The organism is Mesorhizobium sp. M0626 (genome assembly GCF_040320665.1).
GTDB lineage: Bacteria > Pseudomonadota > Alphaproteobacteria > Rhizobiales > Rhizobiaceae > Mesorhizobium.
The window spans coordinates 112,261-207,680 of the sequence record NZ_JAMYQD010000015.1; the positions used below are offsets into that span (position 1 = coordinate 112,261).

Sequence of the window (95,420 nt, forward strand, 5' to 3'; positions counted from 1 at the left end):
GCAGCCCGACGTCTCGATGAACAGGATGGCTATGTCGCAATCCTCGCGCGTCGGCGGATAGAGGATCGAGCCCGACATGACATCGTGGCCGCGCGGCTCGAACATCAGCCCGGTGCGGATCCAGTCATACTCCGCCAGGAAATGCGCCCGCCGCTCCATCATCGTCGACCCCTGAAGCAAAGGGCCGCCGCCGGCGACCAGCCGCACCGGATTACCGCAGGTATGGCCGTCGATGCAAAAGAAGGATTTTTTGGCCATGATTTCCTCGAACTCAAAACCGTTGCGGGCTGAAGGGAGCAAGATCGATCCGCGAAGTCTGCCCGAGAACAAGATCGCGGATCAAGCGGCCGGTGGCCGCCGCCTGGGTCAGGCCGAGATGGCCATGGCCGAAGGCGTAGACAACGTTGGGCGCGGTTCGCGCCGTGCCGATCACCGGCAGCGAATCCGGCAGCGACGGGCGATAGCCCATCCATTCGCGGCCACCTGACGCGTCCAGCCCCGGAAGGAACTGTCTGGCTTTTTCCAGCATGGCCTTCGAGCGCGCAAAATTCGGCGGACGGTCGAGACCGCCCAACTCGACGGCGCCGCCGACGCGCAAGCCCGTGTCGAGTGGCGTGATGACGAAGCCATGGCCGGAAAAGATCAGCATCCGCTGCACGTCGAAAGCGGTCTTCGGCAGTGTGGTGTTGTAGCCGCGCTCGGTTTCGAGCGGGATGGTGTCGCCGAGCGCCTTCGCCAGCCGATGCGACCATGCCCCGGCGGCCACGACAAGATGTCTTGCCTGCCTGGTCGTGCCGTCGGCCAGCGTCAGCGTCGCGCCATCAGGATTGGCGGCGACGCGCTCTATGCGCGCCTTTTCGAAACGCGCGCCCAGCCTTTCGGCATAGGTCCACACCCCCTTGCCGAGCAGTTTCGGATCGGCGACGGTCTTCCAGCCCGGCACGAAGGTGCCCTTGATGAAGCGCGGCGACAGTCCCGGCTGCAGCCGCGCCAGTTCGTCGCCTTCGACATGGCGAAAGCCGATGCCGAAGCGCTCGCGCGCCGCCCAGCCCGGCAGCCCGGCCTGAAATTCGGCCTCGCTTTCATAAAGCTCCAGCGAGCCGTCCTCGCGCAGCATCAGCCGCGTGCCGGAACGGTCGAGCAGGCCCATCCATTCAGCCTCGGCGAGCTTCATCATGCCTGCCTGAGCAGCAAGGCTCGCCTCATATTTTTCTGGTGCGCCAGCGCGCCAGAAGCGCAACAGCCAAGGCAACAGCTTCGGCAAGTAGGCCGGCGGGATGCTGAGTGGCCCGAGCGGATCGGCAAGCCATTTCGGCAAGTGCCGCATCATGCCCTTATGCGCCAGCGGCAGCACGTCGGAGAAGGCGAAGGCGGCGGCATTGCCGGAGCTCGTCTCCTCGCAGATGCCGGTGCGGTCGAAGACCGTGACGCTGCGCCCGGCCTCGGCCAGCATGGCCGCCGCGCAGATGCCGACAATGCCGCCACCGACAATGGCGATATCTACCCCTTCTCCCCGTTCACGGGGGTGAGGAGTGGTCCGCGAAGCGGTGGAAAAGCCGACTGCTTGGCTTTCCGAACGACGAACGCCCGGAGCGCCAGCGAAGGGCTGCGGGGCCCGAAGGGCGGATGAGGGGCGGCGGCCCTCCTCTGTGTCCCTGGAATTTCCTTGCACGTCGGCGCTGCCCCTCATCTGACTGCCGCCATCTTCTCCCCGTGCACGTGCACGGGGAGAAGAAAGCCTTCAGAACTGCGGCAGCTTCGGCCGTACCGCCAGCGCGTCCTTGACGATCTTCTCGACCGCTTTGCGGCGCTCGCCCGACAGCGGCTGGCGCGGCATGCGCACGCGGTCATTTGTGTCGATCGCGAGCACTTCGGCAAGCTTGATGTTTTGGACCAGATAGGTCGAGACATCGAGATCGAGCAGCGGCCGGAACCAGCGGTAGATCGAAAGCGCCTCCTCGCGGCGGCCCTGCTTCATCAGCTGGTAGATGGCGACGGTCTCGCGCGGGAAGGCGACGACCAGACCCGCCACCCAGCCGATGGCGCCCACCGACAGCGCCTCGAAGGCGAGATTGTCGACGCCGGTGAACAGATCGTAGCGGTCGCCGAAGCGGTTGATGATCTCTGTCGAGCGGCGGATGTCGTCGGAGGACTCCTTGATGGCGACGAAGCGCTTGTCGGCGGCCAGTTCCTCCATCTGGTCGACGGTGACGTCGACGCGGTAGGCGAGGCGGTTGGAGTAGATCATCACCGGCAGGTCGCCGGCCTGAGCGACGGCGCGCAAGGCGGCGACCGTCTCTTCCGGGTTGGTGTGATAGATCGGGCTCGGCACCACCATCAGCCCGTTGGCGCCTTCCCGGCTCGCGCGCTTTGCGATGCTCGCCGCCTCGCGGGTGCCTGCCTCGTTGACCGTCAGCAGAACCGGCTTGCTGCCGGCAACTTTCTGGGCAGTCTTCAGCACCTCGATTTTTTCGTCATGCGACAGCATCGGGCCTTCGCCGAGCGAACCGCAGACGATGATGCCGTCGCAACCGGCCTCCATCTGCAAAGCAAAGCAGCGCTCCATCTCGGCACGGTCGAGGCGGTCGTCATCAGTAAACTTGGTCGTGACGGCGGGGAAAACTCCGGTCCACATGATCGTCTCTCCATCTGATATATCAGCCGTATATCTGTTGGAAGACCGGCTGTCAACGCGGACTCCGTTGTGATATATGGAAGATATATCAGGAGCCCACCTTTGATATCCAGTGAGACAGCATACCCCGAGCCGGCTGCCGCCAAGGCCTACCATGTACTCGAGCATATGATCGTGACGTTGGAACTGGCGCCGGCGAGCTTTGTCACCGAAGGCGCGCTGATCGAAAAGCTGGCGCTAGGACGCACGCCGGTGCGCGAAGCGATCCAGCGCCTCGCCTGGGAAGGACTGCTGGATGTCAGGCCACGCGCCGGCATCGCCATTGCCCCGCTTCATCCCGGCGACTGGCTGCGCGTGCTGGATGCCAGGCGCGGCGTCGAGGTGGTGCTGGCGCGCTCGGCCGCCCGCTTCGTCACCCGTGAGGCCGCCGACCTGTTTCATGAGGCAGCCCTTGCCATGCAGAAGGCCGTCATCTCGGGCAATGTGCTGGCCTTCATCCAGGCCGACAAGGCGCTCGACGAGGCCTTGGCGATGGCCGCCGACAACCCTTTTGCGGCCCGCCTGGCCGCGCCCCTGCAGACCCACAGCCGCCGCTTCTGGTTCCGCTACAAGGCCGACACAGGGTTGGCCGAATCGGCCGAGCACCACGTCGCGCTAATCCGCTCGATCCTGGCTGGTGACGAAGAGGCTGCCGCCAAGGACGCCAAACGCCTGATGGCGCTGCTGCGCGGCCATGCCGAAATAGCGACCACACGCTGAACTCCGTCTGCTCCAGACTTCCGGCCGGTTCTTTTATCAGGTGCCCGGCAAGACTGCTGCCATAGCCGCCCCGTCCCAGCCTTCGCCAGCCGTGATGATGCAGCTTTGGCCGCGTGTGTCGGTGGCCAGGATGGTCCAGGTGCCCTGGTCGGAGACGAAGATCTCAAGCACCACATTCGGGTTCACCAGGCCACGTGCGGCTTGGTTTTCGTGGAACTTCTCGCCGAGCGCCTTGACCAGGTCGGTCCGCGCCGCGCATTGATCGGCTTTGGCCTCGGCGATGCCGGACATCGCGAACACCGCAAAAATCATCGCCGCCACAAGACGTCGTGTCATCTGACACCTCCTTGCGCCAGACGAGAACCCCGGCTGCTACCGGCGCTATTTTGATGGCCTGCACCACGGCAGGAATGCAAATTAAGGCAGATGACAGGCTCTTGGTTCCATCGCTTAAACGTGATCGCCAATGTCGGTTTCGTACAAAGAAAGGCCCGGGACGTTGAACCCCGGGCCTTCTTGTCGATCTTCGAAATCGTCCGGTCAGTTCATCGTCGGGATGACGAACTCGGCACCGTCCTTGACGCCGGAGGGCCAGCGCGAGGTCACCGTCTTGGTCTTGGTGTAGAAGCGGAACGCGTCCGGGCCGTGCTGGTTGAGGTCGCCGAAGGACGACGCCTTCCAGCCGCCGAACGTGTAGTAAGCGATCGGAACCGGGATCGGCACGTTGATGCCGACCATGCCGACCTGGACGCGCGAAGCAAAATCACGAGCAGCATCCCCGTCACGGGTGAAGATGGCCACGCCATTGCCCATCTCATGATCGTTGGCGAGCTTGATGGCGCTCTCATAGGTCGGCGCACGCACCACCGACAGCACCGGGCCAAAAATCTCTTCCTTGTAGATGCGCATGTCAGCGGTCACATTGTCGAACAGGCAGCCGCCCATATAGTAGCCATCCTCGTAGCCCTGCATGGAGAAGCCGCGGCCATCGACGACCAGCTTGGCGCCTTCCTTGACGCCGGTGTCGACATAACCCTTGACGCGTTCCAATGCCTGCGCCGTGACCAGCGGGCCGAAATCGGCGGACGAATCCGTCGACGGGCCGACTTTGAGGCTTTCGACACGCGGGATCAGCTTTTCCATCAGCCGGTTGGCGGTGTCGTTGCCGACGGGAACGGCAACCGAGATCGCCATGCAGCGCTCGCCGGCCGAGCCGTAGCCCGCGCCGATCAGCGCATCGACGGTCTGGTCCATGTCGGCATCGGGCATGATGATCATGTGGTTCTTGGCGCCGCCGAAGCACTGCACGCGTTTTCCCGCGGCCGTGCCGCGCGAGTAGATGTAATGCGCGATCGGCGTCGAGCCGACAAAGCCGATAGCCTTGATATCAGGATCGTCGAGGATGGCGTCGACGACATCCTTGTCGCCATTGACGACGTTGAGAACGCCAGCCGGCAGGCCAGCCTCGAGGAACAGTTCGGCGATGCGCATCGGCACGCCAGGGTCACGCTCGGAAGGCTTCAGGATAAAGGCGTTGCCGCAGGCCAGCGCCGGGGCAATCTTCCACAGCGGGATCATCGCCGGGAAATTGAACGGGGTGATGCCGGCAACGACGCCAAGCGGCTGGCGCATCGAATAGACATCGATGCCGGGGCCGGCGCCGTCGGTGAACTCGCCCTTCATCATGTGCGGCGCACCGATGCAGACTTCGACCACTTCGAGGCCGCGCTGGATGTCGCCCTTGGCATCGGCAATGGTCTTGCCGTGCTCGCGCGCCAGGAGATCGGCCAGTTCGTCATAGTCGCGAGCAACCAGTTCAAGAAACTTCATCAGCACGCGCACGCGCCGCTGCGGGTTGGTCGCAGCCCATTTGATCTGTGCTTCCTTGGCGTTCAGGACAGCCGCACGCAGTTCCGCCGGCGAAGCCAGCGCCACCGTGCCGCGCACCGAGCCGTCCATCGGCTGCATGACGTCCTGCTTGCGCCCGCTGGTCCCGGCGACATGCTTGCCGCCGATGAAATGACCGTATTCGATCATGGTTTCTCTCCCTGAGTTTGTGATGAAGCATTCAACGCCTTTGCAGGCGCGAAGGCAACGCGAGGGGAAACGCAACCGTTGTGCGGGAAATAGACAACGAAGGACGAGTGTGCATTAATTGCCGCAAATTACAGATTGCTGAAAGGCCCGAAGGTTGCGCTCCGTCACACCCCCCTCTGTCCTGCCGGACATCTCCCCCGCAAGGGGGGATATCAGATGTGGTTGTTGCCTTCGCAAATCTTCAACGCTGCAAAAAAGGTGCCGTCGGCGGAGCTGCCAATCTCCCTCCTTGCGGGGGAGATGGCCGGCAGGCCAGAGGGGGGTGGGCGGGAACGCCGCGTTCGCCGCTAGCCCGGACCACCCCCATGAACTGGGATGATGTCCGCATCTTCCTCGCCGTGGCCCGCGCCGGGCAGATCCTTGGCGCCGCCAAGCGGCTGGAACTCAATCACGCCACCGTCTCGCGCCGCATCGCAGCGCTTGAGGATGCGTTACGGACAAAACTGTTTCGCCGGCTTACCACCGGCAGCGAGCTGACGCCGGCCGGCCAGCGCTTTCTCGACATTGCCGAGCGTATGGAAGCCGACATGATCGCCGCGCGCTCCGCCGTGTCGGGCGAAGGCGACGATATCTCAGGCACCGTGCGCATCGGCGCGCCCGACGGGTTTGGCGTTGCATTCCTCGCCACGCGTCTTGGCGCGCTGACCGCGCTGCACCGCGAACTCACCATCCAGCTGGTGCCGGTGCCGCGCTCCTTCTCGCTGTCGCGGCGCGAGGCCGACATCGCCATCACCGTCGAGCGGCCGAGCGAAGGCAGGCTGGTGGCGGGAAAGCTGGTCGACTACACACTCGGCCTGTTTGCCTCGCGCGCCTATGCGCAGGCGCACGGCTTACCCGAGACCGCTGCCGAACTCGGCCAGCATACGCTGATCGGCTATGTCCCAGACCTGATCGTCAGCCCGTCGCTCGACTATGCGGCAGAGTTCAGCCCGGACTGGCGCACCAGCTTCGCCATCTCCTCAGCGCTGGGCCAGGCCGAAGCGGTGCGGTCGGGCGCTGGCATCGGCATCTTGCACACGTTTGTCGCCCGCTCGATGCCGGAGCTGATCCCCGTCGACATCGTGACGCCGATCCGCCGCGCCTACTGGCTGGTCTATCATGAATCGGTCCGGCCGCTGCGCCGCGTGCAGATCGTCGCCAACTTCATCACCAAGGCGGTCGAGAGAGAGCGCGGGCTGTTTGTCTGATGGCCGCGCCGCCTTGCCCTCGCCACAAAATCGGCCAGTGTGGCAACAAGCGCGATGTCGCCTATCATTAGGGATTGGCTGCGCCGGGTGGGACACTTTTTTGCAAAGCTGGTGCGGATCAAAATGCGAGCGGTGCTCGCCATCTTGCCGCTTGTCGCGCTTTCCGCCTGCGCCAATCCATGGACCGCAGTTCCGGAAGCCGAACTGCCCAAGCCGGTCCGCATCGCAATGGCCCGCCCGTCGCCTTTCGTCTTCGGCAATTACTGCGGTCCCGGCACCCGCACCGGCGACCTCTCGGCTCGCCCTGTCAATCGCCTCGACAGCGCCTGCCAAATCCATGACGCCTGCTACATCGCGCGCCATAATCATTGCGACTGCGACGGCGCGCTCGTCGCCTCGGCAAAGGCGATCCGTGATGACAAGACAGCGCCGAAAAAGGTGCGCGGCGAGGCCGAGCTTTTGATCGCCACTTTCGCACTTCCCGTCTGCAAGGTCTTTCCGCAAGGCTTTATGCCGCCGCGCGACCCGGCTGAGCTGAAGACGATGAACGGGGCCACGGGATGAACCGCGCCATCTGCCTGGCTCTGGCCGGGCTGGGGCTGGCGGCCCTTGTCGGTTGCGCCGCCCCGATCCGGCACAGCTGCGATTTCTTCCCCGATGCGAAGGATTGCGGCCGGCCGTCGGTATCGGCCGGCACGCCCGGACCGCAGACTGCAGCAGCAGCGTTTTTCGGCGATGCCGGTGCCAGCGACTATGAAAGGCAGTTCCTGGCGCTGCTCGCCCACAACCAGATCGGCGCCATCGACAGGGCGAACGGCACCGGTCCGTTCGGCCATGACCGCCACGCCATCGCCAACCGCGATTTCCAGGCCACCTACCGGACGCTGGAACAGCTGGCGAAGCCGGTTAGCGCCGAACAGATGCCGGCAGGTAGGGGCACCGGCGAAGGCCATTTCAACGGCCGTTGGCGCGTGTCGCGGCAGACGCTCTATGTCAACGCCGCCGCGCGGCCCTCCGCGCCAAAGACGTTCAGCTTTTCCGGCCTGCAGGCGCGCTCGATCGAGATCGTGATGCGCCAGGCGGGAAAGCAGCCGGTTGAGATATCTGGCGCCTGCGACGGGGCGCTGGCGATTCGCGCCGGCGGTGGCTCGCGCAGCGTGGCGAGCGGTGCCGCCTTCCGCCTCCGCCTGTCGGCCGGGCAAACCGCCAGCCTGTTCCCCAGCGATGGTTTGAACCGTTGCAGCCTCAAGCTCAGCTCCAGTCTGGCGCCGGCAGGCGCCCCGCTCACCATCCTGCGCGAAGAGGTTGCCTATCCGGCGATAGCCGCGCTCGACAGCCGCTACGAGCGTTGTCCAGTGCCCGATCCATCCCGCCTGGATAAGCTTGCCAGCGTCTTTTACGCCGGCCGCTGGCTGTCGCAGAGCTGTTCGCTGCCGCTTGGGTCACCGCGCCTGTTACGCAAGTCGCGCGACGGCTTTAACGCCAAGGTCGAAGCGCTGCTCGGCGCGCCTTTACCCGACAGCGCCTTCGACAAGGCCGACCCCGAACTGCCGCTCGATTTCTCGCGCGCGCCGAAACTCAAGCTGGTCTATCTGTCGTCGCTGGAGTTCAAGGCCGATTTTTCCGGCCGCGTCATCGAGCGGCTGATCCGCCATCACGCAGGCCTCGGCACCAAAGTGCGCATCATGGTCACAGACGTGCTGGAGCGCGACAAGGACGACGCGCTGCTGCACCGGCTGGCGGCCGATTATCCCAATGTCGAGTTGCAGGAATATCGCTGGCGGGCCGACCACGGCGCGCCGGTCGACGAGCAACTGTCACAGCTGCACAAGACCCATCACGTCAAGATGCTGGCGACACTTGCCGAGGATCCCGCCCGCTCGCGCGTCATCATCGGCGGCCGCAACATTCATGACGGCTTCCTGTTCCACAAGCCGATCGACCTGTCGCGCTATCCGAACCTCGAGCAATACGGCAAGACCGACGGCCTCTCGCTCAACTACTATTCGAACTGGAGCGATTTCGACATCGAGTTTGCCGACCCGGCCACGGTCGAGACGCTGGCCGCGCATCTCTCGACATTGTGGCTGCGCGACGCCGACACCAACATCGCAAGACCCTTCTCCATTCCGGTGCGCTCCGACAGCCGGCGCCCGCCGGGCACGGTGCGCCATTTCATTTCCGTGCCCTACGAGGACAACCATGCGCTCGAGACCTATTTCGTCGAGCTGATCGACACTGCCCGGCACCATATCGAGATCGTCAATCCCTACCTTAATCTGACGCCGAAGCTCAGCCTGGCCATCGAGCGGGCGCTGGCGCGCGGCGTCAGGATCGACATTGTCGGCCGCATCGACCTCAAGGGCGATATTGGCGGCAAGCTGCTGACCGCGCTCAACAAGCTGTTCGTCGAGAAATATGGCGACCGCATCAACATCCGCGAATTCAAGGCCCCCGATGTCGTGCTGCACTCCAAGATCATGATGATCGACGAAAGGCTGGTGACGATCTCGTCGGTCAATCTCAACAACCGCAGTTTCTTCCACGATCTGGAGAACGGCATGACGGTGCTCGACCCTGCCTTCTACGCCAGGATGCAGCCGGTCTATGACGACTATGTCGCCCATTCGAACCCGGTATCGACCAAGGTGACGATACCGTGGGCCTACCGATGGCTGTTCTCGAAGGGTTGGGTGAAGGAGGCGTTTTGAGGGGCTGGCGAGGCTGAAGGAATGCCGTTCTGTAGCGATCCTTTACACCCCCTCTGTCCGGTAGGACAGAGGGGGTGCTGGCCCGCGAGCTTTAAAAAGCACCCCTACCTCAAATAACGCTCCGGCCCCAGCTCCCGCACATCGATATCAGGCACCTTGCTGGAGATGATGTCGGACAGCACCTTGGCCGAGCCGCAGGCCATGGTCCAGCCAAGCGTGCCGTGCCCGGTGTTGAGATAGAGGTTGGAGAACTCGGTGCGGCCGACCAGCGGCGGCCCGTCCGGCGTCATCGGCCGCAGCCCGCACCAGAAGGACGCCGCCTTGAGGTCGCCGCCATCCGGGAACAGATCGCCGACCGAATGTTCGAGGGTGCGCCGGCGCGATTCATGCAGCCTGAGATCGAAGCCGGAAATCTCCGCCGTGCCGCCGACGCGGATGCGGTCGCCGAGCCTGGTGATCGCCACCTTGTAGGTTTCGTCCATTACCGTCGACACCGGGGCGGCGACCGCGTCCTTGATCGGAACGGTGATCGAATAGCCCTTGACCGGATAGACCGGGATCGGGCGCCTGAGCAGGCGCATGAAGCGCGCCGAATAGCTGCCCAGCGCCAGCACATAAGCGTCGGCCGCGCGCGAGCGCTGGTCGGTGCCGACGCTGACGATGCGATTGCGGTTCTTGGAGAAGCGCCGGATCTGCGTACCGTACTCGAACGTGACGCCGCGCGCCCCGCAGAGCTCGGCCAGCCGATCGGTGAACATCTTGCAGTCGCCAGTTTCGTCGCCGGGCAATCTCAGCCCGCCGACAAACTTTTCCCGCACGCCGGCCAGCGCAGGTTCGGCGCCAATGCAGCCTTCGGGATCGAGCAACTCGTAGGGAACGCCATATTTCTTCAGCACCTCTACATCGCCGCCGGTGCCGTCGAGCTGCTTTTGCGTGCGAAACAGCTGCAGCGTGCCCTTGGTCCGCTCATCATAAGCGATGCCGGTCGCCTCGCGCAGCGCCTTCAGCGTGTCGCGGCTGTATTCGGCGAGCGGCACCATGCGCGCCTTGTTGATGGCATAGCGATCCGCGGTGCAATTGCGCAGCATCTTGATGAGCCATGTCCACATATACGGATCGAAGGCCGGCCGCACCACCAGCGGGCCGTGCTTCATCAACAGCCACTTGATTGCCTTCAGCGGAATGCCGGGGCCGGCCCAGGGCGAAGCATAGCCCGGCGAGATCTCGCCGGCATTGGCGAAGCTGGTTTCCAGCGCCGGCCCTTTCTGGCGGTCGAACACCGTCACCTCGTGGCCGGCCTCAGCGAGATAATAGGCAGTGGTGACCCCGATAACGCCGCCGCCCAACACGAAGATCTTCATCGCATCACTCTCCACGACGACTTCCGTCAGAGGGCCGCCGCCTCCTGTCTGCCGGATTCTGCGGCGTCCGCCAAGGGGCGGCGTGTCGCGGCTCTATTCGTTGATATAGCGGCGGTGGAAGCGGGGGCCGAGACTGGTCAGGATTTCATAACCGATCGTGCCGGCATGACCGGCGGCGTCATCGACGCTCTGCGAGGGGCCTAGGAGTTCGACAAGGTCGCCCTCGCGCAGCCGGCCGGCCGGCAGGGCCGAGATGTCGAGTATGATCGAATCCATCGACACCCGCCCGACAAAGGGCAGTCGCACGCCGTCGAGCCAGGCAGCCGAAGCCGCGCGCCGGTGCCAGCCATCGGCATAGCCGAGCGAGATCGTGGCCGCGCGCAAGGGACCGCTGGCCAGAAACGCATGTCCGTAGCCGACGCCCGCGCCCTTATCGATGCCGCGTGTCTGGATGATCTTTGCCTCGAGCCGCACCACCGGCAGCATCGGGTTCGCCTCATCAGGCGTCGGATTGATGCCGTAGAGCGCAGCGCCCGGACGCGCGAGGTCGTACTGATAGCGCGGCCCAAGAAAGATGCCGGAAGAATTGTCCAGCGACGCCGGCGCCTTGGGCAGCATTTTGCGCAGCCGTTCGAACTCCCTGAGTTGCGCGTCATTGGCCGCATTGGTCGGTTCGTCCGCACGGGCCAGATGGCTCATGACGAGAACGACATCGACGCCGGCGAAAGCATCGGCCGTAAGCGCCTCGACCTCTGCCGGCGCCATGCCCAGCCGCGACATGCCGCTGTCGACCTGGATGGCGGCCTTGAGCTTGCGGCCGGCCTTCTGGCCGGCTTTGCTCCACGCCTTCAGTTGCCCGGTGCTGTTGATGACGGGAACAAGGTCGGCAGCCACCGCTTCGGGTTCCGAGCCCGGCGGCAGCCCGTTCAGCACATGGATTTCCAGCTTCGGTCCGAGTGCGTCGCGCAGCGCGACACCCTCGGTGAGATGCGCGACAAAGAAGCTGTCGCAGCCTTCGGCAACCAGTGCCGCCGCCACTTGCCGCGCGCCGAGCCCGTAACCGTCGGCCTTGACGACGCCGGCGCAGCGCACGCCGCCGAGCTTTGCCTTGAGCCGCCGGTAATTCTCTCGGATAGCGCCGAGATCGATGGTGAGAATGGCGCCGGCCGCCGCTTCGCTGATGGTATCTTTGGCTTTATGCATCGCAGACCCGCTGAAGTCGGCGCTGCCCCTCATTGTCCTGCCGGATATCTCTCCCTATCCTTATACGGGGAGTTGAGGAGCGGTCGGCGTAAAGCGGACGAAAAGCCAACTGCTTGGCTTTTCGAGTGACGAAAGCCGGCAGGCGGGTGAGGGGCAGCCCATACGCTGCGCTAAGAGGCCATTGCCCGGCGTCGTTCATATGGGTCTCGTGGCTGCGGGTGTCCCGATCAATAAAGCACGAATCAGGTGCCGTGCGAACCGTCACATCCAGCTAGGCAAGATGACGGAACGCCGCCACCACATCCTCATAGACCTTGCGTTTGAACGGCACTATCAGATCGGGCAGGTCCTGCATCGGCCGCCATGCCCATTCATCGAATTCGGCGGTGTGGCCGCCTGGCGGCGGATTGATCTGGATCTCTCTGGTCTCGCCGTGAAAGCGGTAGGCGAACCATTTCTGCGTCTGGCCGCGATAGCGGCCCTTGAGGGCGATGCCGACCAGATCGGGCGGCAGGTCGTAGTTGATCCAATGCGGCGCCTCGGCCAGCAGCGTGACCGAGCGCATGCCGGTCTCTTCATAGAGCTCGCGCCCGGCCGCCTGCAGCGGCTCCTCGCCCTCGTCGATGCCGCCTTGCGGCATCTGCCAGAGCTGCGTGGTCCCGGCAAATTCGCTGTCCGGTTCGGCGATGCGGTGCCCGACCCAGACCAGCCCGTCGCCATTGAGGATCATCAGCCCGACACAGGGGCGGTATGGCAGCGTCTCGGGATCGATCTTTTTAGCCATCGGAGTTTAAAGCCGTTCTGAGATTCGCTCCGGCGAGGCAGTGGCGAATGATTTCGAGAACCGGAGCGGAGCGTACTCAAAGTAGGCTTGCCCCGGAAGCGGAAAACGTGGGTTCGTTCCAGTCACTGCCACCCAGCCCCGTTGCCGCCGTTGCGGTCGAATGGCAGAGTAATTCCATGAATTCAAATCATCGACGGCGCCTTGAACGCAACCTTCAGCGTGTTCGAGGCAACAGAGGAGGAGTACGCCGCCATCTTCCCGGATGGAAGAGACATGGAACTGGCCGAAGATTTATTTGAGCGGCTTGGTGAAGACGAGGCAGGTCGCGTGCTGGCGCCGCTTTGGGGTCGTCCCATCCTGAAACGCGATGTGCTCGGAATCCACGGCACCCTGTTCTACAACAACGAATATCGGCGGAGACACATCCCGCAATCAAAGCGCGAGGTCGACTGGGATGATGGTTCAATCAATCAGGCCCAGAGAGAGCTCTTTTCTCGGCATCGTTGAAAATCGCCACAAGCGCCGGTCAGCCCTTTTCCGGGTCGATGGCCACCGCCGAGATCGGCACGATCTCGATGCCGCGCTTTTTCGCTTCGACCGCCCAGAACGCCACGGTGTCGACGGTGAGGTCGAAAGCCGAGCCGATGCCGACGGCGGAGCCTTTCGCACGCGCGGTCGCTTCCAGCGCGTCGAGCTTTTTCAGGATGGCGCCGCGGTCCTGCACAGCGTCGATTGCCGTATCGCCGGCGACGAATGGCACACCGTCCTTCAAGGCGAGATCGGACGCCAGGCTCCGTGCGGACGAGCCGTCATCGATATAGGCAAGGCCGCGCTTGCCGAGTTCGGCCATGAACGGCCCCATCGCTGTCGCGTCGGCCGAAAAGCGCGCCCCCATATAGTTCATGACGCCGGTATAGTTGGTGGTCCGCGACAGCGCCCAGCGCAGATTCTTCAGATTGTCGTCCGGGCTTGCCGCCACTGTCAGCGTGTTGCGGCCGGGATTGACGTTGGGATAGTCGAACGGTTCGAGCGGCACCTGCATGACCACCTCATGCCCGCTCTGCCGTGCCGCCTGCATCCAGCGGCCGATGCTGTTGCCTTGCGGCGCAAAAGCCAGCGTCACTTCGGCCGGCAGCTTGGCGATCGCCGCCTGCGTGCCGGTCTGCGACACGGCAAGCCCGCCGATGACGATTGCCACTCGAGCGCCACGCGAACCCGACCACGGCCGCGCATAGACATCGAACGGCCGCCGGCCGTCAGCGGCGCGAACCGGCAACGGGCCGGTGTCGCTGGCCTCGATCAGCGCCCTGTCGGGGATATGCGCGATCTTCAGGTTCTGGCCGATCGTCGACGGGTCGTGGATGACGATGGCTGCATTGGGCGGGCCGTCACCCTCCTGGGACTGCACATGGATGATCTGCGGACCGCTGGCCTTGGGCGTTTCCGCCTTCGGCGCTGCCGCCGTCGCTTGAGCAGTGGGCGCTGCGGCCGCGGGCTCGGCCGCCGCCGTCACCTTCGGCGTCGAGACCGCGATTGCTTCCGGTTTGCGGAACGGCTTCTCGCGCAGCGCGATCGCGCCGGAGATGCCGACCGCGGCCAGCACGACCAGCGTCGCCGCGACGGCGCCAGCGCTGATCCCGCGCGACGCGGCACGCGGTCGGACGGTCTGTCCGAGCGGGCGTTCGATGTCCTTGCCGATGTCAGCCAAGCCGCATCCCCCGGCGCGTGATCAGCGAAATCTTCGCCATGCGCAGATCCAAAACTGACGGCGCGTCCCCTGCGCCTTTGAGGCACAGCGCCCAGCTGCCCCCGAATCAAACTGCCGGAACCTCACGGTCCCGGCAGCATTGCATCGCTTCGATTGGGCAGCCAGAGCTACCGGTCGATTTTACTGGTTGAGCACTGCCTTCTCCGGATTCGGCGGGAATGCCGGATCGGTCTTCTGGCCGCGCAGCAGCTGTTCGGCATAGATCAGCTGCAGATCGTCCTTCGGATCCGGCGGCACATAGGCAGCCGAGCCCGAGCCGGTATCGCTCTCGTCGGCGCCCTTGATATGGCCCTTGAGGTCCGATTCGCCGCGCGTCAGGTCCCTGCCCTGCAGTTCGGGCGGCAGCGGCTGGTCGACCTTGATATCGGGTGTGATACCCTTGCCCTGGATCGACTTGCCGGACGGCGTGTAATAGAGCGCCGTCGTCAGGCGCAGCGCGCCGTTCTCGCCAAGCGGGATGATGGTCTGCACCGAGCCCTTGCCGAACGACTGCGTGCCGACCACTGTGGCGCGGCGCAGGTCCTGAAGCGCGCCGGCGACGATCTCGGAGGCGCTGGCCGAACCGCCATTGACGAGCACGATCAGCGGCTTGGCGCCGATGTCGTCGCCTGCCTTGGCGTCGAAGCGTGTGACGTCCTTCGGGTCGCGGCCGCGGGTCGAGACGATCTCGCCACGGTCGAGGAAGGCGTCGGACACGCTCACCGCCTGGTCGAGCAGGCCGCCCGGGTTGAGCCTGAGATCGAGCACATAGCCCTTGAGCTTGTCGTTCGGCACCTGCTTCTTGATGGTGTCGATGGCATTCTCGAGGTCGTCATAGGTCTTTTCGGTGAAGGAGGTGATCTTCATGTAGCCGATGTCGTTCTCGACCCGGAACTTGACCGCCTTGACCTTGATGATATCGCGCACCACCGTCAGCTCGATCGGCTTGTCGGCGCCCTGGCGCAGGATGGTCAGCTTGATCGGCGTGTTGACCAGGCCGCGCATCTTTTCGACTGCATCGTTGAGCGTCAGGCCGCGAACCTCTTGGCCGTCGATCTTGGCGATATAGTCGCCGGCCAGCACGCCTGCCTTGGCAGCCGGGGTGTCGTCGATCGGCGTGATCACCTTGACCAAGTCGTTCTCCATGGTGACCTCGATGCCGAGGCCGCCGAACTCACCCTTGGTCTGCACGCGCATGTCCTGCGCCTGCTCGGCATTCATGTAGGAGGAGTGCGGGTCGAGCGAGGTGAGCATGCCGTTGATGGCGTTTTCGACCAGCGACTTGTCGTCCGGCGGCGTCACATACTGCGCCCGCACGCGCTCGAAGATGTCGCCGAAGATCGCCAGTTGCTTGTAGGTCTCGGAGCCTGCAGCGTTCGCCGTCGAGCCGGGCGCGCCATAGACCAGGCTCATCGCTGACGCGCCCATCAGCGCACCGGCAATAAGAAGCGACAGTTTCCGCATCATTTCACGTCCTTCCAGAGAAGCGGTCCGCCCACCATGGGGTCGGATCGACGGGTTTTCCATCCTTGCGGAACTCGACATAGAGTTCCGGCGTGGCATTTCCATTCTTCGAGGCCGAGGTGCTTGCCACCCGGGCCTCTCCCATCGCGCCGACCGGCTCTCCTGCGAGCACCGACTGGCCAGACGCGACGCTGATTCTGCTCATCCCCGCCAGGACGACATGATAGCCGTCTCCCGCATTGAGGATCAAGAGTTGACCATAGGAGCGAAAAGGCCCCGCATAAAGCACATTTCCGTCCGCCGGTGCCGTGACGATGGCTCCCGATTGTGTCGCAACCATGTCGCCAAGCATCACCGCGCCGTTACCGTCATCGGCCCCGAAACGCAGCTTGATCTTGCCGGTGACCGGCAGCGAGACTTGTCCCTGAAGTGCCGAAAACGGCGCGGCGGCGGTGAGGCGGTTGCCTTCCGGCACGGGCAGCGAAGCCAGCTCCGTCGACGCGGTTGTGCCTGCATCGGCGTTATCGGCGTCCGGCTTATCGCTGTCGGCCGCTTTCTGTTCGCCTGCCTTGACGGCATCCGCCGCCTTGCGGCTCTCGTCGGCTTCAAGCGAAGCGATCAGCTCTTTCAGGCTGCCGGCCTTGGCCGCAAGCGCCTGGGACCGCTGCTTTTCAGCGGCCATCGCCGTCCAGGTGTCCGCCTCGAGCTTCTGCTTGGCTTCGAGCAGCATGGAGAGGCGTTTCTTTTCCGCCGTCTGCTCGCCGACCGCCGCCGTCAGCCGCGTCCGCTCGGCCTCGATCGAGCCCGTCACCCGGGTCTGTTCCCTGAGGTCGGCCAGCAATTTGTCGGTCTGCTGGCGCAGTTCCGGCACCACTGCGCCGAGCAGGATGGCGCTGCGCACCGACGACAGCGCGTCTTCCGGCTTGACCAGGATCGCCGGCGGCGGATTGAGCCCCATGCGCTGCAGCGCCCCCAGCACCTCGGCCAGCACGTCGCGCCGCGCCGCCAGCGAGACACGGATCTTCTGTTCCTCGCCCTTCAGTCCTTCGAGCCTGGCGCCGATATCCTCGATGTCCTGGCCGAGCTTCTGCTCGGTCATAGCCGACTGGATAAGCGCCGCGGTGATCGAGGCATGGTCCTTCTTGACCGAAGCAATGTCGGCGGCGAGCTTGGCCAGCCGTTCGGACGACAGCGTGATCTCGGCCGACACCTTCTCATATTCGGCACGGCTCAGATCGGGGTCGGGCGCCACGTCCAGCGTATTTTCGGCCCGTGCAAGCCCGAGCGACAGCAAAACCACCGCCGCAGCGATGCCGCAGCGCGCGTGCCGGAAGCCCGTTCGTGATTTCCCGTTGTCAGCCATTGAAGCCCGACTCTATGCGTGGCTTCGTTAACGAACCATCAACCATGATCGAACCGAAGCCTAGCACAAAACAGCCGCGCATTGGGGCGGAAATCCGGACGATTGACCCTCGACCCACTGATTTACGAACGGTGGTAGGGATGTCCCGAAAGAATCGTTGCCGCCCGATAGAGCTGCTCGCCCAGCATGACACGCACCAGTTGGTGCGGCCAGGTCGCCGCGCCGAACGAGACCATCAGCTCAGCCTGATCGCGAACCGACTGGTCGTGCCCGTCGGCGCCGCCAATGGCGATGACCAACGCCTTGCGTCCGCCATCGCGCAGCTGGCCGATACGGCTGGCGAAATCGTCTGAGGACAGGTTTTTGCCGCGTTCGTCGAGCAGGAACAGCGCCGTGCCCGGCTGCAGCTGTGCCTGCAGCTTCTGGCCTTCCTCGCGGCGGCGCTCATTAGCGTTCTGGGCTCGTCCCTCGGCGATCTCGGCGACACCAGAGAATTCGAACCCGATCGCCGGGCCGCTCTTGGCGAAACGCTCGAAATAGCGGTCGGCGAGCTCTCTCTCGGGGCCGGCCTTCATCCGGCCCACGGCATGAACTGCTATCTTCATCCCTGCCTCGGCGAGCTTTCAATCCATGTCGCACCCAGGATGGTTACGACATGAGACGAAGCTCAGTGCAAGGTCTCTTCCTCGAGGTCCGGCGCCTGCCACATCTTTTCAAGATTGTAGAATTCGCGGACTTCTGGGCGGAAGACATGGACGATGATGTCGCCTGAATCGATCAGGACCCAGTCGGCGCCGGACAGCCCCTCGACGCGCGCCGTGCCGAGACCGGCATCCTTGAGCGCCTTGAGCAGGTGGTCGGCGACAGCCGAGACATGACGGTGCGACCGGCCCGACGCGATGACCATATAGTCGCCGAGGCTCGATTTCCGCTGAATGTCGATTGAGACAATATTTTCGGCCTTGGAGTCTTCCAGACTGGCAAGGACTGTCTTGATGGCACGGGACACGGCGTCATCTACGCTGATCCTGGCCGGCGAAGGCATGATGTCAGCCTTCTTCCGCAATGCTGTTCTCAGTGTATTTCCTTTCGCAGCAAGAACAACCAAATCACCCACGAAATCAGGTGACACCCTATAGATAGGCAGAGTTCCCTTGCAGTTTCAAGACGGGAGGCCCTGCCACCGCGAACGCAGTGCACGACTTCCGGTTCCGGAGCCTTGAGAAAAATCGGAACCCATGGCCGCGGCAGGGGTTATCGGCACACCCCCCAAACGGATTTTCCTGATGCCAATCGACCCCCAGAACACGCTGCTCACCGTGCAGGCTGGCCTTGCGCAACTCAGCACACTGATCGTTTCCTATTCCTTCTCCGCCATCGGCGCCATCATCCTGCTGGTCGTCGGCTATCTCGTCGCCGGGCTCGCAGAACGATCGATCTCAGCCGGCCTCGGCCATATCCATGGTTTCGACGCGACGCTGCGCCATTTCTTCTCGAAGATCGTGCGCTACGCCATCCTGATCCTGGTGGTCATCATGGTGCTCGGCCAGTTCGGCGTTCAGACGGCCTCGATCATCGCCGCCATCGGCGCCATCGGGCTGGCAATCGGCCTGGCGCTGCAAGGCACGCTGCAGAACATCGCCGCAGGCATCATGCTTCTGGCGCTCAGGCCATTCCGCATCGGCGAATATGTCGAGGTCGGCGCCATTTCCGGCACCGTCGAGGAAATCGGCCTGTTCGCCACCAAGCTCCGCACGACAGACGGCGTCTATGTGCTGGCGCCCAATTCGACGCTGTGGAACCAGCCGGTGCGCAATTTTACCCGCAACGGTGTGCGCCGCGGAGACATCACGCTGAGCATCGGCTCCTGGAACGACATCGACCTGGCGCAGAAAACCATGCTGGGCGTTGCCGGCGGCGAGCGCCGCGTCAAGCGAGAGCCGGCGCCGATCGCCTTCGTCGCCACGGTGGGCGATGCCAGCGTCGCCATCACCTTGCGCTACTGGACCACGGCGGCGGATTTCTTCGCCACCCAGATCGATCTCACCAAACGCGTCAAGCAGGCGTTCGACGCCGAGGCCATCTCGGTACCGGCGCCGCCGCCCGGGGTGCGGCAGGAGCCTTCCGCGACCAGGCAATAGCGAAGCAACGTCAGCGCTGCTCTTCCGGCGCGAAGGCGAGCTCTACCGGCAATGGCGCCTGCGCCGACATCGGCGCGAAACTGCCGGTTTCCGTGGCGGGGACGGCCCGTGTCGTCGCCACCCGCCACAGCACGAACAGGCAGAACACGGTGGCGATGATGATCGCCACATAGATGAAGGCCTGCGTGCCATAGACAGCCGAAAGGGCCGTCACGATGCCCGGCACGATGAAGCCCGACAGCGACCACGCAAACAGCAGCGAACTCGAAAGCGCCACCATGTCGTCCTTGCCGGCGCGGTCGGCGGCGTGTGCGCTGGCCAGCGAATAGATCGATTCCGAAGCGCCGTCCCAGATCACATAGATCACCACCAGCACCGCCAGAGCGCCACCGTCAAAGCCGATAGCCAGAATACCGGCGACGATGGCCAGTGCCGCAGCGCCGGCCAGCACGTAACGGCGATCGGTACGGTCGGAAATCCAGCCGAGCGGTATCTGCAGGATCAGCGTGCCGACGGGCATCGCCGACAAAAGCAGCGCCACATCGGCCTGGCTATAGCCTTTGGCCGTGGCATGGATCGGTGCGAACCCGGCGATCGCCATCGACAGACCGCCGACGGCCAGCATGCCGGCCACGCCGACCGGCGAGATCCGCCAGGCGCGGCCAAGCGCCACGGAGGCTGCGCGAGGTGGCGGCGGTTGAGCCAACCGCGTCATGCCGACCGGCAGGATCGACACTGCGGTGAAGGCAATGCCGATCAGCGGCGCCTGCGCCGTCGCGATGTCGACCGCCGCCAGCAGGGCATAGCCGACGCCAAGTCCGGCGACATAGGCGACGTAAAACACCGCCATCACCCGGCCGCGAATGGCGTTTGCGACGGCATCGTTGAGCCAGCTCTGGGCGACGATGAACAGGCCGCATATTGCAAAACCGTAAAGCGCGCGCGCCGCGATCCACAGCAGCGGGTAGGTGCCGGCGCCAATGGCGGCATTCGACAGCGCTATCAGCGCCGACAGCACCATGAAGGCGCGGGCGTGCCCGACGCGGCGCACCAGCGGCCCGGTCAGGATACAGCCGGCAAGTCCGCCGGCAGACAGGCCGGTGATGATCAGCCCGGCCCAGGTCGGATCGAAGCGCTCGACGCCAAGCCGGACCGGGATATAGGCGAACATCAACCCGTTGCCGACCGCGATCAGCGCCATCGACACGATTACGCTGGCAATGGCGATCACGGGCGCCGGCGGGGCGCCATGATTGGGGCCGATGTCGGTCTGGTTCACTGAAGTGGCCATATCCAGCGCAGCATCGCCCAGCCAATCGCGAAAGGCCGCCGTAAAAGCGACATCGGCGATCTGGTCTTACGGAGTTACCCCTTGGCTTGCTTGCGAATAGCACTCGATGACAGCGACGAACGCGGGCCGTGAATAAAAGTCCAGGCCGGCGCCTTCATGCGGGCGAGCCGGGGCGCGTCACCCTCGTCGACGCGGGCATAGTCGAAGGTTTTGGCCACGACCGAGGACAGGAAGGACAGCGTCGCGCCCGGGCGGTCGATGACGGCGATCGGGAAGGTCATGACGATCTGGCGCCAGCGCTGCCAGCGGTGGAAATCGCGAAGCGAGTCGGCGCCCATGATCCAGACGAAATCGACGCCGGGATTGCGTGCCTTGACCAACGCCAGCGTGTCGGCGGTGAAGCGAATATGATGCGCCGCCTCGAAGGCGGTGACCTTGATCTTCGGGTTCTTGGCGATCTGCTCCGACTGCAGCAGCCGATCGCTCAGCGGCGCCAATTCCCTCGTGCTCTTCAGCGGATTGCCTGGAGTGACCATCCACCAGAGCTGGTCGAGCGCGAGGCGCCGCAAGGCAATTTCCGCCACCAGCGCATGGCCGGCATGCGGCGGGTTGAACGATCCGCCGAACAGGCCGACGGCGAGGCCTTTCTCGGCATGCGGCATGCGGAGGTAGTGCGAGGGGATGGCGGGCTGAAGGGACGACAGCATGGTGCTAGGCACCCCCCTCTGCCCTACCGGGCATCTCCCCCGCAAGGGGGGAGATCAGCAGCTCCGGCAAAGGCACTTTTCTTGCAACGTTAGTGATTGGCGAAAGCGGAAGAAAAAGCTGATCTCCCCCCTTGCGGGGGAGATGTCCGGCAGGACAGAGGGGGGTGTCTGGGCTCAATGCCTCAAGCCCTGACGCGAATGATTCAAGGCCTCACCTGTCCCGACCCGCGCACGCGGTATTTGAACGAGGTCAGCTGCTCGACACCAACCGGTCCGCGCGCGTGCATCTTGCCGGTGGCGATGCCGATCTCGGCGCCCATGCCGAACTCGCCGCCATCGGCGAACTGGGTGGAGGCATTGTGCAGGAGAATCGCCGAGTCGATCTCGCTGAAGAAGCGCTGCACAGCCTTTGCATCCTCGGCGATGATCGCCTCTGTGTGGTGTGAGGAGAACGTCTCGATATGGTCGATGGCGCCGGCAATCCCGTCGACCAGTTTTACCGCGATGATGGCGTCGAGATATTCGGTCACCCAGTCGGCATCGGTCGCCGGCTTGGCGTCGAAGAACAGCTTCATCACTTCCTGATCGGCATGGATCTCGCAGCCGGCGGCGCGTAGCGCGTCGAGGATCGGCACCAGATGTGTGGAGGCCACCGCGCGGTCGACCAGCAAAGTCTCTGCAGCGCCACAGACACCGGTGCGCCGCATCTTGGCGTTGACGGCGATCCTGACCGCCATGTCGAGATCGGCCGAGCGGTCGATGTAGAGATGGCAGATGCCTTCAAGATGGGCAAAGACCGGCACCCGCGCCTCGCTCTGGACGCGCCCGACCAGGCTCTTGCCGCCCCGCGGAATGATGACGTCGAGATTGCCGCCAAGCCCTTTCAGCATCTCGCCGACGGCGGCGCGGTCGGTGGTCGGCACCAGCTGAATGGCGTCTTCCGGCAGGCCGGCGGCCTTCAGCCCCTCGACCAGGCAGGCATGAATGGCGGCGGACGAATTGAGCGAGTCCGAGCCGCCGCGCAGGATCACCGGATTGCCGGCCTTGAGGCAGAGCGCGCCGGCATCCGCCGTCACATTCGGCCGGCTTTCATAAATGACGCCGACAACGCCGAGCGGCGTGCGCACGCGCTCGATCTGCAGGCCGTTGGGGCGATCCCAGGCCGCGATCACATCGCCGACCGGGTCCCTGAGCTCGGCGATTTCACGGATGCCATCCGCCATGGCACGGGTGCGCGCCGGATCGAGCTTCAGCCGGTCCATGAACGAGCCGGACAATCCCGATTCGTGTCCGTTAGAGACATCGATGGCGTTGGCATCGAGAATCTGCTGCTGGCGCGCGATGATCGCGTCGGCCATGGCGAGAAGCGCGGCATTCTTGGCGGCGGCGGTCGCAATGGCCAACGGTCGGGCGGCCGCGCGGGCGCGGCGGCCGATATCAGCCATCAGCGCGACGGTGTCATCCCCGGATTGTTCATGCAACTTCAGCATGTCTCATCCTCCGCTTACCTCGCCCCCGGCCCATACCTGGCCGGCAGCCCGTATCTGGTCACCCGGATCGCTCACCACCAGATCGTCGCGGTGAATCATCGCCGAGCGCGCCTCGTAGCCGAGCACGGTTTCGATCTCGGCGGTCTTCAGGCCTGCGATCCTTACGGCATCGGCGGCATCATAGGCAACCAGCCCGCGCGCGATCTCGCGCCCTTCGGGCGACAGGATCGCCACCGTGTCGCCGCGCGAGAAATTGCCGCTGACCAGCCTGACGCCCGCCGGCAGCAGCGATTTGCCGGACAGTAGCGCACCGATGGCGCCGGCGTCGACGGTGAGCCGCCCGGCCGGTTCGAGCTGGCCGGCGATCCAGGTCTTGTAGCCTTTCACCGGATTGGCGCTCGGCCTGAAGAAGGTGGCGCGCTCGCCACGCTCGATCGCCATCAGTGGCGACAGCCTGGTGCCCGAGGTGATGATCATGGCGGTGCCGGCGGCGGTGGCGATCTTGCCGGCATCGAGCTTGGTTCGCATGCCGCCGCGCGACAGTTCGGATGCGGCCGCCCCGGCCATAGCCTCGATATCGGGCGTGATGCGGTCGACCACCGGAATGAATTTTGCATCGGGATCGCGCGCCGGCGGCGCCGTATAGAGCCCGTCAATGTCGGAGAGCAGCACCAGCAGGTCGGCGCCCATCATCGTCGCCACGCGTGCCGCCAGCCGGTCATTGTCGCCATAGCGGATTTCGGAGGTCGCTACCGTGTCGTTCTCATTGATGACCGGCACCGCCTTCATCTTGAGCAGCGTCGAGATCGTCGCGCGGGCATTCAGATAGCGTCGGCGCTCCTCGGTGTCGCCGAGCGTCAGCAGGATCTGGCCCGATTTCAGCGCACCCTTGCCCAGCGCATCCGACCATGCGCCGGCGAGCGCAATTTGCCCGACGGCGGCCGCCGCCTGGCTCTCCTCGAGCTTCAGCGCCCGTTTTCCGAGACCGAGAATGGTGCGGCCGAGCGCAATGGCGCCGGACGACACGACCAGGATCTCGGCGCCGCCATTGGCCAGCACCGCAATATCCTCGGCAAGCGAAGCCAGCCAGTCGCGCTTCAGGCCGCTGGTGCGGTCGACCAGCAAGGCCGAACCGATCTTGACCGTGATGCGCCGGTATTTTGTCAGCGACTGCGCCGTCATCGCTATCGGTCCCAGCGGGTCTCGACGGGAGCGGCAGCCCTGTCGCGCGCTTCGCCGACAACTGCCATCAGCGCGCGCAGCACCGCTTCGACGCCCTCGCCGGTGGCCGCCGACAGCAGCATCGGCGCGCGGCCGGCAGCGCGTTTGAGGGACGCAACCTTCTTCTTGCGCTCATCGGCGTCGAGGATATCCACCTGGCTGAGCGCGACGATTTCGACCTTCTCGATCAGCCCATTGCCATAGGCGTCGAGCTCGGCGCGCACGGTCTTGTAGGCTTTGCCCGGGTTTTCCTCCTGCGCCGAGACCAGGTGCAGAAGTACACGCGTGCGCTCGACATGGCCGAGGAAGCGGTCGCCGATGCCGACACCCTCATGCGCGCCCTCGATGAGGCCCGGAATGTCGGCGATGACGAATTCGCGCGCATCGATGCGGGCAACGCCGAGGCCGGGATGCAGCGTGGTGAAGGGGTAGTCTGCGATCTTCGGCTTGGCCGCGGTGACGGTTGCCAGAAAAGTCGACTTGCCTGCATTGGGCAGCCCGACCAGGCCGGCGTCGGCAATCAGCTTCAGCCGCAGCCAGACATTCATCTCTTCGCCGGGCTGGCCGGGATTGGCGCGGCGAGGCGCCTGGTTGGTCGAGGTCTTGAAATGCTGGTTGCCGAAACCGCCATTGCCGCCCTTGGCCAGCAGGAAGCGCTGGCCGACCACGGTCAGGTCGCAGATCAGCGTCTCATTGTCCTCGGCAAACACCTGGGTTCCGGCCGGCACCTTGAGCGTCACATCGGCGCCCTTGGCGCCGGTCATGTTGCGGCCCATCCCGTGGACACCAGTCTTGGCCTTGAAATGCTGCTGATAGCGATAGTCGATCAGCGTGTTGAGACCGTTGACCGCTTCCAGCCAGACATCGCCGCCGCGGCCGCCGTCGCCGCCATCCGGGCCGCCGAACTCGATGAATTTTTCGCGCCGGAACGACACAGAGCCGGCGCCACCGTCGCCGGAGCGGATATAAACCTTGGCTTGATCGAGAAATTTCATTGGACTACGCAGTTTCTGTTGGCCTTGCGGCTTTGCTCTAGATCTTGCGCCTTGCTCTAAACCAAGGCGCGGCCAAGGGCGAGGCCGTTTTGCGACTAAAGCGCCGGATGCCCTTTTGTCGGGGACGCGGTAGCAGTGTTCGCGGACGGAGCTTGAGGGGCGCGGGAATGAAGGTTGTGAGCTACAACATCCAGTACGGTATCGGTCTGGATGGCCGCTACGATCTCGGCCGCATCACCGAGGCGGTTCGCGGCGCCGACGTGATCGCGCTGCAGGAAGTGACCCGCAACAATCCGAGGAACGGCAACCGCGACATGGTCGCCGAGATCGGCGAGGCGCTGCCCGAATATTTTGCCGCCTACGGCAGCAATTTCGAGGTCAATGTCGGCTCGCGCCTGGAGGCCGGCCGCGCCATCACCACCACTTTCCAGCTCGGCAACATGGTGCTGTCGAAGACGCCGATCCATCTGTCGCGCAATCTGCTTTTGCCGCGCAGCCGCAGCCTTGAGGCGATGAACTTCCAGCGCGGCGCACTCGAGGCGCTGGTCGAGACCCCGCTCGGCTTCATCCGCTTCTATTCCACGCATCTTGACCATCGCAGTCCGGTTGAGCGCGCCAGCCAGATCAGGTTCCTGCGCCAGCGCCTGTTGAACTATGCCTTCGAGGGCGGCGGTCTCTCCGGCATTCCCGAGATCGGCCTGCCGGACCTGCCCTATCCCGAAGCCTTCATAGTCATGGGCGACTTCAACATGCTGCCCGGCTCGCCCGAATATGTCGAACTCGTCGGCCGCCCGGACCATGAATTCGGCATGCCGCTGACCGCCGATCTCGCCGTCGACGTCGCCCAGCGCCTGAACACACCAGACGTCGTCACCTGGGTCGATCCCACGCGACCCGAAGACACAAGCCGCCACAAACGCATCGACTACATCTTCACCTCGGCCTCGCTCGCCGGATCGCTGAAGCGCCTGTGGGTCGACCGTGAAGCGGTCGGCTCGGACCATCTCCCGATTTGGGTCGAGATGGGCTGACCGGCGATTGTTCATCTGCCGGCGTTTTTGCGGTCGACGATCGCCATCATGATCGCATCGACGTATCGGCCGTCGATCTTGACCGCGTCACGCTGCACACCCTCGGTGACAAACCCGACCTTGTAGTAGAGGGAGATGGCGCGGGCATTGTCGGAATGCACGGAAAGCTCGATGCGGACGAAGCCGATGTTGCGTGCTTCCGTCAAGGCGGCATTGATAAGCCGCAGTCCCAGACCACGTCCTCGATAGTCCGGCACAATTCCCATTCCAAGGGTGCCGCGATGAGCATGTATCTGCCGGTCATGCCGTGAGATATCGCACCAACCGACAACCTCGCCACGAACAACCGCCACGAACCCTGGGTCGCCTCTCCCGATGCGGTCCACTATGAATGTTCGGGTTTGATCGAGCGGCGGCGCTTCCAGGAAAGACGGGTACTTCCGCTCACGCGCAACGATGTCGAGCGCCTGGTGAAAACTCTCGACATCGCGCGGCGTCATCGGCGCAATCGTGACTGCTTCGATATCGTTGCTATAATCGGCCATCGGCTTGATCGGAACAAACCATCAGAAGTGGACCCAGTTGCGCAGGCTGATCCAGGTCTTTCTGTCCAGCCGGTACCGCTCGACCGGCACCTGGCCGGCGACGATCGAGTTCAGCATGCCCTGGCCGGCATACTGGAAGCCGCATTTGTGGATGACCCGGCGCGAGGCCGGATTGATCACCCGCGTCGAAGCCTGCAGCACCTGGATCGACGTCCGTTGGAAGGCGAGGTCGACCAACGCGTGCGCGGCCTCCGTCGCATAGCCGCGCTTCCAATAGGGCTCGCCGATCCAGTAGCCGAGTTCCAGCCCGCGATCGGTCATGTTGAGGCCGGCGCAGCCGACGAAAATGTCGGTGCCGGCGAGCGTCAGGGCGTAGGCGATGCCGGCCCGGCGCGACCGGGTCATGGCCAGGAAGGCGCGTGCCTCGGCCTCGCCATAGGGGTGCGGCATGCGGGCCAGCATCTCGGCGACATGACGGTTGTCGGCAAGCTCGACCAGTTGCCCGATATCGGCTTCGCGGGGAGCGCGCATCACCAGCCGCTCCGTGGCCAGCACCGGGCAATCTATCGCGTAACTTTCGTCTTCGGTGTCTTCCGCTTCGGCAACCATTCGACGTCCTCCAGGCAAGAAAAAAGGGGAGATGGAAAACCCATCTCCCCTGATCCTTTTCCTGGCTCCATTCACTGGTTTGGCCAGACACCGGTTCCCGAGATGGGCGCCGGTTTTATAGTGCGGAACCGGCTACTCCGCGGCTTTGGTAATCGGGTTGACCGATACGTAGGTTCGGCCGTTGGCTTTTTTGTTGAAGGTGACTGCGCCGGTCTCGAGCGCAAAAAGGGTGTGGTCCGTGCCCATGCCGACATTGACGCCGGGATGCCAGGTGGTGCCGCGTTGACGGATGATGATGTTGCCCGGGATGACGGCTTCGCCGCCGAACTTCTTCACGCCCAGACGCTTGGAATGCGAGTCGCGACCGTTGCGCGACGAGCCGCCAGCTTTCTTGTGTGCCATCTAACTAACTCCGATGCGCCCTGGGGCGCTTGAATGGTCTTATGAACGCGTTCGCGTTCCGTTTCAAGTCCGATCCGGCGACCTTGTCGCCGGTTCGTTTTACTTCTTCGCCAGTTCCTTGGCCTGCTCGCGCCAGTCGTTGATCTGGTCGGTGCTGAAGGGCATGTGCGCGTCGATCTTGGCCACGTCCTTGTCCGACAGCTTGGCAAGCTGGGCGAAGGTGGTGATGCCCTGCTCGTGCAGCTGGCCGGCGGCAACCGGGCCGATGCCCTTGATCACGGCCAAATCGTCCGGCTCGCCCTTCGGCGCCTTGAACAGCGGCGCGGCGACGGCGGTCTCCGTCTTGGCTTCATCCTTCGGAGCAGCCTCGGCTTTGGCTTCCTTCTTCGCCTTGGCTTCCTTCGGCGCGGCCTCAGCCTTCGCCTCGGGCGCTACGTCAGCCTTGACTTCCACCTTGGCTGCGGCCTTCTTGGAAGGCTTGGCGCCACCCAGCAGGATCTCGGCGATCCGCACGGTGGTCAGAAGCTGGCGGTGGCCGATCTTGCGGCGCGAATTCTGCCGGCGGCGCTTCTTGAAAGCGATGACGGTGCGGTTCTTGCCCTGCTCGACGACTTCCGCCGTGACCAGAGCGCCATCGACGAACGGGGCGCCGAAGGTGACATTTTCGCCTTCGCCATGGGCGAGGACGCTGCCGATTTCGACGATATCGCCGACATTGGCTTCGAGCTTCTCGATCTTCAGGAGATCGTTGGCGGCAACGCGATACTGCTTACCGCCCGTTTTAATGACTGCGAACATTTTTTGCCTTTCGCTGTTCGGTCGGCCTCGATGAGCCGCGTCACGCGGTTCGGCCGTCTTTTTGTCAGTCTGCGGGTTCGAAAAACAAGCGGCGTGGAAGAACCCTCCACGCCGATTGCGCGCTTCCCCTAACCGAAGGTTCGGTACGAGTCAAGGCAAACGGGCGGAATCCTTGGCCACGCCGCCTCCTTGCCGCCCCCGATCTCTCCGGTCGAGGACCGGTTGGCCCCATCTGCCGACGTGGCCGCAACGCAGCCCTCCAGACAGAGCCCGCACAGGAAGCTGAATTCCCCCGCGGATTTGGCCTTGTAACCTGCCCGCCCAGCCGTTATCTAGTGCGCCGCGCCGGCAACGGCCGACCATGACCGCGGAGAGGTGGCAGAGTGGTCGAATGCACCGCACTCGAAATGCGGCATGGGTGCAAGCCCATCGGGGGTTCGAATCCCTCCCTCTCCGCCACCCTACGCCCTGCGGGCTTCGGGTGGCAGGCCACCCGGAACCGCATCTGGGCGTAGGAGTGTCGCCCGAAGCTACGAAGTAGCGTAGGGGGACCGGAACGAAGCAGGATGCCCTCCGAAGCTTCAGCGAAGGGGCTGCCGCTAGGCAACAAGGCCTTGCCTCATTTGGTTTACGCCTTCGATCGGGACTGGATGCCCGGTGAGGAAGCCCTGCATCAAATTTACCCCCAGGCGCTGCAGCAATATGTACTGCTCCTCCGTTTCGACGCCCTCGGCGAGCACGACATGGCCGAGATTGCGAAGCAGCCCGACCATGTCCCGCAACAGGCTCAAGCCGCGAGAGGTCTGGCAATCGTGGAGGAAGCTGCGATCGATCTTGACCACGTCGAATTTGAAGCGGCGGAGCCATGTCAGGCCGGCAAATCCCGTTCCGAAATCGTCCAGCCAGATCTGAACGCCGAGTTTTCGCAACCGCTCCACGTTTCTTACCGCTTGCGCCTCCAGAAAGATGTCACTGCCTTCGGTGATTTCGATGGCCAGTTTCTGGGGCGCAAGGCCGTGCCTGCCAAGGATCTCGGTGATCCGGAGTGAAAAGTTGGGAGCCTTGAGCTGAAGAACGGAGACGTTCACCGTCACGACCGAGCCCAATCCATATTCCGCCATGTCACCGCAGGCTCGATCGATCAGCCACGTACCCAGTTCCACGATCGCTCCGGTCTGCTCGGCAACGGGTATGAATACGGACGGACTGATCATGGTGCCGTCGAAGTCGCATACCCGCATCAGACTCTCGTGGCCCAGCACGCGTCCCGACGCCAGCTCGCGAATTGGCTGGTAAGCGACAGAAACGAGCTGGTTGGAAACTGCCACCTTCAGCAGTTCTGAAAGATTTTCGCCGGAGCGATCCTGGCTGGTGGCATGCGGGTCGTAAATCGTGAACGTAGCCCGACCGGCAAACTTGGACGCGTAGAGCGCGCGGTCAGCTTCCTGCAGCAGGATTCTAAGCTCTATGCTCTGATCGGCGCGCGTCAACGACGCCCCGGCACTGATCGTTACGATGTTGAGCTTGTCGCCCCGATCAGGGTGGTAGATATCCAAATCCTCTACAGCGCGACAGAATTTCTTCGTTATCTCATGAAGGTGAGCCCGCCCGGTGACCTTGCAGAGAATGACGAATTCTTCTCCGCCATAGCGGGCCGCGATGGCGTTGTTGGCAGCCGCCATCTCGGAGAGGACATGGGCGAGTTTGATCAGGCAATCGTCGCCGGCCTGATGACCAAGTCCGTCATTGAACCTTTTGAAGTAGTCGACGTCGATCAGAATGAGCCCTATCTCGTCGTCGTCCGCGGCCCAGTCTTCGCGCAGCTCCGAGAATTCTCGAATGATCGCCCTGCGGTTCTTCATTCCCGTGAGCGGATCGGTGTCGGCGATTTCGGTTAGCTTCTGCCCCTTCTTGATAGCAGCCTGCTCCTGGAACTGCGCCCGAAGCGCGTGCAGGAAGGTCTGGTACCGCTCCAGGCTCAGCCGCCACGAAAGATAAAGCGACAAGACGAGGCAGTTCACGAAATAGGCCGACAGCACGATGCGGCCGGCGATGTCGGCCTGAAGGGAGAACATCGCGGCGTACACAAAGCTTGCGGCGACCGTCGCGGAGGCAAGGGCTGAAAGCCAAAAACGGAAGTTGAAGAACAGATTCGCACCCAGGATGAACACTGTGCCAAAAACCATGAAATGGGAGAGGGCATCCTGATGCTCTGTTCCAACAGCGGAGACGAGCCACCCAAGGGCACCGGAGACAATCGCCAGCGCTGCTACAAGGTGCAAGGTGGCAAGGGCAAAGCCCCGTCGGGCGACAAATTCGACAAGCGCCAGGGAAGTGACCCCTAGCGTAACGCGCGTCAAAACAAGCCGGCCGGCGACATCCGGAAAGAGAAACCAATCGAAAAGGCCATAGGCCACATAGCTGAATACAGCAGCCGCAATACCCCATCGCACAAGACTGCGATTCTCATCGGCATCCTTCTGCAGGAACAGTGTCAGGAGTTCCGGATCGGCGGAATGCCACCGCGGACGTCCAATCGCTGCCGCCACCTTCTGGGCAACGTCCTCGCTCAGTTGCATCGCAACGCTCCTCCGCGATCTGCAGTAGCGAATGCAACAGCCGACGTCGCCTGCGGTCGGGGAATGAAGACGTCCCTGTCCGCAAGAAAAGTCAGATGTCGCTAACCGAGGGTAAACGGGCGGTTCGGATTTAGCCAGTTTGCAGGATTGATGGCCATTCCGTTGATTAAAATTTTACTAAAATTTTATTAAAATTGTTAGCATTGGTTGGCGGCGCACCTATGCTGCTGGCCGGGGACCGGGGCGGTAAACCGGAGAGTAAACGGCATGCCTATCAAGCCAAAACTGCAGCTCGACCAATACAGCCTGGTCACCACCAGGCTGATGAAGAAACATGTTGCGACCTCCGAAGAGGCGGCTGACTCCGACGAGTTGAGGGACAGCACGGCCCAGCTCGCCCTGATACTGGACCTTGCTCATCAAGCCTTTGCGCGAAACAAACCGGCCGCCCCCGTCGTCCATCGTTTGGCGGGGCGACTCCACAAGCTCCGCCGGCAGGTTGCTCCCGCGGTTTGGCAGAAACTCGTTCCTTTGGCTCAGCAGCATCGGGTTGCGGAATATTTGCTCCAGGACCCGTTCACGCGGTGGTCGGTCGAAAAACCGCGCGGGTATTCGGGCGATGCAGGCCTGCTGGATATTTACTACAAGCATCCGATCGCCGACGAGATCGTGGCCTCGTCGACCTTACTTGGTCGGCAAATCTATGCGTACACCAGTGAAGCTGCCAGTTCGGTGGCGGGGCGCGAGCGGCGGGATATTCTGGCCAGGACCGTGGACGAGACGGCCAGCAGTGTGGAAAAGGCTGAGGTGCTGGCGATTGCCTGCGGCCACCTCAGGGAAGCCGAACGCTCGGACGCGTTGGCCAGGCATAAACTGCAGCGTTGGATCGGCCTGGATCAGGACCCCGTCAGCGTAGCCACGGTGAACCACGACTTTGCCGGCACGGCAGTCGAGGCAGTCCAGGGTTCCGTACGCGGCATCCTGCGCCGCGCCTACGCCCTTGGCACATTCGATCTAGTCTACGCATCGGGGCTTTACGATTACCTGCCGCGTGCCATCGGCGTCCGCCTGCTTCAAAGAGCCATGGAACTCGTCAAGCCCGGTGGCGAATTCCTGTTTGCCAATTTCAGCGACGAGATAACGACGGATGGTTACATGGAGACTTTCATGGATTGGCCGCTCATCCTACGTTCGGCCGACGATATGTGGGACATCATCAATGCCGCCCTCGGCGGGAGTCCTTTCGACGCGAAAGTCTACTATGGCTCGAACCGGAATATCGTTTACGGCAAGGTGAGGAAGAGCGATCTCTAACTAGGCGCGGGAATCGCGCGCGCATCCCCGTAACAAGGTAGGTCTGCCATGACGAGGCCATGCCTTCGCCGGCTTTCCGGCGACGGGCGAGCAGGTCGTCCGGGCTGCGGGCGGCCTACGCCGTGTTCGTTCTGCTTGCCTCCATACAGATGTGGCGGCGGTTCCAGCAGCACGACGGTGCTGCCCGCTCGGCGGGCTGCGTGTGGCCGTGTTGCTGGCACTGCCGCTGATCGCCAGGCTGTCGGTCGTGCAATGCAACGCGACTGGCCCTGATCCCATTCAGCTCGCAAAATAGCCGGGACGGTCGAGATCGGCGATGAGCCCAAGCCCGGTCGGCTGCCATCCCAGCGCAGTGCGGGTCTGCTCACTTGACGCCGACAAGTCCCTGCCGATGAAATGCCCGAGAAAGCCGAAATGCGCAGCCGCGTCCTCGGGGCCTATGGAAACGACCGGCAGGCCGAGCCGGCGGCCGATGATCTCGGCGATCTCTTTGCTCGCCACGCCCTGTTCGGCAACCGCATGATAGCTGACGCCGCCCGCCCCCTTCTCCACCGCCAGCCTGTACAGGGTGGCGGCGTCGAACCGGTGCACCGCCGCCCAGCAATTTGCGCCGTCGCCGACATAGGCCGAGACGCCCTTTTCACGCGCAATGGCAATCAGCATCGGCACGAAACCGTGATCGCCCTCGCCATGGACGGTAGGCGCCAGCCGCACCGTCGATGCGCGCACCCCGCGCGCTGCGAGCGCCACGGCCGTTGCTTCCGAAGCGCGCGGCATGGCGGCCGATGGAGGCGCGGGTTTGTCGTCTTCGGTTGCCGGCCTTCCCTGCGCAAAACCGGCGAGGCCGGAGGTGACAAGCAGCGGCCGCTCGGAACCCTCGAGCGCCGCGCCGAGCGTTTCGATGGCGCGCTGGTCAACTGCGCAACTGGCGGCGAATCTCGAAAAGTCGTGGTTGAAGGCCGTGTGGATGACGCCATCCGATTGGGCAGCGCCGCTGCGCAGGCTGTCGAAATCCTCGATATCGCCGCGATGCGCCTCGGCGCCCGCGGCCACGATCGACTCCGCACCTGCTTCCGACCGCGCGAGGCCAAGCACCTGATGGCCCGCCCCGAGCAATTCCCGCACAACAGCCGAACCGACAAAACCGGTAGCCCCGGTAACGAACACACGCATGATCATTTCTCCTTGGTTTTCGGCGAAGGCCGTACAGGCAGCCCGTTGCCGAAGGAGATAGAAGGTTGCGATCATACGATCTATACTGTAAAATCCGAGATATCTTCGCAATCGTCCGAGAACGCTCATGGATCCGCTGTCAGACGTGCTGTCGCTACTGAAGCCGCGCAATTACCTGTCGGCTGGGCTGGAAACCGGTGGCGACTGGGCGATCCAGTTCCCTGACCAGCAGGCCGCCATCAAATGCGGCGCCGTGGTGTCCGGCCGATGCTGGCTGTCGGTCGAGGGCGTCCCTGACGCGGTGCGGCTGGACGTGGGCGACTGCTTCCTGTTGCCGCGCGGCCGGCCTTTCCGCCTTGCCAGCGATCTCGGCCTGCCGACGGTCGATGCGCGAACGATCTTTTCACCGGCGCGGACCGGCGGCATCACCGTCCATAATGGCGGCGGCGATTTCCTCCTGGTCAGCAGTCGCTTCACGCTGTCCGGCGACCATGCCGGCATCCTGTTGCGGATGCTGCCGCCCATCGTCCATATCCGCGGCGAGAGCGACCATTCGGCGCTTCGCTGGCCGGTCGAGCGGATGATGCAGGAATTGCGCCAGCGGCGTCCCGGCGGCTTTCTCATCGTCGAGCACCTCGCCCACATGATCCTGATCGAGGCCTTGCGCCTGCATATGACGGCGCAAGGCAATGTCGGCTGGCTGTTCGCACTGACCGACAGGCAGATCGGCGCGGCGATCGGCGCCATGCACGAAGACCCGGCCCATGGCTGGACATTGCAGAAGCTGGCCGAGCGCGCCGGCATGTCGCGATCGACTTTTGCGCTCAGATTCAAGCAGACGGTCGGGGCCTCACCCCTGGATTATCTGACGCGCTGGCGCATGATGCTGGCCGGCGACCGGCTGATGCATTCCGGCGATCCGGTTTCCGTCATCGCCCTGGCGCTCGGCTACGAATCCGAAAGCGCCTTCAGCACGGCATTCAAGCGCGTCATGGGCTGTTCGCCGCGGCAGTACAGCCGCCGGGAGCCGGACCTGACTGCGCAGGCCGAACGCGAAGCCGCCTGAGGCGGCGATCCGATCGCCTTGATCACCTTGCCCTTAAAGGCTGTAGCGCGAACGAAACTCGGTGAACGACATCGCCAGATGGTTCTCGTCCACATGGCCGGTGATTCCGTCCACACTGCGCGAGTCGAGTTGTAGCGGGCGAGCCAGAGCGGACAATTGCCGAAGCCGCTCGGATTTCCCAGCGCGCTTCGACCGCTGCGGCCCTTCTGCTCAGATCGATCCCTTGCTTGCTCCATGGCATGCGCTTGACAATCGACTGATTCGCAACCCTTCGGGAATATAAGTATTTCTGTTAACTTAGGGATAATCGGCAGCAGGAACTAGATTTCAGACGCTCAATTGGCACGAGCAAAATCGCGTTTTTCATGCTTTCAGAATGACTTGCTCGCGTGCTGGCGGTTAACCGGCACCAACTTCTCCGATTTCCTTGCCTCTACGGCTGGGTAGCGCAATAGGGTTAATTGCGCGATTGCTAATATGCCTATATCTTAGGCGGCGCGGGGGGCCTCATATCTCCCCGCAGTGGCCGGTGCGGTGAAGCCCCACAAGCATGCCCAACCTGCACCGGCCATTCCCTATGGCTGGGTATGGTCTTCGCGCTCGGCAACTTTTCCAAGAGCTTCCGTGAAGCCTCTAGGACGCGTCGCGTTTCGGCGATGGTCGATTGCAGGGAGTCCAGTTGGCTCTCCGCTCGGAGCTGGCTACGGCGGGCGCTTTCAATGAACTGGTGGTCAGGTTCCCACCGGTCTTTCATCAGGCTTAGCCTCTCTGCAGACGAACGAACTTGTCGAGATGCAGGCGTATCCGCTGGCCCTCAGCATAGGACAGCGCAAACGGTTCAATCACGAATGATCGGGTAATTTCCTGGTCTTCCTTGGCCACAGGAACGGACCATTCGCCGCCGGTTCGACCACTTCCACGCAAGGCAATGCTTTGCGGATTGGACCCACGTTTCCACCACAGCCTCTATACGAAAAGCAATGGTAACCTCGAGTTTTATACTCCCGTCGAAAGCGGGTTTTCAACAACAAAGATGGTCTGAATCATACCATTCGGCTCAGCGGATCGCGGCTGCCGACGTAGCGTCTCCAAGGCCGAGAAAACCGCCACCCGCGCGCAACAGCGGGTTTCCATAATCACGGCTACATCCGAGAATCGACCGCTTAGATTCAGGAATGTGTGGTTTGTCGTCACGGTTCCATACAATTTGGAAGGCCATTCCCCTACGGCAGGGTAGCGCCAAAATGAAAGGATAAGCGGGCGGGCAAGTTGAAGGCGTACTGATGCCGGATCGGGCTTTGGTCCAGCAACACCCTTTCAGCCTGGCGTCTCGGAAAGGTGCGCGGCAATGGCGCTGACAAAAATCGCGCCGAACTCCTTGAGCTTGGCGGCGCCGACGCCATTCACCCCGGCGAAATCGTCGAGGTCTTGCGGACGACGCTCGGCCATGTCGATCAGTGTACGATCCGAAAACACCACATAGGCCGGCACCTGGCGTTCCTTGGCCAGACGCAGCCGCAGCGTCTTGAGCGCCGCGAGCAGCGACGCATCTACATTTTCGCTCTGGGGGCTCTGCCCGGCGCGAGCCGCGCGGCGCGCGGCGCGCGTGCGCATCTCGACCCGATACTGGAACGGCACCTCGCCCCGGCCGAGTGCGTGGCCCTTGTCCGCGATGGCCAACCCGCCATGGCCGGCCGGGTCCGGCATCAGGAAACCGTTCGCGACCAGCTGGCGAATCATAGATTGCCAAAAATCCTTCTTGTGCGCGGTGCCATTGCCGAAGGCTGCCAGCCTGTGATGCCCCCTTGCCGCGATCTTTTCAGTCTCGTGGCCGATGAGGATGTCGATGACATGGCCGGCGCCGAAGCGCTCGCCGCTCTGCGCCACCGCCGCCAGGATGAGGCGCGCCTCGGCGGTGCCGTCGGTGCGCGGCGCCTGTTCCAGGCAATTGTCGCAATTGCCGCAAGGGACCGCCTCTTCACCGAAATAACCGAGCAGCACCTGGCGGCGGCACTCGGCCGTCTCGCAATAGCCGATCAGCGTATCGAGCCGGCCATGCGAGCGGCGCTTGTGCTCAACGGCTGCGTCCTCGTCGTCGATGAACATGCGGCGCATGCGGATATCGCCGAGGCCGTAAAGCATATGCGCCTCAGCCGCCCGCCCGTCACGACCGGCACGGCCGATCTCCTGGTAATAGGCTTCCAGGCTGCCGGGCAGATCGGTGTGGAAGACATAGGCGACATCAGGCTTGTCGATCCCCATGCCGAAGGCGATGGTCGCCACCATGACGACGCCCGACAGGGTCATGAAGGCGTTTTGATTCGCATCGCGCGCCTCCTTGCTCATCCCGGCGTGATAGGCGAGCGCGGTCACGCCGTTCTTTTCGAGAAACGCCGCCATCTCTTCGGTCTTCTTGCGCGACAGGCAATAAACGATGCCGCTGCGTCCCTGATGGCGCCCGATGAAATTGAGCAACTGCCGCTTGCTGTCCTGTTTGGGCTCGATGGCAAGCTTGATGTTGGGCCGGTCGAAGCCAAGCACCTGCGTTTCGACACGCCCGCCAAACAGCCGTCTCTCGATGTCTGCCCGCGTCGTCTCGTCCGCCGTCGCCGTCACCGCAATGATCGGTACGTCGGGAAAGATGCCACGCAGTTGCGAAAGGTCTTCATATTCGCGCCGGAACGCCGGCCCCCACTGCGAAATGCAATGCGCCTCGTCGATGGCGATCAGGCTGACATCGAGCCTGGCAAGCGCATCCAGCATCCGCTCGGTCATCAGCCGTTCCGGCGCGAGGTAGAGCAGCCGCGTCTGGCCCGACGCGACGCGGCGCCATGCCGCGACATTGGCATCACGGTCGATCGAGGAATTGATCGTATCGGCGGCGACGCCGGCGAGGCGCAGTGCCGCGACCTGATCCTGCATCAGCGCCACCAGCGGCGAAACGACAATGGTCAGCCCACCCTTGACCAGCGCCGGAACCTGGTAGCACAGCGATTTGCCGGCACCCGTTGGCATGACGGCCAGCACATGGCGGCCGCCAAGCAGCGCCTCCATCACCGCGGCCTGTCCGGGACGGAAATCGTCGAAGCCGAACACGTCCTTGAGGACGCGCCGTTTGGGATCGTGCGTCGGCACGCTTGTCATCGATATCTGCATCACTGATGTTTTTGCGATCGGCCGCCCGAAGCAGCGGCGTGGCCAGAACGATTAGCGCAGCCCCTGCGTGACCACAACAAGCAGCAGCAACACCCCACCGGCGATCGACCTGATTGGCATCGTTAAACCTATCTTCACCATGTTGCGGCACCGTCCAACCCTGCGGCGATGTTTCGAGTACCGCTGCGCCACGAGCGCACAGGCAACAGCCCGCGCCTCCCCAGGAGGCGCGGGTTTCCTGTTTCTGGAATTGCCGAAAAAGGTTCAGGCCAGGAAATCGGCGCGGTGCGGGGTAAAGCTGTCGACCAGGCGCCCGGCCTCCAGCGCCTTGACGCCGTGCACCAGATTGGACGGCACGATGAAGCTGCCGCCGGTCTCGATGGTCGCGGTGCGGCCGTCGATGGTCACCTCGAAGCGAGCTTCGGCGACATAGCTGGCCTGGACATGCGGGTGCGAATGCAGTGCGCCGACGCCGCCCTTGTCGAAGCCGAACTCGACCATCATCAGCTCATCGGTGGAGACGAGAACGCGGCGTCTGTTGCCGTCCGGCGTCGGCGTCCAGGCGCTCTCGCCGGGCTGTGCGAAAATCTTGGCTTCAATCATGACCATCTCCTCATCGCGCCAGCCAGCCGCCGTCCACGGGAACCACCGCGCCATGCATATAGTCGGACGCCGGCGCCAGCAGGAACACGGCGGCATCGCCTATGTCTTCCGGCCCGCCCCAACGTCCCGCCGGAATGCGCGCCAGGATGGCAGCACTGCGGTCGGGATCGGCGCGCAACCCCTCGGTGTTGTTGGTTTCGATATAGCCGGGCGCAATCGCGTTGACGTTGATGCCTTTTGCCGCCCATTCGCAGGCCAGCAGCCGGGTTATGCCGAGCGCGCCATGTTTCGACGCGGTGTAGGACGCGACGCGGATGCCGCCCTGGAAACTCAGCACCGAGGCGATGTTGACGATCTTGCCGCGCCGCCTCGGGTCGGTCAGCACGCGCCTGGCAAAACCTTGGCTGAGAAAGAATAGCGTCTTCAGATTGACGTCGATGACGTCGTCCCAGTCGGCCTCGGAGAAATCGACCGCATCGGCGCGGCGGATGATGCCGGCATTGTTGACCAGCCCGTCGATCGGGCCGGTCTTTTCCCAGACCTGGTCGAGCATCGCCTTGGCGGCCGCATGGTCGGCAAGATCGCATCGCACCGCCTCGAACTGGCCACCGGCTTCCGCGACTTGTCTTTCCGTGTCGTCCATCGCCGAGCGGCCGACACCGATGACGGTGCCGCCGGCGCGCGCGATCGAGCCGGCGATGCCCTGGCCGATGCCGGTGTTCGCGCCGGTGACCAGGATACGCTTGCCGGCCAGGCTGAAGGAGGAAGGGCCGCTCAACGCAATTCACCCAGCGGCACCGGGTCGACATCGGTGTAGTCGACATTGTCGCCGGCCATCGCCCAGATGAAGGCATAGTTCGAGGTGCCGGCCCCCGAATGGATCGACCAGCCCGGCGACAGCACCGCCTCCTCGTTAGCCATCACCAGATGCCGCGTTTCGTCCGGCTCGCCCATGAAATGGAAGACGCGCGCCGTCTCCGGCAGGTCGAAATAGAGATAGGCCTCCATGCGCCGGTCATGCACATGGCAAGGGATAGTGTTCCACACCGAGCCCGGCGCCAGCTGCGTCATGCCCACGACCAGCTGGCAGGTCTTGACGCCATCGGCATGGATGAACTGGAAGATCGAGCGCTCATTGCAGGTTTCCTTGCTGCCGAGGTCGAGCCGCTTGGCGTCGCCGATGCGGATCAGCCGGTTGGGATGGGTGTGATGCGCCGGGGCGCTGAGCAGATAGAATTTGGCCGGCGCTGCCTTGTCGGCCGACGCGAACGACACGTCGGTGCTGCCCATGCCGAGATAGAGCATGTCACGTGCCTGCAACTGGTGGGTCTCGCCATTTGCCGTCACCGAGCCGGCGCAGCCGATGTTGACGATGATCAGCTCGCGGCGGTCGAGAAAATTCCTGGTCCCCGTTGGCTTGATCGCTTCCAGCGGCAGCGCTGTCCCTTCCGGCACGGCGCCGCCGACGATCATGCGGTCATAATGGGCATAGGTCAGGCTGACGCGTCCCGGCTGGAACAGGTCGTCAATATGGAAGTTGTGCCGCAGTTCGTCGGTGCCCATAGAAGCCGCGGCAACCGGGTCGATGGCGAAACGCGAGGTGAAATCGGTATGCGGGTGACTTTGAGACATTACTGCTCCGGCTGAAATGGTTATTCGGATGCCGTCGCCCTGACCGAGTCGGCATAAAAGACCTGGCGGGCGTGCAGGCGCTCGCGGTAGCGCTGCTGGCTGGCGGTGAGATGGGTGCGCATCGCCTCGCGCGCGGCTTCGGCGTCGCCTGACGTGATCGCATTCAGGATCACCAGATGCTCGCGCTGCAGCCCGCGCTGATAGCTGTCGGATTGCACAAGTTCCGTCGACCAGGGCGAGGTCACGTCGCAGGGAATGGCGCGGCGTCCGAGCACATCGAGCATCTCGACATAGAACGGGTTGTTGGTGGCGCTGGCGATCGCACGGTGGAAGGCGAGATCGGCCGGACCGGTCGGCTCGCTGTTGAGAAGCAGCCGTTCGAATTCGAAGAACGCTTCCTGGATCGCTGCTTCCTGCGCGGCGTTGCGGCGAATGGCGGCGAGCCCGGCCGATTCGATTTCGACGGCCAGGCGCACTTCGAGCACATTGAGCGCGATGGAATCCTTGCTGCCCATGTCGGCGGCGAGCGCGCCGAACATCGTTGAGATGTGCTCGGTGACGAACACGCCTGCGCCCTGGCGCGCCTCGACCAGCCCGTCGGCGGCGAGCTTGGCCAGCGCTTCGCGGATGACGGTGCGGCTGACGCCGAAGGTCTCGGTCAGCTGGCCCTCGGTCGGCAATTTGTGGCCGGGCAGGATCTCGCCCGCCTGCAACTGCTTGCGGATCGCCGCAACGACGGTCTCCGACAGTTTGGGTTTTCTCTCGACCCTGAGATCAACAGCGCTATCCGATGCCATATCGCACCCCTGTTTGAAGACGCCTATTTGAACACGCTCGGCAACCAGAGCGAAATCGCCGGAATATAGGTCACCAGCCCCAGAACCACGATGCCCGCGCCATAGAACGGCCAGATCGAGCGCATCGCTTCCCAGACCGTAATCTTGCCGACGGCACAGGCGACGAACTGCACCGTGCCGACCGGTGGCGTGTTGAGGCCAATGCCGAGATTGAGGATGGTGATGACGCCGAAATGCACGGGGTCGACGCCGTAATGGGTGACCAGCGGCAGGAAGATCGGCGTGCAGATGATGATCATCGGCCCCATGTCCATGAAGGTGCCGAGCAGCAGCATCAAGACGTTGAGCAGAAGCAGCACCACCAGCGGATCGGTGGAGATGGCGTTCATGCCTGCGATCAGCAACACCGGCACTTTGAGATAGGCCATCAGCCAGCTGAACGAGGCCGCCGTGCCGATGATCAGCAGCACCATTGAGGTCGTGCGCACCGCGCCCTTTGTGGCATGGACGAAATCGCCCCAGGCCATCGACCGGTAGACGAAGACGGTGACCAGCAAAGCGTAGATGATGGCGATGCAGGAGCTTTCCGTCGCCGTGAAAATGCCCGAGCGAACGCCGCCGAAGATGATCCCGATGAGCAGAAGTCCGGGGATGGCGATGACCGCCAGCTGGCCGACACGCGAGAAGCCGGGAAAAGCCTCGACCGGGTAGCCGCGGCTGCGGGCGACGAAATAGGCGGTGACCATCAGCGAAGCGGCGAACAGCAGACCAGGCAGGATACCGGCGGTGAACAGGTCGGCGATCGAAATCTTGCCGCCGCCGGCGATCGAATAGATGATCATGTTCTGCGACGGCGGCAGAAGCAGCGCGATCAGCGCCGCCATCGAGGTGACGTTGACGGCATAGTCGGCTCCGTAGCCGCGCGCTTTCATCTGCGGGATCATCAGCCCGCCGACGGCAGCGGCTTCCGCCACAGCCGAGCCGGAAATGCCGCCGAACAACGTCGCGGCGATGATGTTGACCTGACCGAGCCCACCGCGGACATGACCGACCAGCGAGCCGGCAAAGGAAACGATGCGCTGCGCGATGCCGCCGCGCACCATCAGGTCGCCGGCAAAGATGAAGAACGGGATCGCCATCAGCGAGAACGCCGACATGCCCGACTTCAATTGCTGGAACACCACCAGGGGCGGCAGGCCGAGATAAAGCACGGTGGCGAAGGACGCCGCACCCAGGCAAAAGGCGATCGGCGTGCCGGCAAACATCAAAAGCGTGAAGACGCCAAACAGGATCCAGAGTTCCATCTAGGCCTCCTGCACGGCCGGCATTTCCGGCACTTCTTCGAGATTGATATCCTTGTCGATGTCGGCGCCGGACCAGCGCAGCGCGATGCGTTCGGCCGAGAACAGGCAGATCAGAAAGCCGCCGGCAACCAGCGGCAGATAGTCGAAACCGCCGGGAAGTTCGAGCGCCGGGATGACAGTGTGCCAGGTCAGCCCGACCAGCTTGCAGCCGTACCAGACCATGCCGAAGCCGAAGCCGAACGCGATCAGGTCGGACAGGGTGCGCAGCGCCCATTTGCTGCCCTTGGGCAGGATATAGAGCAGCACGTCGAAGCCCATATGGTAATTCTCGCGCACGCCGACGGCAGCGCCCAGGAAGATGAACCAGTTCATCAGCATGATGGCGGTGACTTCGGTCCAGCTCGGTGACGCGTTGAGCACGAAGCGGGAAAACACCTGGTAGGCAACAAGCGCGGTCATGGCGACCATCCCGATGCCCGCGAGATAGAGCGCACCGTCGCAAATCTTCGAAAGCACCGCGCTGAAGCGCGGTGGCGCTCCGCTCCTGGCCGTTCCCGCAGTCATCCGATCCTCCCGGTCTTTCCGTCCCCTAAAAGCGATTGGCGGGGCGGCGCCATGCCGCCCCGCCAGAAAATCACTTGGTCGCCTGGATGCGCGTCGCGAGGTCCTTGAGCTCCGGCGTCTTCAGATACTTGTCGTAGACCGGCTTCATCGCATCGATCAGCGGCTGCTTGTCGATCTCGCTGACCTTGACGCCGGCCTTCTCGACGATCTCTCGCGACTTCTTCTCCTGCGCGTCCCACAATTCGCGCATCTTGACGACGCTATCCTTGGCCGCCTGCTTGACGATCGCCTGGTCTTCCGGCGTCAGTCTGTCCCAGCTCGATTTCGACATCACCAGCACTTCCGGCACGATCTGGTGCTGGTCGACGGTATAGTGCTTGGCGACTTCGTAGTGCTTGGCGGATTCGAAGCTGGGCCAGTTGTTCTCGGCGCCGTCGATGACGCCGGTTTCGAGCGCCGAATAGACCTCGCCATAGGCCATCGGCGTGGCGTTTGCGCCAAGCGCGTTGACCATGTCGACGAACACGTCGGACTGGATGACGCGGAACTTCATGCCTTTCAGATCGGCGATCGAGGTGATGTCCTTCTTGGTGTTGTAGAAGGAACGGGCGCCGGAATCGTAGAAGGCAAGGCCGACCAGATCATGCGTCTCGAAGGCCTTGAGGATCTCGTCGCCGATCGGCCCGTCCATGACATGGCGCATGTGCTCGACCGAACGGAACATGTAGGGCAGCGACGGCACCGCGGTTTCCGGCACGATGCCGTTGAACGGACCCATCGAGACGCGGTTCAGATCGATGACACCGGTCTGCGTCTGCTCGATCGTGTCTTTTTCCTCGCCGAGCTGCGCCGAATGATAGACCTCGACCGAATAGCGGCCGGCGGTGCGCTCCTTGATGAGCTCGCCGAGATATTTGACCGCCTCGACGGTCGGATACCCGTCCGGATGGGTGTCGGCCGAGCGCAGTACGGTCTGGGCGCCGGCAACGCCGATCATCAGCGAGCCGAAGGCGAATGTGGCTGCCATCAGTTTTGAAAAATGCAACATGACTGTCTTCCTCCCTTTTAAAATTCCACGCGCCCGGCTCACAGCCGGTACGCCTTCTTGGCAAGCGTGTAGGCAAGCTCCCGCGCCAGCTCATGCGCCTCGTCCTCACGCAGCCGGTGCTCGGCGACGAGACGGGCGAGAAAGGCGCAGTCAACCCGGCGCGCCACATCGTGACGGGCGGGAATCGACGGAAAGGCACGGGTGTCATCGTTGAAGCCGACGGTGTTGTAGAAGCCGGCGGTCTCGGTGGTCATCTCGCGGAACCGACGCATGCCTTCCGGACTGTCGTGGAACCACCAGGCCGGCCCGAGCTTCAACGCCGGATAGACGCCGGCCAGCGGCGCCAGTTCGCGCGCGTAGCTGGTCTCGTCGAGCGTGAACAGAATGATGGAGAGGTCGCGCTCCAGCCCGACGCAGTCGAGCAAGGGTTTGAGCGCCGCGGCATAGTCGGTGCGGGTCGGAATATCGAAGCCTTTGTCGCGGCCGAATTTTTGGAAAACACCAGGCGAGTGGTTGCGCCAGGAGCCGGGATGGATCTGCATGACCAGCCCGTCGTCGCGGCTCATCTTGGCCATTTCGGTCAGCATCTGGGCGCGAAACAGCTTGCGCTCGCGCTCGTCGTCCGAGCCGCGGCGGATGCGGTTGAACAGCTCTTCCGCCGCCGCATCGGAAAGATTGGCGGTCTCGGCCGTCGGATGGCCGTGGTCCGACGAGGTTGCGCCGAAGCTTTTGAAGAAGGCGCGGCGCTGGCGATGCGCGTCGAGATAGCCGGCCCATGTGCCGGTGTCGCAGCCGGCGATCTCGCCCAGACGATCGAGATTGGCCGAAAATCCTTCGAAGTCGGGATCGACGACGGCATCCGGCCTGTAGGCAGTGATGACGCGGCCCTGCCAGCCGCTGTCGCGGATCGTCTTGTGCCATTGGAGATCGTCGAGTGCGCCCTCGGTCGTCGCGATGACCTCGATGTTGAAGCGCTCGAACAGCGCGCGTGGGCGATAATCGTCGCGCTGCAAAAGCGCCGCGATGGTGTCGTAATGGCGGCTAGCGGTGCTGGCGTTGAGCGGCTCTTCGATGCCGAACAGATGCTCGAGCACATGGTCGAGCCACAACCGCGTCGGCGTGCCGCGGAAGAGGTAATAGTGCTCGGCGAAGCGCCGCCAGATCGCCCTGGGATCGGTCTCGACCGGCGAGCCGTCGAGGGTCAGGACGCCGAGATCTTCCAGCCGCACGCCCTGGCTGAACAGCATACGGAAAATGTAGTGGTCGGGCACCACCAGCAATTGCGCGGGATCGGGGAATGGCTCGTTGAGCGCATACCAACGCGGATCGGTGTGGCCGTGCGGGCTGATGATCGGCAGGTCCTTGATGCCGGCATGGAGATCGCGCGCGATCGACAGCGCGCGCCCTTCGGCGGCAAAAAGCAGATCCGGATCGGTCAGTCCCGCCACGTCGTTCCTCCCAGGGGCGATATCGGTAGGATTGGAAAGAAATAATGTCAACATACAAAAACTGGATTGTTGTATGATGACTTTTAACCGGCGTCAGGTCATTGTGCGGCGGAAGAGCGGATGTTACGCCGCTAGCAGATCCCGCCCCGCACACCATCCAGCGACAAGCCGCGCCCAACAAGCCAAGCCATGACCAGCAGACGCCTTTCCAACGCAACAGTGCAATCCTTGCCGGCCTCGGTCGCGGTCCCCCCCTATGATCGCGCCAGTGTCGCCCCAGGCATCGTCCATCTCGGCGTTGGAGCCTTCCACCGTGCCCATCAGGCCGCCTATGTCGATGACTGCCTAGCGGCCGGCGAGACCGGCTGGGGCATTGTCGGCGTCTCGCTGCGCAGCCCCGACACGCGCGATGCGCTGACGCCACAGGACGGGCTCTACACGCTGGCGGTGCGCGGCAGCGATGGCGAAGCGCTGCACATTATCGGCTCGATCCAGTCGATGCTGGTCGCGCCGGAAGACCCCGGCGCGGTGCTGGCCGCGCTGACCGACCCGCGCACCCGCATCGTCACCCTGACCATCACCGAAAAGGCCTATCTCAGGGCCGCCGACGGCAGCCTCGACGAAAACCATCCCGATATCGTCCACGATCTGGGCAATCCCGGATCTCCCAGGACAGCGCATGGATTCCTGGCGGAAGCGCTGGTGCGACGCCGGGCCGCCGGCACGCCGCCCTTCACCGTGCTTTGCTGCGACAACCTGCCGGCCAATGGCGCCACGCTGCACCGGCTGCTGGTCGGGTTTGCAAAACTGCGCGATGCCGGCGCTGCTGCTTCAGGCGACGCTGCCCTCGCCGGTCATATAGCCGATGACGTTGCATTCCCATCGAGCATGGTCGACCGCATCGTGCCGGCAACCACCGATGCCGACCGGGCGCGCATCGCGGTCGAACTCGGCCTCGAGGACGCCTGGCCGGTGATGACCGAACCGTTCCGGCAATGGGTGATCGAAAACAGGTTTCCAGCCGGCCGCCCGGCCTGGGAGAAATTCGGCGTCACCATGGTCGAGGATGTCCGGCCGTTCGAGGACATGAAGCTTCGGCTGCTCAACGGCGCCCATTCGGGCATCGCCTATATCGGCCTGCTCAGCGGCCACGTCACCGTCGACCGCGCCTTCGCGGATCCCGCGATCCGCGCGTTCGTCGACCGGCTCTGGGCCGAGGCCATCCCGACATTGCCTGGGGATGCCGGGCTCGACACGTCAGCCTATACGGCCGAACTTGCCGAACGTTTCTCCAACACCGCGCTGGCCCACCGCACCGCGCAGATCGCCAATGACGGCAGCCAGAAATTGCCGCAGCGCATTGTCGCTACCGCCATCGAGTGCATCCAGGCCGGCCTGGTCCCGGAGCATCTGACGCTGGTGATCGCCGCCTGGATCGCCGCCTGCGAGGCGCGCGGCAAGGACCTGCCGGAAGCCCACTTTACCGATCCGCTCGACGCGGCGCTGGCGGCGCTCGACGAACGACGGATGCTGGAACGAGTAGCGGCGGTGTTCGACTGGGCCGGCTTCGCCAGCGGCAAGCCCGAGCGGCAGACGCTGATCGAACTGGTCGCCGCTCATCGCGAGCATATCCTGCAAGGCGGGATCGTGCTTGCGCTCTCAGCGCTCGGCATACCGGAGCCGACAAACGTAGGCTGAAGCTGGTCCGGAACCGCCCATTTCAAGCCTATTGTCCCGCCGGAGCGTCCAGCCTCTGCCGCGACGAATACTCCGTGCCTTGCGAATTCCAGAACAGTCGCACTGCCTTGCCGACCAGGTTTTCGGCAGGAACGAAGCCGACACTGAGCCGGCTATCGGAGGAATTATCCCTGTTGTCGCCAAGCACGAAATAGTGGCCTTCGGGCACGTCGAACACCCGCGTGTTGTCGGTTATTGAATTGTCCGTAAGACTGATGACGGAATAGGAAACGCCGTTGGGGAGGGTTTCACGTTGCAGTCTGGCGCTTTGGGGAGAGTCCTCGGAGCTGTACGGACCAACATCCTCGAGTTTGACCGCCACACCATTGATGCGAAGGATTCCGTCGACCATCTGGATTTTGTCGCCCGGCAGTCCAACGACCCGCTTGACGTAGTCGATGCTCGGATCCGCTGGAAATTTGAACACCACAATATCTCCGCGCTTCGGCTCGGCGGCAAAGATCCGGCCTTCGAAGGGCAGCAGCCCAAGAGGAACACTGTAGCGGCTGTAACCATAGGCAAACTTCGAGACGAAGAAATAGTCGCCGAGTTCCAGCGTTGGTGTCATGCTGCCTGCCGGGGTCGAAAACGGCTGGAAGAGGAATGTGCGGATCGCTAACGCGGCTCCGTAGGAGGTCAGCACGGCCAACAGCAGCACCGAAAGGCCGTGTGAATACCACCGGTTCGGTCTGTATCGTGACGCGAAAGGCACGACGAGCGCTACCCACAGGACCATGAGACCTAAACTGGAGAGATCCACCAGCCAGGCGAGATCGACCCCCGGCAGAACCGGGAATCCCACATATGTCAGCGCAATGCTTATGGCGCTGATCACCACCAGGCTGGCAACCGCCGGCCGGCCGGCGCCGATCCAAAGGAACCCGCCGAACGGACCGCCAAAGGCCGCGATCAGCGCCGTCGTCCACCGGGATCGCGAGGCCGCTTCCGGTTGCGTTGTCTGTTCCGTCATCGGCCACCCCAAATCGATAGACAGCCGGACTGTCGAACAACCAGAAAGCAGGGGCAAGCCCCGATCCGACTGTACCGCCGCAGCCAAATCGCGGTTCCGCCGGCGCCATCGCCTAATACAAGCTCATCTCGCCCTGACTGGCAGCCGGCATGCCGCCACCCGATCTGATCATGCTGGCTGCCCGCCCTGAAATCCCGCCAAGGCCCTGCGCCTATGCGAGACGATCCAGGATGGCGGCCGCAACAAAAAAGCCGGGCTGAGCCCGGCCTTTTCTTCAAGTCATTCTGCGGCTTACGCCGGCAGCAGCGCGCCTTCGAGCGTGGTAAGCTGGCTAAGGAACTGCTCCGCCTTGCTGCGGCTCTGGTCGTCCTTGGCGTCGGCGGCGTCTTCCTTGGCTTCCTGGATGCGGCGGGCGAGATCGGCGCGGTCGATATCGCCGACGGCGACCGCCGATTCGGCGAGCAGCGTGCAGCCGGCAGGGACGATGTCGGCAAAGCCGCCGAACACCACATAGCGCTCTTCCTTGCCGCCGGCGGTCTTCAGCGTGACGACGCCCGGCTTGATCGTGGTCATGACTGGCGCATGGTGCGCCATGACTGTCATTTCACCTTCGGCGCCTGGAATGACGACGGACTCGACCTGCTCGGAAACCAGGAGGCGCTCCGGCGAGACCAGTTCGAACTTGAAAGCTTCAGCCATGTCAATTTAGTGAGTAGGGAATAGTGAGTAGGGAGTAGGGAGAGGACAGCTGTCCTGATCACCCGGCGCTATTCACTACTGACTACTGACTACTCCCTATTGCCTTGATTACGCTGCTTCAGCCGCCAGGCGCTGAGCCTTCTCGACCGCTTCGTCGATGCCGCCGACCATGTAGAAGGCGGCTTCCGGCAGGTGATCGTAGTCGCCGTTGCAGAGGCCCTTGAAGCCCTTGATTGTGTCGGCGAGGTCGACCAGCTTGCCCGGCGCACCCGTAAACACTTCGGCGACGAAGAACGGCTGCGACAGGAAGCGCTCGATCTTGCGGGCGCGGGCCACCGTCTGCTTGTCCTCTTCCGACAGCTCATCCATGCCAAGGATGGCGATAATGTCCTGCAGCGACTTGTAGCGCTGGAGGATCGACTGCACCTGGCGGGCGACGGCATAGTGCTCCTCGCCGACGACCAGCGGATCGAGCATGCGCGAGGTCGAGTCGAGCGGATCGACGGCGGGGTAGATGCCCTTTTCCGAGATCGCGCGGTTGAGCACGGTCGTCGCGTCCAGGTGGGCGAACGAGGTCGCAGGCGCCGGGTCGGTCAAATCGTCGGCCGGCACGTAGATCGCCTGCACCGAAGTGATCGAACCCTTGGTCGTTGTGGTGATGCGTTCCTGCAGCGCACCCATGTCGGTGGCCAGCGTTGGCTGGTAACCCACGGCCGAAGGAATACGGCCGAGCAGCGCCGACACTTCAGAACCGGCCTGCGTGAAGCGGAAGATGTTGTCGACGAAGAACAGCACGTCCTGGCCCTGGTCGCGGAAATATTCGGCGACCGTCAGGCCGGTCAGGCCGACGCGGGCACGCGCGCCCGGCGGCTCGTTCATCTGGCCATAGACCAGTGCCGCCTTGGAGCCTTCGCCGCCGCCCTTCTTGTTGACGCCGGACTCGATGAACTCGTGATAAAGATCGTTGCCCTCGCGGGTGCGCTCGCCGACGCCGGCGAAGACCGAGAAGCCGCCATGCGCCTTGGCGACGTTGTTGATCAGCTCCTGGATCAGAACCGTCTTGCCGACGCCGGCGCCGCCGAACAGGCCGATCTTGCCTCCGCGGGCGTAGGGCGCCAGAAGGTCGAGCACCTTGATGCCGGTGATCAGGATCTGCGCTTCCGTCGACTGTTCGACATAGGTAGGCGCCGGCTGGTGGATGGCGCGCATCTCGATGCCGTCGACCGGGCCTTCTTCGTCGACCGGCTCGCCGATGACGTTGATGATGCGGCCGAGCATGCCCGGGCCGACCGGAACGGTGATCGGCGCGCCGGTGTCATAGACGTCCTGGCCGCGAACCAGGCCTTCGGTGGAATCCATGGCGATGCAGCGCACGGTGTTTTCGCCCAGATGCTGGGCAACTTCGAGCACCAGGCGGTTGCCGACATTGGAGGTTTCGATGGCGTTCAAAATGGCCGGCAGATGATCGCCGAACTGCACGTCGACGACGGCGCCGATGACCTGGCGAACCTTGCCGATGGCGCCGGTCTTCTTGACGGCAACGCTCGTCGTCTTCACTGCCGGGGCCGCGGCCTTGGCGGGCGCGGCCGCCTTCTTGGCCGGAGCGGCCTTCGCCGCTGCTGCCGGAGCCTTTGCGGCCGCCTTGGGGGCCGTCTTCGCGGGGGTCGCTGCTTTCGCCATCGTCTTTACCCTTCTCGTCCTTTGTTTCTCACGCTCCATCAGAAGGTCGATGACCTCCTGGCGGTCGCGCCTAGAGCGCTTCGGCGCCCGAAATGATTTCGATCAGTTCCTTGGTGATCTGCGCCTGCCGCTGGCGGTTATAGGTGATCGACAGTTTGTTGATCATGTCGCCGGCATTGCGCGTTGCATTGTCCATGGCGCTCATTTTGGCGCCCATCTCGCCGGCTGCGTTTTCGAGCAGCGCGCGGAAGACCTGGACCGAGATGTTGCGCGGAATGAGGTCGGTGAGGATCTCGCCCGGCTCCGGCTCGTATTCGTAGACGGCATTGCCACCGGCGGTCGCTTCGGCGGGAGCGGAAGCCACGCCGGCAGGAATGATCTGCTGCGCGGTCGGAATCTGGCTGATCACCGACTTGAACTGCGAATAAAACAGCGTGCAGATATCGAAGCCGCCTTCGCCGAACAGATGGATGATCTTACGGGCGATCGCATCGGCATTGACGAAGCCGAGCTTCTTGACATCGCGCAGGTCGACGCGGTCGATGATCAGCGAGGCATAGTCTCGGCGCAGAATGTCGAAACCCTTCTTGCCGACGCAGATGATCTTGACCTGCTTGCCGTCGGCCAGAAGCCGGCGGATATGGTCGCGGGCCAGACGTGCGATCTGCGAGTTGAAGCCGCCGCACAGGCCGCGCTCGGCGGTGCAGACGACGAGCAGATGCAGATCGTCCTTGCCGGTGCCGGTCATCAGCGCCGGGGCATCGCCGCCGCCGCCGATCGCCTGCGTGATATTGGCCAGCACCGCACCCATCCGCTCGGAATAGGGACGCGCCGCCTCCGCTGCTTCCTGCGCGCGGCGCAGCTTCGCCGCGGCGACCATCTGCATCGCCTTGGTGATCTTCTGCGTCGCCTTGACCGAGGCGATACGGTTACGAAGGTCTTTTAATGAAGGCATGCTTCAAACCTGATCCCGAGCGTCCGGCTTCTTCTCAAGCGAAGGTCTTGGCGAAGGCGTCGATCTCGGCCTTCAGCTTGGCGCGCAGATCGTCCGACAGCGCCTTTTCCTTGCGGATGCCGTCCAGCACGTCCTTGCCGGCCGAGCGCATATGGCTGAGCAGGCCGTGCTCGAACTTGCCGACCTGGTTCAGCGCCAGCTTGTCGAGATAGCCGTTGACGCCGGCGAAGATCACCGTGACCTGCTCCTCGACCTTGAGAGGCGAGAACTGCGGCTGCTTCAACAGTTCGGTCAGGCGCGAGCCGCGGTTGAGCAGGCGCTGCGTGGCGGCGTCGAGATCGGAGCCGAACTGCGCGAACGCAGCCATTTCGCGGTACTGCGCGAGCTCGCCCTTGATCGAGCCGGCGACCTGCTTCATCGCCTTGATTTGCGCCGACGAACCGACGCGCGACACCGACAGGCCGACGTTGACCGCCGGACGGATGCCCTGGAAGAACAGGTTGGTTTCGAGGAAGATCTGGCCGTCGGTGATCGAGATCACGTTGGTCGGGATGTAGGCCGACACGTCGTTGGCCTGCGTCTCGATGATCGGCAGCGCGGTCAGCGAACCGCCACCCAGATCGTCGTTGAGCTTGGCGGCGCGCTCGAGCAGGCGCGAATGCAGGTAGAACACGTCGCCCGGATAGGCTTCGCGACCCGGCGGGCGGCGCAGCAAGAGCGACATCTGGCGATAGGCGACGGCCTGCTTCGACAGATCGTCATAGCTGATCAGCGCATGCATGCCGTTGTCGCGGAAATATTCGCCCATGGTGGCGCCGGTGAACGGCGCCAGGAACTGCATCGGCGCCGGATCGGAAGCTGTGGCGGCGACGATGATCGAATATTCAAGGGCGCCGCGCTCTTCGAGAACCTTCACGAACTGCGCGACCGTCGAGCGCTTCTGCCCGATGGCGACGTAGACGCAGTAGAGCTTTTCCTTTTCCGGCCCGTTGTCGTGCACGGCCTTCTGGTTGAGCATCGTGTCGAGGATGATCGCGGTCTTGCCGGTCTGGCGATCGCCGATGACCAGCTCGCGCTGGCCGCGACCGACCGGGATCAATGCATCGATGGCTTTGAGGCCGGTCGACATCGGCTCGTTGACCGACTTGCGCGGGATGATGCCTGGCGCCTTGACGTCCACGCGCTTGCGTTCGGTCGCCTTGATCGGGCCCTTGCCGTCGATCGGATTCCCGAGCGCGTCGACGACGCGGCCGAGCAGGCCCATGCCGACAGGCGTATCGACAATGGCGCCGGTGCGCTTGACGATGTCGCCTTCCTTGATGTCGCGGTCGGCACCGAAGATGACGACGCCGACATTGTCGGCTTCGAGGTTGAGCGCCATGCCGCGGATGCCGCCGGGGAACTCGACCATTTCGCCGGCCTGGACATTGTCGAGGCCGTAGACGCGAGCGATACCGTCACCGACGGACAGCACCTGGCCGACTTCGGAGACCTCGGCCTCCTTGCCGAAATTCTTGATCTGGTCTTTGAGAATTGCGGAAATTTCCGCGGCGCGAATGTCCATCAGCCGACCTCTTTCAGTGCAAGCTTGAGCGAATTGAGTTTGGTTTTGAGCGACGTATCGATCTGGCGCGAGCCCATCTTGACCACCAGCCCGCCGAGCAGCGACGGATCGACGGTAACAGTGATGGCCACGTCCTTGCCGGCGACGCTTTTCAGCGCGGCCTTGAGTTCCGTCTGCTGGGCAGCCGTCAGTTCATGCGCCGAAGTGACCTCGGCTGATGTCTCACCGCGCTGTTCGGCGGCGATCTTGCGAAAAGCCTTGATCATGCCGGGCACCGCGAAGAGCCGGCGGTTGCGGGCGACGACGCGCAGGAAATTGCCGGTCAGGCCGGTGATGCCGGCCTTGTCGGCGATCGACGCGATTGCCTTGGCCTGGTCCTCGCTGGAGAACACCGGGCTGTTGATGAGGCGCGTCAGGTCGGCGCTGTCATCCAGCATCCTGGCGAAACTGTTGAGGTCGGCCTCGACCTTGGCCACCGAATTCGACTGCCGCGCAAGTTCGAACAGCGAACCCGCGTAGCGTTCTGCGACACCCGAGATTGGCGATGACGATTGAGCCACGGACCGTCTTTTCTCTTGTCTGAGGGGCCGCAGATTGTTGGCGCGAGCAAAAACTCTGGCTAAATCTTTGACCTTACTAAGTTTTTCCAAGCACGGAGGCGCGGCTTCCGCTATCCCCGGCCGAAAGTCGATTGCCGTCTAGCACAGGCATTTTAAGACCGCAATGCGTCGTCCCGCATGCTTTTCGGGCACTATTGTCGCATCCGGCCGCAGAGTTCAACCGAAGCCTTTGGATTGGCTGCCGATTCAGGGCAGAAAGCCGAAGACGAAGGCAAGCGGCAACGCGGCCAGGACGAGTTCGACGACGATCGACGCCCAGTTGAAAGGCGTGTTGGCGCCGTCCGACATCATCGACAGCAAACGGCCAAAAGCGGTGAACAGCCAGGAAAAGCCGAGTGCCATATAGAGCCACGGCTGCGCCAACAGAATGCAGCACAGGCTGACGCCGAGATAGAAGCCCGACATCCGGCCGCGCCCTTCCGCGATTGCCGCTGCCCTTTCGGGCCGGACCTGCAGCCGCAGAATCCGAAATGCCAGCCCTGGCGCGAGGAAAAACAGCAGACCGAGCGCCAAGGTGACGACGGCGCTGGACCAAGCCAGCCATTCGCCCTGGCTGGTCGGCCACGGAAACGCAAATTCCATCTTGCTTTCATCCCCTCACAGCAATGCCGGATGTATTGAATGTCGCTGCAAAAAGAAGTCAAGCGCGCGGCAGTTTTGGCACGCAATTCGTGAAGGAGCGGAAGGCTGTTTAGGCCGCGCGCGCGTCCGGCCAGCATCGTGGCCAACCTGTATTGTCAGGCGACGCCTCACTCCTATCTGCAGGACCGGTTTTGCACAGCCAAAGGCCCCGACACCGATCGCCTTTATTTCCTGACCGGGCACCTCAATCTGGCCGGCACGGAAGCAGATCGATGGAAGCTGAAAGTGGTCGGCAGCGGCAATGTCGCCGTGGCCGCCCAGCCCTGATCTCTGTTTTGGCCCTTCAGGGCAGCATGAATGCGACCGCCGCCTCGGCATGGATGCGCGTGGTGTCGAACACCGGAATGTCGAAATCGCGCTCGCCAATCAACATGGTGATCTCGGTGCAGCCCATGATGACGCCATCGATCTTCTCATCGCGTCGCAGACGGGCGACCTCGTCGATATAGGCCGCCTTCGATGCCGCGCTGACGATGCCCCGGCAGAGCTCGTCGTAGATTACCTGGTGCACCATGTCGCGCCCGGCCTGGTCCGGCACCACGGGCTGCAGCCCGTATTTCTCCGTCAGTCGGCCCTTGTAGAAATCCTGCTCCATGGTGAAGCGGGTCGCCAGCAGCGCCGGCCGCTTGACGCCGGCGCCCTTGACCGCGACGGCCGTGGCGTCGGCAATGTGGATAAGCGGGATCGACACCGCCGCCTGCACCCGGTTGGCGAGCTTGTGCATGGTGTTGGTGCAGATCAAAAGCCCCTCTGCGCCGCCCGCCTCCAGCTTGCGCGCCGCATCCGCCAGCAGCACGCCCGCACTGTCCCAGTCGCCATGATGCTGCCGGTCGGCGATTTCGGCGAAGTCGAAGGAATAGAGCAACAGCTTTGCCGAATGCAGCCCGCTCAGCCGCTCGCGCACGATCTCGTTGAGCAGGCGATAATAGATCGCCGTCGATTCCCAGCTCATGCCGCCGATGAGGCCAAGGGTTTTCATGCGCTGAGCCTCCAGCAGGACCGAACGATCTCTCTCACAGAAAAGCTTTACGGGTCGATGTCAACCTTAACGCGCGCCGTACCACGCTCTTCGGCCCGCCTCCACAAACATCACCGCGCGCCCGATTCGGTCATCCTCGCATTGGCGCCGAGATGATGCAGGCTTTGTGTCGTGTGCCTTGAACTCCAGGCAACCGGCGGATCGGGCAGATCGAGATCGAACTGTGCCCGCCCGAGCAGCGAATTGACGATCTTGGCGCTGCGCCAAGCCATCAGGCTGAGCTGCGGCTCGGCTATGCCATGGCTGAGCCGGCCGGCATTGAGCGCGTAGATCCGGCGGTCGTCGGGCCCGTCCCATTCGACCTCGAAGCTGGCGTTGAGCCTGTAATGACCGCGCTCGTCCAGCGCGATCCTGTTCATGAGCGGCGCCATGCAATCAGGAATGGCAAAGGCATAGCCGGTGGCCAGAACCACCGCATCGACGGTGCGCGTCTCGATGGCGCCGTCGAAGCCGTTGCGCATGATCAGCCGGTATTCGCTGCCTTCCCGCGTCACGTTCAGCACTTCGCGGTGCGGCGTCATGTTGACCGCCGTCGTTTCCTCCGAGAGGTGCCGCAGCGTGTAAAGCTGGCGATAGATCGCCTTCAGTGTGCTCGTCGATGCGCCGTCACCGGCAAGCAGTTGCTGTTCCAGGATCGTCTCACGCCGCCCTTGCGGCAGCCGATGGAAGCTTTCGACATAGCCCGGCGTGAAGAGTTCGTCGGTGAAAGGCGAGTCGTCCAGTGGCAGGAAATTCGGCCGCATCGAGATCCACTCGATTTCGCGGCCGGCGAAGCGGTCGGAGGAGATCAGATGCAGAAGCACTTCGGCGCCGCTCTGGCCACCGCCGATCACGGCGACACGCTGTCCGCTCAGGCGATCGAGGCGGTTGGCGGCCTGGGCGTTGTGGAAGCATTGATCGGAGGCCGCCGCCCGCGCCCAGGCGGGGATGTTGGGCACCAGCCCGACGGCAATGGCGAGATTGCGCGCGTTCACCTGCTCGCGGCCGATACGCAGCCTGAAATTCGTTCCGTCGAAGTCGATCCGGTCGACGGCGCTGGCGAAGCGCAGCGAAGACAAGTTCTCGCCGACCCATCCGAGATAGCGGGCGAATTCCGGCCGCGGGATGGCTGAGAAATCCGCGTTGAGGAATTCATAGAACCGCTTCTGCGCGACCAGATAGGACATGAACGACCATGGGCTGGTCGGATGCGTCGCGGTGACGAGATCCTTGAGGAAGGATGTCTGCAGTTCGACGCCCGGCAGCATCATGCCCGGGTGCCATTCGAGCCGCGTCGCCCTGTCGAAGAAGCGCGCGTCGACGCCGTCCACCGCATCGAGATGGGCGGCGAGGCTGAGGTTGAACGGCCCGATGCCGATGCCGGCGAGGTCAAGCGTATGGGTCATGGCGAACTCCTTGTGGAGCTGGCTGGGCTGATGGGAGATCGCCGGGCTGACTCGGGGTTAAGCGGATTGTCGAGCGGTGTGCCGAGGTCAGGCAGAGGGCGTTCGCCGCTGTCGCCGTACCCGATCGCGAACCGCACCTTGTTGATGGCGATGCGCGGAATCTTGGGCGCAAACAGATCGAAAAGCGCGAACCGTTCCGCCAGTTCAGGGTTCTGCGCCTGGTAGCGCCGGATGGCGCCGGCGAGGATGGCATAGAAAATCCTCTCGTCGAAGCGGTCCCAGGCGGCCAGCGCCTCGGACAGGAAGCGCAGGACGCTGACGATGTGGCCGGTCTGCAAATGCTGGAGAAGATGCGCCGGCGGCCGGCGCTTCAGCGTCGACAGGATTTTTCCGTCGAGGTCGGCCAGTTCGGGAAACGGCTGGTCGACGAGATCGAGGTCGCCCTGAAAGTCCTTGACCGCCACGCCGACGGGCGTCGCGCCATCGAGGATGATGGTGACGTTCTGGCCATGGGCGATGAAGCCGACGCCGTAACGACACATGAAGTGGTAGAGCGGCACGAAGGCCGTGGAGAACAGGCGATCGAGCCATGCCTCCGGACCAAGGCCGGATTGCTCGATCAAGGCGCTGGCGATCGGCCTGCCATGCGCGTCGCGCTGCGGCAGGGCGCCCATCATCATCGGCCGCTGGCCCGCCGGCAGATCCTTTTCGGGGCTTTCGCGCCAGATGGCGCCCAGCATCTCGCAAAATTGGTAGGGCGCGCCTTCAACGCCGGTGTAGTGCGGGTGCGGATAGAAGGCGCCGGCGACTTCCCTCAGCACCTTGACGTCCTTGAGCACCGGGTCCGCGGCCGCCACCGTGGCCAGCCAGCGCGACAGATCGGCGCCGATCGCCATGTATTTGCCCGGCACGCCGCGCCACGCTGAGGCGTTGAGGACGGTCAGCGGCAGCTTGACGTGCAGCGCCTCGGGCCGTGCCACATTGGCAAGCGTGCGCAGCGACTGCAAGGGCAGGAACGGATCGCCGAACTGGCCAAGCGGCACCAGCCGGCCGGCGGCGATCTCGCTACCATATTGCGAGGCGATCATCGCCTGCCACTGCCAGGGGTGGACCGGCAGCAGCCTATGCGTCGATCGCGAGATCCCGGCGGCGCTGAAAGCCGCTTCGAGCCTTGCGCGCTCGTAGTCGCCGAGTGCGGCCTGCAGCAGCGCCTCTTCGTCGAGCCCGCAGTCAAGCGCCAGCAGGCAGCGATCGCTGGCGGCGGCAAGCCAGAAGAGCTGGAATGCGGTGGCCGATTCTGGCGCGTAGCGCTCGAAGTCGTCCCGTCCCCAGCCAAGCCGTCCCTTGTTGGCAGGGGCCTTCGGATGGCCGTCGAGCAATGCCTGCAACTCGGTATCCGGCAGCGCGGCTAGATCGGCGGCCGGTCGATTGCCGCGTGCCTTGGCGATCCGCATGTCGGCCATCAGCGTGTTGTAAAGCTCCTTCGCATAGGTGCAGAATGTTGCCGGCGACATGCCGAGCGTCTCGCGCGCGTCGGCGAAGAAGGCGACCGCATCGTCGACCGGCAGCTCGATGCCGGCGTCGCGAGTCAGCGTCTCCGGACGGACGGCGATCTGGCCCCACAGGCGCCGCGTCGCGGCAAAGCGATAGGTCACGCCGGGGCCGGGCGTCAGCTCCCATCGGCCGGGCGAAAGCTCGCGCGGCGACAGGCACTCCTCGAAGGTCAGTTCGGAAATGGCCTTGGCGACGGCGTCGCGGTTGATCGCGGCCCAGCGTGTCGCCTCCCCCGCTTTGGCAATCGGTTGCTGCACCGTCACAGCGGCACCTCGCGGAAGAAGCGCTCGCGTTCGCAGCAGACCAGCGCCGCGCGCTTGTGCGGGAAGTCGAACTCCTTGACTTTGTCGTAGGCGGCGCCGGCGCAATAGCTCAGCATCTTCTGGTGCGCGGCGCGTGGCTCGCCGACGACGCGCTGCGTGCGCGGCTCGTCGAGGAACAGATAGTGGGTGACGGAGCGGAACAGTGACAGCGTCTTCGGCCGGCCGAGATGGCGCATATTGCCGATCAGCCCATGCCAGCCGCGGTCCCAGTCGTGCGGCTCATAATAGGGCCCGAGCCGGTCCTCCTTGGCCCAGTAGAACTCGAAATAGCCGGTCGGCTCGCCGTCGAAGCTGGCGATGACGCCGAAAATATGCGGATCGCTTTCCTGCTCGGCGAGATATTTGTCGAGATCCTCATGGCTCTGGGCAAGTTCCCAGAAGAAGGCGACGCGGCCATCGTTCATCCAGCGATGGAAGAGGTCGAGATCGGTCCGGCGGTCGATCGGCCGCAGCGACACGGTGAGGCCGATTTCCGGAATCCAGCGTTCGTACATCGGGCCGCAGGGGCGCGGTTGGCGCAATGGCGGCAGCCGGTCTTCCGGGCCGATAGCGGTCGTAAATGCCGGATAGGTGACATGCGAGGCCTGGCTGCGCCACAGCAGCGGCAGCTGGCGCAGGACCGAGCGATGAATGACGGCGCGCTCCGGTTCGCCTGCGGCCGTCTCGGTGGCCAGCGCCGAAACCGGCCACAGCGTCTTGGCCGCCGGCAGGAAGGCGCAGTCGAAGGAAGGATGCAGGCGCAGCGCGGCGTCGACGAGACCTGCCAGGATTTGCGGTTGGTCGAGGCGGCCGCCAATGAACGCGACATCGTCGATGAGCAGGCGGCCATCCGCGATGGAGATGCGGGCCTGTCCCACCGCTGTTCCCTCAGCGTTGACCAGGCTGACATGGCCATCGCCGGCACAAATGGCGAGCGGCTCCGCGGCCGAGGCCAGATGCTGCCATCCTTCGTTGCCGGCGACGGTGGCGGGTGACCAGTTTTTCGCAGCCTCGATGTTCATGCGTATTCTCTCACATGCAGGGGGTTGGGAAGCTCGACGTAACCGGCCAGCGGATCGGTCACCTCGGTGTTCTCATTGATGTCGCGCAGCGCGATCAGGAAATTGCCCTTGGCGGCGAGCGTCGGCGCGTTGAGCAAATAGTCGACGCAGGACCGGTCAGCCATCGGCGTGGCGGCCAGCCGCTCGAGCGAGCGGCGGAATATCGCCAGCAGATCGTCTTCGTTGGTGAGGCCAGCGGCGGCAAGGGCTGCGACGGCGGCGAAAGCGCCATTGACGACCAGATAGTAGCCGAACAGCTTCGCGGCCGCTTCCGCTGGGAAGACATGATCGCCCGCCTGACCAGCCTCGGGCGCGAATTCGCGCAGCCTGGGCAGGAATTCCTCGACATAACCGGTGCCCTGGCAGTCGCGAAAATAGAGCGCATTCGGCCAGCCGCCGGCGAGGCCGACGACGAGGTTTTGCTGATGGGCGCCGAACAGCAGGCCGAATTCCGAGAAGGCAACGATAAACGGCTCGATGGCGGCATGAAGGAAACGCTCGAACCACAAACGCGCCGTTTCCTCGACAGGTCGCTTCTCGTCGCGGGCGATACGGTGGACCAGGTCGGACAGATGGCTTTCGGTACGGCCGGGATGGCGCTCGCAAAGCGCGCCGAGAACGGCAGCCGGCGGATTGCCCGTGCCGCGAAACGGATTTTCGCGAAACGAGACGATGGTATCCGTCATCAGCCGGCCGTCTTCGTCACGCAGGCCGAACCAGGCGGGCTCACCCAGCACCGTCATGGTCGGGCAGCGCCGCTGCAAGGCATAGCCGAGCTTGCCCTTGACCAGCCGGTGCACCGAAAGGCCGCGCCGGCACTCATGCTCCTCGACGATGCGCCTGGAATTGGTCAGGCGCAGGCTGAGCGAGAATTTCAGCATCCACTCGGCTTCAGACGAATGAACCGTGCGCAGCGAGGTCGTGGCCCGCCACGCTGGTCCGCCGAGCCCAACATCGACGATACGACCGGCGCGAAACAGGCGCTCGACGCGGTCTTCCAGCATGAGCCGTACGGCCTGCCACGGATGCATCGGAACGAGAACCTTGCCCTGTTGCTTGCCAGCCCGAGCAAGCAGCTGCGGATCGCTGGCGGCAAGCCCGCGGACCATCTCGGTGACATCTAGCGGCTCGACGCTGCCTCCAGTGAGGATGGTCGGGTCGACGGCCCACCAGCGCAGTTTGAACGCATTGCAGTATTCATGCCCGAAGCGCGCGGAATCCGTGTGCGTGAACTCTTCGCGACTCATCGGCGCCGGATGCACGGCATGGCCGAAGCGCAGGGCGCTTTCGGCATCGATGAAATCAGGATCGCCTTCGGAGAAGGGCCGCGACGATCCACGCGCCGCAGTCGCGTCAGCGATTGCGGCGATGCTGGCCAGGCTGCGGCGCAGGAAGGTCAGTCGGCTTTTCGCTGTCGCCCGGCCGGCAATGTCGGGATCCGCCAGGATCAGCGCCAAAAGGCTGAAAAGGTCGATCTCGGTCGCTTCGCCATCGGCCCCCTCGTTACTAATATCGAGGCGCCAGAGCGGCATCGCTAAATCGTGGTAACCAACCTTCGAGCGATGCCGCGCCTCGACGAGCACCGCCGCGCGCGAGGCAGGGAAATTCAGACGCAGCACGGCTGCCTGCGGCCGAAACAGCCCGGTTTGCCTGGCGTCGACGAATTCCCAGCTATCCCATTCCCGCAGCAACGCATTGAGTAACGGGCTTAATGCAGAGAAAGATTCTGGTTTTACTTGTTCCATGTGCATCCTCCATAAATCCCAATAACTGCATGCATTGCATTTATACGTTGTCGTCTTTAAACATTTCTGTTGATTATCTATTCTGAACAAGAAATAAGCTTGGTCTTGTGACGACCCGTATGAAAAATCGATCTTCGCTTCTGCGCCGCCTGGCAACCGCGGTCTCGGCAATCGGCTTCGGCCAGTCGGCCTTCGTATCGCTCGTTCCCCTGGTGATGGAGCGGCTGAGGCTCGACACGTTTGCCATCGGCGCGGCAACTGCTGTCGGCGCGGCGGCCTTTCTGGTCGGCTCGCCGCTGTGGGGTCGCATGGGCGAGCGGCTTGGCCATGCCAGGCTGCTGCGCTTGCTCGGCCTCGCCATGCTGGCCGGCCAGGCGGTGTTCGCCATTCTGCTGATAGCCGGCACGGGAGCCGCGCTGGGCATCGCTTTGCTGATGCTTTCGCGAACCGTGTACGGTTTTGCCGCGTCCGGCGTCATGCCGACGGCGCAGGTCTGGGCCAGCCGCTCGGTTGCCGATGACAGGCGACAGGCCGCGCTGGGACTGCTTGGCGCCGGCGTCAGCATGGGGCGGCTGGCCGGCGCGCTGGCGGCAACGGCTGCCGTCCTGTCGCCGCTGCTGCCGCCCATCCTGTTCCTGTTCAGCCCGCTGTTGCTGTGGCTCGCGCGGGGCAAAGGGGAAGCCGGCGGACGGACCGACGGCAGGGCGGCCGACGTCGGCCGAGGAATATCGCCCTTCGATCGCCGCGCTCTGCCTTGCCTGGCGATGGGCTTGTGCCTGACGCTCGGCTTCGGACAGGTGCAGATGATGCTCGGCCCGATGACCCAGCAGCGTTTTGGCCTTGGTGCGACGCAGGCCACGACGTTGACCGGCCTGGCCCTGATGCTGGTCGCCGTCGTCATGGTTCTGGTCCAGGGACTGCTCATGGCGCGCCTGCGGCTGGCGGAGCGCAACAGCGTCATCGTCGGCTGTCTCATGGTTTGCGTCGGCATGACGGCGCTGGCCGTCACGGCCAGCCATGTTGCCTCGGCAGCGTCTCTGGTGGTGGCAGCGGCCGGCATTGCGCTGGCTACACCCGGCTACACCGCCTGGCTGATGAAGCGCCTGGAGCCCGGCGAGCAGGGCGCGGCGGCCGGCTGGCTCACCAGCACCCATGTGCTCGGCCAGAGCATCGGCGCATTGGCCGGCGGCTTCGCCTTCACGCTCTGGCCCTTTGCGCCGCTGGCCGGCTGCGCCGCGCTGGCTCTGGCCGCCGCCGGTCTTGCAGCCATGATTCATAAGCACTAGCGAACCCGCGCTCATTCGGCGACCTCCGGCAGCGGCATCGGCGTTCCTGGCTGGGTCTTTGCGGCATCGGCGAAATGGGCATTCAGCATGCGATAGGTCGCCACCACGGCGATGCCCGACAGCACTGTCGCCAGGGTGAACAACGCGGAGTAGCCGAGCATGTCGGCAAGGCGGCCGGCAAGCATGGAGCCGACGAGGTAGACGATGAGCTGGGCGCAGGACAGGATGGTGAAATCGGTGCCGGGTTGGTCCGACGACGTGACGGACATGAACAGGCTGTAGAGCGCCACGATCTCCATGTAGCGCACCAGCGTCTGCAGGAACGAGGCGCCGAAGATCGGCCAGAAGCCGGCGATAGCGCCGAAAGCGTGCAGCGCGAAGATCAGGAAGCAGATGGTTCGCAGCGCGCCGAGCAGGCCGAGCACCGAGGCGGCGCCCCTGTTGTGCAGCAGCCACGCCGCCAGCGCCGAGCCGCCGAGCCCGACGGTGAGCGCGGCACCGCCCGAGAGATAACCGATGATATCGAGCGGCACGCCGGCATCGACGAGATAGGAGCCTTCCATCGACTTCACCAGCCCCTCGCTGGCGCGGTAGATGAGCGCGATCCACAGGATCTGGCGTGCCTCCGGCCGGCGCAGAAAGCGCAGGATCGAGGGGCGGTCGATGGCCGCCTGCGGCGCGCTGGCGACGGGATCGGTCTCGCGCATGGCGAAGGCGGCGACCAGCGGGATGATGGACAGCGCGGCCACCATGGCCACCATGGTTTGCCAGCCGGCATGATGATAAGCCAACAGGCCGAGCGTGCCGCCGAGAACGACGCCGAGCGCGACGGCGCCGCCCTGGATCGCATTGCCGATCGGCCTGTCCTTCGGGTCGAGATATTTGGCCGCGTAGCCGTCGGTGGCGATGTCCTGGGTCGACATCAACAGGCTCACGACAAGGCCGACGGCAAAGATACCGGCGACATCGGTCGGCTCGATCCAAAGCATGGCGGCGATGCCGGCGATGACGCCGATCTGGGTGATGATGACCCAGCCGGCGCGATGGGCGCGGGCCATTGGCCGAAAGCGGTCGACCAGCGGCGCCCATAGGAATTTCAGCACCAGCGGCAGCATCAGCAGCGCGATCAAGCCAATGGCGGTGCGCGACACGCCCTGCTCGCGCAGGATCGGCGGGATCGCCGCGGCAAACAGATAGCTCGGGATGGCCTGCGCCAGATAAAGGCAGGCGAGAACGACGAAAAGCCGCAGGCGCGGAAGCCCGGCGGGCGCCGGCCGGTCTGCGTCGGCGCTCATTTGACATAGTCCTTCGGTGCGTAACCGTTCAGGAAGGCGCCGGCCTCCGCCCGGCTGCGGGTGACGAGCACTGGAAAGCCGAACAGGCTTTGCCAGACGCGCTGCATGTTCTCGTCGGCGGCGGGGCGCACCAGCGCACAGGCGCGGCAGGCTTTTTCGAGCTGCTCGCGTTCCGCCTTGTACCAGAGGTTTTGCGCCTTGCGCCGGGCGTCGCTCAGCGCGATCTCGATGCGGATATCAACCAGGAGCACGAACGGCTCCCGTTCCTGCGAAAGGCGGCCGAGCGCCTCGATATAGCGCGCGCCATCCGCCGGATCGGCTGGCGCTTCTGCCAGCAGCGAGACTAATGCACCGTTTCGTTGGAGAGACACCGCCACCGCCGCCCCTCAGAATGTGATCTGGTAGGACAGAGCGACCGAACGTCCCAGACCCGGAACGTCGGCGCCGCGGGTCGCCGATGCGGAAGGGTTGATGTAGTAGGTGTCGAACACATTGCGCACGGCAAGGTTCAGCACGCTTTCATTGCCGAACGTCTTCGAGACGGCGAGATTGACCAGTGCTGCACCGTCCAGTTCCTGGGTGGCGATGCGGTCGCGTCCGGAAAACAGCTCCAACTCGCTGCGCAGGGTCAGCTCGTTCTCGAAACGGGTGGTGAGATAGACCAGGCCCTTGTAGGTCGAGGGGACACGGTTGTTCGGCAGATACTCGTTCGCTTCGATGTGGCCGTCGTGATCCGCGTCGTATTTGCCTTCGACATAGCCGACCGATCCGCCCAGCGTGAACATGCCGCTGAGGTCTGCCTCGAGATTGGCTTCGACGCCCCAGATACGTTCCTTCTGCTGCGATACCCGGTTGTTGACGATGTCGTAGCTGACGCCGTTGTCCGAGGTCGACAGATAGGTGCTGACGCCGCCGCGATAGTCGCCCCAATCGCCGCGCAGACCGGCTTCCCAGGTGTTCACCAGCTGGGGTTCAGGCGCGATATCGGCATAGCTGATCGCATAATCCGGCGCGTTGGTGCACGGCAGCAGCGGCCGGATGGCGGTGCCATAGGCGTCGCAGGTTTCGGCGTTGGAGTTCAACCCGGCCCGGCGGGTGAAGCCGCCAATGTCGGTCAGGCTGTAGCCTTGCGAGAAATTGCCGAAAAGCTGCATCCTTTCGGTCAGATCGTAGACGGCGCCGGCGTTGAAGGTGACGGCGTCGTAGTCGAACGAGCCGCCGGTCACCCGGATCGCCGGCAGGCCGATAATGTTGCGGCCGAGCAGAACGGCAGCGGCAGGCCGGGTGAAGTCTTCAACATTGAGATAAAACTGGTCGTAGCGCGCGCCGCCGCTGATGCGAAAGCGATCCGTCACCGGAATTTCGCCTTGCGCAAACAAGGCAACCGAGTTCTGGGTCGTGGGCGAGATGGCGTCCTGACCGTTGGTCAGCTGCTGATCGGTGGCATCGAAGACGTAGTCGGCGCCCCAGGTCAGCGTGCTGCCCTGAGTGATAAAGTTCATCGGCGTGTTGACGGTCAGGTTGACGCCGCTGCGCCGCGATTGCAGCGCCGTCTGGTTGAAGTCGGCGGTCGGGTCGGTACCCGGCGGCAGGATCACCGGCCGCGTCGGGTTCGTCGGTAAATACACCTGGCTGTTGACGGCCGAGAATTTGGTAAAGGGCGACTGCTTGAAGATGTCGTTGTAGAACGCCTTGACCTCGAGGTTTCCGAGCGCGAAGTCGCTGTCGGTGTATTTGGCGGTCAGATATTTCGAATCTTCCTTCAGCGGCTTGCCTTCATAGGGATCGCCGAAATCCGGGGAGACGGGATTGGTCGTGTAATCGGTGAACCAGTGCGGCTTCTGGTTGGCATAGGTCCAGTCGACGCTGGCCTCGAAGCGCCTGGAATCGAACTGGTAGCCGGCCACGCCGAACAGATTGCCCGTGCCGGTGCGGTCGCCGCCGCCTTGGCCAAGCATGGCGTCCGAAGCCACCTCGTTGCCGTGGCCGTCATAGGTGCGACGCGACAGATCGCCGGACGCCGAGAAGAAATAGTCGAAATCGCCTTTCTTGCCCTCGACCGAGACGCTGGTGCTGGGCCCGGCCGATTTGCCGGGGTTTTCGGTGAAGGCGGTGACGCCGGTGCGCACTGTCACCTTCGGCTTGTCGCTATCGCCGCGCTTGGTGATGAAGTTGATCGTGCCGCCGGTGGCCCCGGCGCCATAAAGGCTGGACGCGCCATTGATGACTTCGATGCGCTCGACCGAATTCAGGTCGATCATCGACAGGATGCGTGAGACGTCCCGCAGCGGTGTGTTGCGCGGCACACCGTCGACCATGATGAGAACGCTGCGCCCGCGGAAGGTTTCCGAAGCGCCGGAAATGGTCTGGTTGCGTGGCGCGTAGCCGGGGACGATGCGGCTGATCAGGGTCGCGGCGTCGATATTTTCCTGCGTTGCTTCCTCGACCTGTTGCCGTTCCACGACCTGAACGGACTGGGCAACGCTGGAAATCGACCTTTCATTGCGGCCGGTGACCAGGATCTGATCGAGCACGGTGGCTCCCTGCTGGTCCGTCGGAGCGGCTTCCTGGGCAAATGCCGCGCCTGCCATAATCGACGAACCCAAAGCCGATGACCAAAGAAGCGTACTGAAAAATCTGCGCATGCTGTCCCCATCCATGCCCTGGTCCCCAGCGCCAGAGCGGAAAGGCCCAGGTATAATTCATGATAAAACGAGTCAACATTTATTTTGTGGCTTTTCAAATCAGGATTAGTCAGCGAACGGATGAGAGCCGGGTACATGAACGGCGCGCATTTTAGCCGGCACTAAGATGCTGAGTTTTCTTGACAAACGGCTTACGGGCGGCCGGCGGCGGCGTCAGCCTTTGTGCTTACAAGAAGCTCTGCGGATCGATGTCGACCTGCACGCGGACCGAGCCGCGCTGCTTCGGCCCTTCGGCCAGCATGGTGCGGATGAAGCCTTGGATGTCGGCGCGCTTTTCACCCTGGATCAGCAAACGGAAACGATGGCGCCCACCGAGCAGCGACAGCGGCGCCTCGGCCGGACCGAGCACGAACAGGTCGCTGGCCTGGGGTGCTGCACGGCGCAGGCCGCGCGCGTGGCCTTCGGCCTCGGCCCGCGTCACCGCACTGACGATGACGCCGGCAAGCCTGCCGAAGGGCGGCAGGGCTGCCCGTTCGCGCTCAGTGATCTCGCGTTCGTAAAAGGCCTCGGCATCGCCCGAGACGATCGCCCGCATCACCGGATGGTCCGGCTGGAAAGTCTGCAGCAGGCCGAGGCTCTTCTTGCCGGTGCGGCCGGCGCGGCCGGTCACCTGGCTGAGCAACTGGAAGGTGCGCTCAGCGGCGCGGGGATCGCCATTGGCGAGGCCGAGATCGGCATCGACGACGCCGACCAGCGTCATGTTGGGAAAGTTATGGCCCTTGGCGACCAGCTGCGTGCCGATGACGATGTCGGCCTCGCCATTGGCAATGGCCTCGAGCTCCAGCCGCAGCCGGCGCACTCCACCCATCAAATCGGATGACAGGACGATCGTGCGCGCGTCGGGGAAATGCGCCACGACTTCTTCAGCTATCCGCTCGACGCCAGGCCCGCAGGCGACCAGATGGTCGAGCGTGCCGCATTCCGGGCAAGCCTCCGGCCGCTTCTCATTGTGCCCGCAATGATGGCAGACGAGTTGGCCGCGAAAGCGGTGCTCGACCAGCCAGGCCGAACAAACCGGGCAGCCGAAGCGGTGGCCGCAGACACGGCACAGCGTCAGCGGCGCATAGCCGCGCCGGTTGAGGAACAGCAGCGACTGCTCCTTCTTCTCCAGCGTACGTTGCATCTGGTCGATCAGCAGCGGCGACAGAAAGCCGCCGCGGGCCGGCGGCGCGCGCCGCATGTCGATCGTCTTGAGATCGGGAAGCGCGGCTTCGGCAAAGCGCGCCGACAGCACCGCCCTGCTGTAGCGGCCCTGCTGCGCATTGACCCGGCTTTCGACCGATGGCGTCGCCGACGCCAGCACCACCGGGAAGCCGCTGATATGGCCGCGCACCACCGCCATGTCGCGCGCATTGTAGAAGACGCGATCCTCCTGCTTGTAGGCGGGGTCGTGCTCCTCGTCGACGACGATCAGCCCGAGCTCGCGGAACGGCAGGAACAGCGCCGAACGCGCCCCGGCAACGACGCGCACGCCGCCTTCCGCCACCTGTCGCCAGACCTTTTCGCGCATTCGGGGCGGCAGGTCGGAATGCCATTCCGCCGGCTTGGCGCCGAAACGCTGCTGGAAGCGTTCGAGGAAGGCATGCGTCAGCGCGATCTCCGGCAGCAGGATCAACACCTGCCTGCCCTGGTCGAGGGCTGCCGCCACCGCCTCGAAATAAACTTCCGTCTTGCCCGAGCCGGTGACGCCGTCGAGCAGCGTGACGTTGAAAGCAGCGGCCGCGACATTGGCGCGCAGCATGGCGGCCGCGTCTGCCTGGTCCGGCATCAGCTCCGGCATGGCGTAGGAGGGATCGGGCGCGGCGACCACCGGTCGAGGCGGGATCATCACCGTCTCGAACACGCCTTGCGCCTTGAGTCCCTCGACCACCGTCGACGACACGCCCGCCGCGTGCGCCAGGCCGGATCGCGTCCAGGCAAGCCCCCCTTCCGCCGTCTCCAGCACGCGCGTCCTGGCATCCGTCATCCGGTCGGGCATGACGAGGGTCCGCTGCAGGCCCTCGATCCATGGTTCGGGATCGAACGCCTCCGGCGCGCGCAACAGCATGCGCGCCACCATGCCGGGCGGCGACAGCGTGTACTGCGCCACCCAGTCGACGAAGCGGCGCATGCCGCGGTCGATCGGCGGGCAGTCGAAGACCTGTTCGATCGGGCGCAGCTTTTTGGCGTCGATATTCTCGACCGCACCATCCCAGACGATGCCGGCAACCTGGCGCGGACCGAGCGGCACGCGCACGATCGAGCCCGGCACCACGCGCACGCCGGCAGGCACAGCGTAGGTGTAGGGCCGTTCGGCCGGCATCGGCACCAGCACCGGCGCGGCTGCGACAAAGGGCGAATCTTCGATCATCGGGCGTGACCTTGCCCCGACTTTGGTCTAGATCAAAGGGCAACCCCGAATGTGCATGGCATGCACATGGAAATCTTTCAGGAGACCCCCATGAAATTTTTTGTCGACACCGCTGACATCAAGGACATCAAGGAACTGAACGACCTGGGGCTGCTCGACGGCGTGACCACCAATCCCTCGCTGATCCTGAAATCCGGCGGTAAGATCGCCGAGGTCACCAAGCAGATCTGCGACATCGTCAAGGGCCCGGTTTCGGCCGAGGTTGTTGCGGTCGAATACAAGGACATGATGGCCGAGGCCAACATCCTGGCCAAGATCGCCGACAATGTCTGCATCAAGGTGCCGCTGACGCTCGACGGCCTGCGCGCCTGCAAGACGATCCGCACCGAGATGAACCGCATGGTCAATGTAACGCTGTGCTTCTCGGCCAACCAGGCGCTGCTGGCGGCCAAGGCCGGCGCCTCGTTCATCTCGCCCTTCGTCGGCCGCATCGACGACACCGGCGCCGACGGCATGGAGCTGATCCAGGAAATCCGTCAGATCTACGACAATTATGATTTCGACACCGAGATCCTCGTCGCTTCGGTTCGCACCGTGAACCACGTCAAGCAGGCGGCCCTGATCGGCGCCGATGTCGTTACCGCGCCGGCGGCGACGCTGAAGGCGCTGGTCAAGCACCCGTTGACCGATAAGGGCCTGGAGCAGTTCGCGGCCGACTGGGCCAAGACCGGCCAGAAGATCGGCTGAGATCAAGGTTCGGTATCAACGAAAAAGGCCGGGAAACCGGCCTTTTTTTGCGAACTGCTAAAGTCGAGTTGGCAAGGCCAGGAAATGCTCAGGCCTTTTTGCCGTGCCTGACCAAATCCTGGGCGACCGACAGGCTCACCATTTCAGCCAGTTCACGCGCTGCGCGGTTCTCGGCGTCGAGCTGCGCCCGGTAGGAAGCGAACTCCTGCGTCGGCTTGTCGAAGGATGACGGGATCGAGCGCTTGCCGGTGGCGATCACCACGCCGGTCTTGGCATCGGTCAGCACATAGCTTGCGGTCAGTGTCACAGTGCCCGCCGTCGGCTCGTCTTCGTCGGTCTGGATCTGCACCACCGCGGCCGATTCGACCAGTTCGGTGACGCCGAGATCGAGCATGTAGACCGGCGCCGGCGGCTCGCCGGCGCCTTGACCAAAGGCAAATATCAGATTGTTGCGGACCTGCTGGGCGTAACGGGTCTTGACCGGCTTGACCGCGACCGACGCCAGTTCCGCCGAAGCGCTGAGCGTCGAACCGGCCGTCAACGGCGCGCTGGAATAGAGCGGCCTGACCGTGCAGGCCGAAACCAGCGCCATCGAAGCGACCATGCCGTACAGCGCTGCGCGGCGCAGCAAACGCGCCGTCTTTTCCAGATCAGGCCCCATCCTTCTGAAGTCAAACAACGACATTGACGATCCTCTGCGGCACGATGATCACCTTGCGGGGCGCCTTACCTTCCAGCGCTTTCTGCACGAAGTCGAGAGCCAGAACCGCTTTTTCGATCGCACCTTGGTCCGCGTCGCGGGCAATTGTCAAATAGCCGCGCATCTTGCCGTTGACCTGGACCGGCAGCACAACCTCGTTGTCGACCACCAGCGCCGGGTCGTAGACCGGCCATGGCCGTTCGGCGACCAGATCGGTGCCACCGAGCGTGTGCCAGCACTCTTCAGCCAGATGCGGCATGACCGGCGCGACGACATGCACCAGGATCTCCACCGCCTCGCGGCAGGCGCCTTTGAGCGCGGCGTCGGCCTTGCCCTCGGCGACGTCGTTGAGCGGCGTGGTCAGCGCATTGGCCAGTTCGTAGATGCGCGCGATCGCGCGGTTGAAGCCGAGCTTCTCGATATCCTCGCCGATGGCCTTCAGGATCTTGTGCGCGGCCTTGGAAACGGCACTCGCCTCGCCCTCCTTCGCCGCCTGCGGCTTGACACCGTCGAGCGTCTCGGCGGCGATCGACACCAGGCGCCAGATGCGCTGGATGAAGCGATGCGCGCCGGCGGCACCGTCGTCGGTCCACTCCACGTCTCGCTCTGGCGGCGAATCCGACAGCATGAACCAGCGCGCTGTATCGGCGCCGTAGCCATCGGTGATGTCTTCCGGGCTCACCGTGTTCTTCTTCGACTTCGACATCTTTTCGAGCGAGCCGATCGCCGCCTCTTCGCCGGTGGCGATCTCGATGGCGCGGCGCTTGCCGCCGACATCCTCGATCCTGACCTCAGCCGGCGACAGCCAGCGGCCATTGTTCGACGCTCCGCCGACGCGGTAGGTCTCATGCACCACCATGCCTTGCGTGAACAGGCCCTTGAACGGCTCGGCCAGGTCGAGATGCCCGGTCGCGCGCATGGCGCGGGTGAAGAAGCGCGAATAGAGCAGATGGAGGATCGCGTGCTCGATGCCGCCAATATACTGGTCGACGGCCAGCCAGTCATCGGCAGCCTTCGGCTCCGTCGGCTCATTGGCCCAGGGCGCGGTGAAGCGCGCGAAATACCAGGACGAATCGACGAACGTGTCCATCGTGTCGGTCTCGCGGCGCGCATCCTTGCCGCATTGCGGGCACTTCACATGCCGCCAGGTCGGGTGGCGGTCGAGCGGATTGCCGGGACGGTCGAACTCGATGTCGTCGGGCAGCTTGACCGGCAGGTCGGCCTTCGGCACCGGCACGACGCCGCAATCCTCGCAATGGATCATCGGGATCGGGCAGCCCCAGTAGCGCTGACGCGAAATGCCCCAGTCGCGCAAGCGGAAGTTCACCTTGCGCTCCGCCATTGGCCGACCGCCGATGGTCTTCTGCTCCAGCAGCTTTGCGACCTCGTCGAACGCCTGCTCCGGCTTCATGCCGTCGAGAAAGCGCGAATTGATCATCACGCCGTCATCGACATAGGCCTCTTCCGTGATATGGAAGGTCTTGGCGTCGGCATCTTCCGGCATCACCACCGGGATCACCGGCAGGCCGTATCTGTTGGCGAAGTCGAGGTCGCGCTGGTCGCCCGACGGGCAGCCGAATATGGCGCCGGTGCCGTATTCCATCAAAACGAAATTCGCGACATAGACCGGCAGGGTCCACGAGTCGTCGAACGGATGCACGACGCGGATGCCGGTGTCGAAACCTTTCTTCTCGGCCGTCTCCAGTGCGGCCACCGACGTGCCCATATGCCTGATTTCGTCGATGAACTTGGCCAGATCGAGATTGGTCTCGGCGGCCTTCCTGGCCAGCGGATGGTCGGCGGCAACCGCCATGAACGACGCGCCGAAAATGGTGTCGGGCCTGGTCGTGTAGACCTCCAGTTCCTTCGCATCGCCAACCGGAGCGGCCAGCGGCCAGCGGATCAGCAGCCCTTCCGAGCGGCCGATCCAGTTCTGCTGCATCAGCTTGACCTTTTCCGGCCACTCGCCGAGACCATTCAGCGAGTCCAGCAGGTCCTGCGCGTAGTCGGTGATCTTGAAGAACCACTGCGTCAGCTCGCGCTGTTCGACCAGCGCGCCCGAGCGCCAGCCACGGCCGTCGATGACCTGCTCGTTGGCGAGCACCGTCATGTCCTCCGGGTCCCAGTTGACCTTGGAGGATTTGCGCGTCACCAGCCCCTTTTCGACGAAATCGAGGAACAGCATCTGCTGGCGGTGGTAATAGTCGACGTCGCAGGTGGCGAACTCACGCGTCCAGTCCAGCGACAGGCCCATCATCTTGAGCTGTTCGCGCATGGCGGCGATGTTGGCGTAGGTCCATTCCTTGGGATGGACCTTGTTCTGCATCGCCGCATTTTCGGCCGGCATGCCGAAAGCGTCCCAGCCCATAGGGTGCAGCACGTTGAAACCCTTGGCCCGCTTGTAGCGCGCCACCACGTCGCCCATCGTGTAGTTGCGGGTGTGGCCGATATGGATCTTCCCCGAGGGATAGGGGAACATCTCCAGCACGTAGTATTTCGGCTTCGGGTCGTCGTTCTGCGCTTCGAACAGCTTCTTTTCGGCCCAGGCCTTCTGCCATTTGGGCTCTGACGCGCGCGGATTGTATCGTTCGGTTGCCATCGGATGATTTTCACTTAAAAGCAGGCGCAGACCGCCGGACAAGGCCCGGTGGCCAAGGTAAATGTCGTGGCGGTGTTCACCATGGATTGCCGGACCCGTCAACTGCGGTGAGCCGGCGAGGGCTAGAAAGACAGGCAGGATATAGGCATGGCGAGCGCCGTCGAACAGTTTTTCGCCGTCAGGACGAGGATCGCTGCCGCCGAGCGCGAGGCCGGCCGCGACGCCGGCTCCGTGACGCTGGTTGCTGTGTCGAAGACTTTTGAGGTCGACGCCATCCGCCCGGTCATCGAGGCCGGCCAGCGCGTCTTTGGCGAAAACCGGGTGCAGGAGGCGCAAGGCAAATGGCCGGCGCTGAAAACTGAATTCCCCGACATCGAGCTGCATCTGATCGGCCCGCTGCAGTCGAACAAGGCGAAGGAAGCCGTCGCGCTCGCCGACGTCATCGAGACCGTCGACCGCGAGAAGATCGCCGCCGAACTCGCCAAGGAGATCGCTAGGCAAGGCCGTGCACCAAAACTCTATGTCCAGGTCAATACCGGCTCGGAGCCGCAAAAGGCCGGCATCGAGCCGCGCGACGCCGTTGCCTTCGTTGCCCGCTGCCGCGATGTCCACGGCCTCGCCATCGAAGGCCTGATGTGCATCCCGCCGGCGGACGAGAATCCCGGCCCGCATTTCGCCCTGCTGGAAAAGCTCGGCAAGGAGGCCGGCGTCGCCAAACTGTCGATGGGCATGTCCGGCGACTACGAGACCGCGATCGCCTTCGGCGCCACCAGCGTCCGGGTCGGCTCGGCGATTTTTGGGAGCCGGTAGTCGTCGGCTTCGCGAGACACCTGTCGATCCCCGATTTTTCGAGCTAATGTATCGAGCACATCCGGCCGAGTTAGCGAGGACTATTCTTCTTGGACTGGCACCTCAGGGACGCACGAAACAATCTTTCGAAGCTTGTGCGACAGGCGCGCGAAGAAGGGCCGCAAACCATCACCTTGCGCGGAAAGCCAGCTGCCGTCGTGTTGTCTCCTGATGACTATGACCAACTGATCGGCGCAAAGCCTTCGCTTGCGGAATATCTCCTCTCCGGTCCCGCATGGGACGACGATTTCGTCGAGGAGGTCAACCGCCGCTCAGAGACGATGATCCGACCCGTGGAATTCTGATAGATTTTCGACACAAACATCGCCTCGCGCATCTCGCCACGGTTGACGAGTTCTATGGGGCCAGATGCATCCGGTCGATTACGCCACCACTGGAAACGAAACGTACCGTTCCTATTTGCTTTGCGTAATCACCAAATCTTCTGGAGCTGCCACCATGCGCTACAATCAACTCGGAAATACGGGGATGTTCGTCTCCGAACTCTGCCTCGGCACAATGACCTTCGGCGCCGCCGGCGAGAATGCCCAATGGGGTCTGATCGCCAGCCTCGACCAGAAGGGCGTCAACGACATCGTTGGCCGTTCGATCGCCGCCGGCGTCAATTTCTTCGACACCGCCGACGTCTACTCCTTCGGCCAGTCCGAGCGCCTGCTCGGCCAGTCGCTCAGGGATCTCGGCGTCAAGCGCTCGGACGTCGTCATTGCCACCAAGGTGCATGGCGCCATGGGCCAGGGCCCGAACGAGCGCGGCTCTTCGCGAGGCCACATCATGGATTCGGTCGAGGGCAGCCTGGAGCGGCTGCAGCTCGACCATATCGACCTCTATCAGTTGCACGGCACCGATACGGTGACGCCGATCGACGAGACGCTACGGGCACTTGATGACCTGGTTGCCAGCGGCAAGGTTCGCTATGTCGGCGTCTCCAACTGGCAGGCATGGCGCATCGCCAAGGCTCTGGGCATTGCCGAGCGCAAGGGGTTCTCCCGCTTCGAGACCATCCAGTCCTATTACTCGATCGCCGGCCGCGATCTCGAGCGTGAGATCGTGCCGCTCATCAACGAGGAAAAGCTCGGCCTGATGGTCTGGTCGCCGATGGCCGGCGGCCTGCTGTCGGGCAAATACGGTCCCGGCGCGCCCGGCAATGGCGAGGGCCGCCGCGCCGCCTTCAACTTCCCGCCGGTCGATGAGGACCGCGCCTGGGCAGCCGTCGCCGTCATGCGCGACATCGCCAAAAAGCACGATGTCAGCGTCGCTACGGTCGCGCTCGGTTATGTCCTGGCCAAACCTTTCGTCATGAGCGTCATCATCGGCGCCAGCCGCATGGAGCAGCTCGAGCAGAACCTAGCCGCGGCCGAGGTGAAGCTCGACGCCGACGATCTCGCCAAACTGGATGAGGTCAGCGCGCTGCCGGCCGAATATCCCGGCTGGATGCTGGAGCGTCAGGGCGCCGGTCGCCGCCCGGCGCCGTTCACCCCGAAGAAATAGTCATCGCTGTCGCCTGATGCTTGGGGGGTCATCTGGCTCCCCAACGTCTTTTCAGCTCATCCGCACGCTCTCGACCAGAAAGTCGAGAAACGCCCGCACCCGTGCGGGCAAATGCCGGCCCTGGCCGACATAGACGGCGTGGGTAGGCTCCTCGTCGCCCGGATTGAAATCCTCCAGCAGCGCCGTCAGCCGCCCCGCCGCGATGTCATCGGCCACATGCCAGTGTGCCAGCCGGGCGATGCCGGCGCCGCCGACCGCCATCAACCGCATCGACTCGCCATCGCCGACCAGCGTGTTTCCGGTGATCGGCACCATGACGGCGTTCCCGGTTGCATCGACAAACGACCAGCCATCGACATGCCGGACAAAGCCGAAAGCCATGCGATTGTGCCGGTCGAGATCTGCTGGAACCAGCGGCGTGCCATGCGTCTTGAGATAGGACGGTGCGGCAACGACTGTCATCCGGCTTTGCCCGAGCTTGCGCGCCACCAGCCGCGACTCGCCGAGCGGCCCGGCGCGGATGGCGACGTCGGCACGCTCAGCCATCAAATCGATGACGCTGTCGGTCAGCACCAGATCGACCGAAATCCCGGGGTAGCGTTCGAGGAAATCAGGCAGCAGCGGGATCAGCCGATGCACCCCGAAGGGCACATAGGAGTTGACGCGCAGCCGTCCGCGCGGCGCGGCACCCACGGCCGCCTCGCGCTCGGCCGCCGCCATATCGGCCAGGATGCGCACCCCGCTGTCATAGAACGCCGTCCCTTCCGGCGTCAGCTGCAGCTTGCGCGTCGAGCGCGTGACCAGCCGCGCGCCGAGCCTTGCCTCCAGTCGCGCGATCAGCTTGCTCACCGCCGACGGTGTCATACGCAGCGAACGAGCCGCAGCCGAGAAACTGCCCGCCTCGACGACGCGGACGAACACTTCGATCTCGCCGGAACGGCTGATATCGGGTCTGGCCATTTGTGAATCTATTTCACAGGAAATATGCCCAAGGCAAGTCTGGTTCACAAGGCATGGCAACACGATCTCTGCGGTCGGGGCGCGGGTCTGGTCGCGTTCATCGAGTTCGAACTGGAAACCGCCATGCCTCTTGCTCTCTACGCCCTCGCTGCCGGCGCCTTCGGCATCGGTGTCACCGAATTCGTCATCATGGGGCTGCTGATCGATGTCAGCAAAGATCTCGGAGTCTCGATCTCGGCCGCCGGCCAGTTGATTTCGGGCTACGCGTTGGGCGTCGTCATCGGCGCGCCGCTTTTGACCATCGCCACCGGCAACTGGCCCCGCAAGACCGTCCTTCTGGCCCTTATGGCGATCTTCACGCTCGGCAACCTCGCCTGTGCGATCGCCCCCGACTACTGGACGCTGATGGGCGCCCGCATCATCACCGCCTTTGCCCATGGCACTTTCTTTGGCGTCGGCTCGGTGGTCGCCACCGGCCTGGTCGCGCCCAACAAGAAAGCCTCGGCGATCGCGCTGATGTTCACCGGCCTGACTATCGCCAACATCCTCGGCGTGCCCTTCGGCACTTGGCTCGGCCAGACCTTCGGCTGGCGCGCCACCTTCTGGGCCGTAACCCTGGTCGGCTTGGCAGCCTTTGCCGTCATCCTGCTTCTGGTGCCGCGCAGCAAGGAAGCGCCCGAGAAGACCAATCTGCGCGCCGACCTCGCAGTGCTGCGCCGCACGCCGGTGCTGCTCGGCCTCGCCACCACCGTGCTCGGCTATGCCGGCGTCTTCGCCGTCTTCACCTACATCGCCCCGCTGCTCACCGAGATCACCGGTTTTGGGGAAGCCGCCGTGTCGCCGATCCTGCTCGTCTTCGGTGGCGGTCTTATCGCCGGCAATCTGCTTGGCGGCAAGGTCGCCGACCGCTGGCTGGTGCCGGCGGTGCTCGGCAGCCTCGTGGTGCTGGCGTTGGTGCTGGCCACAATGACCTTCGCCGTCCACAGCCAAATCCTGGCCGTCATCTATGTCGGCCTGCTTGGTGCCGCCGCCTTCGCCACCGTGGCGCCGCTGCAGATGTGGGTGCTGGAAAAGGCGCAAGGCGCGGGCCAGAGCCTCGCCTCGTCCTTCAACATCGCCGCCTTCAACCTCGGCAATGCCGCCGGCGCTTGGCTTGGCGGCGCGGTGATTGCCCATGACCTCGGCCTCGGCTCACTAACCTGGATCGCCGCTTTGCTGCCGGTCGCGGCTCTTGGCGTCGCTGCCCTGGCGCTGCGCCTCGATCGCGCCCCCACAATCGGGGTGCCGGTCTGCGCCCAGTCATGAGCATCACGCGCAATCCTTCTTCGACATCATCAAGGAGCATAAAATGGATTATCGACGTCTCGGCGCATCGGGCCTGAAAGTGCCCGCACTCTCTTTCGGCGCCGGCACTTTCGGCGGCTCCGGGCCGCTGTTCGGGGCCTGGGGCAACAGCGATGCCAAGGAAGCGCGGCGGCTGATCGACATCTGCCTCGAGGCCGGCGTCAATCTGTTCGACACCGCCGATGTCTATTCGAACGGCGCCTCCGAGGAAGTGCTTGGCGAAGCCATCAAAGGCCGCCGCGACGCGGTGCTGATCTCGACCAAGACTTCGCTGCCGATGGGCGACAGACCGGCCGACTACGGCTCGTCGCGCTCGCGGCTGATCAAAGCCGTCGACGCCGCCCTGAAGCGCATGGGCACCGATTACATCGACCTGTTGCAGCTGCACGCCTTCGATGCCGGCACGCCGATCGAGGAGGTGTTGTCGACGCTGGACGACCTCGTGCGCGCCGGCAAGCTGCGCTATGTCGGCGTCTCCAACTTCTCCGGCTGGCAGGTGATGAAATCGCTGGCGGAAGCTGACAAGCATGCTTATCCGCGCTACGCCGCGCATCAGGTCTACTACTCGCTGGTCGGTCGCGACTATGAATGGGAGCTGATGCCGCTCGGTATCGACCAGGGCATCGGCGCGCTGGTGTGGAGCCCGCTCGGCTGGGGCCGCCTGACCGGCAAGATCCGCCGCGGCCAGCCCCTGCCGGAAAAGAGCCGGCTGCACGACACCGCCGATTTCGGCCCGCCGGTCGCGGACCAACATCTCTACCGGGTCATGGATGCGCTTGATGCGATGGCTGAAGAGACCGGCAAGACCGTGCCGCAGATCGCCATCAACTGGCTGTTGCGGCGCCCGACCGTGTCCTCGGTCATCATCGGCGCCCGCAACGAGGAACAGCTGCGCCAGAACCTCGGCGCCGTCGGCTGGGCATTGACGCCGGAGCAGGTCAAAAAGCTCGACGCCGCAAGCGAAGTGACCGCGCCCTACCCGTACTTCCCTTATCGCCGCCAGGAAGGTTTCGCCCGACTGAACCCGCCTGCGGTGTGATCGCACGACGTTGAAGCTGCCAATCTCCCCCCTTGCGGGGGAGATCAGCTATACTGCCGCTCAGTGCAGCACGAACTCCCCATCCACCTTCCGCCATTCGTTCGGCGCGATCAGCTTCTGGTGCGTGTAGCTGATCGAATGCAGCGGCCCGTCGAGCCTGGCCTTCCAGAACTCGATGAACTTGATCAGCACCGGAAACTTCGGCGCCAGATCGTAATCCTGCCAGATGAAGCTCTGCAGCAGATGCGGGTGGTCGGGAAAATGGTACAGAATCTTGGCCGTGGTCAGGCCATACCCCTTGAGCATCAGGTCCATTTCGGAATGATCGCGCATGACAGCCCCTTGGCCTAGTTGATTCTCCATTCCTCCCAACACCGAATTGTGCGCGCCGTTCCTTAACTGTCTATGATTTTCCTGATCCCAGTCGGGTTTTATGCACGAAAACATGCAGTTAGCAGCGACCGCTGCCGAGTGCTGATACAACCGAAACGGGAGCTGCGGCATCGCGCCACGCGAATCCAACGTCTAATGTTGCCGTCAGCGCGGAACTGTTAATAATGCCGCCGAATTCGCGGCTGCGTCGCCGTGATCCTGGCTGTGGTCAAGCCGGCGGGGTGGTTTGGGAGGAAAGTGAAGACATGTCCGAGGTGAAGATCCACCGCGTCCAGCCGGCGTGGAAGAAGAATGCGCTGATCGACAACGACACCTACCTCAAATGGTATGCCGACAGCGTGAAGAATCCGGACAAGTTCTGGGGCAAGCACGGCAAGCGCATCGACTGGTTCAAGCCGTTCAGCAAGGTCAAGAACACCTCCTTCGAGGGCAAGGTCTCGATCAAATGGTTCGAGGACGGCGAAACCAACGTCTCCTACAACTGCATCGACCGCCATTTGAAGAAGCGCGGCAACCAGACAGCCATCATCTGGGAAGGCGACAATCCCTACGACGACAAGAAGATCACCTATAACGAGCTCTACGAGCATGTCTGCCGGCTCGCCAATGTGATGAAGAAGCACGGCGTCAGGAAGGGCGACCGCGTCACCATCTACATGCCGATGATCCCGGAAGCGGCCTACGCGATGCTGGCTTGCACCCGCATCGGCGCCATCCACTCGATCGTCTTCGGCGGCTTTTCACCGGACGCGCTGGCCGGCCGCATCGATGACTGCAAGTCGACCTTCGTCATCACCGCCGACGAAGGCCTGCGCGGCGGCAAGCCGATCCCGCTGAAGGAAAACACCGACAGAGCGATCGAAATCGCCGCCAAGGCCGGCACCAAGGTCGATAAGGTGGTCGTCGTTCGTCGCACCGGCGGCAAGACCGGCTGGGTCCAGGGACGCGACATCTGGTACCATGACGAGATCGCCACGGTGAAAGGCGACTGCAAGCCGGAGAAGATGAAGGCCGAGGATCCGCTGTTCATCCTCTATACCTCAGGCTCGACCGGCAAGCCGAAGGGAGTGCTGCACACCACCGCCGGCTATCTCGTCTATGTCGCGATGACCCACCAATATGTCTTCGACTACCATGATGGCGATATCTACTGGTGCACCGCCGATGTCGGTTGGGTCACCGGCCACAGCTATATCGTCTATGGCCCGCTCGCCAACGGCGCCACCACGCTGATGTTCGAGGGCGTGCCGAACTACCCCTCGCAGTCGCGCTTCTGGGAAGTCATCGACAGGCACAAGGTCAACATCTTCTACACCGCGCCGACGGCGCTGCGCGCGCTGATGGGCGCCGGCGACGAACCGGTGAAGAAGACCTCGCGCAAGTCGCTGCGCGTGCTGGGCTCGGTCGGCGAACCGATCAATCCGGAAGCCTGGGAGTGGTATTTCAACATCGTCGGCAACGGCAAGGTGCCGATCGTCGACACCTGGTGGCAGACCGAGACCGGCGGCATCCTGATCACGCCGCTGCCCGGCGCCACCGACCTCAAGGCTGGTTCGGCGACGCGGCCCTTCTTCGGCATCAGGCCGCAGCTGGTCGACGGCGAAGGTAGGGTGCTGGAAGGGGCGGCCGACGGCAATCTCTGCATCGCCGATTCCTGGCCCGGCCAGATGCGCACGGTCTATGGCGATCATGACCGCTTCGTGCAGACCTATTTCTCCACCTACAAGGGCAAATACTTCACCGGTGACGGCTGTCGCCGCGACGCCGACGGCTATTACTGGATCACCGGCCGCGTCGACGACGTCATCAACGTTTCCGGCCACCGCATGGGAACGGCCGAGGTCGAATCGGCGCTCGTCAGCCATGAGAAGGTGTCGGAAGCAGCTGTCGTCGGCTATCCCCACGACATCAAGGGCCAGGGCATCTACAGCTACGTTACCTTGATGAAAGGCGTGGAGCCGAGCGAGGAACTGCGCAAGGAGCTCGTGGCCCATGTCCGCAAGGAGATCGGCGCCATCGCCTCGCCCGACAAGCTGCAATTCGCGCCCGGACTGCCGAAAACCCGCTCCGGCAAGATCATGCGCCGTATCCTGCGCAAGATCGCCGAGGACGATTTTTCCGCGCTCGGCGATACCTCGACACTGGCCGATCCGGCCGTGGTCGATGATCTGATCGCCAACCGCCAGAACAAGAAGGGCTGAGGGGATTTGATGGCTGCACTGGGCGCAGTCACGGAGCTCTGGCGTTACCCCGCAAGTTCGCTTGCCGGCGAACGCCAGGACGCCATTTCGGTCGGCCTTGAAACCATCGACGGCGACCGGCTGTTCGGCCTTGTCGATGTCTCGGACAATGAGATCGCGCGGCCCGACCGCGACGCCAAGTGGCACAAGGTGCCGCGCATCCGCACCCGGCTGAGCAAGGACCGCAAGCTGGAGATCGCCGTTCCCGACGGCGACTGGCTGGCAGTGCCGGGTGTGGAATGCGACCAAGCCATCTCGGCCTATCTCGGCTTCGCCGCCTCGATCAGGCCGTTCAGCCAGGACAACGCTCCCGGCTACACCGGCCCGCTCACCGCGGCGCGCTACCGCAAAGCGCCGATCCATCTCTTGACCACCGCATCGCTGGCGCGGCTCAAGGCGCTGCACCCCGAAGGCATTCCCGATCCGCGCCGCTTCCGCCCCAACATCGTCGTCGACATGGCGGCGGTCAAAGGCTCGTTTCCCGAGACCGAATGGATTGGCCGCAAGCTCGCCATCGGCGATCTGCTGGTGACCGTCTCGGAGCCGTGCCGCCGCTGCGGCTTCACCATCATCAGCCAGGACGGCTTCGACCACGATCCCGGCATCCTGCGCAATCTGGTCCGCCACAACGCGCACAATCTTGGCGTCTATTGCACTGTGGACAGGCCTGCCCGCGTCGAGATCGGCGCGCCGATGCGGTTCGTGTAGGCCTCTACCGCGAGGCAGCGAATCGCAGACCTTGGAAAGCGTGGGGTTCGGCCCCGAATCCTATCTCTACCGATACAGATCCGCCCGTGTCGGCGGCAGCCCGCTCGGCCCGCGTGCGCGTTTGGTGACGACGGTCTGAAAAATCTGCGCCGAGGCGCGCTCGAAGGTGATCGAGCAGCCGGTGAGATAAAGCAGCCACAGCCGTGCCTTGGCCTCGCCGACTTCGGCGACCGCCTCGTCGAAGCGAGCCTGTAGCCGCTCGGCCCACAGCCGGCAGGTGCGCGCATAGTGCTCGCGCAGATTCTCGACGTCGTAGACCAGGAAGCCATGCGCCTCCAGATTGCCCAGCGTCATGCCGATCGTGTCGAGTTCGCCGCCTGGGAAAATGTATTTGAGCAGCGCCTTGAACTCCGGCCCCTTGCGCAAGGTTTTCTTCAAGTCGCCCTTGCTGCGCCTGGTGATGGCGTGGTGCAGATAGATGCCGCCGGGCTTCAGCAAGCGATGGATGGTCTTGAAATAGGTGGCGTGGTTGGCGAGGCCGAGATGCTCGAACATGCCGATCGACGATATCTTGTCGAAGGAGCCTTTGAGCTCCGTATAGGATTTGATTTCGATGGTGATGCGGTCCTGCAGCCCTTCGGCGCGGATGCGCTCGCGGGCGAGATCGGTCTGCGCCTGCGACAGCGACACGCCATGGCCGACGACGCCGTAATTTTTGGCCGCATGGATCAGCATGGCACCCCAGCCGCAGCCGATGTCCAGCAGCTTTTCGCCCGGCTTCAGCCTGAGCTTGCGGCAGATATGGTCGAGCTTGTCGGCCTGCGCCTGGTCGATGCCATCGGCGAAATCCTTAAAGTAGCCGCAGCTGTAGACCATGCGCTCGTCGAGGAAGAGCCGGTAAAAGGCATTCGAAATGTCGTAGTGATGCTGGATCGCCTCCTGGCTCGACCCGCTGACATAGGGGTTGCGACCCGACAGATCGGTGCGTGCACTCATCTGCTTGCGTGACAGGAGCACCGCCGGCAGGTCGCGCAGGATCGCCAGCTTCGGCAGCGACTTGAGCTTGGTCCTGAGCTTGCCTTGCGACGGCAGTGCGTAGAAATCGAAAATCGTCCCGTCTTCGATGTCTATCGTCTTGGAGATCCACATCTCGATCAGCGTCGACAGCGATGGCCGCTTCACCACCTGCCAGACGATGTCCTGGTCGTTGATGGTGAGCACGGGCCCGATGGCGGGACCGATCCGCTCGCCGGTCCACAGCTTGACCGCAAAACCCGGCTTCAGCGTTTCGATCACCGTTCGCACGATGCGCGCGGCCTTCTCGGCTGCCTCCATGGCCATCCTCCCGAGTCCTGACAATCCACCTTGCATGGATTTTGCCCGCCCTCGCGGCTCTTCGCAACCCGGCGCAAAAGGCGGCTCGCCAGCTATTTCAAATCGGCATCTTGTTTTTTGCTGCAACGCACCCCATCATCTGTACGTGTTCAACAAATCGAAAGGAGGTGATCCGATGTCGAGTGATTTCGTTTTCCAGAACGTGGCCTCAGCGGATTGCACTTTCGGGAAGCAGTCTTCCCGTTAAGGCGCGATAAGCGCGGCGGGTGACCTCGGTCGCCGCCATTGGCCGCGCCACGGACGGAAACACGGAAGGCCGCCGGCTTCGTCAAGAAGCGGCGGCCTTTTCCATTTCCGGATTGTGTGTCGAAGCAGATCAGAATCCGGTCACGCCAGCATCCGCGCGCTGATCGTCTTGTCGACGCCGTGATAGGGCGGATTGAACAGCTTGCCTTCCTGCTCGTAGGTCCAGACCTTGAACAGCGAGAGTTGGTGTGGGCCGAAACTGTGCAGCAGCGGGACATCCGTGGCATCGCGGCCGCGCGCGATGACGACGCGGCCGATCCTGGGTTTGTTGTGGCGCGGGTCGAACGTGTACCACTTGCCGTCGAGGAACACTTCCATCCAGGCTGAAAAATCCATCGGCGCCGGGTCGGCCGGTACGCCGATGTCGCCGAGATAACCGTTCACATAGCGGGCCGGGATGTTCATGCAGCGGCAGAGCGTGATCGCCAGATGGGCGAAGTCGCGGCATACACCAACCTGCTCCTCATGCGCTTGGGCTGCGGTACGCGTCGACCGCGCATAGCCATAGCCGAAGGACAGCCGGTTGTGGACATAGTCGACGATCGCCTGCACCCGCGCCCAGCCGGAGGGAACATGGCCGAAAAGCTGCCAGGCCAGACTGCTCAGATGATCGGTCTCGCAATAGCGGCTGCCGAGGAGGTAGCCGAGCACATCGTCCGGCAGTTCCGCCACCGGCACTTCCCTGGCCAGCGTGTTGACCGCGTCAGGCTCGCCGCTGTCCTCGACGGCTGCGTCATAGAGAATGCGGAAACTGCCGGCGGGTACGGTGAAGCGGCGGCAGGTATTGCCGAACAGATCGTGATAGACCTTGCTCGGCACTGAAGGCGACGTCAGCACGCGCGTCTGCCGTTTGATGTCGGCCTGACGATCCCTGTGGATATCAAGCAGCGAGATGACCGGCGTGGCGCCGACGCATTCAATGGCGATTTCGTAGCCGAGCCGGATCAGCACAATGATTGCCCCTTCGATCCCGTGGAAAACAGTATGCTCAAAACGCCAGAGGCGGGACCATGGTTCCCTGGAACTATCGAAAAGGCTCTCCCGCGGCTTCCCAGGCAGGCGTGGCGACGTTACGGTCGAACGACATGTTTCGACCTCCCGAAACGATCCCTAACCCGTGGAAAATCTGATGTTTGCAGGCAGAAAATTCGCCGCGTTCCTGTTCGATATGGATGGCACGGTGCTCAATTCGATCGCCTCGGCCGAGCGCGTCTGGGCGGCGTGGGCGCTTAAGCACGGTCTCGACGTCGAAGCCTTCCTGCCGACGATCCATGGCGTGCGGGCGGTCGAGACCATCACCAGGCTGGCGCTTCCCGGCCTCGACCCTGTTCATGAGGCGTTTGTGCTGTTGCAGGCCGAGTCGGACGATGTCGAAGGCGTGCTGCCGATCGCCGGCGCCGTGCCGTTCCTCAACGCTTTGCCGCCAGAGCGCTGGGCGATCGTCACCTCGGCGCCGCGCCCGTTGGCGCTGCTGCGCATGCGGGCCGCCGGCATCCCGGTTCCCGCCTTGGTGGTCGCGGCCGAGGATGTGTCGCACGGCAAGCCGGCGCCCGACTGTTTCCTGCTGGCGGCAAAACGGCTCGGCGTCGATATCGGCGACTGTCTGGTCTTCGAGGACGCACCGGCCGGTATCGCGGCGGCGGAAGCAGCGGGAGCGTCGGTGATGGTGATCAGCGCCACTCACCAGCATCCAATGACGACTCAGCACAACTCGATTGGCGGCTATGAAACCGTCTCCATCGCCATCGATGACAGCGGCTGGATGACGCTGGGGGCACAGCGCAGCGCGGCCTGAGAACTGGAGAACTGGAGAACTGGAGAACTGGAGAACTGGAGAACTGGAGAACTGGAGAACTGCTGTGCGCCTTTTTCTTCAACTCTTCAGTTCACCAGTTCCCCAGTTCTTCCGTTCCTGAACCCCTAGAAATCGCTAGCCAGTCCCTTCACTTCCCAGTCGCCGTAGCGGCCGGGTTCCTTGCCGCCGCGGCCGCCGATTTCCTTCGGCAGCGCAGCTTCCTTCTGGCGATACGCTTCACGGCGCGCCTCGGCTTCAGCCAGCGCTCGGCTGGCCGCCGGCGTCAGGTCCTTCTCCCGGTCGGCATCAGCTTTGCTGGGTTGGTCGGTCATGCGATAGTCCGGGCGGATTGAAACCAAGGGCGGCGTTTCCCATCATATAGCCATGAGTTCACCCCGATCGACCTTTTTTTGCCACGGCCGCACAGGGAGCAGATGATGAGCACGCTACGCACCACCATGCTTCTGGCCGCGATGACGGCGCTGTTCATGGGCGTCGGTTTTCTGATCGGCGGCACCGGCGGCATGATGATCGCCTTCCTGGTCGCCGCGGGCACCAATCTGTTCAGCTACTGGAATGCCGACAAGATGGTGCTGTCGATGAACCACGCCGTCGAGGTCGATGCCAGGAACGCGCCCGAATTCCACGCCATCGTCGAGGCGTTGGCCAAGCAGGCCGGCCTGCCGATGCCCAAGACCTATCTGATCGACAATCCGCAGCCGAACGCCTTCGCCACCGGCCGCAATCCCGAGAACGCCGCGGTCGCGGCCTCGACCGGGCTGCTGGAGCGCCTGTCGCATGAGGAGGTCGCGGCAGTCATGGCGCATGAGCTGGCCCACATCCAGCATCGAGACACGCTGACCATGACCATTGTCGCGACACTCGCCGGCGCCATCTCGATGCTCGGCAATTTCGCCTTCTTCTTCGGCGGTAGCCGCGACAACAACAACCCGTTCGGCTTTGTCGGCGTGCTGGTGGCGATGCTGGTCGCGCCCTTCGCCGCCATGATCGTGCAGATGGCGGTCAGCCGCACCCGCGAATACGAAGCCGACCGGCGCGGCGCCGAAATCGTTGGAAATCCGCTTTGGCTGGCATCAGCGCTTGACAAGATCGCCCGCGGCGCCGAACGCATCCGCAACCCGGATGCCGAACGCAATCCCGCGACCGCGCATCTCTTCATCATCAATCCCCTTCACGGCGAGCGCATGGACAGCCTGTTTTCGACCCACCCGAATACCGACAACCGCATCGCCGCGCTGCAGGCGATGGCGCGCGACATGGCAGGCCGCCAGCCGGCGCCGCGCCAAGCGCCGACGCCCGGGCAAACAGAAGAATTCCCGGCCGATGCCGTGCAAGGCCCGTGGGGCAAGGCAGCACGCCCCACTCCGCCGACCAGACCGGCCAAGCCGAAAGCCAATCCGTGGGGCCGCAATCCGACCGGACCCAAAGGTCCGTGGTCGTGAGCGGCGCCAGATCCCGGCCCGCACATTCAGGCGATCGCGAAAACAGCTCGGACGAATTCGTCGCCGGCCTCGCCGCGCGCAAGGCAGCGGCGCGGCTGCTGGCCGCCGTTATCGACGCCAAGACGCCGCTCGACGGGCTGACGGACCACGAGAACGGCCATCCGCAATACAAGGTGCTCGACCTGCGCGACCGCGGCCTGGTGCGCGCCATACTGGTGACCGCGCTGCGCTACCGCATGACCATTGCCGGGCTCCTCGCCCGCCGCCTTGAAAAGCCGCTGCCGCCCAACGCCACAGCTTTGTCGCACATCCTGCATGTTGCGGCGGCGCAGATCCTGTTCCTCGACATCCCCGACAGCGCCGCCGTCGATTTGGCTGTGACCCACGCCAAGTCGGACCCACGCACGCAGCGCTTTTCCGGCCTCGTTAATGGCGTGCTGCGCACTTTGGTGCGCGCCAAGGAGACCGAACTGCCGGCAGCTCTTGCCGCCACCGACGAGGCGCCAAAATGGTTCTCCGACCGGCTGAAGGCCGCCTATGGCGCCGAGATGACCAGACAGATCCTGGCGGCGCATCGCGTTGAGGCGCCGGTCGATTTCACGGTCAAGGCCGATCCCGAATTGTGGGCCGAAAAGTTCGGCGGCATCGTGCTGCCGACCGGCACGGTGCGAGTGGAAAAGCTCAGCGCCTCCGTCACCGAACTGCCGGGCTTCAGCGAAGGCGCATGGTGGGTCCAGGACGCCGCCGCCAGTTTTCCGGCGCGGCTGTTCGGCGATGTCAAAGGATTACGCGTCGCCGACCTCTGCGCCGCCCCCGGCGGCAAGACCGCTCAGCTTATCCTTGCCGGCGCTAAAGTCACCGCCTTGGACACCTCGAAGAACCGGCTGGCGCGGCTGACGCAGAACCTCGAACGGCTTGGGCTGTCCGCCGAGATCGTGCAGGCCGATCTGCTGAAATACCAGCCGGCGGAGCTTTTCGACGCCGTCCTGCTCGACGCGCCCTGCTCTTCCACCGGCACGGTTCGGCGCCACCCGGACGTGCCATGGACCAAGACGTTAGCCGACGTCGAAAAGCTAGCCGATCTGCAAGCAAAGCTGCTCGCCCGCGCCGTCACTTTGGTCAAACCGGGCGGCCGGATTGTTTTTTCCAACTGTTCGCTGGACCCGATCGAAGGCGAGGATCTGTATCGCGCCTTTCTGGCCGGCAACAAGACCGTCGCCGACGATCCGCTGCAGCCCGGCGAAATCGCTGGAATCGACGCCTTCCTGACCCCGCAAGGCACGCTGCGCACCACACCCGCCGATCTTGACCTTGGTTCGCCAGGGGTTTCCGGCCTGGACGGCTTCTTCGCCGCCCGCATGCGACGTCTGGCCTGACTCCGACGCGACGACATGCCTAAAGCATGTCGTTCAGACTCCAGTGCTTCCCCCACCTTGCATCGATCTCATCATCGACATTCTGGTAGCGGATATCGGTGGAGAGCCGGATACGCCCCTCCGCGCTCTGGTTGGTCGTCGAGGCGTGGATCATATAGGGCGAGTGGAGGACGACATCGCCGGCCTCGAAATCCGCGATCAGCCAGCGTGTATCGAACCGCTCCGCCATGTCGGGCAGGTCCTTCGACACCCAGCCGCCCTCGCTCATGTTCCTGTTGTAGGCGCTGATGCGCTCCTGCGGGCTCAGCCCGGCATTTTCCCTGGCGAACCGGGCCTCCATGTCGAGGCCGATGGCGTGCGATCCCTCGAGATAGACCAGGCCGCCCATGTCGACGGGAACGTCGCCGATCGGGATCCAGGCAGTGACGATGCGGCTGGTGCCGCCGCGCAGATAAACGAGGTCGTAATGCGCCGGCGTCGCCACGGTGGTGCCCGGTTGGGTGAAACGCATGATCTTGCGCTTGTGCAAATAGGACAGCCCGCCGACGAACGCATCCATTAGCCGGGCCATCAGGGGCTGTGCGCAGAACCCTTCATAGGCGGTGGAGCGAACCAGCGCCATCAACCGGCGATCGGCGAGCTGACGGTCGAACGTTCCGGCGGCCGCCGCCAGGCCAAGCGCGGGATCGGACCCGGGCTGCAGCAAGCCGGTGTCGGCCAGATACGAAAACACCCAGCCGCGAAAATCGATGACGTCGCGGCGCGGCAGCATACTTTTCAGCCAGACATAGCCTTGCTCGGCAAGGAGGCCGCGAATGGCATCGATGCCGACCCCGGCGTCGGTTGGCACGAGATGACCCAACCGGTTCGGCGCCATCGATAATGTCTTGCCGTTGGCGTTCAGATCGATTGACGCAACAGGAATCCGTCGTTGCGTGCCACCTGTTGAGCTTGACATCTCAGCCACCTGCGATTTTCCATCCTTAGCTGGAAATGCCATACTGTTCGCACGCTCGCCCATGGACGGAACGAAGCCATGGACTTTTCGCTCATGAACGATCACCCTTACGCGCTCTACAGATCCGCACCGGCCGCGGCCGGCGGCCTGTCGGTTACAGGGATTGGTCGGCATCGCGTCACGCAGGCGATCCAAGCGCGCAAATTGCCGGAATTCGCCGTGGTGCTGATTGAGAACGGTCAAGGCTGGCTTGAAACCAAGACTGCCGGCATGCAGATGATCCAAGCGCCGGCCCTGTTCTGGCTGCTTCCCGGGAGGATGCATTCCTACGGGCCGGACGCATCGGGCTGGCTCGAACGCTGGGCGCTCTTCGACGGCGCCTTGATACGCGATTTCACCCGGCTGCGGCTGATTGCCGAGGACGCCCCTGTCGTCCCCTTGCGCGACCTCGGCAAAATGCAGCGGCTGTTCGACAGGCTGCATGGTGAGCTGTCGCTCGATACGATGCTGAGCCAGGCAGAAGCCGCCGCCACGATGCATCGCATCGTCGTGCGTGCTGCCCGCCAGGCAATGGATTGGAACAACCGTCAACGAAATCCCGGCTTCCAGCATGCCGACATGCAGCCCATCATCGACGAATTGCGCCGCTGCGCGTGCGACCCGGTGGATCTCGATGCCTTCGCCGCGAAATTCTCGATGTCGCCGGCAACCTTGCGGCGCAGATTTGCGCGGGCAGCCGGCATGTCGCCCAAGGCCTTCCAACTGCGCACGAGGCTCGACCGCGCCAAACAGATGCTGGCCGCCTCCGATTCGCCCATCGAGTCCATTGCGGCCGCCGTCGGCATCCACGACGCCTTCTATTTCTCCCGTCTGTTTCGCGACCGCGAAAGCTGTTCGCCCAGCGAATTTCGGTCTCGCCACAACCGCAAGTGAGTGCCGGATTGCCAGGCTTAACCCCGCGAAGCACTTGACTTTTTTCGGGGTGGGTCGGTGGCCGGCAGCGTGAGGCGCTTCACGTCGGCGGAATTCGACTTCGCACAAGTTCTTGAATCATATAAGCTTGTGCTGGGGTACCGGAACATGATGCCGAAACCTGCGACGCGGTTTTCGGGCGACAGCATGCTCTATCTCCAGGCGACGAGGAGGGGTTTTGGCACTGGCTGCCGGCAGCACGACACGTCTGTGGACGCTTGTCGCTAAGGAGTTTTGGCGCAAGACGCGCCGGCGCCTTCGCGCAGGGCCAGTCTATCGCTGGCGCTATTCCGGGCGCACGCCCGAACGCGTCCTGATTGCACCGCCCGACCTCAGGCTCGCCGATCCGCAGATCGCGCTCGAGATCTACTATGGCCGCTATCCGCTGTCGGGACACCTCGTCGAGACCGGCGGCAAATCGCCATTCCAGATCGATGTCGCCAATCGCGGCTGGGTGAAGACGCTGCACGGCTTTCGCTGGCTGCGCCATATGCGCGCCGCCGGCACCGAGCTGGCCGCCGCCAATGCACGCGCGCTTGTCTCCGACTGGATCGCCATGCATGGCAACCAGATTTCCGGCATAGCCTGGGAGCCCGGCACTACCGCCAAGCGAGTCATTGCCTGGTTGCAACACTCCTCGGTTGTCCTACAAGGGGCCGAATTTCCGTTCTATCGCGCCTTCCTGAAATCGCTCGCCGTGCAGATCCGCTATCTCCGCTCGATGGCGCGCGAGATGCCGGACGGCAAGGACAGGCTGCGCGCTCGCATCGCGCTTGCCTTCGCCGCGCTGTCGCTGCCGGCGCCGGCCTCGGCACTGCGCGGCGCCACCCGCAACCTGGCGGAAGAACTCGACCGCCAGATCCTTCCCGACGGCGGCCATATTTCGCGCAACCCGATGGCGGTTCTCGAACTGCTCGCCGATCTCCTGCCGCTGCGCCAGACCTATGCTAACCAGGCCGAAACGCCACCGGCAGCCCTGATGGGCGCCATCGACCGCATGCTGCCGGCGCTCCGTTTCTTCCGCCATCAGGATGGCAGCCTGGCCCGCTTCAACGGCATGGGCGCCACCATCCACGACCGTATAGCCACCATCTTGCGCCACGACGACACCGCCGGCGCGCCGCTGCTGCACGCGCCGCATTCCGGCTATGAGCGCCTGTCGATGGGCGGCGTGACGGTGATTGCCGATACCGGCCCGTCGCCGGCCGTCGATGTGTCCAACGCCGCGCATGCCGGGTGCCTGGCCTTCGAACTCTCGTCCGGTCGCCAGCATTATATCGTCAATGCCGGCATCGACACCTATGGCGCCGCCGAGTTCCGACCGCTGGCCCGTGCCACCGCGGCGCATTCGACCGCCACCATCAACGACACCTCGTCGGCGCGGTTTTCCCATTCGCTGCGCGTCAACGACCTGCTCGGCTCGCCCTTGCTCGGCGGCCCGCAGCATGTGCCTTGCAAGCGCATCGACCAGAAGGGCACGCAAGGCTTCATCGCCCGCCATGACGGCTATATGCAGCGCTTTGGCTTCCTGCATGAGCGCGAGCTGAAACTGTCGAGCGAGGGCAATGTGCTCGCCGGCAGGGATCGCTTCCTCCGCCCGGGCGGTGCGGCGATCCGCAACAATGGCCGCGACTTCGTCGTGGTGCGCTTCCACATCCACCCTGATATCAACCTTTTGCAGGACGAGCATGACCGCCTGGTGCTGACCGCCGACCAGGCCGACACCTGGGTGTTCACCTGCACCGAAGTGGTGCCGGAGGTCGAGGAATCGATCTATTTCGCCGGCCTTGGCGGCCCACGCCGCAGCCGCCAGATCGTGCTCGCCTTCAAGGCCTCGGAGATCGCCGAGGTGCATTGGCAGCTCACGCGCACCGGCATCGCCGGCTATCCCGAGAACAGCTGAGCGCCGTTGCCGGCGCCGGCTTGATCGAGCTTCCGGCTTGATTTCCTGACCTCATGTGCTACGGCCCGGCAACGCTCTCCATCAGCCCTGAAAGGCCGCCAGCCCATGGCCGTCGCCGCTAAGAACATTCCGGCACCCGACCTCGTTCCGGTCCGCCGCGCCCTGCTTTCCGTCTTCGACAAGACCGGCCTGACCGACTTCGCCAAAGGGCTGGTCGCGGCCGGCGTCGAGCTGGTCTCGACCGGAGGTACGGCAAAGGCGATCGCCGAGGCGGGGCTGGCGGTGCGTGACGTCTCGGAACTGACAGGCTTTCCCGAGATCATGGACGGCCGCGTCAAGACGCTGCACCCGTCGGTGCATGGCGCACTGCTCGGCGTGCGCGACGATCCCGAACACGCCAAGGCGATGCACGATCACCGCATCGAGCCGATCGATCTGCTCGTCTGCAATCTCTACCCGTTCGAGGAGGTCCGCCGTTCCGGCGCCGACTATGCCGCTGTTGTCGAGAACATCGACATTGGCGGCCCGGCGATGATCCGCGCTTCGGCCAAGAATCACGCCTATGTCGCCATCGTCACCGATCCCGGCGACTACGCCTCGGTGCTGAACGCGCTGGAGATGAACATCGGCTCGCTGTCGCTGGATTTCCGCCAGAAGCTGGCGGCCAAGGCCTTTGCCCGCACCGCCAGCTACGATGCGGCGATCTCCGGCTGGTTCGCCGAAACGCTTGAGATCGAGCACCCGACCTGGCGCGCCTTCGGCGGCAGGCTGGAAAGCGTCATGCGCTATGGCGAGAACCCGCATCAGAGCGCCGGCTTCTACGTCAATGGCGACAAGCGGCCCGGGGTCGCCACGGCTCGCCAGTTGCAGGGCAAGCAGCTGTCCTACAACAACATCAACGACACCGATGCCGCCTTCGAGCTGGTCGGCGAGTTCGATCCCAACCGCTGCGCCGCCGTTGCCATCATCAAGCACGCCAACCCGTGCGGCGTCGCCGAGGACGCTTCGCTGGCTGCTGCCTATGCGAGAGCGCTGGCCTGCGACCCGGTTTCGGCCTTTGGCGGTATCGTTGCCATGAACCGCATCCTCGATACCGAAGCGGCTCAGGAGATCGTAAAAACCTTCACCGAGGTGATCATCGCGCCGGACGCGTCGGAGGACGCTGTCCGCATCATCGCCGCCAAAAAGAATTTGCGACTGCTGGTCACCGGCGGTCTGCCCGATCCGCACGCCGGCGGCATCACTGTGAAATCCGTCGCTGGCGGCATGCTCGTCCAGGGCCGCGACAACGCGGTGGTCGACGATCTCGAGCTCAAGGTGGTGACCAAGCGCGCACCGAGTGCGGCCGAGATGGCCGACCTCAAATTCGCTTTCCGCATCGCCAAGCACGTCAAGTCGAACGCCATCGTTTACGCCAAGGACGGCGCCACGGTCGGCATCGGCGCCGGGCAGATGAGCCGCGTCGATTCCTCGCGCATCGCCGCCCGCAAGGCGCTCGACGCGGCGGAAGCAGCTGGCCTCGCGGAGCCGTTGACCAAGGGCTCGGTGGTCGCCTCCGACGCTTTCTTCCCTTTCGCCGACGGGCTCATATCCGCGATCGAAGCCGGCGCCACGGCGGTGATCCAGCCCGGCGGCTCGATGCGCGACGACGACGTTATCGCCGCTGCCGACGCGCATGGCATCGCCATGGTGTTTACCGGCGTGAGGCATTTCAGGCATTGAGCGCCTCTGCCTTTTCCCACAAGGGGAGAAGGAAAAGTGCGGCGCTATTCCACTGGCTGATCCGCCGGGTACGGCGTCCAGATCAATATCGCGATCCCAACGCCCAGGAACAGCACGATGGCCGCCATGCCGAGCCGCGCCGAGCCGCTGGCGAGCGTGATCGACGCCACCATGAACGGCGCCAGGAAACTCGTCGCCCTTCCGGCCAGCGCATAGATGCCGAAATAGCGGCCGGATTCGGCCGCGGTCACGCTGCGCGCCATGTAGGAGCGTGACGACGCCTGCACCGGTCCGAACGCCAGCCCGATCAACAGGCCATAGAAAATGTAGGCCTTTTCCGCCGCCGTGCCGAACAGGCCGCCACTATCGGCTCCCGGCATCATCCAGGCGCCGAACAGCGTGTAGCCTGGCCCGGTCGAAACGATGCCGATGGTGGCGATGCTGAGCAGGACGAGCGAAATCATCACGATGGTCTTGGAGCCAAGCGCGGTGTCCAGCCATGCGGCAACCAGGCAGCCGACGATGGCGACGACGTTGAGAATAATGCCGAACATGCCGATCTCGGTGATCGACCAATGGAACATCGCTGCCGCAAAGGTGCCGCCCAAAGCGAGCAGCGCATTGACGCCGTCCTGATAAATCATGCGGGCGACAAGGAAGCGGAAGATGCCTTTGCGCCGGCGCACTTCAGTCAGCGTCGACTTCAGTTCCGACAGCCCCTCGCGCACCGCCGGCCCGATCGGAATGCCTTTGATGGCGTCTGGCGTGAAGAAGAACATCGGCAGGATGAACAGGAAATACCAGCCGGCCGACAGCGGCCCGGTGGCGCGCGCGTCCTCGCCGAGATTCGGGTCGAGCCCAAAGAGCGGGTCGATGCCGATGATCGTCTTGCCGGTCTCCGGCGAACCCGCCAGACAGGCGACGACAAAGATCAGCGCGATCATGCCGCCGAGATAACCAAGTCCCCAGGCAATGTTGGAGACGTGGCCGATCTCGCTCTTCGGCACCAGGCGCGGCATCATCGAATCGTTGAACACGGTCGAGAATTCCGCCGCGACCGAAGCGAGAGAAAAGAACAGCACCACCAGGAAAAGGTTCGAGCCGGGAGCGGCGAACCATAGCAGGCAAAGGCTGATGATCTTGATCGAGGCGAAGAACGCAATCCACGGCTTGCGCGGCCCGGTCTGGTCGGCAATCGAGCCGAGGATGGGCGACAAAACGGCAATGACCAGGCCCGCAACAGCGATGCCGTAGCCCCAGGCCGCCTGGCCCGAAACCGGATCGTTGGCCATGCGCGAGACGAAATAAGGGCCGAAGATGAAAGTGGTGACGACGGTGAAGAACGGCTGCGCCGCCCAGTCGAAGAACATCCACCCCCAGATGCCACGCCCGGATGCCCGCTGCGCTGTTTCTACTGCCGCCATGATGATTCCCCCGGCACCGCCCGTGTCGGGCGCCATGTCTGCATGTTTCGAATGCTCATGCAAACCGCGAAAGATTCGCGCTGCCCCTCACCTGGATGTCGCCGCTGTCTACCTGCATAGAGACGCGAAGAAAGGCGCCGCGCCCCTACCTCCCCCTTGTGGGGAGGTCGGACCGAAGGTCCGGGTGGGGGTCGGTGCCGCGGCGCCGCCCCCCCCGCGGGCGGGGCCCCCCCCCCCCCCCGCCCGCGGGGGCGGGCCCGGCGG

84 protein-coding genes and 1 tRNA gene (1 of these 85 running past the window's edge) are annotated in these 95,420 nt (G+C 63.9%); 27 read left to right on the forward strand and 58 right to left on the reverse strand.

Features of this window, described 5'->3' with window-relative positions:
• The 3 genes in view from NKI37_RS20290 to NKI37_RS20300 are tightly spaced (at most 51 nt apart) and all read right to left on the reverse strand, a layout consistent with a single transcriptional unit that may run on beyond the window.
• Positions 1 to 258: the 5' portion of a 4-hydroxyproline epimerase gene (locus NKI37_RS20290; protein WP_352787060.1), read on the reverse strand. Its footprint begins 744 nt before the window's first position; only the first 258 of its 1,002 coding nucleotides appear in the window; its start codon is at positions 256 to 258; its stop codon lies off the left edge, out of view.
• A 13-nt stretch (positions 259 to 271) separates the two neighbouring features.
• Entirely contained in the window at positions 272 to 1,690 is a 1,419-nt protein-coding gene (locus tag NKI37_RS20295; RefSeq protein ID WP_352787062.1) for an NAD(P)/FAD-dependent oxidoreductase, read from the reverse strand.
• Positions 1,691 to 1,741: 51 nt separating this feature from the next.
• Positions 1,742 to 2,635: a dihydrodipicolinate synthase family protein gene (locus tag NKI37_RS20300; RefSeq protein ID WP_352787064.1), complete on the reverse strand. Its 894-nt coding sequence runs from the start codon at positions 2,633 to 2,635 to the stop codon at positions 1,742 to 1,744.
• A 69-nt stretch (positions 2,636 to 2,704) separates the two neighbouring features.
• Here NKI37_RS20300 and NKI37_RS20305 point away from each other — a divergent pair, with 69 nt between their 5' ends.
• A complete protein-coding gene (locus tag NKI37_RS20305; RefSeq protein ID WP_502895729.1) occupies positions 2,705 to 3,394 on the forward strand; it encodes a GntR family transcriptional regulator in 690 nt (229 codons plus the stop codon).
• A gap of 36 nt (positions 3,395 to 3,430) precedes the next feature.
• Here the strand turns inward: NKI37_RS20305 and NKI37_RS20310 are convergent, their stop codons facing one another.
• Together NKI37_RS20310 and NKI37_RS20315 are read right to left on the reverse strand one after the other, a co-directional pair.
• Positions 3,431 to 3,730: a hypothetical protein gene (locus NKI37_RS20310; RefSeq protein ID WP_352787066.1), complete on the reverse strand. Its 300-nt coding sequence runs from the start codon at positions 3,728 to 3,730 to the stop codon at positions 3,431 to 3,433.
• 204 nt (positions 3,731 to 3,934) lie between these two features.
• Positions 3,935 to 5,431, reverse strand: a complete 1,497-nt coding sequence (locus NKI37_RS20315; protein WP_023684131.1) for a CoA-acylating methylmalonate-semialdehyde dehydrogenase — start codon at positions 5,429 to 5,431, stop codon at positions 3,935 to 3,937.
• 365 nt (positions 5,432 to 5,796) lie between these two features.
• Here NKI37_RS20315 and NKI37_RS20320 point away from each other — a divergent pair, with 365 nt between their 5' ends.
• The 3 genes from NKI37_RS20320 to NKI37_RS20330 all read left to right on the forward strand — a co-directional run bounded on the left by NKI37_RS20320 (position 5,797) and on the right by NKI37_RS20330 (position 9,389).
• Positions 5,797 to 6,678, forward strand: a complete 882-nt coding sequence (locus NKI37_RS20320; protein WP_023693153.1) for a LysR family transcriptional regulator — start codon at positions 5,797 to 5,799, stop codon at positions 6,676 to 6,678.
• Positions 6,679 to 6,801: 123 nt separating this feature from the next.
• Complete coding sequence (locus NKI37_RS20325; protein ID WP_023693154.1) at positions 6,802 to 7,242, forward strand: phospholipase A2 family protein; 441 nt, start codon at positions 6,802 to 6,804, stop codon at positions 7,240 to 7,242.
• A complete protein-coding gene (locus tag NKI37_RS20330; RefSeq protein WP_023700247.1) occupies positions 7,239 to 9,389 on the forward strand; it encodes a phospholipase D-like domain-containing protein in 2,151 nt (716 codons plus the stop codon). Before NKI37_RS20325 ends, NKI37_RS20330 begins: the two co-directional genes overlap by 4 nt.
• A gap of 104 nt (positions 9,390 to 9,493) precedes the next feature.
• Here NKI37_RS20330 and NKI37_RS20335 read toward each other — a convergent pair whose 3' ends face one another.
• The 3 genes from NKI37_RS20335 to NKI37_RS20345 all read right to left on the reverse strand — a co-directional run bounded on the left by NKI37_RS20335 (position 9,494) and on the right by NKI37_RS20345 (position 12,737).
• Complete coding sequence (locus NKI37_RS20335) at positions 9,494 to 10,750, reverse strand: D-amino acid dehydrogenase (protein WP_352666429.1); 1,257 nt, start codon at positions 10,748 to 10,750, stop codon at positions 9,494 to 9,496.
• Between the two features lie 93 nt (positions 10,751 to 10,843).
• The gene (gene alr / locus NKI37_RS20340) at positions 10,844 to 11,953 is read right to left on the reverse strand and encodes an alanine racemase (protein ID WP_352666431.1); all 1,110 of its coding nucleotides are present in this window, start codon (positions 11,951 to 11,953) and stop codon (positions 10,844 to 10,846) included.
• A gap of 271 nt (positions 11,954 to 12,224) precedes the next feature.
• Entirely contained in the window at positions 12,225 to 12,737 is a 513-nt protein-coding gene (locus tag NKI37_RS20345) for an RNA pyrophosphohydrolase (RefSeq protein ID WP_023693158.1), read from the reverse strand.
• 189 nt (positions 12,738 to 12,926) lie between these two features.
• On the opposite strand from NKI37_RS20345, the gene NKI37_RS20350 reads away from it, so the two are divergent.
• Positions 12,927 to 13,244 carry a DUF8220 family protein gene (locus NKI37_RS20350; protein WP_502896289.1) on the forward strand — a complete coding sequence of 106 codons (318 nt, stop codon included), beginning with the start codon at positions 12,927 to 12,929 and terminating at the stop codon, positions 13,242 to 13,244.
• Positions 13,245 to 13,263: 19 nt separating this feature from the next.
• On the opposite strand, the gene NKI37_RS20355 is transcribed toward NKI37_RS20350, so the two are convergent.
• From NKI37_RS20355 to rsfS, 5 genes are all read right to left on the reverse strand, one after another.
• Complete coding sequence (locus NKI37_RS20355; RefSeq protein ID WP_352666434.1) at positions 13,264 to 14,445, reverse strand: divergent polysaccharide deacetylase family protein; 1,182 nt, start codon at positions 14,443 to 14,445, stop codon at positions 13,264 to 13,266.
• Between the two features lie 180 nt (positions 14,446 to 14,625).
• Complete coding sequence (locus NKI37_RS20360; RefSeq protein WP_023668701.1) at positions 14,626 to 15,951, reverse strand: S41 family peptidase; 1,326 nt, start codon at positions 15,949 to 15,951, stop codon at positions 14,626 to 14,628.
• 1 nt (position 15,952) lies between these two features.
• Positions 15,953 to 17,311, reverse strand: coding sequence for a murein hydrolase activator EnvC family protein (locus NKI37_RS20365; protein WP_352787071.1), 1,359 nt, complete (start codon positions 17,309 to 17,311; stop codon positions 15,953 to 15,955).
• 122 nt (positions 17,312 to 17,433) lie between these two features.
• Positions 17,434 to 17,916: a 23S rRNA (pseudouridine(1915)-N(3))-methyltransferase RlmH gene (gene rlmH, locus NKI37_RS20370; protein ID WP_023815253.1), complete on the reverse strand. Its 483-nt coding sequence runs from the start codon at positions 17,914 to 17,916 to the stop codon at positions 17,434 to 17,436.
• A gap of 62 nt (positions 17,917 to 17,978) precedes the next feature.
• On the reverse strand, positions 17,979 to 18,356 hold the full coding sequence (rsfS, locus tag NKI37_RS20375; RefSeq protein ID WP_023668698.1) for a ribosome silencing factor: 378 nt from the start codon (positions 18,354 to 18,356) through the stop codon (positions 17,979 to 17,981).
• 241 nt (positions 18,357 to 18,597) lie between these two features.
• Here rsfS and NKI37_RS20380 point away from each other — a divergent pair, with 241 nt between their 5' ends.
• The gene (locus NKI37_RS20380; RefSeq protein WP_352787073.1) at positions 18,598 to 19,452 is read left to right on the forward strand and encodes a mechanosensitive ion channel family protein; all 855 of its coding nucleotides are present in this window, start codon (positions 18,598 to 18,600) and stop codon (positions 19,450 to 19,452) included.
• A 10-nt stretch (positions 19,453 to 19,462) separates the two neighbouring features.
• Here the strand turns inward: NKI37_RS20380 and NKI37_RS20385 are convergent, their stop codons facing one another.
• The 5 genes from NKI37_RS20385 to obgE form a co-directional block, all read right to left on the reverse strand.
• Positions 19,463 to 20,743: an MFS transporter gene (locus NKI37_RS20385; protein WP_352787075.1), complete on the reverse strand. Its 1,281-nt coding sequence runs from the start codon at positions 20,741 to 20,743 to the stop codon at positions 19,463 to 19,465.
• Between the two features lie 74 nt (positions 20,744 to 20,817).
• Positions 20,818 to 21,450 carry a nicotinate-nucleotide adenylyltransferase gene (locus NKI37_RS20390; RefSeq protein WP_023700240.1) on the reverse strand — a complete coding sequence of 211 codons (633 nt, stop codon included), beginning with the start codon at positions 21,448 to 21,450 and terminating at the stop codon, positions 20,818 to 20,820.
• Positions 21,451 to 21,653: 203 nt separating this feature from the next.
• Positions 21,654 to 22,940 (reverse strand): glutamate-5-semialdehyde dehydrogenase, encoded by a 1,287-nt coding sequence (locus NKI37_RS20395; protein ID WP_352787076.1) that lies wholly within the window; start codon positions 22,938 to 22,940, stop codon positions 21,654 to 21,656.
• Positions 22,941 to 22,943: 3 nt separating this feature from the next.
• On the reverse strand, positions 22,944 to 24,122 hold the full coding sequence (gene proB, locus NKI37_RS20400) for a glutamate 5-kinase (protein WP_023684120.1): 1,179 nt from the start codon (positions 24,120 to 24,122) through the stop codon (positions 22,944 to 22,946).
• Positions 24,123 to 24,124: 2 nt separating this feature from the next.
• Positions 24,125 to 25,156, reverse strand: coding sequence for a GTPase ObgE (gene obgE / locus NKI37_RS20405; protein ID WP_023668691.1), 1,032 nt, complete (start codon positions 25,154 to 25,156; stop codon positions 24,125 to 24,127).
• A 167-nt stretch (positions 25,157 to 25,323) separates the two neighbouring features.
• Between obgE and NKI37_RS20410 the strand changes: the two genes are divergently transcribed.
• On the forward strand, positions 25,324 to 26,187 hold the full coding sequence (locus tag NKI37_RS20410; protein WP_023700238.1) for an endonuclease/exonuclease/phosphatase family protein: 864 nt from the start codon (positions 25,324 to 25,326) through the stop codon (positions 26,185 to 26,187).
• A gap of 11 nt (positions 26,188 to 26,198) precedes the next feature.
• Here the strand turns inward: NKI37_RS20410 and NKI37_RS20415 are convergent, their stop codons facing one another.
• The 4 genes from NKI37_RS20415 to NKI37_RS20430 form a co-directional block, all read right to left on the reverse strand.
• Complete coding sequence (locus NKI37_RS20415) at positions 26,199 to 26,732, reverse strand: GNAT family N-acetyltransferase (protein ID WP_023726145.1); 534 nt, start codon at positions 26,730 to 26,732, stop codon at positions 26,199 to 26,201.
• 21 nt (positions 26,733 to 26,753) lie between these two features.
• Positions 26,754 to 27,341: a GNAT family N-acetyltransferase gene (locus tag NKI37_RS20420; protein ID WP_023726144.1), complete on the reverse strand. Its 588-nt coding sequence runs from the start codon at positions 27,339 to 27,341 to the stop codon at positions 26,754 to 26,756.
• 132 nt (positions 27,342 to 27,473) lie between these two features.
• Complete coding sequence (gene rpmA / locus NKI37_RS20425; protein WP_015315190.1) at positions 27,474 to 27,743, reverse strand: 50S ribosomal protein L27; 270 nt, start codon at positions 27,741 to 27,743, stop codon at positions 27,474 to 27,476.
• A 99-nt stretch (positions 27,744 to 27,842) separates the two neighbouring features.
• On the reverse strand, positions 27,843 to 28,541 hold the full coding sequence (locus tag NKI37_RS20430) for a 50S ribosomal protein L21 (protein WP_023726143.1): 699 nt from the start codon (positions 28,539 to 28,541) through the stop codon (positions 27,843 to 27,845).
• A gap of 369 nt (positions 28,542 to 28,910) precedes the next feature.
• Between NKI37_RS20430 and NKI37_RS20435 the strand changes: the two genes are divergently transcribed.
• Positions 28,911 to 29,000, forward strand: a tRNA-Ser gene (locus NKI37_RS20435).
• Between the two features lie 140 nt (positions 29,001 to 29,140).
• Here NKI37_RS20435 and NKI37_RS20440 read toward each other — a convergent pair.
• Positions 29,141 to 31,120: a putative bifunctional diguanylate cyclase/phosphodiesterase gene (locus tag NKI37_RS20440; RefSeq protein ID WP_023726142.1), complete on the reverse strand. Its 1,980-nt coding sequence runs from the start codon at positions 31,118 to 31,120 to the stop codon at positions 29,141 to 29,143.
• 267 nt (positions 31,121 to 31,387) lie between these two features.
• On the opposite strand from NKI37_RS20440, the gene NKI37_RS20445 reads away from it, so the two are divergent.
• Positions 31,388 to 32,434, forward strand: coding sequence for a class I SAM-dependent methyltransferase (locus NKI37_RS20445; RefSeq protein ID WP_352787081.1), 1,047 nt, complete (start codon positions 31,388 to 31,390; stop codon positions 32,432 to 32,434).
• 279 nt (positions 32,435 to 32,713) lie between these two features.
• On the opposite strand, the gene NKI37_RS20450 is transcribed toward NKI37_RS20445, so the two are convergent.
• Positions 32,714 to 33,607 carry an SDR family oxidoreductase gene (locus NKI37_RS20450; RefSeq protein WP_352761102.1) on the reverse strand — a complete coding sequence of 298 codons (894 nt, stop codon included), beginning with the start codon at positions 33,605 to 33,607 and terminating at the stop codon, positions 32,714 to 32,716.
• 127 nt (positions 33,608 to 33,734) lie between these two features.
• Between NKI37_RS20450 and NKI37_RS20455 the strand changes: the two genes are divergently transcribed.
• The gene (locus NKI37_RS20455) at positions 33,735 to 34,673 is read left to right on the forward strand and encodes an AraC family transcriptional regulator (protein WP_023668685.1); all 939 of its coding nucleotides are present in this window, start codon (positions 33,735 to 33,737) and stop codon (positions 34,671 to 34,673) included.
• A gap of 1,317 nt (positions 34,674 to 35,990) precedes the next feature.
• Here NKI37_RS20455 and recQ read toward each other — a convergent pair.
• From recQ to uxaC, 9 genes are all read right to left on the reverse strand, one after another.
• Positions 35,991 to 37,817 carry a DNA helicase RecQ gene (gene recQ / locus NKI37_RS20460; RefSeq protein ID WP_245270978.1) on the reverse strand — a complete coding sequence of 609 codons (1,827 nt, stop codon included), beginning with the start codon at positions 37,815 to 37,817 and terminating at the stop codon, positions 35,991 to 35,993.
• 276 nt (positions 37,818 to 38,093) lie between these two features.
• Positions 38,094 to 38,432 (reverse strand): cupin domain-containing protein, encoded by a 339-nt coding sequence (locus NKI37_RS20465; protein WP_352787084.1) that lies wholly within the window; start codon positions 38,430 to 38,432, stop codon positions 38,094 to 38,096.
• Positions 38,433 to 38,442: 10 nt separating this feature from the next.
• Entirely contained in the window at positions 38,443 to 39,210 is a 768-nt protein-coding gene (gene kduD / locus NKI37_RS20470; protein WP_023742216.1) for a 2-dehydro-3-deoxy-D-gluconate 5-dehydrogenase KduD, read from the reverse strand.
• Entirely contained in the window at positions 39,207 to 40,064 is an 858-nt protein-coding gene (kduI, locus tag NKI37_RS20475; RefSeq protein WP_352787086.1) for a 5-dehydro-4-deoxy-D-glucuronate isomerase, read from the reverse strand. The genes kduD and kduI overlap by 4 nt, the downstream gene beginning before the upstream one ends.
• A gap of 20 nt (positions 40,065 to 40,084) precedes the next feature.
• Positions 40,085 to 40,861, reverse strand: a complete 777-nt coding sequence (locus NKI37_RS20480) for a FadR/GntR family transcriptional regulator (protein WP_023684107.1) — start codon at positions 40,859 to 40,861, stop codon at positions 40,085 to 40,087.
• A 23-nt stretch (positions 40,862 to 40,884) separates the two neighbouring features.
• Positions 40,885 to 42,165: a TRAP transporter large permease gene (locus NKI37_RS20485; RefSeq protein WP_023684106.1), complete on the reverse strand. Its 1,281-nt coding sequence runs from the start codon at positions 42,163 to 42,165 to the stop codon at positions 40,885 to 40,887.
• Positions 42,166 to 42,729 carry a TRAP transporter small permease gene (locus NKI37_RS20490; protein WP_023668678.1) on the reverse strand — a complete coding sequence of 188 codons (564 nt, stop codon included), beginning with the start codon at positions 42,727 to 42,729 and terminating at the stop codon, positions 42,166 to 42,168.
• 70 nt (positions 42,730 to 42,799) lie between these two features.
• The gene (locus NKI37_RS20495) at positions 42,800 to 43,777 is read right to left on the reverse strand and encodes a TRAP transporter substrate-binding protein (protein WP_023684104.1); all 978 of its coding nucleotides are present in this window, start codon (positions 43,775 to 43,777) and stop codon (positions 42,800 to 42,802) included.
• Positions 43,778 to 43,815: 38 nt separating this feature from the next.
• Complete coding sequence (uxaC, locus tag NKI37_RS20500; protein ID WP_352787089.1) at positions 43,816 to 45,225, reverse strand: glucuronate isomerase; 1,410 nt, start codon at positions 45,223 to 45,225, stop codon at positions 43,816 to 43,818.
• Positions 45,226 to 45,414: 189 nt separating this feature from the next.
• On the opposite strand from uxaC, the gene NKI37_RS20505 reads away from it, so the two are divergent.
• Positions 45,415 to 46,923, forward strand: a complete 1,509-nt coding sequence (locus NKI37_RS20505) for a mannitol dehydrogenase family protein (RefSeq protein WP_023688888.1) — start codon at positions 45,415 to 45,417, stop codon at positions 46,921 to 46,923.
• Positions 46,924 to 46,951: 28 nt separating this feature from the next.
• Here the strand turns inward: NKI37_RS20505 and lepB are convergent, their stop codons facing one another.
• The 7 genes from lepB to NKI37_RS20540 all read right to left on the reverse strand — a co-directional run bounded on the left by lepB (position 46,952) and on the right by NKI37_RS20540 (position 54,032).
• Complete coding sequence (lepB, locus tag NKI37_RS20510) at positions 46,952 to 47,698, reverse strand: signal peptidase I (protein ID WP_032892998.1); 747 nt, start codon at positions 47,696 to 47,698, stop codon at positions 46,952 to 46,954.
• Between the two features lie 525 nt (positions 47,699 to 48,223).
• A complete protein-coding gene (locus tag NKI37_RS20515; protein ID WP_023668674.1) occupies positions 48,224 to 48,631 on the reverse strand; it encodes a F0F1 ATP synthase subunit epsilon in 408 nt (135 codons plus the stop codon).
• Positions 48,632 to 48,739: 108 nt separating this feature from the next.
• Complete coding sequence (gene atpD, locus NKI37_RS20520) at positions 48,740 to 50,311, reverse strand: F0F1 ATP synthase subunit beta (protein WP_023698224.1); 1,572 nt, start codon at positions 50,309 to 50,311, stop codon at positions 48,740 to 48,742.
• 70 nt (positions 50,312 to 50,381) lie between these two features.
• The gene (locus NKI37_RS20525; protein WP_352787091.1) at positions 50,382 to 51,266 is read right to left on the reverse strand and encodes a F0F1 ATP synthase subunit gamma; all 885 of its coding nucleotides are present in this window, start codon (positions 51,264 to 51,266) and stop codon (positions 50,382 to 50,384) included.
• A 34-nt stretch (positions 51,267 to 51,300) separates the two neighbouring features.
• Positions 51,301 to 52,830 carry a F0F1 ATP synthase subunit alpha gene (atpA, locus tag NKI37_RS20530; RefSeq protein WP_023684101.1) on the reverse strand — a complete coding sequence of 510 codons (1,530 nt, stop codon included), beginning with the start codon at positions 52,828 to 52,830 and terminating at the stop codon, positions 51,301 to 51,303.
• Complete coding sequence (locus tag NKI37_RS20535) at positions 52,830 to 53,390, reverse strand: F0F1 ATP synthase subunit delta (protein WP_352787093.1); 561 nt, start codon at positions 53,388 to 53,390, stop codon at positions 52,830 to 52,832. Before NKI37_RS20535 ends, atpA begins: the two co-directional genes overlap by 1 nt.
• Positions 53,391 to 53,636: 246 nt before the next feature.
• Positions 53,637 to 54,032: an AGROH133_08824 family phage infection protein gene (locus tag NKI37_RS20540; RefSeq protein ID WP_023684099.1), complete on the reverse strand. Its 396-nt coding sequence runs from the start codon at positions 54,030 to 54,032 to the stop codon at positions 53,637 to 53,639.
• 138 nt (positions 54,033 to 54,170) lie between these two features.
• Here NKI37_RS20540 and NKI37_RS20545 point away from each other — a divergent pair, with 138 nt between their 5' ends.
• A complete protein-coding gene (locus NKI37_RS20545) occupies positions 54,171 to 54,359 on the forward strand; it encodes a hypothetical protein (RefSeq protein WP_023726136.1) in 189 nt (62 codons plus the stop codon).
• Between the two features lie 16 nt (positions 54,360 to 54,375).
• On the opposite strand, the gene NKI37_RS20550 is transcribed toward NKI37_RS20545, so the two are convergent.
• The 5 genes from NKI37_RS20550 to NKI37_RS20570 form a co-directional block, all read right to left on the reverse strand.
• Positions 54,376 to 55,071: an aspartate/glutamate racemase family protein gene (locus NKI37_RS20550; protein WP_352787095.1), complete on the reverse strand. Its 696-nt coding sequence runs from the start codon at positions 55,069 to 55,071 to the stop codon at positions 54,376 to 54,378.
• Positions 55,072 to 55,181: 110 nt separating this feature from the next.
• A complete protein-coding gene (locus tag NKI37_RS20555; protein ID WP_023726134.1) occupies positions 55,182 to 56,516 on the reverse strand; it encodes a lysine N(6)-hydroxylase/L-ornithine N(5)-oxygenase family protein in 1,335 nt (444 codons plus the stop codon).
• On the reverse strand, positions 56,513 to 58,333 hold the full coding sequence (locus NKI37_RS20560) for an IucA/IucC family protein (RefSeq protein ID WP_352787097.1): 1,821 nt from the start codon (positions 58,331 to 58,333) through the stop codon (positions 56,513 to 56,515). Before NKI37_RS20560 ends, NKI37_RS20555 begins: the two co-directional genes overlap by 4 nt.
• Positions 58,330 to 59,394 (reverse strand): GNAT family N-acetyltransferase, encoded by a 1,065-nt coding sequence (locus tag NKI37_RS20565; RefSeq protein ID WP_352787099.1) that lies wholly within the window; start codon positions 59,392 to 59,394, stop codon positions 58,330 to 58,332. The genes NKI37_RS20560 and NKI37_RS20565 overlap by 4 nt, the downstream gene beginning before the upstream one ends.
• Positions 59,391 to 61,178 (reverse strand): IucA/IucC family protein, encoded by a 1,788-nt coding sequence (locus tag NKI37_RS20570; RefSeq protein WP_027050560.1) that lies wholly within the window; start codon positions 61,176 to 61,178, stop codon positions 59,391 to 59,393. The genes NKI37_RS20565 and NKI37_RS20570 overlap by 4 nt, the downstream gene beginning before the upstream one ends.
• Before the next feature lie 119 nt (positions 61,179 to 61,297).
• On the opposite strand from NKI37_RS20570, the gene NKI37_RS20575 reads away from it, so the two are divergent.
• Positions 61,298 to 62,464 (forward strand): MFS transporter, encoded by a 1,167-nt coding sequence (locus NKI37_RS20575; RefSeq protein WP_023726130.1) that lies wholly within the window; start codon positions 61,298 to 61,300, stop codon positions 62,462 to 62,464.
• A gap of 11 nt (positions 62,465 to 62,475) precedes the next feature.
• On the opposite strand, the gene NKI37_RS20580 is transcribed toward NKI37_RS20575, so the two are convergent.
• The 4 genes from NKI37_RS20580 to NKI37_RS20595 all read right to left on the reverse strand — a co-directional run bounded on the left by NKI37_RS20580 (position 62,476) and on the right by NKI37_RS20595 (position 68,814).
• Complete coding sequence (locus tag NKI37_RS20580) at positions 62,476 to 63,759, reverse strand: MFS transporter (RefSeq protein ID WP_023755519.1); 1,284 nt, start codon at positions 63,757 to 63,759, stop codon at positions 62,476 to 62,478.
• Positions 63,756 to 64,130, reverse strand: a complete 375-nt coding sequence (locus tag NKI37_RS20585; RefSeq protein WP_156033769.1) for a hypothetical protein — start codon at positions 64,128 to 64,130, stop codon at positions 63,756 to 63,758. The genes NKI37_RS20580 and NKI37_RS20585 overlap by 4 nt, the downstream gene beginning before the upstream one ends.
• A gap of 15 nt (positions 64,131 to 64,145) precedes the next feature.
• Complete coding sequence (locus NKI37_RS20590; protein ID WP_050485870.1) at positions 64,146 to 66,350, reverse strand: TonB-dependent receptor; 2,205 nt, start codon at positions 66,348 to 66,350, stop codon at positions 64,146 to 64,148.
• Positions 66,351 to 66,630: 280 nt separating this feature from the next.
• Positions 66,631 to 68,814 carry a primosomal protein N' gene (locus tag NKI37_RS20595; protein ID WP_023684089.1) on the reverse strand — a complete coding sequence of 728 codons (2,184 nt, stop codon included), beginning with the start codon at positions 68,812 to 68,814 and terminating at the stop codon, positions 66,631 to 66,633.
• Positions 68,815 to 68,904: 90 nt separating this feature from the next.
• Here NKI37_RS20595 and fsa point away from each other — a divergent pair, with 90 nt between their 5' ends.
• Entirely contained in the window at positions 68,905 to 69,561 is a 657-nt protein-coding gene (gene fsa / locus NKI37_RS20600; RefSeq protein ID WP_352787102.1) for a fructose-6-phosphate aldolase, read from the forward strand.
• Positions 69,562 to 69,649: 88 nt separating this feature from the next.
• On the opposite strand, the gene NKI37_RS20605 is transcribed toward fsa, so the two are convergent.
• Together NKI37_RS20605 and leuS are read right to left on the reverse strand one after the other, a co-directional pair.
• Positions 69,650 to 70,246 carry an LPS assembly lipoprotein LptE gene (locus NKI37_RS20605; RefSeq protein WP_023726126.1) on the reverse strand — a complete coding sequence of 199 codons (597 nt, stop codon included), beginning with the start codon at positions 70,244 to 70,246 and terminating at the stop codon, positions 69,650 to 69,652.
• Positions 70,233 to 72,860 (reverse strand): leucine--tRNA ligase, encoded by a 2,628-nt coding sequence (leuS, locus tag NKI37_RS20610; RefSeq protein ID WP_352787104.1) that lies wholly within the window; start codon positions 72,858 to 72,860, stop codon positions 70,233 to 70,235. Before leuS ends, NKI37_RS20605 begins: the two co-directional genes overlap by 14 nt.
• 147 nt (positions 72,861 to 73,007) lie before the next feature.
• Between leuS and NKI37_RS20615 the strand changes: the two genes are divergently transcribed.
• The 3 genes from NKI37_RS20615 (at position 73,008) to NKI37_RS20625 (ending at position 75,218) form a co-directional block, all read left to right on the forward strand.
• Complete coding sequence (locus NKI37_RS20615) at positions 73,008 to 73,670, forward strand: YggS family pyridoxal phosphate-dependent enzyme (RefSeq protein ID WP_352787105.1); 663 nt, start codon at positions 73,008 to 73,010, stop codon at positions 73,668 to 73,670.
• A gap of 89 nt (positions 73,671 to 73,759) precedes the next feature.
• Positions 73,760 to 74,014, forward strand: coding sequence for a type II toxin-antitoxin system Phd/YefM family antitoxin (locus NKI37_RS20620; protein ID WP_023700209.1), 255 nt, complete (start codon positions 73,760 to 73,762; stop codon positions 74,012 to 74,014).
• Between the two features lie 154 nt (positions 74,015 to 74,168).
• Complete coding sequence (locus NKI37_RS20625) at positions 74,169 to 75,218, forward strand: aldo/keto reductase (protein WP_023700208.1); 1,050 nt, start codon at positions 74,169 to 74,171, stop codon at positions 75,216 to 75,218.
• A gap of 51 nt (positions 75,219 to 75,269) precedes the next feature.
• On the opposite strand, the gene NKI37_RS20630 is transcribed toward NKI37_RS20625, so the two are convergent.
• Positions 75,270 to 76,178: a LysR family transcriptional regulator gene (locus NKI37_RS20630; RefSeq protein WP_023712034.1), complete on the reverse strand. Its 909-nt coding sequence runs from the start codon at positions 76,176 to 76,178 to the stop codon at positions 75,270 to 75,272.
• 123 nt (positions 76,179 to 76,301) lie between these two features.
• Here NKI37_RS20630 and NKI37_RS20635 point away from each other — a divergent pair, with 123 nt between their 5' ends.
• A complete protein-coding gene (locus tag NKI37_RS20635; protein ID WP_286458483.1) occupies positions 76,302 to 77,483 on the forward strand; it encodes an MFS transporter in 1,182 nt (393 codons plus the stop codon).
• Between the two features lie 43 nt (positions 77,484 to 77,526).
• Positions 77,527 to 78,561, forward strand: a complete 1,035-nt coding sequence (locus NKI37_RS20640; RefSeq protein ID WP_023688867.1) for an aldo/keto reductase — start codon at positions 77,527 to 77,529, stop codon at positions 78,559 to 78,561.
• 60 nt (positions 78,562 to 78,621) lie between these two features.
• On the opposite strand, the gene NKI37_RS20645 is transcribed toward NKI37_RS20640, so the two are convergent.
• The gene (locus tag NKI37_RS20645; protein ID WP_023668649.1) at positions 78,622 to 78,894 is read right to left on the reverse strand and encodes an usg protein; all 273 of its coding nucleotides are present in this window, start codon (positions 78,892 to 78,894) and stop codon (positions 78,622 to 78,624) included.
• Between the two features lie 305 nt (positions 78,895 to 79,199).
• Here NKI37_RS20645 and acs point away from each other — a divergent pair, with 305 nt between their 5' ends.
• Positions 79,200 to 81,155, forward strand: coding sequence for an acetate--CoA ligase (acs, locus tag NKI37_RS20650; protein ID WP_352787107.1), 1,956 nt, complete (start codon positions 79,200 to 79,202; stop codon positions 81,153 to 81,155).
• Between the two features lie 9 nt (positions 81,156 to 81,164).
• Entirely contained in the window at positions 81,165 to 81,902 is a 738-nt protein-coding gene (locus NKI37_RS20655) for an MOSC domain-containing protein (protein WP_023688865.1), read from the forward strand.
• A gap of 66 nt (positions 81,903 to 81,968) precedes the next feature.
• Here NKI37_RS20655 and NKI37_RS20660 read toward each other — a convergent pair whose 3' ends face one another.
• Together NKI37_RS20660 and NKI37_RS20665 are read right to left on the reverse strand one after the other, a co-directional pair.
• Entirely contained in the window at positions 81,969 to 83,237 is a 1,269-nt protein-coding gene (locus NKI37_RS20660) for a class I SAM-dependent methyltransferase (RefSeq protein WP_023688864.1), read from the reverse strand.
• A gap of 387 nt (positions 83,238 to 83,624) precedes the next feature.
• Positions 83,625 to 84,494 carry a transglutaminase-like domain-containing protein gene (locus NKI37_RS20665; RefSeq protein WP_023688863.1) on the reverse strand — a complete coding sequence of 290 codons (870 nt, stop codon included), beginning with the start codon at positions 84,492 to 84,494 and terminating at the stop codon, positions 83,625 to 83,627.
• 178 nt (positions 84,495 to 84,672) lie between these two features.
• On the opposite strand from NKI37_RS20665, the gene NKI37_RS20670 reads away from it, so the two are divergent.
• Positions 84,673 to 85,338, forward strand: a complete 666-nt coding sequence (locus tag NKI37_RS20670) for an HAD-IA family hydrolase (protein ID WP_023704958.1) — start codon at positions 84,673 to 84,675, stop codon at positions 85,336 to 85,338.
• Between the two features lie 125 nt (positions 85,339 to 85,463).
• Here the strand turns inward: NKI37_RS20670 and NKI37_RS20675 are convergent, their stop codons facing one another.
• Complete coding sequence (locus NKI37_RS20675) at positions 85,464 to 85,670, reverse strand: DUF1674 domain-containing protein (RefSeq protein ID WP_023688862.1); 207 nt, start codon at positions 85,668 to 85,670, stop codon at positions 85,464 to 85,466.
• A gap of 105 nt (positions 85,671 to 85,775) precedes the next feature.
• On the opposite strand from NKI37_RS20675, the gene htpX reads away from it, so the two are divergent.
• Both htpX and NKI37_RS20685 read left to right on the forward strand, forming a co-directional pair.
• Positions 85,776 to 86,801 carry a zinc metalloprotease HtpX gene (htpX, locus tag NKI37_RS20680; RefSeq protein WP_352787109.1) on the forward strand — a complete coding sequence of 342 codons (1,026 nt, stop codon included), beginning with the start codon at positions 85,776 to 85,778 and terminating at the stop codon, positions 86,799 to 86,801.
• Positions 86,792 to 88,177: an RsmB/NOP family class I SAM-dependent RNA methyltransferase gene (locus tag NKI37_RS20685; RefSeq protein WP_352787110.1), complete on the forward strand. Its 1,386-nt coding sequence runs from the start codon at positions 86,792 to 86,794 to the stop codon at positions 88,175 to 88,177. The genes htpX and NKI37_RS20685 overlap by 10 nt, the downstream gene beginning before the upstream one ends.
• 19 nt (positions 88,178 to 88,196) lie before the next feature.
• On the opposite strand, the gene NKI37_RS20690 is transcribed toward NKI37_RS20685, so the two are convergent.
• Complete coding sequence (locus tag NKI37_RS20690) at positions 88,197 to 89,135, reverse strand: phytanoyl-CoA dioxygenase family protein (protein ID WP_023668640.1); 939 nt, start codon at positions 89,133 to 89,135, stop codon at positions 88,197 to 88,199.
• A gap of 78 nt (positions 89,136 to 89,213) precedes the next feature.
• Between NKI37_RS20690 and NKI37_RS20695 the strand changes: the two genes are divergently transcribed.
• From NKI37_RS20695 to purH, 3 genes are all read left to right on the forward strand, one after another.
• The gene (locus NKI37_RS20695; RefSeq protein ID WP_502896286.1) at positions 89,214 to 90,068 is read left to right on the forward strand and encodes a helix-turn-helix transcriptional regulator; all 855 of its coding nucleotides are present in this window, start codon (positions 89,214 to 89,216) and stop codon (positions 90,066 to 90,068) included.
• Between the two features lie 217 nt (positions 90,069 to 90,285).
• Positions 90,286 to 92,010, forward strand: coding sequence for a heparinase II/III family protein (locus tag NKI37_RS20700; RefSeq protein ID WP_023693200.1), 1,725 nt, complete (start codon positions 90,286 to 90,288; stop codon positions 92,008 to 92,010).
• Positions 92,011 to 92,115: 105 nt separating this feature from the next.
• Positions 92,116 to 93,732, forward strand: a complete 1,617-nt coding sequence (purH, locus tag NKI37_RS20705) for a bifunctional phosphoribosylaminoimidazolecarboxamide formyltransferase/IMP cyclohydrolase (protein ID WP_352787112.1) — start codon at positions 92,116 to 92,118, stop codon at positions 93,730 to 93,732.
• Between the two features lie 44 nt (positions 93,733 to 93,776).
• On the opposite strand, the gene NKI37_RS20710 is transcribed toward purH, so the two are convergent.
• Positions 93,777 to 95,156, reverse strand: a complete 1,380-nt coding sequence (locus NKI37_RS20710; RefSeq protein WP_031196429.1) for an MFS transporter — start codon at positions 95,154 to 95,156, stop codon at positions 93,777 to 93,779.
• Positions 95,157 to 95,420 lie beyond the last annotated feature (264 nt).

What these genes read in the sequence shown, in the direction of transcription:
- NKI37_RS20390 (WP_023700240.1), bottom strand. Translation starts at nt 21,450, where the DNA reads ATGCTGTCGTCCCTTCAGCCCGCCATCCCCTCGCACTACCTCCGCATG.
- NKI37_RS20525 (WP_352787091.1), bottom strand. Translation starts at nt 51,266, where the DNA reads ATGCCTTCATTAAAAGACCTTCGTAACCGTATCGCCTCGGTCAAGGCG.
- obgE (WP_023668691.1), bottom strand. Translation starts at nt 25,156, where the DNA reads ATGAAATTTCTCGATCAAGCCAAGGTTTATATCCGCTCCGGCGACGGT.
- NKI37_RS20505 (WP_023688888.1), top strand. Translation starts at nt 45,415, where the DNA reads ATGACCAGCAGACGCCTTTCCAACGCAACAGTGCAATCCTTGCCGGCC.
- NKI37_RS20320 (WP_023693153.1), top strand. Translation starts at nt 5,797, where the DNA reads ATGAACTGGGATGATGTCCGCATCTTCCTCGCCGTGGCCCGCGCCGGG.
- NKI37_RS20485 (WP_023684106.1), bottom strand. Translation starts at nt 42,165, where the DNA reads ATGGAACTCTGGATCCTGTTTGGCGTCTTCACGCTTTTGATGTTTGCC.
- NKI37_RS20540 (WP_023684099.1), bottom strand. Translation starts at nt 54,032, where the DNA reads ATGGAATTTGCGTTTCCGTGGCCGACCAGCCAGGGCGAATGGCTGGCT.
- NKI37_RS20495 (WP_023684104.1), bottom strand. Translation starts at nt 43,777, where the DNA reads ATGTTGCATTTTTCAAAACTGATGGCAGCCACATTCGCCTTCGGCTCG.
- purH (WP_352787112.1), top strand. Translation starts at nt 92,116, where the DNA reads ATGGCCGTCGCCGCTAAGAACATTCCGGCACCCGACCTCGTTCCGGTC.
- NKI37_RS20555 (WP_023726134.1), bottom strand. Translation starts at nt 56,516, where the DNA reads ATGACCCATACGCTTGACCTCGCCGGCATCGGCATCGGGCCGTTCAAC.
- NKI37_RS20310 (WP_352787066.1), bottom strand. Translation starts at nt 3,730, where the DNA reads ATGACACGACGTCTTGTGGCGGCGATGATTTTTGCGGTGTTCGCGATG.
- rlmH (WP_023815253.1), bottom strand. Translation starts at nt 17,916, where the DNA reads ATGAAGATAGCAGTTCATGCCGTGGGCCGGATGAAGGCCGGCCCCGAG.
- NKI37_RS20695 (WP_502896286.1), top strand. Translation starts at nt 89,214, where the DNA reads ATGGACTTTTCGCTCATGAACGATCACCCTTACGCGCTCTACAGATCC.
- NKI37_RS20615 (WP_352787105.1), top strand. Translation starts at nt 73,008, where the DNA reads ATGGCGAGCGCCGTCGAACAGTTTTTCGCCGTCAGGACGAGGATCGCT.
- NKI37_RS20465 (WP_352787084.1), bottom strand. Translation starts at nt 38,432, where the DNA reads ATGATTGAAGCCAAGATTTTCGCACAGCCCGGCGAGAGCGCCTGGACG.
- NKI37_RS20595 (WP_023684089.1), bottom strand. Translation starts at nt 68,814, where the DNA reads ATGATCGAAGATTCGCCCTTTGTCGCAGCCGCGCCGGTGCTGGTGCCG.
- NKI37_RS20345 (WP_023693158.1), bottom strand. Translation starts at nt 12,737, where the DNA reads ATGGCTAAAAAGATCGATCCCGAGACGCTGCCATACCGCCCCTGTGTC.
- NKI37_RS20645 (WP_023668649.1), bottom strand. Translation starts at nt 78,894, where the DNA reads ATGCGCGATCATTCCGAAATGGACCTGATGCTCAAGGGGTATGGCCTG.
- proB (WP_023684120.1), bottom strand. Translation starts at nt 24,122, where the DNA reads ATGACGGCGCAGTCGCTGACAAAATACCGGCGCATCACGGTCAAGATC.
- fsa (WP_352787102.1), top strand. Translation starts at nt 68,905, where the DNA reads ATGAAATTTTTTGTCGACACCGCTGACATCAAGGACATCAAGGAACTG.
- lepB (WP_032892998.1), bottom strand. Translation starts at nt 47,698, where the DNA reads ATGGTCCTGTGGGTAGCGCTCGTCGTGCCTTTCGCGTCACGATACAGA.
- NKI37_RS20640 (WP_023688867.1), top strand. Translation starts at nt 77,527, where the DNA reads ATGGATTATCGACGTCTCGGCGCATCGGGCCTGAAAGTGCCCGCACTC.
- NKI37_RS20335 (WP_352666429.1), bottom strand. Translation starts at nt 10,750, where the DNA reads ATGAAGATCTTCGTGTTGGGCGGCGGCGTTATCGGGGTCACCACTGCC.
- NKI37_RS20385 (WP_352787075.1), bottom strand. Translation starts at nt 20,743, where the DNA reads ATGGCCACTTCAGTGAACCAGACCGACATCGGCCCCAATCATGGCGCC.
- NKI37_RS20580 (WP_023755519.1), bottom strand. Translation starts at nt 63,759, where the DNA reads ATGAGCGCCGACGCAGACCGGCCGGCGCCCGCCGGGCTTCCGCGCCTG.
- NKI37_RS20675 (WP_023688862.1), bottom strand. Translation starts at nt 85,670, where the DNA reads ATGACCGACCAACCCAGCAAAGCTGATGCCGACCGGGAGAAGGACCTG.
- NKI37_RS20670 (WP_023704958.1), top strand. Translation starts at nt 84,673, where the DNA reads ATGTTTGCAGGCAGAAAATTCGCCGCGTTCCTGTTCGATATGGATGGC.
- NKI37_RS20295 (WP_352787062.1), bottom strand. Translation starts at nt 1,690, where the DNA reads ATGAGGGGCAGCGCCGACGTGCAAGGAAATTCCAGGGACACAGAGGAG.
- NKI37_RS20420 (WP_023726144.1), bottom strand. Translation starts at nt 27,341, where the DNA reads ATGGTTGCCGAAGCGGAAGACACCGAAGACGAAAGTTACGCGATAGAT.
- NKI37_RS20440 (WP_023726142.1), bottom strand. Translation starts at nt 31,120, where the DNA reads ATGCAACTGAGCGAGGACGTTGCCCAGAAGGTGGCGGCAGCGATTGGA.
- NKI37_RS20315 (WP_023684131.1), bottom strand. Translation starts at nt 5,431, where the DNA reads ATGATCGAATACGGTCATTTCATCGGCGGCAAGCATGTCGCCGGGACC.
- NKI37_RS20575 (WP_023726130.1), top strand. Translation starts at nt 61,298, where the DNA reads ATGAAAAATCGATCTTCGCTTCTGCGCCGCCTGGCAACCGCGGTCTCG.
- NKI37_RS20635 (WP_286458483.1), top strand. Translation starts at nt 76,302, where the DNA reads ATGCCTCTTGCTCTCTACGCCCTCGCTGCCGGCGCCTTCGGCATCGGT.
- kduI (WP_352787086.1), bottom strand. Translation starts at nt 40,064, where the DNA reads ATGTCTCAAAGTCACCCGCATACCGATTTCACCTCGCGTTTCGCCATC.
- rpmA (WP_015315190.1), bottom strand. Translation starts at nt 27,743, where the DNA reads ATGGCACACAAGAAAGCTGGCGGCTCGTCGCGCAACGGTCGCGACTCG.
- NKI37_RS20630 (WP_023712034.1), bottom strand. Translation starts at nt 76,178, where the DNA reads ATGGCCAGACCCGATATCAGCCGTTCCGGCGAGATCGAAGTGTTCGTC.
- htpX (WP_352787109.1), top strand. Translation starts at nt 85,776, where the DNA reads ATGAGCACGCTACGCACCACCATGCTTCTGGCCGCGATGACGGCGCTG.
- NKI37_RS20515 (WP_023668674.1), bottom strand. Translation starts at nt 48,631, where the DNA reads ATGGCTGAAGCTTTCAAGTTCGAACTGGTCTCGCCGGAGCGCCTCCTG.
- NKI37_RS20570 (WP_027050560.1), bottom strand. Translation starts at nt 61,178, where the DNA reads ATGGAACAAGTAAAACCAGAATCTTTCTCTGCATTAAGCCCGTTACTC.
- NKI37_RS20605 (WP_023726126.1), bottom strand. Translation starts at nt 70,246, where the DNA reads ATGTCGTTGTTTGACTTCAGAAGGATGGGGCCTGATCTGGAAAAGACG.
- alr (WP_352666431.1), bottom strand. Translation starts at nt 11,953, where the DNA reads ATGCATAAAGCCAAAGATACCATCAGCGAAGCGGCGGCCGGCGCCATT.
- NKI37_RS20445 (WP_352787081.1), top strand. Translation starts at nt 31,388, where the DNA reads ATGCCTATCAAGCCAAAACTGCAGCTCGACCAATACAGCCTGGTCACC.
- NKI37_RS20450 (WP_352761102.1), bottom strand. Translation starts at nt 33,607, where the DNA reads ATGCGTGTGTTCGTTACCGGGGCTACCGGTTTTGTCGGTTCGGCTGTT.
- NKI37_RS20480 (WP_023684107.1), bottom strand. Translation starts at nt 40,861, where the DNA reads ATGGCATCGGATAGCGCTGTTGATCTCAGGGTCGAGAGAAAACCCAAA.
- NKI37_RS20395 (WP_352787076.1), bottom strand. Translation starts at nt 22,940, where the DNA reads ATGCTGAAGTTGCATGAACAATCCGGGGATGACACCGTCGCGCTGATG.
- NKI37_RS20325 (WP_023693154.1), top strand. Translation starts at nt 6,802, where the DNA reads ATGCGAGCGGTGCTCGCCATCTTGCCGCTTGTCGCGCTTTCCGCCTGC.
- NKI37_RS20415 (WP_023726145.1), bottom strand. Translation starts at nt 26,732, where the DNA reads ATGGCCGATTATAGCAACGATATCGAAGCAGTCACGATTGCGCCGATG.
- recQ (WP_245270978.1), bottom strand. Translation starts at nt 37,817, where the DNA reads ATGACAAGCGTGCCGACGCACGATCCCAAACGGCGCGTCCTCAAGGAC.
- acs (WP_352787107.1), top strand. Translation starts at nt 79,200, where the DNA reads ATGTCCGAGGTGAAGATCCACCGCGTCCAGCCGGCGTGGAAGAAGAAT.
- atpD (WP_023698224.1), bottom strand. Translation starts at nt 50,311, where the DNA reads ATGGCGAAAGCAGCGACCCCCGCGAAGACGGCCCCCAAGGCGGCCGCA.
- NKI37_RS20565 (WP_352787099.1), bottom strand. Translation starts at nt 59,394, where the DNA reads ATGAACATCGAGGCTGCGAAAAACTGGTCACCCGCCACCGTCGCCGGC.
- NKI37_RS20360 (WP_023668701.1), bottom strand. Translation starts at nt 15,951, where the DNA reads ATGATGCGGAAACTGTCGCTTCTTATTGCCGGTGCGCTGATGGGCGCG.
- NKI37_RS20550 (WP_352787095.1), bottom strand. Translation starts at nt 55,071, where the DNA reads ATGAAAACCCTTGGCCTCATCGGCGGCATGAGCTGGGAATCGACGGCG.
- NKI37_RS20330 (WP_023700247.1), top strand. Translation starts at nt 7,239, where the DNA reads ATGAACCGCGCCATCTGCCTGGCTCTGGCCGGGCTGGGGCTGGCGGCC.
- NKI37_RS20625 (WP_023700208.1), top strand. Translation starts at nt 74,169, where the DNA reads ATGCGCTACAATCAACTCGGAAATACGGGGATGTTCGTCTCCGAACTC.
- NKI37_RS20365 (WP_352787071.1), bottom strand. Translation starts at nt 17,311, where the DNA reads ATGGCTGACAACGGGAAATCACGAACGGGCTTCCGGCACGCGCGCTGC.
- NKI37_RS20690 (WP_023668640.1), bottom strand. Translation starts at nt 89,135, where the DNA reads ATGTCAAGCTCAACAGGTGGCACGCAACGACGGATTCCTGTTGCGTCA.
- NKI37_RS20300 (WP_352787064.1), bottom strand. Translation starts at nt 2,635, where the DNA reads ATGTGGACCGGAGTTTTCCCCGCCGTCACGACCAAGTTTACTGATGAC.
- NKI37_RS20410 (WP_023700238.1), top strand. Translation starts at nt 25,324, where the DNA reads ATGAAGGTTGTGAGCTACAACATCCAGTACGGTATCGGTCTGGATGGC.
- NKI37_RS20590 (WP_050485870.1), bottom strand. Translation starts at nt 66,350, where the DNA reads ATGGCAGGCGCGGCATTTGCCCAGGAAGCCGCTCCGACGGACCAGCAG.
- NKI37_RS20710 (WP_031196429.1), bottom strand. Translation starts at nt 95,156, where the DNA reads ATGGCGGCAGTAGAAACAGCGCAGCGGGCATCCGGGCGTGGCATCTGG.
- atpA (WP_023684101.1), bottom strand. Translation starts at nt 52,830, where the DNA reads ATGGACATTCGCGCCGCGGAAATTTCCGCAATTCTCAAAGACCAGATC.
- rsfS (WP_023668698.1), bottom strand. Translation starts at nt 18,356, where the DNA reads ATGCCTTCGCCGGCCAGGATCAGCGTAGATGACGCCGTGTCCCGTGCC.
- leuS (WP_352787104.1), bottom strand. Translation starts at nt 72,860, where the DNA reads ATGGCAACCGAACGATACAATCCGCGCGCGTCAGAGCCCAAATGGCAG.
- NKI37_RS20490 (WP_023668678.1), bottom strand. Translation starts at nt 42,729, where the DNA reads ATGACTGCGGGAACGGCCAGGAGCGGAGCGCCACCGCGCTTCAGCGCG.
- NKI37_RS20380 (WP_352787073.1), top strand. Translation starts at nt 18,598, where the DNA reads ATGCCAATCGACCCCCAGAACACGCTGCTCACCGTGCAGGCTGGCCTT.
- NKI37_RS20655 (WP_023688865.1), top strand. Translation starts at nt 81,165, where the DNA reads ATGGCTGCACTGGGCGCAGTCACGGAGCTCTGGCGTTACCCCGCAAGT.
- NKI37_RS20430 (WP_023726143.1), bottom strand. Translation starts at nt 28,541, where the DNA reads ATGTTCGCAGTCATTAAAACGGGCGGTAAGCAGTATCGCGTTGCCGCC.
- NKI37_RS20455 (WP_023668685.1), top strand. Translation starts at nt 33,735, where the DNA reads ATGGATCCGCTGTCAGACGTGCTGTCGCTACTGAAGCCGCGCAATTAC.
- NKI37_RS20660 (WP_023688864.1), bottom strand. Translation starts at nt 83,237, where the DNA reads ATGGAGGCAGCCGAGAAGGCCGCGCGCATCGTGCGAACGGTGATCGAA.